The sequence below is a fragment of the Clostridium sp. UBA2485 genome, assembly GCF_002341865.1.
Classification (GTDB): Bacteria; Bacillota; Clostridia; order Clostridiales; family Clostridiaceae; genus Clostridium_J.
Map to the genome: position 1 here is coordinate 56,311 of NZ_DDOV01000038.1, position 89,689 is coordinate 145,999.

At 28.0% G+C, this 89,689-nt stretch carries 94 protein-coding genes and 2 pseudogenes; 21 read left to right on the forward strand and 75 right to left on the reverse strand.

Features of this window, described 5'->3' with window-relative positions; all coding sequences use genetic code 11:
* Window positions 1-49: 49 nt before the first annotated feature.
* The 3 genes from B3603_RS06915 to B3603_RS06925 all read right to left on the reverse strand — a co-directional run bounded on the left by B3603_RS06915 (window position 50) and on the right by B3603_RS06925 (window position 3,060).
* Complete coding sequence (locus tag B3603_RS06915) at window positions 50-1,456, reverse strand: MBOAT family O-acyltransferase (protein ID WP_291562414.1); 1,407 nt, start codon at window positions 1,454-1,456, stop codon at window positions 50-52.
* A gap of 44 nt (window positions 1,457-1,500) precedes the next feature.
* Window positions 1,501-1,998 (reverse strand): DUF4358 domain-containing protein, encoded by a 498-nt coding sequence (locus B3603_RS06920; protein WP_291562417.1) that lies wholly within the window; start codon window positions 1,996-1,998, stop codon window positions 1,501-1,503.
* A gap of 195 nt (window positions 1,999-2,193) precedes the next feature.
* Window positions 2,194-3,060, reverse strand: a complete 867-nt coding sequence (locus tag B3603_RS06925; protein ID WP_291562420.1) for a GDSL-type esterase/lipase family protein — start codon at window positions 3,058-3,060, stop codon at window positions 2,194-2,196.
* A 780-nt stretch (window positions 3,061-3,840) separates the two neighbouring features.
* Here B3603_RS06925 and brnQ point away from each other — a divergent pair.
* Window positions 3,841-5,166: a branched-chain amino acid transport system II carrier protein gene (brnQ, locus tag B3603_RS06930; RefSeq protein ID WP_291562423.1), complete on the forward strand. Its 1,326-nt coding sequence runs from the start codon at window positions 3,841-3,843 to the stop codon at window positions 5,164-5,166.
* Between the two features lie 247 nt (window positions 5,167-5,413).
* On the opposite strand, the gene B3603_RS06935 is transcribed toward brnQ, so the two are convergent.
* The 6 genes from B3603_RS06935 to B3603_RS06960 all read right to left on the reverse strand — a co-directional run bounded on the left by B3603_RS06935 (window position 5,414) and on the right by B3603_RS06960 (window position 11,163).
* Window positions 5,414-7,312, reverse strand: a complete 1,899-nt coding sequence (locus tag B3603_RS06935; RefSeq protein WP_291562427.1) for an FtsX-like permease family protein — start codon at window positions 7,310-7,312, stop codon at window positions 5,414-5,416.
* Complete coding sequence (locus tag B3603_RS06940; protein ID WP_291562429.1) at window positions 7,302-8,051, reverse strand: ABC transporter ATP-binding protein; 750 nt, start codon at window positions 8,049-8,051, stop codon at window positions 7,302-7,304. The genes B3603_RS06935 and B3603_RS06940 overlap by 11 nt, the downstream gene beginning before the upstream one ends.
* A gap of 10 nt (window positions 8,052-8,061) precedes the next feature.
* Window positions 8,062-9,048 carry a sensor histidine kinase gene (locus B3603_RS06945; protein ID WP_291562432.1) on the reverse strand — a complete coding sequence of 329 codons (987 nt, stop codon included), beginning with the start codon at window positions 9,046-9,048 and terminating at the stop codon, window positions 8,062-8,064.
* A 3-nt stretch (window positions 9,049-9,051) separates the two neighbouring features.
* The gene (locus tag B3603_RS06950; protein ID WP_291562435.1) at window positions 9,052-9,750 is read right to left on the reverse strand and encodes a response regulator transcription factor; all 699 of its coding nucleotides are present in this window, start codon (window positions 9,748-9,750) and stop codon (window positions 9,052-9,054) included.
* Between the two features lie 226 nt (window positions 9,751-9,976).
* Window positions 9,977-10,477 (reverse strand): transglycosylase SLT domain-containing protein, encoded by a 501-nt coding sequence (locus B3603_RS06955; RefSeq protein WP_291562438.1) that lies wholly within the window; start codon window positions 10,475-10,477, stop codon window positions 9,977-9,979.
* Window positions 10,478-10,686: 209 nt separating this feature from the next.
* Window positions 10,687-11,163, reverse strand: coding sequence for a DNA polymerase (locus B3603_RS06960; RefSeq protein ID WP_291562441.1), 477 nt, complete (start codon window positions 11,161-11,163; stop codon window positions 10,687-10,689).
* Window positions 11,164-11,529: 366 nt separating this feature from the next.
* Here B3603_RS06960 and B3603_RS06965 point away from each other — a divergent pair, with 366 nt between their 5' ends.
* The gene (locus B3603_RS06965) at window positions 11,530-12,222 is read left to right on the forward strand and encodes a geobacillin-26 family protein (RefSeq protein WP_291562444.1); all 693 of its coding nucleotides are present in this window, start codon (window positions 11,530-11,532) and stop codon (window positions 12,220-12,222) included.
* 15 nt (window positions 12,223-12,237) lie between these two features.
* Window positions 12,238-12,399 carry a hypothetical protein gene (locus tag B3603_RS06970; RefSeq protein WP_291562446.1) on the forward strand — a complete coding sequence of 54 codons (162 nt, stop codon included), beginning with the start codon at window positions 12,238-12,240 and terminating at the stop codon, window positions 12,397-12,399.
* 82 nt (window positions 12,400-12,481) lie between these two features.
* Here B3603_RS06970 and B3603_RS06975 read toward each other — a convergent pair whose 3' ends face one another.
* The 11 genes from B3603_RS06975 to B3603_RS07025 form a co-directional block, all read right to left on the reverse strand.
* On the reverse strand, window positions 12,482-12,667 hold the full coding sequence (locus tag B3603_RS06975; protein ID WP_291562449.1) for a hypothetical protein: 186 nt from the start codon (window positions 12,665-12,667) through the stop codon (window positions 12,482-12,484).
* 313 nt (window positions 12,668-12,980) lie between these two features.
* Window positions 12,981-13,154 carry a hypothetical protein gene (locus B3603_RS06980; protein ID WP_291562452.1) on the reverse strand — a complete coding sequence of 58 codons (174 nt, stop codon included), beginning with the start codon at window positions 13,152-13,154 and terminating at the stop codon, window positions 12,981-12,983.
* Window positions 13,155-13,609: 455 nt separating this feature from the next.
* On the reverse strand, window positions 13,610-14,467 hold the full coding sequence (locus B3603_RS06985) for a DegV family protein (protein WP_291562455.1): 858 nt from the start codon (window positions 14,465-14,467) through the stop codon (window positions 13,610-13,612).
* Between the two features lie 510 nt (window positions 14,468-14,977).
* On the reverse strand, window positions 14,978-15,772 hold the full coding sequence (locus tag B3603_RS06990; protein WP_291562457.1) for an ABC transporter ATP-binding protein: 795 nt from the start codon (window positions 15,770-15,772) through the stop codon (window positions 14,978-14,980).
* Entirely contained in the window at window positions 15,756-16,640 is an 885-nt protein-coding gene (locus tag B3603_RS06995; RefSeq protein ID WP_291562460.1) for an ABC transporter permease, read from the reverse strand. Before B3603_RS06995 ends, B3603_RS06990 begins: the two co-directional genes overlap by 17 nt.
* Window positions 16,641-17,642 carry an ABC transporter substrate-binding protein gene (locus tag B3603_RS07000; RefSeq protein WP_291562463.1) on the reverse strand — a complete coding sequence of 334 codons (1,002 nt, stop codon included), beginning with the start codon at window positions 17,640-17,642 and terminating at the stop codon, window positions 16,641-16,643.
* A 270-nt stretch (window positions 17,643-17,912) separates the two neighbouring features.
* On the reverse strand, window positions 17,913-18,329 hold the full coding sequence (locus B3603_RS07005; protein WP_291562465.1) for a HutP family protein: 417 nt from the start codon (window positions 18,327-18,329) through the stop codon (window positions 17,913-17,915).
* A 177-nt stretch (window positions 18,330-18,506) separates the two neighbouring features.
* The gene (locus B3603_RS07010) at window positions 18,507-18,812 is read right to left on the reverse strand and encodes a hypothetical protein (RefSeq protein WP_291562468.1); all 306 of its coding nucleotides are present in this window, start codon (window positions 18,810-18,812) and stop codon (window positions 18,507-18,509) included.
* A gap of 224 nt (window positions 18,813-19,036) precedes the next feature.
* A complete protein-coding gene (locus B3603_RS07015) occupies window positions 19,037-20,221 on the reverse strand; it encodes an isoform II (RefSeq protein WP_291562471.1) in 1,185 nt (394 codons plus the stop codon).
* A gap of 72 nt (window positions 20,222-20,293) precedes the next feature.
* Window positions 20,294-20,449: a hypothetical protein gene (locus B3603_RS07020; RefSeq protein ID WP_291562474.1), complete on the reverse strand. Its 156-nt coding sequence runs from the start codon at window positions 20,447-20,449 to the stop codon at window positions 20,294-20,296.
* A gap of 178 nt (window positions 20,450-20,627) precedes the next feature.
* Complete coding sequence (locus B3603_RS07025; protein ID WP_291562477.1) at window positions 20,628-23,003, reverse strand: cation-translocating P-type ATPase; 2,376 nt, start codon at window positions 23,001-23,003, stop codon at window positions 20,628-20,630.
* Between the two features lie 575 nt (window positions 23,004-23,578).
* Here B3603_RS07025 and B3603_RS07030 point away from each other — a divergent pair.
* The 3 genes from B3603_RS07030 (at window position 23,579) to B3603_RS07040 (ending at window position 25,916) form a co-directional block, all read left to right on the forward strand.
* On the forward strand, window positions 23,579-24,166 hold the full coding sequence (locus tag B3603_RS07030; RefSeq protein WP_291562480.1) for a lipoprotein BA_5634 family protein: 588 nt from the start codon (window positions 23,579-23,581) through the stop codon (window positions 24,164-24,166).
* Window positions 24,167-24,347: 181 nt separating this feature from the next.
* Entirely contained in the window at window positions 24,348-25,199 is an 852-nt protein-coding gene (locus tag B3603_RS07035) for a GNAT family N-acetyltransferase (protein WP_291562483.1), read from the forward strand.
* Between the two features lie 147 nt (window positions 25,200-25,346).
* Window positions 25,347-25,916: a flavin reductase family protein gene (locus tag B3603_RS07040; RefSeq protein ID WP_291562485.1), complete on the forward strand. Its 570-nt coding sequence runs from the start codon at window positions 25,347-25,349 to the stop codon at window positions 25,914-25,916.
* Between the two features lie 125 nt (window positions 25,917-26,041).
* Here B3603_RS07040 and B3603_RS07045 read toward each other — a convergent pair whose 3' ends face one another.
* Both B3603_RS07045 and B3603_RS07050 read right to left on the reverse strand, forming a co-directional pair.
* The gene (locus tag B3603_RS07045; RefSeq protein WP_291562487.1) at window positions 26,042-26,605 is read right to left on the reverse strand and encodes a DJ-1/PfpI family protein; all 564 of its coding nucleotides are present in this window, start codon (window positions 26,603-26,605) and stop codon (window positions 26,042-26,044) included.
* Window positions 26,606-26,712: 107 nt separating this feature from the next.
* Window positions 26,713-27,636, reverse strand: a complete 924-nt coding sequence (locus tag B3603_RS07050) for a helix-turn-helix transcriptional regulator (RefSeq protein WP_291562490.1) — start codon at window positions 27,634-27,636, stop codon at window positions 26,713-26,715.
* 325 nt (window positions 27,637-27,961) lie between these two features.
* Here B3603_RS07050 and B3603_RS07055 point away from each other — a divergent pair, with 325 nt between their 5' ends.
* Window positions 27,962-28,669 (forward strand): hypothetical protein, encoded by a 708-nt coding sequence (locus B3603_RS07055; protein WP_291562493.1) that lies wholly within the window; start codon window positions 27,962-27,964, stop codon window positions 28,667-28,669.
* 167 nt (window positions 28,670-28,836) lie between these two features.
* Window positions 28,837-29,544 (forward strand): hypothetical protein, encoded by a 708-nt coding sequence (locus B3603_RS07060; RefSeq protein ID WP_291562496.1) that lies wholly within the window; start codon window positions 28,837-28,839, stop codon window positions 29,542-29,544.
* A 116-nt stretch (window positions 29,545-29,660) separates the two neighbouring features.
* Here B3603_RS07060 and B3603_RS07065 read toward each other — a convergent pair whose 3' ends face one another.
* From B3603_RS07065 to B3603_RS07075, 3 genes are all read right to left on the reverse strand, one after another.
* The gene (locus B3603_RS07065) at window positions 29,661-31,553 is read right to left on the reverse strand and encodes an ABC transporter ATP-binding protein (RefSeq protein WP_291562499.1); all 1,893 of its coding nucleotides are present in this window, start codon (window positions 31,551-31,553) and stop codon (window positions 29,661-29,663) included.
* Entirely contained in the window at window positions 31,550-33,277 is a 1,728-nt protein-coding gene (locus B3603_RS07070) for an ABC transporter ATP-binding protein (RefSeq protein WP_291562501.1), read from the reverse strand. Before B3603_RS07070 ends, B3603_RS07065 begins: the two co-directional genes overlap by 4 nt.
* 123 nt (window positions 33,278-33,400) lie before the next feature.
* Window positions 33,401-33,808, reverse strand: a complete 408-nt coding sequence (locus B3603_RS07075; RefSeq protein ID WP_291562503.1) for a MarR family winged helix-turn-helix transcriptional regulator — start codon at window positions 33,806-33,808, stop codon at window positions 33,401-33,403.
* A gap of 1,191 nt (window positions 33,809-34,999) precedes the next feature.
* Here B3603_RS07075 and B3603_RS07080 point away from each other — a divergent pair.
* The 4 genes from B3603_RS07080 to B3603_RS07095 all read left to right on the forward strand — a co-directional run bounded on the left by B3603_RS07080 (window position 35,000) and on the right by B3603_RS07095 (window position 38,340).
* On the forward strand, window positions 35,000-35,716 hold the full coding sequence (locus B3603_RS07080; RefSeq protein ID WP_291562506.1) for an EcsC family protein: 717 nt from the start codon (window positions 35,000-35,002) through the stop codon (window positions 35,714-35,716).
* A gap of 174 nt (window positions 35,717-35,890) precedes the next feature.
* Window positions 35,891-36,502 (forward strand): hypothetical protein, encoded by a 612-nt coding sequence (locus tag B3603_RS07085; RefSeq protein ID WP_291562509.1) that lies wholly within the window; start codon window positions 35,891-35,893, stop codon window positions 36,500-36,502.
* A gap of 301 nt (window positions 36,503-36,803) precedes the next feature.
* Complete coding sequence (locus tag B3603_RS07090; protein WP_291562512.1) at window positions 36,804-37,814, forward strand: 3-oxoacyl-ACP synthase III family protein; 1,011 nt, start codon at window positions 36,804-36,806, stop codon at window positions 37,812-37,814.
* Window positions 37,815-37,989: 175 nt separating this feature from the next.
* On the forward strand, window positions 37,990-38,340 hold the full coding sequence (locus B3603_RS07095) for a hypothetical protein (RefSeq protein ID WP_291562513.1): 351 nt from the start codon (window positions 37,990-37,992) through the stop codon (window positions 38,338-38,340).
* Window positions 38,341-38,491: 151 nt separating this feature from the next.
* Here the strand turns inward: B3603_RS07095 and B3603_RS07100 are convergent, their stop codons facing one another.
* The 4 genes from B3603_RS07100 to B3603_RS07115 form a co-directional block, all read right to left on the reverse strand.
* Window positions 38,492-39,952 (reverse strand): PLP-dependent aminotransferase family protein, encoded by a 1,461-nt coding sequence (locus tag B3603_RS07100; protein WP_291562515.1) that lies wholly within the window; start codon window positions 39,950-39,952, stop codon window positions 38,492-38,494.
* A 13-nt stretch (window positions 39,953-39,965) separates the two neighbouring features.
* Window positions 39,966-40,859, reverse strand: a complete 894-nt coding sequence (locus tag B3603_RS07105; protein WP_291562517.1) for a D-alanine--D-alanine ligase — start codon at window positions 40,857-40,859, stop codon at window positions 39,966-39,968.
* Window positions 40,860-41,484: 625 nt separating this feature from the next.
* Entirely contained in the window at window positions 41,485-41,895 is a 411-nt protein-coding gene (gene speD / locus B3603_RS07110; protein ID WP_291562519.1) for an adenosylmethionine decarboxylase, read from the reverse strand.
* 117 nt (window positions 41,896-42,012) lie between these two features.
* Window positions 42,013-43,179, reverse strand: a complete 1,167-nt coding sequence (locus B3603_RS07115; protein ID WP_291562521.1) for a bis-aminopropyl spermidine synthase family protein — start codon at window positions 43,177-43,179, stop codon at window positions 42,013-42,015.
* A 924-nt stretch (window positions 43,180-44,103) separates the two neighbouring features.
* Between B3603_RS07115 and B3603_RS07120 the strand changes: the two genes are divergently transcribed.
* Window positions 44,104-44,595, forward strand: a complete 492-nt coding sequence (locus B3603_RS07120) for a CarD family transcriptional regulator (protein WP_349676797.1) — start codon at window positions 44,104-44,106, stop codon at window positions 44,593-44,595.
* Window positions 44,596-44,967: 372 nt separating this feature from the next.
* Here the strand turns inward: B3603_RS07120 and mntA are convergent, their stop codons facing one another.
* Genes mntA through B3603_RS07135 form a run of 3 tightly spaced genes read right to left on the reverse strand, consistent with a single transcriptional unit; the run spans window position 44,968 to window position 45,683 of the window.
* A complete protein-coding gene (gene mntA / locus B3603_RS07125; RefSeq protein WP_291562525.1) occupies window positions 44,968-45,267 on the reverse strand; it encodes a type VII toxin-antitoxin system MntA family adenylyltransferase antitoxin in 300 nt (99 codons plus the stop codon).
* A gap of 4 nt (window positions 45,268-45,271) precedes the next feature.
* Window positions 45,272-45,538, reverse strand: a complete 267-nt coding sequence (locus B3603_RS07130) for an HI0074 family nucleotidyltransferase substrate-binding subunit (RefSeq protein ID WP_291562528.1) — start codon at window positions 45,536-45,538, stop codon at window positions 45,272-45,274.
* A gap of 4 nt (window positions 45,539-45,542) precedes the next feature.
* A complete protein-coding gene (locus tag B3603_RS07135; RefSeq protein WP_291562531.1) occupies window positions 45,543-45,683 on the reverse strand; it encodes a hypothetical protein in 141 nt (46 codons plus the stop codon).
* Between the two features lie 645 nt (window positions 45,684-46,328).
* On the opposite strand from B3603_RS07135, the gene B3603_RS07140 reads away from it, so the two are divergent.
* On the forward strand, window positions 46,329-46,925 hold the full coding sequence (locus tag B3603_RS07140) for a superoxide dismutase (RefSeq protein ID WP_291562533.1): 597 nt from the start codon (window positions 46,329-46,331) through the stop codon (window positions 46,923-46,925).
* A gap of 192 nt (window positions 46,926-47,117) precedes the next feature.
* Here the strand turns inward: B3603_RS07140 and tet are convergent, their stop codons facing one another.
* The 6 genes from tet to B3603_RS07170 all read right to left on the reverse strand — a co-directional run bounded on the left by tet (window position 47,118) and on the right by B3603_RS07170 (window position 55,820).
* A complete protein-coding gene (gene tet, locus B3603_RS07145; protein ID WP_291562536.1) occupies window positions 47,118-49,073 on the reverse strand; it encodes a tetracycline resistance ribosomal protection protein in 1,956 nt (651 codons plus the stop codon).
* Between the two features lie 463 nt (window positions 49,074-49,536).
* Window positions 49,537-50,505, reverse strand: coding sequence for a helix-turn-helix transcriptional regulator (locus B3603_RS07150; protein ID WP_291562539.1), 969 nt, complete (start codon window positions 50,503-50,505; stop codon window positions 49,537-49,539).
* 6 nt (window positions 50,506-50,511) lie between these two features.
* Complete coding sequence (locus tag B3603_RS07155) at window positions 50,512-51,024, reverse strand: nitroreductase family protein (protein ID WP_312573333.1); 513 nt, start codon at window positions 51,022-51,024, stop codon at window positions 50,512-50,514.
* Window positions 51,025-51,441: 417 nt separating this feature from the next.
* Entirely contained in the window at window positions 51,442-53,223 is a 1,782-nt protein-coding gene (locus tag B3603_RS07160) for an ABC transporter ATP-binding protein (RefSeq protein WP_291562542.1), read from the reverse strand.
* Window positions 53,223-54,950, reverse strand: coding sequence for an ABC transporter ATP-binding protein (locus tag B3603_RS07165; protein WP_291562544.1), 1,728 nt, complete (start codon window positions 54,948-54,950; stop codon window positions 53,223-53,225). Before B3603_RS07165 ends, B3603_RS07160 begins: the two co-directional genes overlap by 1 nt.
* A 522-nt stretch (window positions 54,951-55,472) precedes the next feature.
* Window positions 55,473-55,820, reverse strand: a complete 348-nt coding sequence (locus B3603_RS07170; protein ID WP_291562546.1) for a winged helix-turn-helix transcriptional regulator — start codon at window positions 55,818-55,820, stop codon at window positions 55,473-55,475.
* Between the two features lie 125 nt (window positions 55,821-55,945).
* On the opposite strand from B3603_RS07170, the gene B3603_RS07175 reads away from it, so the two are divergent.
* Entirely contained in the window at window positions 55,946-56,455 is a 510-nt protein-coding gene (locus B3603_RS07175; RefSeq protein ID WP_291562548.1) for a flavin reductase, read from the forward strand.
* Between the two features lie 193 nt (window positions 56,456-56,648).
* Here B3603_RS07175 and B3603_RS07180 read toward each other — a convergent pair whose 3' ends face one another.
* The 3 genes from B3603_RS07180 to B3603_RS07190 all read right to left on the reverse strand — a co-directional run bounded on the left by B3603_RS07180 (window position 56,649) and on the right by B3603_RS07190 (window position 58,372).
* Window positions 56,649-57,272 (reverse strand): hypothetical protein, encoded by a 624-nt coding sequence (locus B3603_RS07180; protein WP_291562551.1) that lies wholly within the window; start codon window positions 57,270-57,272, stop codon window positions 56,649-56,651.
* 53 nt (window positions 57,273-57,325) lie between these two features.
* Window positions 57,326-57,970, reverse strand: a complete 645-nt coding sequence (locus B3603_RS07185; RefSeq protein WP_291562554.1) for a TetR/AcrR family transcriptional regulator — start codon at window positions 57,968-57,970, stop codon at window positions 57,326-57,328.
* A 102-nt stretch (window positions 57,971-58,072) separates the two neighbouring features.
* Complete coding sequence (locus B3603_RS07190; protein WP_291562556.1) at window positions 58,073-58,372, reverse strand: GNAT family N-acetyltransferase; 300 nt, start codon at window positions 58,370-58,372, stop codon at window positions 58,073-58,075.
* A gap of 148 nt (window positions 58,373-58,520) precedes the next feature.
* Between B3603_RS07190 and B3603_RS07195 the strand changes: the two genes are divergently transcribed.
* The 3 genes from B3603_RS07195 to B3603_RS07205 all read left to right on the forward strand — a co-directional run bounded on the left by B3603_RS07195 (window position 58,521) and on the right by B3603_RS07205 (window position 61,686).
* Complete coding sequence (locus B3603_RS07195; RefSeq protein ID WP_291562559.1) at window positions 58,521-59,057, forward strand: sigma-70 family RNA polymerase sigma factor; 537 nt, start codon at window positions 58,521-58,523, stop codon at window positions 59,055-59,057.
* Window positions 59,035-60,093 (forward strand): DUF4179 domain-containing protein, encoded by a 1,059-nt coding sequence (locus B3603_RS07200; protein WP_291562562.1) that lies wholly within the window; start codon window positions 59,035-59,037, stop codon window positions 60,091-60,093. Before B3603_RS07195 ends, B3603_RS07200 begins: the two co-directional genes overlap by 23 nt.
* A 408-nt stretch (window positions 60,094-60,501) precedes the next feature.
* Entirely contained in the window at window positions 60,502-61,686 is a 1,185-nt protein-coding gene (locus B3603_RS07205) for a pyridoxal phosphate-dependent aminotransferase (protein WP_291562566.1), read from the forward strand.
* Between the two features lie 149 nt (window positions 61,687-61,835).
* Here B3603_RS07205 and B3603_RS07210 read toward each other — a convergent pair whose 3' ends face one another.
* The 4 genes from B3603_RS07210 to B3603_RS07225 all read right to left on the reverse strand — a co-directional run bounded on the left by B3603_RS07210 (window position 61,836) and on the right by B3603_RS07225 (window position 66,109).
* Window positions 61,836-62,789 carry a hypothetical protein gene (locus B3603_RS07210; protein ID WP_291562568.1) on the reverse strand — a complete coding sequence of 318 codons (954 nt, stop codon included), beginning with the start codon at window positions 62,787-62,789 and terminating at the stop codon, window positions 61,836-61,838.
* A 69-nt stretch (window positions 62,790-62,858) separates the two neighbouring features.
* Window positions 62,859-63,629: an ABC transporter permease gene (locus B3603_RS07215; protein WP_291562569.1), complete on the reverse strand. Its 771-nt coding sequence runs from the start codon at window positions 63,627-63,629 to the stop codon at window positions 62,859-62,861.
* Window positions 63,617-64,261, reverse strand: coding sequence for an ABC transporter ATP-binding protein (locus tag B3603_RS07220; protein ID WP_291562572.1), 645 nt, complete (start codon window positions 64,259-64,261; stop codon window positions 63,617-63,619). Before B3603_RS07220 ends, B3603_RS07215 begins: the two co-directional genes overlap by 13 nt.
* A 426-nt stretch (window positions 64,262-64,687) precedes the next feature.
* Window positions 64,688-66,109, reverse strand: a complete 1,422-nt coding sequence (locus B3603_RS07225) for a PLP-dependent aminotransferase family protein (RefSeq protein ID WP_291562574.1) — start codon at window positions 66,107-66,109, stop codon at window positions 64,688-64,690.
* Between the two features lie 184 nt (window positions 66,110-66,293).
* On the opposite strand from B3603_RS07225, the gene B3603_RS07230 reads away from it, so the two are divergent.
* Window positions 66,294-66,707, forward strand: a complete 414-nt coding sequence (locus B3603_RS07230; RefSeq protein ID WP_291562576.1) for a CGGC domain-containing protein — start codon at window positions 66,294-66,296, stop codon at window positions 66,705-66,707.
* A gap of 43 nt (window positions 66,708-66,750) precedes the next feature.
* A complete protein-coding gene (locus B3603_RS07235) occupies window positions 66,751-67,122 on the forward strand; it encodes a pyridoxamine 5'-phosphate oxidase family protein (protein ID WP_291562578.1) in 372 nt (123 codons plus the stop codon).
* Between the two features lie 147 nt (window positions 67,123-67,269).
* On the opposite strand, the gene B3603_RS07240 is transcribed toward B3603_RS07235, so the two are convergent.
* The 19 genes and pseudogenes from B3603_RS07240 to B3603_RS07325 all read right to left on the reverse strand — a co-directional run bounded on the left by B3603_RS07240 (window position 67,270) and on the right by B3603_RS07325 (window position 79,241).
* Window positions 67,270-68,133 (reverse strand): pentapeptide repeat-containing protein, encoded by an 864-nt coding sequence (locus B3603_RS07240; protein WP_291562580.1) that lies wholly within the window; start codon window positions 68,131-68,133, stop codon window positions 67,270-67,272.
* Window positions 68,134-68,196: 63 nt separating this feature from the next.
* Window positions 68,197-68,904 carry an endonuclease V gene (locus tag B3603_RS07245; protein ID WP_291562583.1) on the reverse strand — a complete coding sequence of 236 codons (708 nt, stop codon included), beginning with the start codon at window positions 68,902-68,904 and terminating at the stop codon, window positions 68,197-68,199.
* Window positions 68,905-68,962: 58 nt separating this feature from the next.
* Complete coding sequence (locus B3603_RS07250; RefSeq protein WP_291562586.1) at window positions 68,963-69,376, reverse strand: hypothetical protein; 414 nt, start codon at window positions 69,374-69,376, stop codon at window positions 68,963-68,965.
* A gap of 32 nt (window positions 69,377-69,408) precedes the next feature.
* The gene (locus B3603_RS07255) at window positions 69,409-69,924 is read right to left on the reverse strand and encodes an SUKH-3 domain-containing protein (protein WP_291562589.1); all 516 of its coding nucleotides are present in this window, start codon (window positions 69,922-69,924) and stop codon (window positions 69,409-69,411) included.
* Between the two features lie 65 nt (window positions 69,925-69,989).
* Complete coding sequence (locus tag B3603_RS07260) at window positions 69,990-70,541, reverse strand: hypothetical protein (protein ID WP_291562593.1); 552 nt, start codon at window positions 70,539-70,541, stop codon at window positions 69,990-69,992.
* 885 nt (window positions 70,542-71,426) lie between these two features.
* Window positions 71,427-72,125, reverse strand: coding sequence for an SMI1/KNR4 family protein (locus B3603_RS07265; protein WP_291562596.1), 699 nt, complete (start codon window positions 72,123-72,125; stop codon window positions 71,427-71,429).
* Between the two features lie 557 nt (window positions 72,126-72,682).
* Window positions 72,683-73,003: a hypothetical protein gene (locus B3603_RS07270; RefSeq protein ID WP_291562598.1), complete on the reverse strand. Its 321-nt coding sequence runs from the start codon at window positions 73,001-73,003 to the stop codon at window positions 72,683-72,685.
* A 25-nt stretch (window positions 73,004-73,028) separates the two neighbouring features.
* On the reverse strand, window positions 73,029-73,409 hold the full coding sequence (locus tag B3603_RS07275; RefSeq protein WP_291562599.1) for an immunity 22 family protein: 381 nt from the start codon (window positions 73,407-73,409) through the stop codon (window positions 73,029-73,031).
* A gap of 454 nt (window positions 73,410-73,863) precedes the next feature.
* Window positions 73,864-74,034 carry a hypothetical protein gene (locus tag B3603_RS07280; protein WP_291562601.1) on the reverse strand — a complete coding sequence of 57 codons (171 nt, stop codon included), beginning with the start codon at window positions 74,032-74,034 and terminating at the stop codon, window positions 73,864-73,866.
* Between the two features lie 39 nt (window positions 74,035-74,073).
* Window positions 74,074-74,442 carry a DUF7674 family protein gene (locus tag B3603_RS07285; RefSeq protein ID WP_291562604.1) on the reverse strand — a complete coding sequence of 123 codons (369 nt, stop codon included), beginning with the start codon at window positions 74,440-74,442 and terminating at the stop codon, window positions 74,074-74,076.
* A 277-nt stretch (window positions 74,443-74,719) separates the two neighbouring features.
* Window positions 74,720-75,334, reverse strand: a complete 615-nt coding sequence (locus tag B3603_RS07290; RefSeq protein WP_291562607.1) for a hypothetical protein — start codon at window positions 75,332-75,334, stop codon at window positions 74,720-74,722.
* A 243-nt stretch (window positions 75,335-75,577) separates the two neighbouring features.
* On the reverse strand, window positions 75,578-75,901 hold the full coding sequence (locus B3603_RS07295; protein ID WP_291562609.1) for a hypothetical protein: 324 nt from the start codon (window positions 75,899-75,901) through the stop codon (window positions 75,578-75,580).
* Between the two features lie 411 nt (window positions 75,902-76,312).
* The gene (locus B3603_RS07300) at window positions 76,313-76,660 is read right to left on the reverse strand and encodes a hypothetical protein (RefSeq protein ID WP_291562611.1); all 348 of its coding nucleotides are present in this window, start codon (window positions 76,658-76,660) and stop codon (window positions 76,313-76,315) included.
* 38 nt (window positions 76,661-76,698) lie between these two features.
* A complete protein-coding gene (locus B3603_RS07305; protein ID WP_291562613.1) occupies window positions 76,699-76,842 on the reverse strand; it encodes a hypothetical protein in 144 nt (47 codons plus the stop codon).
* Window positions 76,843-76,944: 102 nt separating this feature from the next.
* Entirely contained in the window at window positions 76,945-77,190 is a 246-nt protein-coding gene (locus B3603_RS07310) for a hypothetical protein (protein ID WP_291562615.1), read from the reverse strand.
* Window positions 77,191-77,375: 185 nt separating this feature from the next.
* Window positions 77,376-77,783, reverse strand: coding sequence for a hypothetical protein (locus tag B3603_RS07315; RefSeq protein WP_291562618.1), 408 nt, complete (start codon window positions 77,781-77,783; stop codon window positions 77,376-77,378).
* 50 nt (window positions 77,784-77,833) lie between these two features.
* A pseudogene (locus B3603_RS23205) lies at window positions 77,834-78,103 on the reverse strand (deaminase domain-containing protein); the annotation flags it as partial.
* Window positions 78,104-78,531: 428 nt separating this feature from the next.
* Window positions 78,532-78,927: a hypothetical protein gene (locus B3603_RS07320; RefSeq protein WP_291562621.1), complete on the reverse strand. Its 396-nt coding sequence runs from the start codon at window positions 78,925-78,927 to the stop codon at window positions 78,532-78,534.
* A gap of 14 nt (window positions 78,928-78,941) precedes the next feature.
* Window positions 78,942-79,241 carry a deaminase domain-containing protein gene (locus tag B3603_RS07325; protein ID WP_291562654.1) on the reverse strand — a complete coding sequence of 100 codons (300 nt, stop codon included), beginning with the start codon at window positions 79,239-79,241 and terminating at the stop codon, window positions 78,942-78,944.
* A 35-nt stretch (window positions 79,242-79,276) separates the two neighbouring features.
* Here B3603_RS07325 and B3603_RS07330 point away from each other — a divergent pair, with 35 nt between their 5' ends.
* Window positions 79,277-79,504, forward strand: coding sequence for a hypothetical protein (locus B3603_RS07330; RefSeq protein WP_291562623.1), 228 nt, complete (start codon window positions 79,277-79,279; stop codon window positions 79,502-79,504).
* 142 nt (window positions 79,505-79,646) lie between these two features.
* Here the strand turns inward: B3603_RS07330 and B3603_RS07335 are convergent, their stop codons facing one another.
* The 11 genes and pseudogenes from B3603_RS07335 to B3603_RS07385 all read right to left on the reverse strand — a co-directional run.
* On the reverse strand, window positions 79,647-80,291 hold the full coding sequence (locus B3603_RS07335; protein ID WP_291562625.1) for a hypothetical protein: 645 nt from the start codon (window positions 80,289-80,291) through the stop codon (window positions 79,647-79,649).
* A gap of 19 nt (window positions 80,292-80,310) precedes the next feature.
* Window positions 80,311-81,393 carry a TNT domain-containing protein gene (locus B3603_RS07340; RefSeq protein WP_291562628.1) on the reverse strand — a complete coding sequence of 361 codons (1,083 nt, stop codon included), beginning with the start codon at window positions 81,391-81,393 and terminating at the stop codon, window positions 80,311-80,313.
* A gap of 381 nt (window positions 81,394-81,774) precedes the next feature.
* Complete coding sequence (locus B3603_RS07345; protein ID WP_291562631.1) at window positions 81,775-82,257, reverse strand: immunity protein YezG family protein; 483 nt, start codon at window positions 82,255-82,257, stop codon at window positions 81,775-81,777.
* Window positions 82,258-82,271: 14 nt separating this feature from the next.
* Window positions 82,272-82,694, reverse strand: coding sequence for a DNA/RNA non-specific endonuclease (locus B3603_RS07350; protein ID WP_291562633.1), 423 nt, complete (start codon window positions 82,692-82,694; stop codon window positions 82,272-82,274).
* 289 nt (window positions 82,695-82,983) lie between these two features.
* Window positions 82,984-83,589, reverse strand: a complete 606-nt coding sequence (locus B3603_RS07355) for an Imm64 family immunity protein (protein WP_291562636.1) — start codon at window positions 83,587-83,589, stop codon at window positions 82,984-82,986.
* Window positions 83,590-83,603: 14 nt separating this feature from the next.
* A complete protein-coding gene (locus tag B3603_RS07360) occupies window positions 83,604-84,005 on the reverse strand; it encodes a colicin D domain-containing protein (protein ID WP_243153242.1) in 402 nt (133 codons plus the stop codon).
* A 327-nt stretch (window positions 84,006-84,332) separates the two neighbouring features.
* Window positions 84,333-85,043: a hypothetical protein gene (locus B3603_RS07365; RefSeq protein WP_291562643.1), complete on the reverse strand. Its 711-nt coding sequence runs from the start codon at window positions 85,041-85,043 to the stop codon at window positions 84,333-84,335.
* A gap of 606 nt (window positions 85,044-85,649) precedes the next feature.
* On the reverse strand, window positions 85,650-86,009 hold the full coding sequence (locus B3603_RS07370) for a hypothetical protein (protein ID WP_291562646.1): 360 nt from the start codon (window positions 86,007-86,009) through the stop codon (window positions 85,650-85,652).
* A 368-nt stretch (window positions 86,010-86,377) separates the two neighbouring features.
* Window positions 86,378-86,767, reverse strand: a complete 390-nt coding sequence (locus B3603_RS07375) for a hypothetical protein (protein WP_291562649.1) — start codon at window positions 86,765-86,767, stop codon at window positions 86,378-86,380.
* Window positions 86,768-87,340: 573 nt separating this feature from the next.
* Window positions 87,341-88,009: a hypothetical protein gene (locus B3603_RS07380; RefSeq protein ID WP_291562651.1), complete on the reverse strand. Its 669-nt coding sequence runs from the start codon at window positions 88,007-88,009 to the stop codon at window positions 87,341-87,343.
* A gap of 16 nt (window positions 88,010-88,025) precedes the next feature.
* Window positions 88,026-89,689 (reverse strand): annotated as a pseudogene (locus tag B3603_RS07385) (hypothetical protein); the annotation flags it as partial.

Genomic DNA, 89,689 nt, shown 5'->3' on the forward strand with positions numbered 1-89,689 from the left:
TAGATTAAATTTAGAAGTGGTACATCTATATATATGTATATTAATACTATTAAAATCTAAAGTATAAGAAAGGATTATAGGTTTCATTTACTAAATAAGCAGTTGAAAGAAATATTAATATTAAATATAGAGGTGGAACAACTATGGCACCCACCATCTTCAATCTTTCTCTTATACTTACAATAACCTTTCTTGGAAGTGGAGTTGAGCAAATTGCTAATACCATAAACAATACTATATTAGTTGATATGTAATATAATGTCTTACTGTCCATTAATAGATGCTTGCCAAAACCAAACATAGTTCCTATGAATCCCATTGCTAAAGATAGGCTTTCAAATTCAAAAAATACCCATCCAACAATAACTATAATAAGAGTATAGATATGTCCTATAAATTTAGGTCTATTCTTAAGCCACTTTAAAAGGAATAACTTCTCTATAGTTACAAAAAATCCAAAATACAATCCCCATAAAATAAAGTTCCAGTTTGCTCCATGCCATAATCCTGTTAAAAACCATACTACAAACAGATTCCTAAGCTGCTTTAGTTGTCCTGTTCTGTTTCCGCCAAGAGGAATATACACATATTCTCTAAACCATGAACCTAATGAAATATGCCACCTACGCCAGAACTCAGTTACACTTTTTGATATGTATGGGTAATTGAAGTTTTCCATAAGATCAAAGCCAAACATTTTCCCAAGGCCCAATGCCATATCAGAATATCCACTAAAATCAAAATAAATTTGGAAGGTAAAGGCAACTATCCCTAGCCATGCAGAAATTACTGTAAGCTCTGCCATAGGAGTTGCTTTCACAGTAGTCCAAAGAAGCCCTATATTATTTGCAAGAAGTACTTTTTTAGAAAGTCCTCTTATAAATAATTCTGCTCCTTCGCCAAACTTATCTAAAGTTTCTTTTCTTTCATCTAATTGCTTAGCAACATCCCCATATTTTACTATAGGGCCTGCAACAAGTTGTGGGAACATAGTAACATAAGCACCAAAAGATATAATGTTTTTTTGCACAGGTACTTTGTCTAAATATACATCAATAGCATAGGACATAGTTTGAAATGTATAGAAAGATATTCCCACAGGAAGTGGAAGAGTTGACGCATTTATACTTAAGTTAAAAATATTATTGATATTATCCACTACAAATCCATAGTATTTAAAGAAACAAAGTATCCCTAAATTTATTACAATGGAGTTTATAAATACCGCTCTAGCAATCCCCTTACGTTCTCTATACTTATCTATAAGTAAACCATTAACGTAGTCAAATACTGTTGAAAATATCATTATTAATATGTACAGAGGCTCTCCCCATGCATAAAACACAAGACTTACTAAAAGTAATACTAAATTCCTAAGAGACTTAGGAGATATATAGTAAATAAAAATAGTTAGTGGTAGAAATAAGAAAATAAAAATTAGACTACTAAATACCAAAGTTTGTCCACCTCCTAAGCAACAGCCTAACTCTCAAATTATTGCTACTTAAGAGCTTCGTCAAATGCACTTTCTATTTTATCAGCATCTTTAGATATTGCTAAAAGAACATAGTTATCTTTAGTTTTTAATACATGTTTTTCTATTAAGAAATATTCATCTGGAAGATAATCTTTAAAACTTTTACCTTGTTCTTCTACTCTTTTTGATAATTTTCCTTTAACACTTTCTACATCATTAGCATCCTTAACTTTAATTACTGCCACTTCATCAGCTTTAAGATTTGTAGGAGCTACATAAAGAACAAAATTCTCAATTTCATCAGCACTTATGTCATATAGCTTTTGAAGTTTGTCATTATCTCCTTCTTTCATTTCATCTAGGTTAACAGCTTGTTTGATTTTTTCTCCTATTTCTACTGCTGAAAGGTTCTTAGCTTCTTCTTTTTTATCGGAACATCCAGTTAAAGCTCCTAGCGCAACGGTACCTACAACCATAGTAATAAGAAATTTTTTGTTGATTTTTTTAAATAGTTTTAACATCTGCTTTAAATCTCCTTTTTCTATATTAAATTTTTAAGCATCTAAAATAATTAGTCAAGGATTCCCAAGATATCTTACGTCTTATTGCATCACTAATTTCTCTAGATAGAATTATATCTAGAGATCCTATTGATGCAGTATGACATAAAATATAGAAAAATAGTGACTACCTATTTTTTTGAAAATACCTAATAATTATTTTACATTATTTTTTATATAATCAAGCCATAACTCATAAAATTGATACTTAGTATGTTTTCCGTCAGGCTCATATAAATCTTTATGTTCTTTTAATAGGGGTGCTATATTAAAATAATTTACTTCTTCTTTTTGTGCCATATTTATTAATGCTTTATTAAATTCATCAACACGAGTGTTTGCAAGTAATGGATCCTCTTTTTGTACTTCTTCATTAATAGGAAGAATAGAATGAATATAAATATTTGCCTTAGGTAATTTTTCCTTAAGCATATGTATAAGATCCGCATAATTCTTTGCAAATTGCTGACCATCTATTCCTGTTTCTAAATCATTCATTCCAAAAAGTATAAATATATTTTCTGGTGATAAACTAGCCACCTTGTCCACATCTTTCTGTGCCTTAATAACAGTATGCCCTTTAGCAGCTATAACACGAGACTCATCTAGAAACTCATAAAAACCTAAACTTTCTGCTATAGAATCTCCCATAAACACAGCATTTTTAAAAAATTCTTTATTATCGATTTCGACTTTTTTAGCTTGATTACTATTGTTTAAAGAAGAATTAGTATTATTATTTTTTTCTTGATTAACTTTATCTATATTTAAGGTATCTTTATCTTTCTTTTTAGAAGTTCCACTTTCTTTAAAATCTTCAATTTTATTATCATTATTTTTATCTATATTAACGTTACTTTTTGCCGATGCGGTATTCTTACCAAAAACACTTTTAAATACATAATTTTTTATAGGTATTGATACAGCAAGTACAACTAAAGTAGTAACGGTTATTGACGTAAAAAATCTCTTTGGATTAACAATTCTTAATTTTCTTCTTTTTCTTCTTCTATATCCTTTCATAATACACCTCTAGTAATCTTTTCTTAGTTAATATATACATTTAAATGTTAAATCATAACATCTATCGACAAATAGTATATAAGAAAATTATATCCCTATTTTTTCTTAAAAGGTTAAGAAAAGGTTAAGAAAAGTTAACAATTTAACTTTATTTATATTTAGTTTAAATTAATATAAAACTCTATGCAACAAAAATACTACATAAGATTTTATGTAGTATTTTCCAATATAATTTGAAATTTAAAATTTCTTAATTAGTTATATTACAATTTTATATTGTAATCTTTTATTCACATTTAATTAATAATAAATTTATGGTATTTAAGGTAAATTTTAAGATATACTTAAACAATATCCTTTTATAAAAAATTTTTAAATACTTATGATAATCCAAAATATTTACATTAGCTTGGTTATATACATTCTTATTATTGATGATAATTTATATACTGTAGTAAATTTTGTCTAAATTGCATATTAATCATAACAATACTAAAATATTATTATTGATTTTACATCTATTTTAAATTAAAATGAAAGGAATTATAAATAACTAATTTTACTACTTAAAACAACAAACTTTAATTTCTACTACAAGCCTCAATATAAATATTCGAATATTCATATTTTGATATCTAATACCCAAATTAAGAGAAATTTAAAATCTTCCACAAATTTAAATTTATAATATTTCTCTAAAAATATGTTAAAAAATAATCTATTAATGTAAAAAATAAAGAAATTATACTTTTATCTTCAAAATAATGAAGGAGGCCATCTATGAAAAATTCTTTAAAGTTCAGTGAAATATTATCTATAGGACTATTATTATTTGCTATTTTTTTCGGTGCAGGAAATATGATTTTTCCACCCGCATTAGGTCAAGCTGCTGGTACTAATACATGGATTGCAATCTTAGGGTTTATTGCAGCAGATGTAGGTCTTTCACTGCTAGCTATAATAGCTGTGGCCCTGGCTGACGGTAACTCTAATAAACTAGCTAGCCGTGTTCATCCTAAATTTGCTAAGTTTTTTATCATTGTTATTTATATGGCAATGGGCCCATTGTGTATTGTTCCAAGGACAGGTGCAGTATCTTATGAGATGAGTGTAATACCTTTACTACCACAGGGTTTTCAAGGTGGGTGGATTGCACGAATTTTATTTACCTTTACATTTTTTATAATTACTTATTTCTTAGCATTAAATCCATCTAAATTAGTAGATCGTATAGGTAAAATATTAACACCTGCTTTACTATTTATGATAGGTATTGTAACTATAACTTCTATAATTTCACCAATAGGCAGTTTTTCAGCTCCAATTGGAGAGTATGCCCATACACCTTTTTTAAAAGGATTTTTAGATGGATATCTAACCTTAGATGCTGTTGGTGCATTAATTGTTGCTATAATCGTTATAAACTCTATTAAAGAACGTGGTGTAAAAGAACCAAAACTAATTGCAAAAAATACAATTTATAGTGGTATAATTGCTTCATTAAGTTTATTAATTGTTTATTTTTCATTGGCATATTTAGGTGCTTCAAGTAGTTCTCTAGGTCAAACAAAAGATGGTGTAACTATACTTACAAATGTTATGAGCCATCTTTTTGGTACAAGCGGTATATTATTATTAGGATTAATTATAACCTTTGCATGCCTAACAACTTCAGTAGGTCTTGTTTCAGCTTTTGGAAATTACTTTGCTGAATTGTCTTCAAAGCTTTCTTATAAGAAAATTATAGGATTAGTTTGTTTATTTAGTTTTATAGTATCTAATTTAGGTTTAAGTGTTATTCTTAAGGTGACTGAACCTCTTCTCCTTATGATATATCCATTAACTATTATTTTAATATTAGTATCATTTATAGATAAATATATTAATTCAAACCCTAAGGTTTATATTGGAGCTATGATATGTGCATTTGTTATAAGTTTTATTCAAGTAATTGAAGGCTTAGGATTTACTTTTTCTCCTCTATATGAAATTGCTCATATGATTCCACTTTATGATGTAGGCATTGGTTGGCTGATACCTAGTATTATTGGTGGTCTTATTGGATTGTTTGTACCTTATAAAAGTGCTAAAGAATTAAATGCTTAATTTATAGTTAAAGCCTTATAAAAGTAAAACTTTTATAAGGCTTTATTTACGTAAAAAATATTACTATAGATGTACAATCTCTAAAATTGTAAAAGTGATACAATCACTTTGGGGCAATATAATTTAGATATATTATCTATTTTCATTATTTTAATTAAATAAATAGGTATTGTTCCTAAGTATACTGCACCTCAGGGAAACCCTAAAGGGCTTCACTACTGTTCCCCTGAGGTAGCAAAAATTAAAATTAATTATCTATTTTTGAAGTAGTGTTCATATTGATATTAAACATTAATTCATCTAAGCTTTTATATTTCCAAATTAAAAAATATACTAAATTTATAACAAAAATTATTATTAAAATCATATTTAAATAAACGTTTATATCAGTAGTAAAACTCTCTTTAAATAGTTCGATTACAATTTTAGTATTGATAAAACTGATAGTATAAGGTAAGAAAAATATGAAATACATCTCTTTTGTTATTAATTTCTTTAACTCTTTCTTTGTTAACCCTATGCTCATTAATCCTTCATATCGATCTCTATCTAAAAGAGTATCATTATAAAACTTAAAATGTATTAAGCTTAACGTCATAAAATAAAGTAATACTGATATAAATCCACCAAAATATATCGTCATATTAGAAGAATTTCGTTGTGCTATATATCTTGATAATCTAGATGTAATATCTATATTATCATCTAATGAGTATTTTTTAATATTATTATATATATCTTCATTAATTTTGCTTAATTGTTCCCAATTTTCTACTTCATATCCAATATAATAAGAAGTCGTGTATTTCTCTTCTAATTCTTTATATAATTCATCAGATATAATATATATGTCTCCAATTGGTAAGCTGTAATCAATATTGCTTCTTATAATATCAGTAGTTTTTAATTCTATATCATCTATATAAATATGAGATTCATTTGTATTATTTTTATCAATAAATTGTATCCCCCTATTTATAAGAACTATTTCATTTTTCTTTAAAGAAACTTCAGTTTTATCTTTCGATATTAAAAGAGAGTTATAATCGCTATTTTTTATAAAGATTATATTGTTCTCTCCATTTGTCATCAAAAGCTTAAATTCATCTTTAACATATTTAAATTTTTTATTATTAAGTATATTTTCTATAGATTTTTGGACATTCTCATAATTAGTATTATCTTTTAAAACTATACTATATGTGTAAGGTACTGCTATCTTCAATTCTTTTTTTAATATATTTATTTCTATATAAGCTAAGCTTAATAATACGAATGAAAAAGTTAACAAAAATGTGCTTAAGATTATTAGAGAGATCATATTATTTATTTTTCTTGTTATACCAGATAAAAATAACATATTACTCTTATTTAAGTATATTATCTTTATATCTTTTATAAAATTTAAACATATTAATAAAATATTTTTTAAGAATATATAGTTTATCAATATTAACAAGATAAATTTTATAAAAAATATATTCGTATCTTCCTGAATAAAATTATTAATATATATAATTATTGATAATATTAAAAAAAACATTAAAATACTAAATATTTTATAGAATTTTGTTTTTTCTTTATTGCTATAATGAAGAAATAATAACGAATAAGGTGTAGATTTTATTATCTTTCTTGACGCAATAAAAGGAATTATAGTAAAGAGTATCCCATATCTAATTACTACTTCCTTAATTACCTTTATAGAAAAATAAAAATTCATCTCAGGTCCTTCTAGCATTGATGAAAATATTATAAGAAAAAACTTAGAAAAAATTATACCAAAAATTATTCCTAGTAATATAGATAATCCACCAATAATAATATTTTCAATAATAATTATTTTATAAAAGGCTCTTTTATCCATTCCAATGGTCTTAAATATTCCGAATTCTTTTTTTCTTAAAAGCATAAAATTCTTTAATGAATATAGCACAAAAAATATAGAAATAATAAACAATGCTTCTCTAAAGCTCAGTATTTCATCTTTTACTATTCGATACTGTTTTTCATACATTTTAGGATGATTTAATATGATAGAAAATATAAAATAGGCAAAAACTGAAGAGGTACTAGTTATTAAATAATATATATACTTTTTTAAATTTCTAAAAGTATTTTTAAGTAATATCTCTTCAAATTTCATAGATTTTTCCTCCAAGGAAAGATATAACATCTAAAATGCTTTTATAGAAGTCTTTTTTACTATCTCCACTGTATATTTCATTATAGATTTCTCCATCTCTAAGAAATACTACCCTTTCACTAAAACTCGCCACATAAGGATCATGAGTAACCATAAATATAGTTGTTTTAAGCTCCTTATTTATTTTTTCAAATAACTTCATTATATTTTGTGAAGTATTAAAATCTAATTTTCCTGTACCTTCATCTACAAATATCATCATAGGATCATTTATAAGTGCTCTTGCTATAGCAACTTTTTGTTTCTCCCCGCCGGATAGATTTATAATACTTTTTTTTAGAATTTTTTCAATGCCTAAAATCTCCGAATTCCTTAATAGCTTTTCTTTAATAAACTTTTGTTTTTTCCCTTCTAGTACTAGTGGCAATATTATATTATCTTCAACATTTAATTCTTCTAATAATTTAAAATCTTGAAAAACAAATCCTAAATTTCTTCTTCTAGCAAGAATTAGCTCTTCATCTTTTTTAAATTTAATATAACTACCATTAATCTTCACTTTTCCAGCTGAAGGTTCTAAAACTGTTGATGCAATTTTTAACAAAGTGCTTTTCCCACTTCCAGATGGCCCCATAACAGTTAAAAAATCACCCTTTTCAATAGATAAATTTATATTTTTTAAAGCTATTATTCCTTCACCATATACTTTATATATTTCTTTTAATTCAAGCAAATTCATATTATAACCTCTAAACATTTTTAATTACAACCTTAATTTTTGTACCTATACCTTCTTCAGATTCAACATATATTTGATGACCAAGCTTATCACAAACTTCTTTTACTAAATATAATCCCATACCTGTTGATTCTCCATATTTTCTTCCAGTCTCACCGGTGTAAAAAGCTTCAAAAACTCGTCTAATATCTTTTTTAGATATACCTATACCGTTATCTTCTACTTCAATTATAGTATTATTCTCATCTCTAAACCCTCTAATATCCACATATTTACCCTTATTTTTAGAGTATTTTATGGAATTAGTTATAAGTTGTTCCATTATAAATAATATCCACTTTCTATCACTATTAATAATAAGATTATCTTCTACATTAACTCTTGGAAACACACCATTTTTTATAAATAATCTCTTAAGAAATATAACTTCTTCATTAATAGCTTCTTTTAGAGAAAAATTGCTAATATTAAAATCATGCTCAAAGTTATCTAATCTAGCATTGTAAAGGGCTAGCTTTAATCCTCTTTCAAGTTTATCAACTTCACCTTTTATATTCTCAACTACTTCTTCTTCATCATGTTCTTGTATATAAAGTTTTATTACAGATAATGGCGTTTTCATATGATGTACCCATTGATTTATGAAAGAAAGGTGTTCTTCTTGTTTTTTTAGTTGAATATGAACCTCTTGTTGATAAAAACCATAAAGCTCTTCACAAAGTTTATTCATACTTCTACCCAAAGAAGAATCTCCAAACTCCCCTAATACTTCCTCAAAGCTGTCATATTTATTATCTAAATTTTTATAAATCAGCTTATTTTTATAATATCTATGAATTAAATAACATATTAAAAGAAAGGAACTTAAAAGGATAAAATATATTAAATTTGGTATACTATTTAATCCCCCAAAAATAAAATATATAGTTAAAAGAGCAATAAAGTTCATTAAATAAAGTATTATTAGACCCATATGCTCTCTCAAAAATAGTCTCATTAATTATTTCCTCCAAGTAACATTTATTTTATATCCTGAACCTCTTAATGTTTCTATCCCATCTTCTATTCCTAGCTCTAAAAGTCTTTTTCTAGCTCTAGTTATATTTACATTGAGGGTATTATCATCAACAAAGCTCTCATCATCCCATAATTTTTCTAAAAGTGTTTCTCTAGTTGCAACTTTGGGATATTTTCTTATTAATGTATCTAAAAGTTCCGTTTCTTTTTTGCTCAAAACTATACTCTTATCATTAAAATGAAGTTCAGACCTTTCAGGATATAATATTAATCCTTCAAGTTCTACAATCCTTTCATTAGCTGGCGATGAATATTCTCCATAAACTCTTCTTAAATTACCCTTTATCTTGGCAAGAACTACTTCATAATAAAAAGGCTTAGTTATATAATCATCAGCACCACTTTCTATTGCCATAACTTGATTCATTTCACTATCTCTTGCAGATATAAATATTATGGGACATAATGATATTTGTCTTATTTTAGTGCACCAATAATATCCGTCAAACTTAGGTAAATTTACATCTAAAAGTACTAAACTAGGACTTTCTTCTTTAAACATCTCCAATATATCATCAAAATCTTCTGCTATGATTACTTCATAACCATATCTTTCTATATATTCAGCAAGTAACCTTGCAATATTGTTATCATCCTCAACAATCATTATTTTATAATTCATTAAAATTGCTCCTTTCTTTATGATTTATTTTAATTATAGTATAAAACTTTTCTACTTTTAAGATTAGCTATTAATAACTATTTTATAATAATATCTAAAAACTAATATACATAGAATACCTTAAAAATTAATGTATAGCTTAATATAGCCACTCCCTTAAACATTTCAATTCACAACTTAAGATAATGCACAACTTTAAGAAGGAAATTAATTTATTGCTTACATATTACTTTCTTAACTCTGGATATAAAAATTTATACATCTTTACTCTTTGATCTATTCTTTCACCATAATATTTTCTTGCATAATCAATCATCTCTTTGTCTTCTTTACCATTTCTTATAATCCAATTAGCCATCATTTCATCATAATTTTTATCTGCATAACTTTGAGATATATACCATGTTCCAAGCTTAATATTTGTATCATTCTTAGCAACTTGTTCCTTTTTATATAAATTTTCTCCCATTTCCTTTGCAATTTTTATACCAGCTTCATCTGTAATCTTCATTAATCCTGAAGGTTTTCCCTCTACATATTCAACTGCCTCGAAATTAGTTTCAAAATGAATCACTGCTGCAATTAATATTGGATCTACGTTGTATTTCTCTCCATATTTTTCGATTATGTCTTTATTATTTAATGGATAAATCATAGTTCTAGCAAATACTATCATTCCTATTATTAACGTTACTAACCCTACTATGAGTACTCCAAACTTTTTCATATTCATCTACCTCCCTGCTCCACTTAACCCCTTAACTTTTAAAGCATATTAACTATATATAGATAAGTTACCTTAAAAATTAATTTATAGCTGAATATAACTATACCCTTAAGTACCTCAATTCACAATTATAGTGGAAATTAGTTTTAATCAAACTAATTTCTTTAATAAATTTTTTGATAAAAGTGACTGTGTCACGTGAAAAGAAATCAATTGAAAGAAGCTATTTCTGAATACAAGCCCCTGTCAGTCTTATATGTCTCCATGAAATCTTTATACTGATTTATATGATTCAAGAACCTTGGTTCTATCTGTGAAAAGTCTAATTCTACTATTAGCTTCCCTTCAGGGGCAACTATTATTTTTCTTGCATCATATGGAAAGTTTTGCAGGTTGGGCTTATTGGATGCAAATCTGGCCGTAACGGTATCACATTGATTAAAACTTCCATGAAGCCTTTTATCTTTATATATTTTTTGTGGAAGCAGTTCTATATAAGTAGATATCAATGTATATATCTTTCTATATTCCTGCAAATCCTTAATATATGAAACCTGTGGAACTGTTTTTTCATATTTATGAACAATAGCGGCTAATGTGTCAACACTTACGCTGCCATTGGAAGTATCTTTAATCTCCCAATAGTTATAAATTAAGCCACCTAGCTGATGATTAGAATTAACCAAATCCTACCTTAATCCTGCCCTCTAATTCCTGTATTTGCTCAGTAAGTTCCCTTTTATATTGTTCAGCAAATTCTAAATCTATTAAAAAACCTTCCTTTTCCATAGCAATGCACCTTCTGTTATAGGTAATTCTATGTCAAAATAATTTTTTTTAATTGAGGAATCCTTTCAAATTGCTACATGATCCAACAGTAAATTTAATTCTTGTTTGTGATATTCTATTTATAAAAGTTTTATTTGCAATATTTTAATTACATAAATTCAAAAATTTTTGAATTTAAAGAAGGAATATAACTCCAAATAGCGAATTACTTGTAAATATAGAAGTTTTTTGTAAAAAAATAAATTATAAAGGGGGAAAAATTTATGAAAAACTTTAAAAAAATTATATCTTTTATGCTAGTAGCATTTTTTACAATGTTTACTATCGCACCTAAGGCTTTTGCATCTGAAGGAAATGATTGTACTAGTACAGTTATAGAAGATAATGAATTTCAACGTATTGTAAAAGCATCAGATTCAACTGGGGAATATACAGCTACTTATAACAAACTAACAGGCAATATAATTGTTGTAGATGATAATAATGAAAAAATTGTAGATACTATAGCTACTGTAAGCGTAGAAAATGGTAGGTTGCGCCCTCTATTAGGTAGTGATATTGGTGGAGGCGGCGGAGGTGCTGAACTTGCCCATTCTAGGAGTGATATAAATCATAGATATTTTTATGCTAAATACACCAGTGGAATGTGGAGTTTAAAAGTACCTAATGGTTCCAAAACTGTAATGCAAAATTCAAGTAATTCTTCTGCTCTTATGGGATTTAGAAATGCAGTTATCGATATGGAAGCAGCTCAACTTGCAATAATGGCAGCAGGAACTGCTACTATGTTAGCAACTGTAACTGCTAACTTATTCAAAGCTCCATACGAAAAGGGAAAAGCAGCAGTAATTGCATTCTTTGGAGGTTTAGGTGTTCTTGCATCAGCAGGAGTAAACGCAATTCCATACTATAAGGCTACTATAAATGCTAACGACTATTATGATGAAGCTAAATAGCATATAGATTTGTTTATGTTTACTAAAGTTTTAGTAATAGAAGCTGTAGTAGTGTTTATATCTTCTGTTGCATGTTGTATAAAAAACAGAAAAACAAAATATTTTTTTCTTCTTATATGGTTAGCTATACTTTTAAATTTAGGCATGTTATTTTTAGTGGGGTTGTCCCTTATGTAGAAATTTTTTAAAAAAGCAAGGAATTGTTTAAGAATTAGTTTTAAACTAATAAAAACAATTCCTTACTTTTTCAACTAATCCCTCACTTCATAACCATTGCACAAAACAATAAAATAAATTTTCTACTCATTGAAATTTCCTTTAATCCAATCTCAACAAATACAAAATTTAGAGCTGTTGTAAGTAGCCATATCATCACTAATGTAATTGCTCCTGCAAAAACAACTGTAATTAGTATGGTACACATATTAATTAGAAATTCCCCCATATTTTTTACTCCCTTATTTACGTAATGCTTTATATAAACACAGCTCAGCACCTTTTTCTGAGTCAAACGTATCTTCAGGATGGCATTTTGATATGCTCTCAACCTTTAAAACTGTTCCTTTTCTGTTTTTAATTGTAAAAATACAAATTACACAATTATTATTTACTATTAACTTATGTAAACCTCATTCTATAGGGATTTTTCTGAGTATCTTACCCACAAAATTTGGAATAGCTTCTTTAAATTCTAAGTAATTATTTAGGATCCTAACTTCTGCCTTTTCCTCTATAATTTTTTCAATTACTCTTTTATCTCACGAGAATCCATAAACATCTTCTTTCAGTGTTACACATTTTTCAAAAACACCATCAATTGTAACAATCTTTCCTAAATGTTCTTCCATTGACCCAATAAATTCTAACAATGTTCTGTTGCTAGGAACTTCATCCACAATTTTCACCAGTTGTCCAGCTTTTAGTTCTGTCATAATATAATTGCTTCCATATGTGTATAATTTATTTACATATATTTAGGTACTGCCTATTCTTTAAAATGTGACACACAGGATAAAAAAGTCATGACCACCTGTAAAACGGGTGACTTGCTTTAGCCCTATAAGAGCGTGTTACTGGCTGTGCTACCCGCACATTCAACTATATAACTTATACAAAACTCCCCTAGTGCCATTAAAATAGCTATTTTTTCTACGATTATATTAGCTTCTATTCTAAATCAAATACTTTATTCATTGCTCAAAATAGTGCTTTTTAACTTATTAGTTTATCTATTTTAATACTTTAGCTTCTTATAATAAATTTTATTTATTTACAAAATCAGCATTTTCTGCTCACCGTTAAAAGCTCTCTGGAACTACAGGTATAACCTGTGGCATTCATAATACGAAATAAATATAGCCGTAGAGTAAGTTCTACGGCTGCTTAATTATCTAATATCCTGCTTTGTATAATAAACTATTCCAATTGCTCCTGGGCCAACATGAACTCCTATTACTGGTCCTATGTCGCATATTTCAACCTTTAAACCAAAGATGTCTTTTATCTTATTACTTAATTCAATTGCCTCATTAAAGCAATTGATATGATGAATAACTACTTCCCCTAATCCATATTTATTAGTATCTTCTAACATTTTCTCCAACATTGTTGTTACAGCTTTCTTTTTGGTTCTAACTTTTGTATATATTGTTGTTTTTCCTTCTTCAACCGTCAAAATAGGGATTATTTTAAGTAAATTCCCGATTAGGGCACTTGCTCCTCCAATTCTCCCACCTTTTTTTAAATATTCAAGATTATCTGGTATAAATAAAAACCTACTTCTCTTTAGGTTTTCTTCAGCAATTCTCTTAACTTCTTTTAATTCCTTCCCTTCCTTTGATGCTCTTGCAGCTAAAATAGCCGCAAATCCAAGTTGCATACAATTAGAACGAGAATCTAATATTTCTATTTTTGCACTTTCGTATTCTTCTAAAATCATATTTTTTACTATATGAGCCGTTGAGTATGTCCCACTCATCTCTGAAGATAAAAATATACACAGAATGTTATCACCATTCTCTACAATATATTTCATAGCATCATATAACTCTTCAATAGAAGGCTGAGAAGAAGTAGGTATTCCTTCCTTCTCCATCTTTTTATAAAAGTTTTCATTACTTATATCAGATTCTTTAAAGTTATCATTTTCAAATATAACATTTAAAGATATAGTTTTTATATCTAATTCTTCTTTAATATTTTTATCAATATAGCTTGTGCTATCAGTTAAAATTTTTACCGCCATAATTTTCTCCTCAATCATTAAATTACTATTTGCCGCCAATTTATATAGCTAATATTTAAATTGTTTCAAGGCATCTAAAAAATTAACTAATCAAAGATTATAAAGATGCCTTATTGTAAATTTATATTTATTATTAAATTTTAGTTACTTTGTAAATAAGTATATATACTTATTTGAGTTATTGAAACCCTATAGACAAATTTTAAAACTTTTTATTTATAAAGTCTTTATATATTTCTATATTTAATAAGTTTTTCACTTTACATATTAATTTATTCAAATTAAAAAGTCTTAACTCTATATTAACAACTATAACAGCTTTAATGCTTATTTGCTTCAATTTTTCTTAACTTTCTATATATTTTTTATTTAGTCACCTTAAATATTTTAATTATTGGTAATTATCCTTACTTGTTCCAAAATATTTTTTTATAATAATTTTCTTATTAGAAAAAATCTTATATATCAAAATAAGGAGTAGAAGCTATAGCTTCTACTCCTTATTTTATCTTAACCAAATAAAACTCTGTCACTTAATGATTCTTCACTTTGAAGATCATCAAAATGAGAAAGTAATTTATTTACTGTTAATTCTTTTTTCTCATCTTTACATACATCTAAAACTATATTGCCCTGATGCATCATTATTAATCTATTTCCCATACTTATGGCATGATTTAAATTATGAGTTACCATTAAAGTTGTAATTTTATGTTCTTTTATAATTTCATCAGTAATCTCATTAATTCTTTCTGATGTCTTAGGATCTAATGCCGCTGTATGCTCATCTAAAAGCAATATTTGAGGTTTGCTCATTACAGCCATAAGTAGTGAAAGTGCTTGTCGTTGTCCACCAGATAATAATCCAACCTTAATATTTATTTTATTTTCAAGACCTAAATCTAATTTACATAACATTTCCTGAAAAAAGTCTATATTTTTTTTAGATATACCATTAGTTAAATTAAATGTATTTCCTTTATTTTGTGCCATAGACATATTTTCTAAAATTGTCATATTAGGTGCTACCCCTGATGATGGATTTTGAAATACCCTTCCTATAACTTTGGAACGTTTATATTCAGGCATAGTAGATATATCTTTATCATCTAGGACAATAGTACCATCATCCAGTGCTATTGCTCCTGATATTATATTCATAAGAGTAGATTTTCCTGCTCCATTACTTCCTATTATAGTTATAAAATCTTCTTTTTCCACATTAAGATTGAATTTATTAAATATAACTTTTTCATTTACTGTATTACTATTAAAAACTTTATATAAATTATTTATCTGTAACAAGAACCTCACCTCCTGTTGCTGCTTTTTTTCTAATTTTAAAACTAAAATTTTTATTATTTAATGATAATGCTATAACTACTATAATTACTGTTACAAGTTTTAAATCCGTAGGCTGAAAGCCTAGCTCTAAGGCAATAGCTATTATAGCCTTATATATTACTGAGCCTAATATAGCCATAGTAGTTCCTTTTACTATATTAACTTTTTTAAGTATCGATTCTCCAATTATAACAGCAGCAAGTCCCATTACTACAATACCAGTTCCCATACCCACATCTGCAAATCCCTGATATTGAGCCATTATAGCCCCAGACAATGCAACTAGTCCATTAGAAATCAAAAGTCCTACTATCTTAATCATGTCCTTATTAACTCCTAGAGAAGTTACCAATTGCTCATTATCTCCTGTAGCTTTAAGAATAAAGCCTAGCTTAGTTTTCAAAAATAAATCTAATATAATCTTTGAAGCTAATGCAAAGATAGCGATTATGATTATAGGATTAGAAATTGATGTGAAAATAGTGTCTTTCCCAAATAGAGGAATATTAGATTTTCCCATTATCCTTAAATTTATTGAATATAATGCTATCATCACAAGAATTCCTGACAAAAGGTTAGTTATCTTCAGTTTTACATGAAGTAATCCTGTTATGACTCCTCCTATACCTCCTGATATGAAAGCTAATAAGCATGCTATAAATGGATTTATACCATTCATAAGACAAACTGCTGCAATGGATGCACCTAATGGAAAGGTTCCTTCTACTGAAAGGTCAGGAAAATCTAGTATTCTATAAGTTATATAGACACCGATAGCCATTATAGAAAATATTAATCCTTGCTCTAATATATTTATCAATAGTCCCATCTAATTAACACCTCCTGTAACCTTCTCAGCTTTATCATCTAAATCATTAGGAATAGTGATATTTAGCTTTTTGGCTGCATCAGTATTAATTATTAACTGCATTTCATCTAAGGTCACTATAGGAATGTCTTTAGGATCTTTTCCATTGATTATATCAACAGCCATAAGTCCTGTTTGAAACCCAAGTTTATAGTAGTCAATACCATTAGTTGCTAATGCACCAGACTCAACATGTGCTTTTTCTGCACCTATTATTGGAATATTATTTTTAAAACATTGAGCAGAAATTAATGGCATTGATGATGCTACTATATTATCTGTAGGAGTGTATAACACATCAACTTTCCCAAATAGAGAATTTAGTGCTTGTGGCACATCATTAACATTAGTTATTCCTGCTGTTACAATTTCTAACCCAAATTGAGGTGCTGCATTTTTAGCATTATTTACTTGAATTTCTGAATTTTTTTCACTGGTATTATATAAAATACCTACTTTTTTAGCTTCCGGTAAAATTTTCTTTAGAAGTTCAAACTGTTTATCAATTGAAACATAATCTGAGGTACCTGTAACATTTGTTTCAGGTTCTTTTATAGACTTAACGAGGCCAGCCTCTACTGGATCTGTAACTGCTGTTACCAAAATTGGTATATCTTTTGTTGTATTGTAGGCTGCTTGAGCTGCAGGTGTTGCTATAGCCATTATCATATCCATTTTTTGAGATACAAATTTTTGTGCTATAGTTTGAGTTGTAGGAATATCTCCTTGGGCATTTTGAAAATCAAATGTTATATTTTTATCTTCTTCAAAGCCCTTTGATTTTAAACCATCAATAAATCCCTTTCTTGTAGCATCTAGTCCTGGATGCTCAATTAATTGTGAAATACCGATTTTAATTTCTTTATTATCATTGGAATGTGTTTTATTAGAATTTGCACATCCTCCTAAAATAGCCGCAGTTAATAACACTGCAAAAACGCTTTTTAATCTTTTTGCTACCATACTACCATCCTCCAAAATATTTATAGTTATAAAACAAAAAACTCCCCTATAGGAGAGTTATATAACAAAAAAACATAGACTCATTTTAATATCTCCTACAAAACTACCATTTTACCTAATTAAAATCTACTACACATAATGATATTTAATTTTAGTTAACCTTCTAAATACTACTTTAAAACTACAAAACTACTATTCTACTACATAAGCCAAAAAATTGACTTGTTAATATTTTATGTCTATTTCTTTAAGTTGTCAATATTATTTTTTTTACATATTAGGAATTGAACGGTGTCCTATTCCTATTACAACTTCATTTAAATGAAGCAACCCTATGCTCATAAATATACATACACTTAAATGTTCTCCATATCTTGCTATTCCAATTTTTCCACCAACATTAAGCCCATTGGCCTTTGCTGCAACTTGCATAATTGCTTCTCTTGTTGCACCTACCACTGCACCATCATGGACATGACAATCTTCTATTATTCCATTTCTTTTTGAAGCAACTAATGCTCTTTCTATTATTTTAGGAATAGAACTATTAATATTTCCACCAACATCTACTGCTACTGTCAAAATTCCTTTTTGCCTTAGCTCAGCTTCTAATGCTTTTTCTTCTTCTCTAGAAGATATAGCAAGTTTCAAAGCAATTTTTGCTACATCTATACTATCTATAGCCATAATATTTCACCTCAAATTTATTATTATACAAAACATTATAAACTAATTCATCAGGTAGTTAAATAAAATTCTTATTACGAATTAATACTTTACCTTTATTACAATTCAAATAAAAACAAAAGTAACTTTATGCAAAGCTAATTAATGACCTTCATATAAAGTTACTTTTATAAAGAATTATATTTTTATTTTTTTTACTATACCTTCATATAGATAATCTAAATACTCTGTGTCTACATCTTCATCTTTTAATGTATTTATCCTATTTTTAGCTTTGTCTAACACTTCTTTTGCTTCAGCAAAATCCTTTTGTTTTATACATCTACTTGCATATTCTAATAAATAATCAACTTTTAAAACCAACTCTGCTAAATCTTCTCTTTTATCATTAACTAATTTAACTAATAAATAATATATCTTTGGAGAAGAATTTGCCTTAGAATTACTTAAAAGTTCATTATTCTTACTATTTTTTTTAGACATTTTCTTACACCTCTTCATATTTTCTTAGTTATATATTTCCCATTTATAAATAATTAATTGATGTTATAAAAAATATTATAATTAATAAAAATTCTAATATTTTATTTAAAGAGTTTTATAGAAAAGCTAATATATATTCTAGCAGATGTAATAATTGGAACCTTTTATCTATTTCTTAGTTTTAAAATACTTATATACATTCATAAAAATATTTATTTTTTAAATTAGTGTTTTACAAACTTTATTTCTGGATAGCGGTTTGCTATCTTCTCTAGCATAGTAGATCCATCACCTTTAACATATTTATCAAAAAATGAAAGGCTTACATCATTAACCACATGATGAATATATTTTAAATCTTCACCTTTCGTTTTAAATACTGATGTAAATTGATTAAGATCAGTGTAGCTCATGTGATCTGTATTAGGAATAGTAAGAGAGTATACGCCTCCAGTCATAGCAACTTGTCTTCGTCTGGCTAATTCACCCCATATGTTGTTATATATATCACTGTTTAAACTAGGCTGCTCTTTTGCAGCATTCATATAATCTTCACTTTCCTGCGCATCCATTATCATGAATGGTTTGCCAATGCCTTTTTTGGGTACTGACTTTCCAAACAGACCACCATCCATATTAATGCCAGCCTTAACTCTATTATCTTCAAGTAACATATGCATGGTATTCGCCCCTCCATAGGAATGACCAAGCATACCTATACGGCTCATGTCAATAAGCCCACCAAAACCATTATCTGAATTATCTTTGTTTAATTCTTCTAATTTATCTAAGCCAAATTTTGCATCTTCAGTCCATAATTGCATATGCTCATCTAATAAGTATACCCCATCTTCTAATTGAGTTTTAACAGGAGCAACACGTCCATCAGGAAACACAGTAGCCGCTGCATCATAGGTATGATCAATAGCAGCAACAATATAGCCATGACTTGCTAACTCCTCCACCTGAAAAGTGTTTTGGTTACAATATAGATTCATACCATGAGAAAATATTAATAATGGCCATGCTTTCTCTTCTTTTGATATCAATGCACCCTGATGAGAATTGGTCTTAAGTTGTCCTAAATGATCCAAAGCAAATACAGGATAAGATAAACCAATAGCTAATTCCCTAGGATTTTTAATATACGGTGCTAAAGGCTCATTGCTTCCAGCCTTTGCAGGATACCAAATCTGTACCATCAACTCTCGATGATCATTTGGATCTTCTGTATAGTTTTCAGGTCGTTTATAATCAATAAAATGAAATGTCTTTGTTCCTAACTCATACGGTCCTGTAGGTTTAGCAAATGAAAACATTGGCATAATAAGTGGTAGCCCAACTGCAACTATAAAGTATATTCCTATAAGGAATCCCTTAAATATGCGAGCACCCTTTGAAGCTGACACTGTATATTTACGGGGAAATATAAAAATTTGTAGTAACAATATGACTAGCACTAAGTATGCAGGAATCATTTGCTATCTATATCCTTCTATCATTAATTGTAGAGTTGTAACCACAGCAGAAATTCCTAGCAAAATTACATTATTACGAGTAGCACCTCTTTCGAACATCAAAACCCGACCTAAGATTAAAAAATTTAATAAAATAATAATTAATTCCATAACCCTCATAACATTTCTCTCCATTCTTTTATTACATTTTCAAAGTTTTCAAACTTTGAATTAAACCCTTATTTTTACCATCTAAAAATTCTTTAAATTTACTATGTGTGTACTTACTAATATAAGCTAAATTAAAATAGCACAAGAATGCACTCTTAATGCAATTTCTAGTGCTATTTTAATTGTTCTATTTAAATATTTTTTTAGTAATATTAGTGATTATATAGGTGAATGGTAATGATAGTATTATTAATAAAATAGATATAAAAATATATATTTTATCTGAATTATAAAACATAAATAAATCTCTTGCTTGAGGTATTACAAATGCTGCTGAGAACAGTATAGCCATTACCATTACAAGTAAAGCCTTAAAAGCATTTAATGGTTTTGCCACTTTTAATAGAACAATTAAACTAATTCCACCTAATACCAGTATGGACAATGTTCTGCATTGTTCTATCGTTAGATTATTAAAATAGCCTAACAAAAATATTGTAAGCGTACTTAAGCCTATTACTATACCATTAGGTATTGATACTTGAAGAACCCTTTTTAGAAACCCTCTACTAACACGTTCCTTATTAGGTGCTAGAGCAAGGAAAAAAGATGGAATACCTATGGCAATAGATCCTATTAAACTTAACTGGATTGGCATAAATGGAAAAGGTAGTAATATCAATCCAAATACAAGAGAAAGTATCATAGAGTATACTGTCTTCGATAAAAATAATTCTGATACTCTCTCTAAGTTATTTATAAGCTTTCTGCCTTCTACTACAACTTTAGGAAGAGCACTAAAATCTGAATTTAATAAGACAAGTTGCGCTACTGCCTTTGTAGCATCAGAACCATTAGCCATTGCAATACCACAATCTGCTTCCTTTAACGCTAAAACATCATTTACTCCATCACCAGTCATAGCAACAATATGCCCCTTTGATTGAAGAGATTTTACTATTGTTTTCTTTTGATGAGGAGTTACTCTACCAAAAATAGTATTATTCTCAATAATTTCTGCTAATTGTTCACTATCTTCTGGTAAAGTTCTAGCATCTACATATTTATCAGCACTTTTAATACCTGCTCTCTTTGCAACAGCAGATACTGTTACAGGGTTATCTCCTGATATTATTTTTAGTTCAACACCTTCTTTTTCAAAATATTGAAAACTCTTAGTTGCCTCTTCTCTTATAATATCTTCAATAAGAATTAAAGCTGTTTTCTCTACATTATTTAATGCCTGATTTTTAAATTCATCCTCTGAGGCCTTTGCTAAAAGAAGTACTCTTCTTCCTTTTATAGCTTCACCTTCAACTATTGATTTTATTTCTTCATATTCATCCTTCAAAATCATTTCTGGAGCCCCAAGAACCCATGCTCCTTTTTCTTCAAATTCAACCCCACTCCATTTTTTTTCAGAAGAAAATGGTATTTTATTTTTTATTTTTAATTCTGGTTTATCCTTATATTTTTCTAATATAGCCTGTTGTGTTGGATTTATACTAGGTGATCCATGAACTATTCCTGCAAGAATTTCTTCAATATCATTAATATCATTATTTTCTAAAGCTACTACATCTACTACCTTTAACTTCCCTTCTGTTATAGTTCCTGTTTTATCGAGACATAACACATCCACCCTAGCTAAAACCTCTGTAGCTGGAAGCTCTTGTACAAGAGTATCCCATTTAGAAAGCCTTACAACTGCTACTATAAAAGTCGCACTTGTTAAAAGTACAAATCCTTCAGGCACCATACCTATAATACCTGAAGCCGCTCCTATAATTGCATCTTGCCAACTTCTATCAGCAAACAGAAGTTGTGTAGCAACAAGTAATATTCCTATAGGAATTACAAGCCAAATTATCACTTTAAATATTTTATTTACTGCTATTTGAAGTTCCGAATTAATAAGCTTATATCTTTTTGCCTCTTCCGCAAGTTTAGCTGAATATGTATCAGCGCCAACACTTGTTACCTTAGCATAACCATTTCCTGCTACTACAAAACTTCCTGATAAAATTTTTGAAGAAGACTTCTTTAATACAGGATCTGATTCTCCAGTAAGTAAAGATTCATCTACTTCAATTTCGCTTCCATGTAATATTTCTGCATCAGCTACTATTTTTGCTCCTGGATTTAAAACCATAACATCATCAATAACTAAATCTTCCATGGAGATTTCTTTTTCTACCCCATTTCTCATAACCTTAACATTAGTCATGTTTAAAAGAGAAAGTTTTTCTATTATAGCCTTAGCACGAACTTCTTGAACAACGCCAATCATCGTATTAGTTATTATAACGCCTGCAAAAAGAGCATTTTTAGGTGATCCTGCTATAATAACAATTATGGCTAAAACTGCATTTAAAGCATTAAAACTAGTAAATAAATTTGCTCTAATTATCTGCCCAATTGTACGGGATGGTGTTTTAGGAATAATATTTACTTTACCTTTTTTAACTCTATCCTTTACCTCTTTATCTGTAAGTCCATAATTTACATCGTTACTTTTTGAAATTTTATAAGATTTGTTCTCATATATAAACTCTGATCTCATATAGCCACCTCTTTTTAGTTCCATTTGAATTACTTATACCAACTACGGTATCTTCAAAGAGTAATTATTTCGTATAAGCTTATTTAATGGGGTTTCTCAATGGGAATTCAACTTATACAATATTTTAATTTCTATAACAAAAATTCTTTTCTAAATAACTATTTAACATATCTATATTAAAAATATACATAAGATAAAATTTCAAAGTATTAAATAAATAATACTCGTTATTTCTCTTATATAATTTAATGCTTAGTTATAATCTTGCTTCTTTATATATTCTAATTATCTTTTATTAGAATACACTTAGAAAATACCAATTAATTTATTAGATTTCCATTTGAAATATTATACTTTTAATTAATAATAAAGTTTATCCTTATTTCTTAACAATAATTCGTTTTTACATATATCTTTTATTACATAGATGTAATCTTATTGTAAGGAAAATAAATAGCACATATGTGCCTATTGCCTTAAAATCAAACCATAAACAAAGTTTGTCATGTTAAGTATATCTTTTGGTAAACTTTGTGCTTAAATAATATTCTAATTTATAGTAAGGAGAAATGAAAATGAAAAGAATTATTAAATTATTATTTATATCATTACTTTCAATATCTTTATTAACAGGCTGTTCACTAACTGATAAAATTTTAAGTAAGGCAAATGGTGTAGCATTATACGGAAGCCAACAGCAAGTTGAAAATACCATTGAAAAGTATAAAAAAGAATTAAAATCAGAAACATCCCATGAAATTAAAGTAACAGAGATAGACAATAAAAAATTAATGATAATAAATAAAACTACTGCTGAGGCATTTATTAACCGAGGTATATTTAAGAAAGTTGATACAGATGATAATACAGAAATATTAAAATCTTTACCAACAGTTACAAGTGATACTGGTGTATTATTTGCAAAAAATAATGTTGAAAATTTAATGATTAATGATAAAAAATTAAATGTTAAATATGAAGGAAATGCTATTATTGGCGATGGCCGCGTATATGTTGATATGTTTGCAATTGTTGACGATTCAATTTGGAAAACAATTGATGGTGAAGAAAAGACTATAGGATTATTAGAGTTCAATAAAGATCCTAAACATGAACTGATTAACTTCGATGTGGAACTCGCACAATTAATAAAATTTGAATAAAGCTTAAAAACATAAAAACATTATAATTTGATTATAGATGTTTTTATGTTTTTTTATTATAATGATGATAAAATATGTAAAATATAGCTTTATTTTTCATATTCATTGTAAATCTTATTTTAAATCTATAATTTAAAATACAGATTCAAATTTTTAAAAAATATGGAGGGGGTTATGGTAAATGGTAACTTATAAAAGATGTTCAGAGGTAGATATAAATTCAGTCTACGAAGCTTTCCAAATTGGTTTTTCTGACTATATTATAAAAATTAATATGTCTAAAGATGACTTTATAACTAGATTTTTAGGACCAGAAGGAAACTGTTTAGAGCATTCATTTGTAGCACTTGATGAAAACAAGGCTGTTGGTGTTATACTTGGGGGAATCAAAGTATATGAAGGAATAAAAACAATAAGATGCGGCACCTTAGGCATTCATCCAGAGTATAGAGGTAAAGGAATTAGTAATAGACTTTTTGAACTCCATAAAGAAGAAGGAATAAAAAATGAATGTAAACAACTATTTCTTGAAGTTATAGTTGGTAATGATAGAGCTGTTAATTTTTATAAAAAACTTGGTTATGAAAAAATTTATGATCTTTCCTACTATTCATTTGATGATACATCAAAGTTAAAAAAATATGATATTACAAATGTTCATATTAGAAAAATTGATTTATCTGAATTTGAGAAAGTCATAGATAAAGCAAAAGACATTCATATTAACTGGCAAAATGATATGGACTATGTAAAAAAATGTGACAATACATTCTATTATGGCTCATACTATGGTGATGAATTAGTCGGGTCTCTTTGTATTAGCTCCAATGGAAAACTTAGTTTTTTATGGATTAAAAGTGAGTTTAGAGGAAAGGGAATTGCCACATCTCTTTTAAACAAAGCTTGTGAAGAATTAGCTATATCAAAAATTGCTGTTGCATTTCCTAATAACAATCTTTTACAGGGATTTTTAAAACATATGAACTTTAAAAAAGATAATATTAACCAATATGAAATGTATTTAACTTTATAATTAAATTTATAAGCAATATACTTATTCTATTTTAACTGTGATAATTATCACAGAATATTAAATGAATTACTATATAATTAACTATAAACTAACTTACCTAATGATCTCAAAATATTATATTAATTTATTTAATAGGAGAATAATGATATGGAAAAGCAAAGAGTAAACTATAAAAAACTCTATTATGGATTTCCTGTTTTTTTCGTAAGCTTTTATGATGAAAATGGCGTTCCTAATGTAACCACACTTTCATCATCCTATACTTTAAGAGATATGATTTGTCTAGGTTTTGGCAGTAGGGGCTATGCTATAAACCAAATAAAAAAAGTCAAAGATTTTGTTATAAACATACCAGATAGAAACTTAATGAAAGAAATAGATTTCTGTGGATATTCCTCAGGACATAATTGCAAAAAATTTGGTTTTGTAAACTTAACCCCAGTAAAATCAGATATTATAAATGCACCTATGATTGAAGAATGTCCAATATCTATTGAGTGTACATTAACAGATGTAATAGAAAAGGATTATTATTATGGTATTACCAATATATTAGCTCAGATTAAAGGTAGATGTGTTTCATCAGAGCTTTTAAATGAAGAAGGATATTTAGATTATAAAGAGCTAGATCCAGTTCTTTATGTTGGTGATGATAGTGAGCGTGTCTACAAATATATTGATAAAAAACATATAGATAGTTCAAAATCTTTTATTTAGTTTAAAAATATATTCACATTTATAAAACATGTCTTTGATAAAGATATTAAGAGAGCTAATGAATAGCTCTCTTAATATAATGTCCTTAAAAGAATATTATAACAAATTATTATTGTTAATTTTATTTATTTGATATTTTTCAACCATCTGTATGCAGTTAACATGTCATCCTCATTATCATAAATGTTCATCTTTTTAGCTATCGCAAAAGCAAATTCCATAAATGCTTGTCCAGTTGAGGTTATGATGTTTTCATCAATTACAACATCTTCATTTACTACATGTGACTTATTAAACAAATATGAAAATTCAGAGTCAAGTTGTATTCCCTCTCCATCTCCAGTACATTTTTTATTATCAAGGATGCCGTAATTAGCCATTAGAAAAACTCCACCACAAATACCAGCAATAACTTTTTTACTATTATTTAATTTTGTCATGAAATCTCTAAGTATTGAATTATTATAAAGATTATCATTACCAGCTCCACCAGGAATTATAAAAACATCTATATCATCTGGATTAAGCTCTGATATTGTTTTATCTGGTAAAAATCTTTGTTTCTCTCCACTTATATATGGCCTATTTTCTAAAGCAGCTGAAAAAATGTTTTTCTCATCAAACAATGATGCCGCAAACATAATTTCATAACCAAGGAACCCGTCATAATAAAAAATACATACGTTCATATAATCATCTCCTATTTAATTATTTACTTTACAATATTTGAGATATTTAAGTTATTATTTTCTTTTACGTGCTTTAATTATAAAATATAATGACTGACACCTATATGTCAGTCATTATATTTCTCTAATAATTCTTTTAGATATTCTTTAGTTTCCTCTTTTAGATATTTAGGCTCTATCACTTCACATTCTTTACCAAAGCCCAAAATAAACTTTATTAATCCCTCTTCATATGGGAAAAAATCCTCAACAATAAACTCTCCATCTTCTAAAATTTTAATTTTATCTTTAGAAAAATATTCTTTTAATTGTTCTCCAATTTTATAAGTAAATTTTAACTTAACTTTAATACTTTTATTACTATATCCTTCATCAAATATTTTTTCTATTTCTTCTTTAGAAATATCTTTTTTTATGAAATTTCTACCTAGTTTAAGATTTCTTATTCTAACTAATTTAAACATTCTATAAGAATTTTTTATTCTGCAAAAAGCTATTAAATACCATGAACCTTGATCGAACTTTATTTGAATAGGTTCAGCTATTCTTTCATAATATTCCATCCTTCTATTTATATAATAAAATTCTAATAATCTGCTCTCTGCAATTGCTTTATTAATTAAAAATAAATATTCTTTAAGTTCATCCTCCATGCTAAAATGAGACATATTTATACTTAATTTATCATACTCAAATATTTCTTTTTTATATACATTTTCAAATTTTAAAATAATATTATTAAATTGTTCGTTATTACCAAACAAAAGCTTTAAATTATTCATTATTGACATTAATGGTTGAACTTCTTTTTTATTTAAAAAGAGATTATCTAAATTATAATTTTCCATTATATAAAAGCCGCCATTTTTTCCTCCAATAGAAGCTATAGGAACACCTGCTTCACTTATTTTTTCTATATCTCTATATATAGTTCTTATAGATACTTCAAAGTGCTCTGCAAGTTCCTTTCCTGTAACCATACCCTTATTAGAAATTATTAATAAAATTGATAATAATCTATCTACCCTCATGTTTACACTCTACGTTTTTAACGCTTTTACCCTTTCTTAATTTTCACTTTCTTGTAATTTAATCTCCAAAGATGCATATAGGTGAAAAATTTAATGACTATTACTAAGTTAATTTAAGCAAGGTTTATCTGCCTATTTTTCTTCTTATCACCAAAAAAATGTGTTCATCAACATTATTTTACATATTTTTAAATTACAATAAAAAACATGCTTAAATGTAAAATATTTTATTTATTTTCCAATAATTATACTATATATCCATTGAGAACGGTATTCATGCAATGTTATAGTATAGCTATAATATATACTACGGGGGGATATAAAAATGAAAATGAAAAAAATTCTATTGTCATTTTCTCTAATTATGATTCTTTGTTTATCTTTAGGAGCTAATGTTGAAGCAACAGTTGTAAAATCAGCAGCAAATAAACCAAAGGATATAAAGTCTATAAAAGTGGATAAGATTACTAATACTAAAAATAGTAGGGGTTTAAAAGATATAACATTAGAGGAGTTTTTTAAAAAGATTAATAATAAAAAAGAAGAAGAATTGATAAAAAAAATAGTGGTAGGTTCTGAACCAGAAAGTATACTAATTTTAAAAGAAAAAGACAAGGAATTATATACTTTAATGGTACATAAAAATGTGGATCCATCAGATATATTTGACAATGCAAGTATTATTTTTGATTATGACTTCACAAAAGGTAATTCCAATAAATCACTAACATTAGGAAATTATTTTGAATTATTAGATTTACTAGATAAAATTAATTCAAAAGTCTTATTTAAAAATGTAGTTGATTATATTGATAATAAGGAACTAAGTTCTCAAATAGTCCCTTATGCTGTAAATTGTGCTGATGTAATATATAATAATGCAAATGAGTTTGCAATGGATAGCCGTTTAAAAAATAGTAAAGAATACTATTCCAAATCTCAAATAACAACAGATAACAAGGGTTGTATTGGAGTAAATCTTAATACAATAAAAGGTAAAGTAAACTATTTTATAATGATAGTTAAATTTTAATTGTTACTAATAACAAAGTATATAGATTTAAAATTTTATAAAAAAAGCTGTGAACATTTTGTCCTTGTTCACAGCTTATATATTGCCAAATTTCACATATCATATGAGAACGGTATTAATACAATGCTATAGTATAGCTATAACATATGCTACGGGGGGATATAAAAATGAAAATGAAAAAAGTTCTATTGTCATTTTCTCTAATTATGATTCTTTGTTTATTCTTAAGGGTTAATACTCAAGCAGTAGAAGCAAAATCCATAACAAACAAGCCAAAAGATATAAAGTCTATAAAAGTAGATAAGATTACTAATTCTAAAAACAGTAGAGGTTTAAAAGATGTAACATTAGAGGAGTTTTTTAAGAAAATTAATAATAAAAAAGAAGAGGAATTGCTAAAAAAAATAGTAGTAGGTTCAGAACCAGATAGTATACTAATTTTTAAAGAAAAAGACAAAGAATTATACACTTTAATGGTATATAAAAGCGTAGATCCATCAAATATATTTTACAATATAAGTATTATTTTTGATTATGACTTTACACAAGGTAAATTAAATAGATCACTAACATTAGGAAATTATTTTGAATTATTAAATTCTCTGGACGAAACTAATTCAGAAGCTTTATTTAAAAATATGCTTGATTATATTAATAATAAAGAACTAATTTCTCAAATGTCTACTTATGCTAGAAATTGTATTGATGTAATGTTTAATAATGCCAATGAACTTGAAATAGATAGCGTTTTAAAAAATAGTAACGATTACTATTTAGAATCTCAAATGGCAGCAAATAATAAGAGTTGTACTGGAGTAAGTCTTGGTACAGTACAAGGAAAAATAGAATATCTTATAATGATAGCTAAATTTTAATTGTTACTAATAACAAAGTATATAGATTTAAAATTTTATAAAAAAAGCTGTGAACATTTTATCTTTGTTCATAGCTTTTTTTATTAAGTTTCATATATATTAAATTTATATTTTATTTACATAGCTTGTTCTTCTAAATTTCCACTGGTAAATTGGCTATTATAAAGATCTGCATAGAAGCCACCTTCTAATAAAAGCTCATTATGATTACCTTTTTCAATTACACTACCATTATTCATAACAAGTATTAAGTCTGCATCACGGATTGTTGATAATCTATGTGCTATAACAAAACTTGTTCTTCCCTTCATAAGTTCTATCATTGCTTTTTGTATATAAGACTCTGTTCTTGTATCTACACTACTTGTTGCCTCATCTAAAATTAGTATTGCAGGGTCAGCAAGTATGGCACGAGCAATTGTAAGTAATTGTTTTTGTCCTTGAGAAATATTAGAAGCCTCTTCATTTAGTATTGTATCATATCCATCTGGAAGAGTTCGAATAAAGTGGTCAGCATGAGCTGCCTTTGCTGCCTTAATAATCTCTTCATCAGTAGATCCACTACGTCCATAACCTATGTTCTCTCTTATAGTACCATTAAATAACCATGTATCTTGAAGTACCATTCCAAACATGCTGCGTAAATCTCCACGATTTAAATCTTGAATATTAACACCGTCTACGGTAATCTTACCATCATTTATCTCATAAAAACGCATTAATAAGTTAACAAGTGTGGTTTTTCCTGCACCAGTTGGACCTACAATAGCAATAGTTTGACCTTGTTTAACATCAATATTCATATCTTCAATAAGAGTAACATCCTCTTTATATCCAAATTTAACGTGTTCAAATTTAACTTCACCTTTAGGAGATTTTATAACATTATTGTATTCACTATCTTTAATCTCTTCAACTTCATCAAGAAGTTCAAAAACACGTTCAGCAGATGCAACAGTCGATTGAAGAATATTTGCTATATTTGCTGTTTGAACTATTGGTTGAGTAAATTGTTTTGAATATTGAATAAAAGCTTGTATATCACCAATTTTAATTCTTTCCTTAGTAACAAAAATACCCCCTACAACACATATAAGTACATATCCTATATTACTAATAAAAGTCATTAAGGGCATGATAATACCAGAAATAAATTGAGCTTTCCAACCTGCATCATATAATTTTTCATTAATTTCATCAAATTCATTTATTGACTTTTCTTCATGTCCAAATGCCTTAATAATTTTATGACCAGTATACATCTCCTCAACATGACCATTTAACTCACCAAGTGACTTTTGCTGCTGAGCAAAATGCTTTTGTGATTTTGATGCCACAACTTTTGTTACAAATATATATAATGGCAAAGTTACAATACAAATAAGTGTCAATACTGGACTTATAGTAAGCATCATAACAATAATACCTATAAGTGTAAGCATGGATGTTATAAGCTGTGTAATACTCTGTTGTAATGTACTACTAATATTATCAACGTCATTGGTCACACGGCTCAATATTTCCCCATGGGTATGAGAATCAAAAAATTTAAGTGGTAGACGTGAAAGTTTATTATTAATATCATTACGCATATTATAAACTGTCTTCTGTGCAACACCAGCCATAATTAATTGCTGAACATAGTTAAAAGCTGCACTAATTATATAAAATGCTATTAAAATAAGAATTATATGTCCTATATAATCAAAGTCAACACTAGGCACAGGTTGATTCATCTTTATAGCCATAAACTTAGCCATAAGACCTTCAAATAGAGTTGTTGTAGCTTTTCCCATTATTTTAGGTGTTACAATACTAAAAACCGTACTTAGAATAGCCATTAAAAATACTGCACAAATTTGCAGTTTATGAGGTGCTAAATATCCTATTAATCTTTTTAGTGTTCCTTTAAAATCCTTTGCTTTTTCTACAGCCATACCCATACGAGGTCCACCATGACCTACTTTTGCTCCATTGTTTGGTTTACGCTCTACACCTTTTTCGCTCATGCTAATTCCTCCTCTGACAGCTGTGAAGATACAATTTCACGATATACATCACAATTATTTAAAAGTTCTTTATGATTTCCTATTCCTGCAATTTGTCCATCATCTAAAACTATAATTCTATCTGCATCCATAACTGTACTTACTCTTTGTGCAACTATAATCACTGTTGATTTCCCTGTTTCCTTTTTAAGTGCTGCACGTAATTTTGCATCTGTCTTAAAATCCAAAGCAGAAAAACTATCATCAAAAACATATATCTCTGGTCTTCTCACCAATGCACGAGCTATTGAAAGACGTTGTTTTTGCCCTCCTGAAACATTAGTTCCACCTTGAGATATAACTGATTCAAATCCATCTTTCATATTAGAAATAAAATCTGAAGCTTGAGCAGTTTCTGCTGCCTGTTTAACTTCTTCATCAGAAGCATTTTCCTTACCATATCTTATATTGTCAGCTATTGTACCACTAAATAAGACTGCCTTTTGAGGCACAAAACCTACCTTCAATCTAAGATCTTCTTGAGTCATTTCTCTAATATCTATACCATTAACTAAGATACTACCACCACTAATATCATAAAAACGTGGTATAAGACTTATAAGTGTGGATTTACCGGAACCGGTTCCCCCTATAATTGCAGTAGTTTCACCAGGCTTTGCACTAAAAGAAATATTACTTAACGCTGGTTTCTCTGCACCAGGATAATTAAAAGTAACATCTTTAAACTCAATATAACCTTTTTTACTATTAGAGCTTTTAGTATTATCGCCATCATTTATTTCCGAAACAGTATCAAGCACTTCATTAATTCTCACCGCTGAAGCTGATGCACGAGGAATTAATATAAACATCATAGAAACCATAATTAATGAGAACATTATTTGCATTACATATTGAATAAATGCCATTAGATCTCCAACTTGCATACTTCCATTATCAATACGAATACCTCCAAACCAAACAACTGCAATTGTCGTAAAGTTAAGTACTACCATCATTATTGGCATTAATGCAGCCATTATTTTATTAACCTTTATAGCTGTATTAGTAAGATCTAAATTGGCTTTATCAAAACGCTTTTTTTCATGATCAATCCTATTAAATGCACGTATTACTCTAATTCCCGTAAGATTTTCACGTAATACAAGGTTTAATTTATCAATCTTTAATTGCATCATCTTAAATAATGGCATACCTTTTTTTCCAATAATACCTATGGCGATAGCCAGTATAGGCATTACAACAATAATGACTAGTGATAACTTTGCATCTTTCGATACTGCCATTATAATACCACCAATACACATCATTGGAGCACTAATCATCATACGAAGCATCATTACTAATACTTGTTGAATTTGTGTAATGTCATTTGTAGTTCTTGTAATAAGAGAAGATGCTCCTATTTTATCGAATTCTTGTAATGAATAGCTTTCAACTCTTGAAAAAACATTTTTACGAAGATCTTTACTAAATCCTGTTGCAACTTTTGAGGATAAAAAGCTAGCTAAAATTGTACAAATAGTACCTCCTGCCGCTACAAGAAGCATAAATCCACCAATTTTCAAAATATAGTTTGTATCTCCATTCACTATCCCAGTATCAACTATATTTGACATTAAAGTTGGTAAATATAGTTCAGAAAGGGATTGAAAAAATACAAGTATTAAAATAACAGCTATAGAAGCTGCATATGGTTTTAAAAACTTAAACAACTTAATCATTAATAATCATCTCCAGTCAGTTAAAGCTATTAAACTTTTCATGTAAAATTAAGTTAATAAATATCTTTAATAAAAAACTTATTGACTTTAGGCATCTGAAATAAAATTCTATTTAGTTTAATATTACATATCTACCTTTTTGTCACATACCTTTAAAAGATTATCACGCATTTGCATCAATAACCTACGAAGTAAAACTTGCTCTTCCATTGTAAAATTACTAAAACATTCCGATTCTATATTTTTTACAATTTCATTCATCTCTTTACAAATTTCTCTACCATATTCAGTTAGGTATACTCTTGATATCCGTTGGTCTTCAGTATCTTGGCGCCTCTCTACAAGTTTTGACTTTTCCATTCTATTTAACATTACCGTAATAGTAGCAGGCTTTATTTCAAGCTTACTAGCTAGTTCTTTTTGGCTTTGCCCATCTTTCATATATAAAACATGCAACATAGGTGGTTGCCCAGGATAAAGACCTATTTTATCAAGTTGCGTATGAGTGCGGTAGTAATGCAATCTTATCACTTGGTAAAAAACATGATATAGTGAATCAGATTCATGAAAATTCATTTATTTCCTCCTAACTATTTAGCTGGCTAAGTATTTTTTAATATTATCATTAAGTTATTTTCTAGTCAATAATTTTGTACAAATTTATATAAAAAATTTTAACTTTCTTATTTAATACTTTTGTTTCAGATGACTTACTGCCAAGTATTTACTATAGGGCTCCTTAATGAAAATTTAACTTATTCATGATTTTAATTTCCATAACAAAATTTTTTTTCTACGAATGAAAAATTAAGAATGAAANNTGAATTAAAAATTAAGAATGAATAATGAAGAATTGCGGTTAAAACTCCACCGTCAAAGCCTTTGGAGTTTTTTAAATAAACTTCATTTTAGAAATTCACTAGTAGTGAATTTCATCCTAAATCTTTCATTTTTAATTATTAATCCTTAATTTCTAAGGATTTAAGCTATTTTTATAGGAAACTTATTTTCCAGAGTATACTTTAAATTTTCACATTGTATCCCTATAAGTAGCTCCACTTTTCATATAGAATTTATATAAAAATATGTGAACTTAAATATAAGTTTTTAGCAAAAACTGACTGAAGAATTTTCATTAGTCTACTAATAATATTTATAATTGTTTTTATATTATTAATCATTGAGAATTATACCCTAAATTGTGATAAAATTCACATTTTTTTATGCTTTGTGAATATTAAACTTGCACAGAATTGATTTTGAAGTATACTCCTATAATGAAATAGCTATAAATACATATGAGAGAGTTGGGTTTAAAAGAGAAGCAATTCAAAGAGAGGTTTTATTTTATAATCATAAATACCACGATGCTATTTTAATGAGTATTTTGGAAGATGAATATAGATTAAAATATAATAAATAACTGCATTATGTTAAAAAACATCGTAACATATTCCTTTCTAGACATTATAAAATATATGTTTAGAAAGGAGTTTTTTATCCACATTTTAAAAATATAAATCAAATAATATCCACATTATTAACATTTATTTATGTAAGTTAAAATTTATCTATGATTAAAAAGCTATTTACTTTGTACTTTAATTGATTTATATATGATATTAAGACTCAATAAGATTTAAAATAAAGAATTATAATGAATATTTAAACTTATATGCTTAACAATAATACTAAAAATATGATATTAAAAAAGGTGATGTTATGAATGATTATTACTTAAATGCAGCCAAAGAATTAGAGAATTGGAAATCAAAAATGCGAAAAAAGCCTTCTATAATTAGCAAAGCATCAAAAGGTTTACAAAATAAATTCAATAATGTAATTCCAGAAAAATATCATAAAATGCTAACATCTGCAATAAAAAATATGATTAAATTTGTGCTTTTAGGTTCAGAGATTGCTACCAAACCTCCCTACGATATTTTAGATCTTGAAGAAAAAGAAAGATTAGTCAAGGAAAAAATTTCAACATATAAACGAACTGCTATGATAGAAGGCGCTAGTACAGGTGCTGGTGGATTTGTGATGAGTCTTGCTGACTTTCCATTACTTCTTAGTATAAAAATAAAATTTTTATATGATGTTGCTTCAATTTATGGATTTGATGTTCGTGATTATAAAGAAAGAGTATATATACTTCATATATTTGAGCTTGCATTTTCTAGTCAAGAAAATATAAATGAAATATTTTTCAAAATGGAAAGATGGGAAGAGTACTCTAGTTCATTACCTAACGATATGGATTACTTTGATTGGCGAAAATTTCAACAGGAATATAGAGACTATATTGATATTGCTAAACTTATGCAAATGTTACCAGCTATTGGAGCTTTAGTTGGCGCTTATGTTAATTCAAAATTATTAGATAAACTTGGTGAAACAGCAATTAATTCATATAGAATGAGATTATTTAAATAACTATAATTTGTATTCCATCTTTTAGATGTTTTCTATAAAGAGGCTAAAGAGAAAATAACTAGTTATTAATACTAACTAGTTATTTTTTAATCACTAATTAATTGCTTACTAAAATATGTCATTATATGTTTTAAATCATATTATATAACATTATCAAGTTTATGGAGGCTCTATATGCGCAAATTCTGTAGATGCTATAACTGTAATGCTTTTGAAGGTGAAATACCTCCTTGCGCTCAATTCTTAAATAACTCTAATCCTTTAATAAAAGATGGTAAATTATTATATCGTAATTTTAATAGAATATACTGTTTTTTAAGTGTAAACCCTTCAAATAATAATAATAATAATAATAATAACAATAATATGATAACAATTTCTTCTAATCTCCAGATAAGTATTTCAAATTTTATAATAGGTCTTTATATAAGCCAAATTCAGAATGACATTATTGAATACGATAATAATTCTATAATTCATAATAATAAAGTAGCTAATGATTTTATTCATAAAGTTCTAAGTAATAACATATCCGTTGATGACGAAATCAATGCTTCTATAGCGTTTTTTATAACAAACACCAATGCTATTCTACCCTTATATACAGCTACAATAAATGTAACTCCATTAAATTTATATATCCTTATAACTCTACATCTTCTTGAAAATAATCCTGCTCTCTTCTTTGGCAATAATGATTATGTCTTAGAAAATGAAATAAACTTTTATTTATCTTCTTTATCACTAAAATTTCCTTTCTTTAAATTCAAAGATTGGGGTAACTAATATATTAAACCTTGTAGAGCATCCTATAAGGTTTTCTTTATAAATATTAAATTTAATCTTTAAATAATTAAAAATAATATGAATATTTTTGAAAATTTAATTATACAATATTTGTCCAATAGATAATATTGATAAATATAGTCGATATTTGTTGTAAAATTATATAATTTAAGGTAATTTTTAAAAGGAATGTAAAATAACTTGTAGAATAAATATATAAAATATAATAATGCGTAATATTTATATTTTATACATTATTACTACATTTTTAAGTTTTTTACAACAGTTGGGAGGTAATTAAATGTTAAAAGAAATCGTGCCTTCTGGAATTTTAGGAATAGGCGCATATATTCCAGAAGAAATTAGAAAAAATGACTTTTGGGAAAATATCGAAATAGTAAATTTACCTGAAGGTAGAAAAAGTCCCTTTGAAAGAATAGATGAAAGAAGAGTGTTTCCAGCTAATATGCTGCCTTCAGACGCAGAAGTTAAAGCAGCAGAAGTAGCTATTAAAGATGCTGGTATTTCAAAGGACGATATTGATCTTGTCATGGTTCATTCTATGCTTCAAGATGAAATAATTCCTAGTAATGCAAGTTTAGTTCAATATAAATTAGGTTTAAAAAATGCAGGTGCTTGGCATATTGATACTTGTTGTTCAAGTTTTGTTACAATGGTTACCACTGCATCTAATTTAATAGCAATGGGCGAATTTAAAAATATCTTAATCGTAACTTCTGTATTTCATTCAAGAATTCTCGATTACTCAGATTATTTAAGCCTATATGCAGGAGATGGAGCTGGTGCTATAGTTATGGGACAAGTTCCTGAAGGAAGAGGATATGTTGCATCTTGCTGCAATTCTGATGGTTATTATCATGATGCATTTACACTTGCTGAAAGAATGCCTTTAAATCAGAAAAGAAGAAGATTCTTTGAACCATCTCCACTAAGACCATTCTTTACAACTAATCCTATTAAAACAAATGGGGTGGGAAAGAACTCTGTTGATATAATGCAAGAAATTCTTGAAAAAACACTTAAAAAAGCTAATATGACTTCAGAAGATATTGATATGTTTTTCTCTCATCAACCAGCTGATTGGGCTCATGATGCATGGAGAGATTCAATAAATATACCTAAAGAACGTTCGTATCAAACCTTCCGTAAATATGGAAATCTTGCTTCGTCTTCAGTACCAGTAACTCTTTATGAGGCTAAAGAAAAAAGATTACTTAAAGAAGGTCAAACCCTTTTAATTACATCTTCAGGTGCAGGCGAAAATCACATTGCTGCAATAATAAAATTATAATAATTTTAGAAGATGAAAAAAATTATATAAAGTTGCTGTTATTTTAAATAGTGAGGTTTTTAATATTAATTTATCAAAACCATTTAATTAATCAGGTAATATTTTTAAAAATGTTAAAGAGGCTGAAAATTATCTGAATAGTTAATAATTTTTATTCATACGAGGGGGATTTTAGATGTACAAAATAAGATATGATAAATTAAAAAACTGTATTTATGTTGTGGTTGAGGGAAACATGAAAATGGAGGAAGCTAATAATTATGTAGTGGACTTCAAAAAAGCTGTAGATAGCACAGGTCCAAATTTTAAAATTTGTACTGATTTATCAAAGACTACAGCGGTTCTTCCTGAAATCAATGATAAACTTAACGAAAGCAAAGCCTATGCAAAAGCGAAAGGATATAAAAAAGCTGCATTTATAATGAGTTCTGCTGTATTGAAAATGCAAGTAAAGAGAGCATTTGAAGAAGATCAAGAAAGCCTTTTTGATAATATAAATGATGCTGAAAAATTTTTAAATAGTTAATCTTACATATACTAAGGTTAATAATTCTTTTATATTTAAATATCTTTTAAAAATAACTAGCCAATTATGATAACATACTTGACTAGTTATTTCATTTCAAAGTATTTATTATAATTAGCTCTAAACTTTGATTAAACATTACTAAGTTACCTCAATTTTTAGTTTCCTCAATTAACTCTTTAACTACGTCACCAATAATTTTTATTCCTTTCTTTATATCCTCTTCATTAACTCTTGAAAAGCCCAGTCTCATAGTATCTGTACCGCTATCATCAGTATAAAATATATCTCCTGGTGTAAATACCACTCCTTTTTTATAACACTCCCCAAGTACAACTCTTGAACTAAGTCCGTTAAGAAGTTTTATAAATATATGGAGTCCTCCCTGTCCCATTATATATTCATTAGGAATGTATCTTTTTACTTGTTCTAAGGTAAATTCATACTTATATCCATAGTATTTTCTAATTTTCTTTACATATCTATTAAAAGCCCCACTTTTCATATAATGATAAAATGCCCCTTGATCAAGAAATGAAGAATGAATAGTTCTAGCTCTTTTAACACTCTCTAATGTATCTATCAATTTAGCATCCCCAAAAATCCAGCCTAGCCTTAATCCGGGAAAAAGTATTTTAGAAAAACTTCCAATATAAATAACTCCACTACCTTTTGTACAAAGTGATGTTATTGATGGAAGATGAGAACCAGAATATAATAATTCTTCGTTAAAACCATCCTCTATTATAGGTACCCCGTACTTTTGAAAAACCCTAAATACTTCCTGTCTTCTCTCACCACTCATAACAACACCAGTAGGATTATGATATGAAGGAACAATATATGATAATTTTACAGAATTACTTTGCAAAGTATCTTCTAATATTCTAGTATCAATTCCATCAAAAGTCACAGGTATTCCAATTACATTTAGTCCGTGAGCCTTCATAATCTTTAAAGCGGTATTATGAGTGGGATTTTCACAAATAATCATATCTCCTGGCACTGTTAAAGAACTCAGTGCTATATCGAAACCCTCAGTAAATCCATTAGTTATTAATATTTCTTTTCCTTTTGTATTAACTCCTTTCTCCTCCATATAATCCATAAGATACTCTATTAATGGTCTATATCCCTTAGCATAGCCATAATTTAATAGCTTATCTCCTTCCAAAGAAAATCCATTTAAAAAAGCCCTTTTAAACTCCTCTAAATCAAATAAATTCTCTTCTGGAGCAATACTTTTAAAAGAAATCATTCCTTTTTTCCAAGGTAGTTCAGTTTTAATTATGTCTAAAGCTCTACAAGTGCTCCCATAATTATTAATCTTAGAATTCCAATCAATGTTGAACTCTCCACTTACTAACTTTGTTTCTATAGCTATAAAAGTTCCTTTGCCTTTTAAAGTTTCAACAATACCATTACTTTCTAAATTTTCATAAGCTGTAACTACTGAATTTCTACTTATATTTAGCATCTCACTGACTTCTCTTGTAGAAGGTAGTTTACTTCCCTTTTGAAGAAGTGCTTTTGCTATACTGTCTTTTATATGCTCTTCAATTTGTATATATATTGGTAGTTCATTATTGATTTTAAATGATGAAAAAATCAAAAATTTTCTCCTTTCACGCTAGCGAATATTCAATGATTTTATCTAATAACTCACTATATTTCATATTAGCGCCCTCTGCACTCTTTGGGAAAAGGGAATTCTTTGTCATTCCAGGTAAAGTATTTAATTCTAACACATATGGAACTCCCTCACTTACTATGATATCAATTCTCACATATGCTTTACAATTAAATATATGCCAACATTGCTTTGCTATTTCTTTCATCTTTTTCTCTAGTTCATAAGGTAATGATGCAATAGTTTCTTCAGCACCATCATCCTCATATTTTGAATTATAATCAAAAAGTTCATTTCTAGCTTTAATAGCTATTATTGGCAATATCTCTCCATTTAACATTGGTATTGTATATTCATGTCCTCTTAAATATTTTTCAATTAATATCTCATTATCATATTGTAATACTTTTAAAATGCCATCTTTAAGTTCTTTTTTATTATTTACTAGAAATGTTCCTATACTTGAGCCTCCGTTATTAGGCTTAACCACCATGGGATAACCAAAATCTTCTATAATTTTCATTGGTAATTGATTTGTATCATTAACTATAATACCTGGTGGAACTATTATGTCTTCACTTTTTAATATCCTTTTAGTTTGGTTTTTATTCATACAAAGAGCACTAGTAAGAACATTACAACCTGAATATGGCATGGATATACTCTCTAATACTCCTTGTACTATTCCATCTTCTCCGAAGGCTCCATGCAAGGCAATAAATACAAAATCTACTCCTTTAACCTTTTCTATTATTTCCTCTTTTGAATTTATTACTATAGGTAAAACCTCATATTTACTCTTATCAAGATTATTTAATATCTCTTTACCTGAAAGTATAGAAATCTTTCTTTCTGAAGAGACTCCTCCCATCAATACTCCAATCTTCATATCAATCACTCCATATAATTTTTCTTACTTTAATTATATGAAATCACTATAAATCAGATAAGCACCACCTTATAAGGAATTTACTTATAAGGTGGATTAAAAAATCACTTTATTGAAATATTTAAATTCATATCAGTATAAAATTGATAATCGACGGTTAACAATTATCGAATTCACAATGCACAGCTCACAATTCACAATTATGGATATTTCTCAGCAAAAGCTAAGAGATTTAAAATTGATTAACTGTAGCGGAGAACAGTGTTCTCCATAAAACTCAAATCAGTTTCTATTATCCTCATATCAAAGTTAATAAATATATTATTATACCAAATCATATTCATATAACCATGGTGGCAGAATTAAGTGATACTAGATGAACAAAATAACTGGCGAACAATATTCACCCCTACAAAAAAACTATCAATTATATTGCTAGTAAAAAAGTGAGTTAAAGAAATTAGTTTGATTNNATTAAAACTAATTTCCACCATAGTTGTGAATTGAAATACTCAAGAGTGTAGCTATATTCAGCTATACATTAATTTTTAAGATAATTTATCTATATATAATAACTAGTCAGTATGATAGCATACTGACTAGTTATTTTTAAAATTTTCCTAATTTAAGGCTTAAATTTAATTTCTCCTAAATCTTCTTTAGCATTTTTGCGAATACGATCTACTATTCCTCTAGATATTTCTGTATAATCTACCTTTTCCGCCTTTAAATTTTTTTCTAAGTATTCAAATGCATTCCAAGGATTAACTGTATCTCCACAAGTAAATAAATCCACAGCTGCATATCCATATTCAGGCCATGTATGAATAGTTAAATGTGATTCTTGAATAATAACAGCTCCACTAACGCCCCAAGGATTAAACATATGAAATGTACTTGCCACCACTGTAGCATTAGCTTCTTTTGCCGCCTGTAACATATATTCTTCAACTTTATCATAACTATTTAGTATTTCTTTATCGCAATTATAATATTCTACTAAAATATGTCTTCCAAGTTGCTCTAATTTAATCATAATCTCTCCTTCTAAATATCAGCTTAAATATTTAAATAACTTTAATCATTAATAATACTGAAGATATATCATAAATGAATTTGTAAAACTCATTCTAATCTCCATTATTTATTAGTATTACGCTTTTCTTTTCTCAATAAGCTGAAATACTTTATTATTACATTTATAACAGCCTTTTTCTTTTAGCTCTTCTATAGTATTAAACCTCTCCGAAAATCCAACTTTCATTATTTCTCCACATTCCTTGCACTTATAGAAGCGAACTGTTACTTTTAATTCCCCAGTGTAAATTGGCTCTTGATAACAGTTTTCTATTAAAGATTTACTACTACTAGTAGTTTTAAGAATAATCATCTGTCCTATATTTCCAATTATTTCTGCACCATCATAATCATTAAATGCAGTTAATATTTCTGAAACCATAAGTCCCATATCAACAAAGTATTTTTGCATATTAAGCTCAAATTCTGGCGACTTATGTGCATAAGAAAGAAATATGTTAAGACCACTTTCATTTTTTAAAGCTTCAAGTCCTCTTGAAAGGAATAAGTTCATTCCTTGAAGAGTATATGGTGGATCAGTGAAAAAGCAATCGAACTGTCCCTTGAAACTTTCTGACAATGGGGATCTTAAATCTACATACTCACAATTAATAGGTAGTTCTTCCTTTTTAGCTATACTACTTATATAATCAAGAATTCTATTATCAATATCCATAACAAAAATTTTTGTTTTACTGTATCTTATATCATTAAATAGCTTCTTTAATAAAAATCCTAAAGCTATACTTACTAAATCATCATCACCTATACATAAAATCCTTTTCCCTATCAATGCAGAGTTTCTAAGACATAATACTGCTCTTTTTATAGCAGTATCAACTGTACATTTTGATTGATCTATAGTAACGTCAGCCTGGGGACGATTTATAAATATTTCATTTAAAGCTTTTTTTACTTCATTAATTTCTTTAATATCCTTCCATGATTCAGAAAATAATTTCGTATATAACTCTATATTCAATCCATAAAAGCCTAGATTTTGTTCTACAAAGCCTCTACCTTTCCTAGTAAGTCTTACCCCTCTATCTTGAACTACTAAATCACATTTAATCAGTTCTTTTTTTATAGCTGTAATTACAGGGATAGGTAAAAAATTTTTTCTAGCTAATTCTTTTGTAGAAATACCTTCTTTAAAATATATATTAATTAATGTATTTGTTATAGCTTGTATTCCTTCATCTATATTTACATTCTTATTTACAGTTTCTAAATAATTTTCCATTAATATCTACCTCTCTCTCAAATATCAATAATTTAAAATATACAGGCATATGAAAGAAAATAATAAACTAAAGATGTTAGTATATTTTATATCTAACAACGCAGTATGATAGAAAATAGGCTAACACACTGGTTTATTATTTTTTTAAAGATGCCTAACCCTATAGCCAAGTTAGAAACATTAGATAGAGAAATAAGAAAAGGCTATAGCAACATCAAGTCACTACAGCCTTTTAAGTCGTATATGTTAAATAGTATCACTTAAAACCATAGAATATATACTAAAACAATACCCTATATACTTAAAAATTCTTTTATGAATTTAAGCAAATAGTGCTATATATTAATATAATAATTACAAAATCTATAGTAAAAAATATACAATTTCCCTTTTGGGTATAAAAATACCGTGCAAAAGCACGGTTTAATAACATATATAATAAGGTTGAATGCTATCCGTGTTCTAACTTATTCTTAAAAAATTCATCAACAAATAGACCTGTAATATATCAGGTTTTTTTAAATTTTTTAAGAAATAACTATTCAATTAGTTAGTTAAAAACACCTACACTCATAAAGCACTCTCCTTAATTTCATTTTTAAATTTTAATGCTTAATTATATGCTTTTCATTATAGCATATAAAAATATAACACACAATGTGTGGATTTATTTCCAAAACATTTTATGTAAATTTATTGGTTAATATCGTTCATAATTTATAAACTACTACTATGTTATTTCAAAGAAATAATATAGTTATATATCACCATATTATTCCATTAATTGTAATTTAAACTTTGAATTTTTTTTCATTTTATCATATTGACATGATTATATAGCCTGTGATATTATTATAAGTTTGATAAAAAATCTTATATGTGTTATACTTAATATAAAGAATACAATATATGGAGGCGAGTTATTTGTTTGAGATTGGTGATAAGATTGTTTACCCAATGCAAGGTGCAGGAGTAATTCAAGGTATAGAGGAGAAAGATTTCCAAGGAAAGAAGCAACAATACTATATAATAAAAATGTTAACAAACAATATGGAAATAATGATTCCATCATGGAGAATGTCTAATTCAAATATACGTTTAATTAGTGATGATTCTACTCTAAAAAACGTATTGCTTAATCTTAATGATAAGGAATCAGAGCCAACTGAGCCAACTGAACCACTTAATTCTAAGCAAAGATATCAAATTAACATGGATAAGATTAAAACAGGCTCCTTAAAAGATGGTGCTGAGGTAGTCTACAACTTAACGCAGATAAATAAAGAAAAAGCTCTTAACACAAGCGAAAGTCAAATGCTAACGAATGCACGAAAGTTTCTAATTGATGAGATAATTTTAATTAAAAAAATTACTGAAGATGAAGCTAATGATTTATTAGATTCCATTATTGATTAATAACACTATAATAAATTTTTATATAAATATAAAAATTTATATCAGTTTATATTTATATAAATAACTATCTTATAACCTTCTTTGATATAGTTTTAAACTTTATGTTGTCCACTTTTTAGATAGTTTAGGTATATCAGATGTAATCTATTCGACTTACGACCTTCATTCTTAGTTCTTTTATGTATTTCCTATATAGTCACATACTCATTATAATAGAACAAAGATGTAAAAACATTATCTAAAATATAATATAATTTTCTCATGTGAAAATTATATGAAAATTTGATACTAATATATTAAAAAGACCTCATTTATTTATGGTACGGTTTTCCGTAACAGTTATAAATGAGGTTTTTTAATATTAATTGTTTTTTAAAGACTACTTGTAGATTCATAGATAGTAATTCCATCTCTAAAAATTTGCTTTTTTATTTCTTCATTTAGTGAATCAAGAAAAACAATATCACAGGAATATATACCTATTATATCATTTATTTCTTCTACAATAGTTCCTCTTTTTTCTTTAGTACATTCTATACAAATATCTATATCAGAATTTATAGTTTCTGTGCCTTTGGCTCTTGAACCAAATAAAATCACTTTTTGTATTTTACTATTATCTCTAAAATACTTAATTAAACTTTCATATACCTTCCCATTAATTCCATACATTTTATCACATCATTTCATTTGAAATATTGTTTAATAATTTTTCTATTGCATCGATATATTGATTTATTATATTATTCTTGATTTCCTCATAATCTTTTTCATCATAAATATGTGCTGTAGAATTTCTTGATAATAAAATATCATTCCAAACATCAATATCATCAATTAATCCTTCTTTAAATGCCTGCTTATAGCATCCTCTAGGATTATTTATTTCTAATCCAGATGCCTTAAATATTTTAGATAATAACTTCCATGTTAAATCTTCCAATGTTTCATACTTCTTTAGTTATTTCATCAGGGTTATTTATATTATTAAAATTGTCTCTAATATTCTTTAAATGAATTAACATTCTAAAAGTATAGTTATATGTTAAAGTGATTGATTCATTATACTTATCCAATATACCACTCAATTTAATTCTCCTTCCAAGATTTAAAATTTTTATTATATTACTATGAAATAAAATCTATAATAACTCTAATATTATTATTACTCTTATAAGCTATACAGTATTATAGCTATATATTAAATTATTGACTATTTTACTGATATTATATCATATTATTTTTTATAAAATAGATTATTATTTCTTAAATATAAATATCAAATTATCTAACCTAGTGTAAATAAACTATATTGGTGTATTTAATAGTGTATTACGTCTTTTTATAGGTATTTTTTTGTATTTCCTGGTAAATGGACCTTATTTCCTAATTCTTTTTTCACCTTTTCTTTTATTCAATAAGATCAATATAAAACCCATACTTAATGAATTTCTTAAAATAAAGTATAGTTTATCTGTTCCTATACTTTATCATTTGTGACAAACTTGATTATGCATAAAAAATAAGCTAAGAGTAATAATAGATACATAGGGCATCTTCAAAAATAACTACTTAGTATGCTAATGTGTTTTGCCATATTATTATTGTAATAATTTAGCAATAAACACAACTATAAATGGAAACTATACCTTGTTTGATATAAGCTATTCATTGCATCCTTTGCTAGTTATTTTATTTCAGACGCCTAAAATTATAATTTAAGAGGTGATAAAATGGCTCATACTTTACCAGATTTACCATATGCATATAATGCTCTAGAACCTCATTATGATGAAGCTACTTTAAAAATACATCACGATCTTCATCATAAAACTTATGTAGATGGTTTAAATAATGCAGAGATGAAAATTGAAGAATGTAGAAAAACAGGTGACTACGCACTAATTAAACACTATGAAAGAGAGTTAGCTTTTCACGGAGCAGGTCATATATTACATACATTATTCTGGGAAAACATGGCTCCTAATGGTGGAGAACCTAAAGACGAAATATTAAACCAAATAAATACAGATTTCGGAAACTTTGAAACCTTTAAAAAAGAATTTTCTGCAGCAGCTGTTGCAGTGGAAGGCTCTGGTTGGGCTATACTATGCTGGAATTGTATGTTTCAAAAATTAGTAATATTAACTGCAGAAAAACATCAGGATTTAACCCAATGGGCAGTTAAACCTTTATTAATTCTAGATGTATGGGAACATGCATATTATTTAAAATATCAGAACAAAAGAGCAGCCTTCGTAGAAGCTTGGTGGAACATAGTAAACTGGGATACTGTAAATGAAAGATTTAAACTTGCTAGTAAAAAATAAACACTATAAATTTTAATAAAAACCTGAAGTTTTTACACCTTCAGGTTTTTATTTCTATTAGCTATAAAATTGTGCTGACTCTTCTAGGTTCTTTATTTCTATTACTAATACCTTTAATTTGATTTTTTTCTTATCATCTACGAATATATATTCTTCGAATTATTTTATCAGTTTTTATTCTTACAATATAAATTAATCTCTAATTGCATTTAATTTATGAAGTAAATATTCTTTTTTATTTAAAGGATCATAAGTTGTTTTCTTACGTACTTTATATTCCTTAAACTCTGTATTTTGATAACCATAAAATTTTGTTATAAACATCCCTTTACCCCCAGTATATGATGCTATTTTTAATTTATATTCTTTTGAACTTTCTACTGGAATAAGCCCTTTTATATAAACTTCTTCATCAATAACAATAGGATTTTCAAAAGTTGCACTCATAATTTCTAAATCCCAAATAGCTTTACTCAAAACATTTTTAGGAATTCTAAGTTCAAATTCATGTAAAGGCTCTAATAAATCTGTTTTAGCTTCATATAATGCCTCCATAAATACCATCGGCGTTACATTTCTAAAGTCTGCTGGAGTACTCATAACACTATTAAACTCTCCATAAATTAGTGTAACTTTTATATCAGTAACTTCCCAGCCAAATAATCCTTGTTTACTTGTTTTAATTACTGCCTCTTCAATGGCATTTTGAAAAGATTTTGGTATTGATCCTGTTGAAACATCTGAAACATACCTAAGCCCTTCTCCTCTTTGTAAAGGCTCTATCTTTAAACCAACAGTTGCCCAAAAAGGATTTAATTCTTCCTGCATACGAATTATAGATGTGCCAATACCTTTCGGAGTTTCTTTATAAATAGTTTGAATATCTGAAAACTTTACCTTTATTCCATGAGAATCCTCTAAGATAGCACTTAATATCTCCATTTGAACTTCACCAAATAAATTAATATATATTTCTTTCTGATTGTCATCTGTTCCTATCTCTAATAGAGGATCTTCTTCTGCAAGTAGTGCTAGTATCTTAAATAAATTTCTATTTTCTTCTTTATTAATAGCAGAAATTGTAGTTTTCAATGTTGGTTTAGCTATAGATGTATTTTTTATTTTCTGATTTTTAATTCCTATAACATCACCTATTTGAAAACTCTTAAGGCCATATAATATTCCTATATCTCCAGCTTTTATAGTTGATACTTCAACAAACTTGCCATTTTCTAGCGCACTAATTTTTTTAACCTTTTCTACCATATCCTTACTAGGTACACTAATTGTATCTCTTACAGATATTTGCCCTTGAAATAACCTTACATATACTTTTTTTTCTTTTATATTTGTTCTTTCAATTTTAAATACTACTCCAGATAACTCATTATTATTATCTCCACTAGAAAATGGCAAATAGCTGCAAATTCCATCTAATAAATTTTTAATGCCAAGTCCTGTTGATGCAGCACCACAAAGCACTGGATATAAGCTACCTTGCTTTGAATAGAATGAAAGTTTTTCCTGTATATCTTTTTTATCATATTCTATTTCTTCAATATATGCTTCTAAAAAAGCTTCATCTAAATCTGATAAAACATTAATTATATCATCATCAATTATATCTTCCTCAAATAAATCATTTAAAAAAACATCCTTGAATCCTTCATTTTTAACCTTTTGCAAACTAACTATTTTACTAGTCATGGTGGTTTTTATCTCACCTATTATTTTATTATAATCAGCTCCAACTCTATCTAACTTATTTATAAATATTATTGTTGGAATTTTAAGTGCTTTTAGTGTATTAAATAATATTCTTGTTTGAGATTGTATACCTTCTGCTGCAGATACAACTAGTATTGCTCCATCCAATACGCTTAATGATCGTTCTACTTCTGAAATAAAATCTACATGTCCTGGGGTATCAATAATATTTATTTTAATATCATTCCACATAAATGATATAGCCGATGACTTAATAGTAATTCCTCTTTTACGTTCAAGCTCCATTGAATCAGTTTGTGTGTTACCTAAATCAACTCTACCAATTTCTTTTATAGCTCCGCTGTAATATAAAAGATTTTCTGTTGTAGTTGTTTTTCCAGCATCAACGTGAGCTACAATTCCTATATTAATTATTTTCATATATATTATCTCCTTAAATAAAAAAGCTGCAAATGAACACACGCCCATTTACAGCCTCATAATTATATAACCTAAATATAAACATAGCAAAAATAGGTATAAAAATACCGTGTTTAGAACACGGTTTTCCTACTATGCAGATAAGGTGTAACATGCTCATTATTATATTGGTCATTTTTAGAAATACATGAATAAACATCTACTATTAATTTAAAAATTAATTGCAGAGGAAATAAACCTTGATATATCCAAGATTTTTTAATCTATATTCTAAAAATCACCGTTATTCAGTTAGTTTAATTTAAAACTACCTCTTTTTGCATAATTTACATCACCTTTACGTTTATATTTTTTATATTTATGTTTATATTTAAGTTTAATCTTATTATACGAAATCCTCTTAACTCTTCAAGAGGTCTATTTAATTATAATTGATTTTTCAATAGAACTCATATTATTAAAATTAAATTTGATAGGTTTTATTTAATGCCTTCAATTCATCTTTTAATTTATCCCTAACCCATAATGGTTCAAGAATTTCTACCCCTTTAAAAAATCTAAAAGCTAATGATACATAGTAATCAACTTTAGTTGTTTTCACATCAACTATATAGCTATCTTTTTCTTCTTTAACTTCTCCATATTTAAAAGATACATGATCCTTTATGCTAGGATATAAATCCTTTTTTACTCTTAGTTTTATGATTATACTATTTTTATTTTCATAGGCATTTTTAAAACAACAAGTACTATAGTAATCCTCCATATTGAAATCCTTAGGGGAATCAAATACTTCATCTAATAAAGAAATACTTTTTATTTCTTCAATGTTTACATGAATTTTTGAATTAGTTAACTCTGAAAATGCAACAATGTACCATATACCATCTTCAAATACAATTCCATAAGGCCTTATTATCTGATCTACTAAATCTGATTCCATGTTTTTATTATGACTTATCTTTATTTTGAAATTATACTTAAGTGCTCGTTTTACAATATCGAAAACATAAGAATTTTCAATAGTAATATCATTACATTTTATATCAAAAACTATTTTCTTCTGAATATCCTCAAAATCTTCTTTAAAACATTTGTTTACAAGATTTTCAATCTTTAAGAATGCAGAATTAGCAAAAGCAGCATAACCTGGAATATTAATTATATCAACTATTTTTTTAGCAAGAAGTAAAGCAAAGACCTCATCTTTATTAAACATTATTGGTGGTATGAAATAGTCATCTAATATTTCATATCCGCCCTCACTGCCTGGATAAGATATCACAGGCACGTTGATTTCACTTAGTGCCTGCATATCTCTATAAATAGTTCTAATATCAACCTCAAACATTTCTGCTAACTCTTTTGCAGTCATTTTCTTCTTATTATTTAAGGCTAAAATAATAGCCATTAATCGTTCTATTTTTTGCATATTAAATTACCATGTATAAAAATGTACCTTTGATTCATTATATCTATTTGCTGGTTCTTTCTTTTCAGCAGGATAACCAATGGATATAATTGAAACAGGAATTATCTCTTCAGGTAATGCTAGTACACTTTGAACATCTTTGGTTCTTTGCTCCATAGGGTATATACCAATCCAAACTGCACCTAGCCCTTTATTATGTGCTGCTAATAGTATATTTTGAGTTGCTGCAGCACAATCTTGAGCCCAAATATCAGGTTTTCCACTATAAATATTTGTATCTGCACAAACTGCAATAGCAACCGAAGCACCTTTAAGTGGAGTAGCCTCAGGATCTACATCAATTATTTTATTCATTTGATCTTTATTTTTTATCACTAGAAACTCCCAAGGTTGCTTGTTATTTGCTGATGGTGCAGCCATTGCAGCTTTTAAAAGCTCCTTTATGATTTCATCAGAAACTTCCCTTTCTTCATATTTTCTTATACTTCTTCTTTGGAAAATTGTATCCATAGTTTCCATAATGAAGCCTCCTTATATTTTTTATTATCAAATGTTTTATATCTATTTTATTCTCTCTTTTATATAACTTTATATTAATAATAACATAGCAATACTGACATAAACCTGTCAGTATTACTATGTTATTATTAGCTTTTTTAGAAATTCTATTTTGAAAACTAAGAAATTTAAAATTGATTTATTTTAAAGTGATATAGTTACTTTTTATAAAAAATTAATCGTTGTGGAAAACTAACAACTATATTTCTACTAAAGAATCCATTAAAGAAATTAGTTTGATTAGATTTAAACTACTTATTAATTGTGCATTGTGAATTACAAATTATTTAAAATACTTTATCTATAGTAATTATATTTCTGCACATTATAAAAAATAAATAGTAGCATACAAAATGCTACTACTTATTTTTTAATAAATTAATCTTCTTCTTTATTTGCAAATTGGCTATTATAAAGTTTTTCATAGAAGCCGCCTTTTTTCATTAGCTCCTCATGATTTCCTTGTTCTATTATATTTCCCTCATTTATAACCAATATTAAATCTGCATTACGGATAGTTGAAAGCCTATGAGCAATAACGAAGCTAGTCCTTCCCTTCATTATGTTTCTCATAGCATTTTGAAGCAATAATTCTAGTCTGGTATCAACTGAGCTAGTGGCTTCATCTAATATTAATATGGCTGGATCTGATATTATAGCTCTAGCTATAGTTAATAGCTGCTTTTCTCCTTGAGATATATTAGAAGCTTCTTCATTAAGAATCATATTATATCCATCTGGAAGAGTTTTAATAAAGTGATGGACATTAGCTATTTTAGCTGCTTCTATGATTTCCTCTCTAGTTGCTCCAAATCTTCCATATTCAATGTTGTCATAAATAGTTCCTTTGTATAACCATGTATCTTGAAGAACCATTCCAAACATTGATCGTAAGTCTTCACGTTTCATATCTCTAATATCTACGCCATCTATCTTTATAGCTCCACCTTTAACATCATAGAATCTCATCAATAAATTTATCAAAGTTGTTTTACCTGCTCCTGTAGGCCCAACTATAGCTACCATTTGCCCGCTTTTTATTTCTGCACTTAAATCCTTTATTAGTGGTTTATCATCACTATATCCAAATTTAACATGTTCAAAAGTAACATCCCCACGAGGATTTTCAAGCTTTACTGAGTTCTCAGGATCTGGAATCTCTTCCTCTTCATTTAATATTTCAGATACACGTTCAATTGCTGCAAAAGCAGATTGTATTGTAGATGAAAGCTGAGTTACTTGAGAAAGTGGTTGATTTATTTGCCATATATAACGTATAAAAGCTTGAAGGTTACCTACTGTTATTACTCCACTAATAGCATAAATTCCTCCAATAACCCCTATAGCTGCAATACCTAGATAACTTATTAAAGAAATCATTGGAGACATTATACTTGATATAAATTGAGCCTTAAATCCTGTGTTACAAAGCTGTTGATTTATATTTTCAAACTCTTCTATAGCTTCATTTTGTTTTCCATATAGCTTTATTTCATTAAATCCAGTATACATTTCTTGAACTGTACCATTTAATTTTCCTAAAGATCTTTGTTGTCTAGAGAATAATTTTTGTGACTTACCAACTATGAATTTTGATACTAAATAGCTTAGAGGTATTATAAGTATAGCTATAAGAGCCATTTTAGTATTAATTCTAAACATCATTATAACTGCTAAGAATACAGATAATATTGAATTAACTATCTGTATAAAACTCTGTTGCATTGCATTAGATATTGTATCTACGTCATTTGTAATACGACTTAATACATCTCCATAGCTGTTACTATCAAAATAACTTATTGGTAATTTTCTAATCTTATCTTGAATAGCATTTCTTAAATCTCTCATTGTATTTTGAATAGCATTAGTTAATAAAAAACTTGCTATATAGGTAGATATTGTACTAGATACATATATACCCGCCAAAAGTCCAAGTACCTTTGTAATATAATTAAAGTTTACAGCTGCTCCCTCTATACCTTTTCCTATATTAGCTGCATCCTTTATAAGTTGTGTTGTTATTAGCCCTTCTGTCATTGGTGCAACAGCATTAAAAAAAGCTGCTGATATTATAAATATTATGGCACCAATAAAAGAAAATTTATAGGTTTTTACAAAAGGAGCAATTTTACTTATACTAGCCTTAAATTTTTTCATTATGCTAACTCCTCCTTTGTAAGTTGAGATGATGCAATCTCACTATATATTTCACAGTTCTTTAATAGTTCCCTATGGGTGCCTATTCCCACTATTTCTCCTTCATTTAATACTATAATCTTATCACTATCCATTATAGATCCTATTCTCTGTGCAACTATTAAAACCACAGCGTCCCCTGTTTCTTCTTTTAATCTTGCTCTAAGAGTTGCATCAGTTTTAAAATCTAAGGCAGAAAAGCTATCATCAAATATATAAATTTCTGGTTTTCTAACCACTGCTCTCGCAATAGACAATCTTTGTTTCTGTCCACCTGATACATTAGATCCACCTTCACTTATGGATTCATCAAATTTTTTAGGTTTATGTGTGATAAAATCATAGGCTTGAGATACTTTTGCAGAATGTTCAACTTCTTCTTTATCTGCATCTTTTTTACCAAATTTAATATTGCTTCCTATAGTACCTGTAAACAATAAAGTTTTCTGTGGTATAAATCCAATTTTTTGTCTTAGAGAATTTAAATCATAGTCTCTTACGTCTACTCCATCTATCTTTATGTTACCTTCTGTAACATCATAAAATCTTGGGATTAAATTAATTAAAGTACTTTTTCCACTACCAGTACTTCCTATAAAGGAAATTGTCTCTCCCTTTTTCGCTGTAAAAGATATATTTTTAAGTACAGGTTCTTCTCCACCTGGATAAGCAAATGTAACATTATTAAATTCTACTAATCCTCTGATTTCTGTATCTTTAACTCCGTTTTTGGGGCTTTTTATAAGTGGATCTGCTTCTAATAGTTCTTGAATTCTATCTGCTGAAACCTGCGCTTTAGGATACATAACGAATACCATTGAAAATAGCATCATAGAAAACATAGCATGGAATAAATATTCTATAAAGGCAACCAATTGCCCAACTTGAAGGGTTCCTACATTTATCATCTTACTTGAAATCCAAAGTATTGCTAAAATAGCTATATTTAATAAAAGAAAGAAGGTAGGTTGTGAGACTGCCATAAGTTTATGCAGCTTTTTGGAGATATCTGTATAGTCTTCATTGGTTTTACCAAATCTTTTTCTTTCATAATCATCATTACCAAAAGCTCTAATTACTCTTATCCCTGTTAAATTCTCTCTAGATATACGATTTAATTTGTCTAATCTCTTTTGCTGAGTTTGTGACATTGGATGAGATTTTTTAGCTATAATAACTACTCCTATTATTATAAAAGGTATTGTTACTGCTAAAACTACAGACAATGGCAAACTTGTTTTAAGAATCATTACTAAACTTACAGTAAACATAACTGGCGTAATTAATGCTATTCTAAGTAAAGTATTAGTAAATAGTAATAATTGGAATGCATCATTAGTAGTTCTAGTAATCATTGAAGATACTCCAAATCTATCATATTCACTATGAGAAAATTCCTGTGATTTTCTAAAAATATCATTTCTCATATCTCTAGTTATGCTAGTGGATATTTTTGAAGAGCAATATCCAACTAATATAGTACCCATAACTCCAATTATAGATATGCCTACAAGTATAAGACCCTTTTCTTTTATATAAGCTATATCACTATTAGCTATACCCACATCAATGATTTTAGCCATTATTGTTGGAATACCTAATTCAACTAATGCAAAACCAAAAACCGATATTACATTTAACATAATAAACAGTTTATAATTCTTTAAATATTTTAATATTAATTTCATTATATTCTCTAACTCCTTTCATCATATGTTTAAAATTACTCTTAATATGAGCCTGCTGATTTATGGTATAAAGTATATTATATACTATGACTTTTTAATGTGCACACATATTTTTAAGAATTTTATACTTTTCATATATAATTTTTCTATTTAACTTTAAATATATGCACTCATATCATTGGTAAAAATTAATGATATAGAGATATAGTATATCTCTAACTATAGAATTGATTAATATATACTTCTCTATCTTAATACTCATATTTTAGAAAATGACTTAACCCCTTAAAAATTAAAGATTAATAATTAATAATGAAGAATTTAGCAAGAAATTCTCTCTTAGTGGATTTCTTAAAATAAAATTTATTCTAAAAAAACTCCAAAGGCTTTGACGGTAGAGCTTTAACCATAATTCTTCATCTTTAATTCATCATAAAAATTTTATTATGAAAATTAAAATTATATATAAGTTAAAATTCCATTATGGAACCCTATAAATATCTTAGTTATAATTTTATTTCCTTATTTCTTTAATTCTGTACAACTAGTATCCTCAAAATTCAAACTTCCCCATTTACACATTTCTTCTAGAATAGGCATAAGAGATAATCCTTTTTCTGATAAAAAATATTCTACTTTTGGTGGAACTTGATGATATTCTTTACGGACTATGATATCGTTAGACTCAAGCTCCTTTAGTTGACTACTCAACATCTTATGAGTAATACCTTTAACAGATTTCTTTAGTTCTCCATAACGCATAATTTTACATTTAGATAGCCAAAACATTATAACCATCTTCCACTTACCACCAATTATAGATAGCGTATATTCAAATGGTGCTGAGTATACTTCTATTTTTTCATCCACTTCACTCTCTCCTTTTGGTTAGTATCTTACATTAAAGTGCATACTATCTTTTTATTATTATTTATATAATAATATATTCAAAAGTATTTTGTAAAATAATTTATATTATGAAAGGAGATTATATTATGAACAAATTTGTAGAAATAAAACCTGAAGAGTTAAATAAAAGTCCATTTCAACTTATAGGCACAGATTGGATGCTCATTACAGCTGAAAAAGATAATAAAGTAAATACAATGACTGCCTCCTGGGGTGGCTTTGGTGTTATGTGGGGTAAAAATGTAGCCTATATTGTTATAAGACCTCAGCGTTTTACTAAAGAATTTGTAGATAACTCTGATACTTTTTCTCTAACATTCTTTGATAAAAGCTTTAGAAAACAATTAAGTTATCTTGGAACTGTATCCGGTAAAGATGAAGATAAGATTTCTAAATGTAATTTAACAGTTCAACATTTAGATAACACTCCATATTTTGAAGAGGCAAACCTTGCAATTATATGTAAAAAACTATATGCTCAAGATTTTAAACCTGAATGCTTTATCGCAAGCGAACTAGATGAAAAATGGTATCCTGAAAGAGATCATCATACAATATATATAGCCGAAGTAGAAAAAGTTCTTATAAAAGAATAGTTAAAAAGTGTTACACAAGCTTTACTTGTGTAACATCTTTTTTTAACCAATTGATTCTATCATTAAAGTTTCTTTACTTTTATTTACATCTATCTTTGATATATGCTTTAATTTAATTATTTCATTTATATTTTCATATTACTTATATAAAACCAACCATCGGTATGTATTGTTGAAAATAAAAAGCATATAATTAAGTAGTTTCTTTCTTCTTAATAAATGTAAGGATCATAGCTAAGATCGCTGATATAATGCTTACATTTAGTTGTATATTTAAACTTAGTCCATTTATTAAAGTTTCTAGTAAAATAACTATGATCATTGATATTGTCATATTGCTAGCTAAAGATTTCTTTTCTATTGATAACCAAATTCCAATAATACCTACTGAAGCTACAATTATAGAAGTTATTATAATTTCCTTTATACCGAATATTATCATTGAAAATGATATTGAGTCATTTAATATAGGTCTTATGCTCTCTGTAATCGAAAATACTTCTGTAACTATTATATATCCTAATATCATAAAAATTGCTGTAAGTATTCCTATAGAAAAGAATCTTAAGGATAGTTCCTTTCTACTTATATTTTCTTTTGATACTTTAAAATGCATCATTGAAGATAAAGCTGTAAATAATAATACTTCAACTCCACGTATAAATTTAAAAATATTTTTATATATTTGCATATCTGCGTTATTCTCAACTCTTGAAACTACAGCCATAAAATATATTAATATAAATAGTCCTATAATAGATATCTTAAATAATTTAAAATAGTATTTTTGCTGCTCTTTTGTTATTAAATTTAACATCTTATAAACCCCCTTCACTTATTAATAAGTAAGATATAAAACAATTTTTTATCTTACTCGCATAATTCTTTATATCTTCTAATAAAATCTGACATCATTTCTTCCGTAATAATAGGTACCCCCATATTTTCAAGCATATGCTTTAAAAACTTTATTTTCTTTACTATGTCCTCGGGGGTTCTCTGAAATATAATTGGTGAGAGCCATATATTAGTTAACATCATTATAACTTCTGCAACTTCCTGTGGATATTCTGACTTTAATGATCCATCTATTTGTCCCATTTCAATTATATCTCTGATTATTGGAACTACACGATTCATCATTTCTTCAATATTTCCAAATATAAAGTATGGATCTTTACATTTTGATTTTATAGAAATATCCATTAGTCTACTTTCATCATCATTGATACTGTACATAACCATCATTCTCAGCTTCTCTAATGCAGTTAAATCTTTTCTACTTAAAATAATTCTATTTATTTCAGAATTAACCCTTAAAAATTTTCTATCCAAAACTCCCTGTAAAATTTCTTCCTTTGATTTAAAATGATGATAAACTGCCCCTTTACTCATTTGCAATTCATTTATTATGTCTTGTATGCTAGTCTTTTCATATCCCTTTTCTATAAATAACCTTGCAGATATATCTAATATTTGTTCTCTAGTTTCTTCTGGGCATTTATTTCTTGCCATTACTTATCACTCCTCTTACATACCACCGGTCGGTATGTATATTTTATTTCACATTTTTCTAAATGTCAATCAGCATAAATAGAGTCATTCTAAATTCCTCTACTAATGTAAATTATATCTATAAATAAGTCCATCATCTCCATGTGGACGTTTAGATTTTAAAAAATCTAATTTTTCAAATACATTTTTGGATTTAATATTGTCCTTATATACTTCTTCAATTACTGCATGAGCATTTAATTTATGTCTTGAATAATTTACAAATCCACGAGTAATTTCTTTAGCTTGCCCCTTATACCAATGTACCTGACCTAATCTAAATCCAATCTCAAACTCACTCTCTTTCTTTGTCTTAACAATGAAAGCCATTCCCACCTTTAATTTTTCAATTATAGTTATCATATTTAAAGTATAGATTATAAAATATCGATATTTTATACTTGTTATAAATTAAAAATATTTTTTATAAGTGAAACTATTTTTATAGAAATCATCGTCTAATGATTGTAAAAGGCGTAAATAGAATACCTTGATGTGGAGGTGAACAACATTGGACTTATTAATACATAAGACGAGAAAGGGAGATCAGGAAGCCTTTATTAAACTGATGGAAATAAATAAACAAGCTATGTATAAAACGGCAAAGGCTATTCTTAGAAATGATGAAGATGTCGCTGATGCTATGCAAGAAACAATACTCGCTTGTTACACCAATATTAATAAATTAGAAAAAAGCAAGTATTTTAAAACTTGGCTTATAAAAATTCTTATTAATAAATGTAATGACATAATGAGGAAAAACAAAAATATCTTATGTGTAGCTGAAGTTGAGGAAGGTAGCTACTGTGATGATTTTACTGAAAATATTAACTTAAGAGAAAGCTTTAATCACTTAGGTAAAAACTATGGCCTATTGATGACCCTTTATTATATCCATGAATTTAATATAAGAGAAATTAGCAATATGTTAGATTTAAATGAAAATACAGTGAAAACTAGATTATCTCGTGGACGAGAATATTTTAAAAATGCTTATTTAAAGCATGATGAAGGAGGTCTTACCTATGAACAAAGGTCAGGTAAATAAGGAAATAAGAAAAGAGCTAGAAAAAGACGTAATTATTCCTGACATAGTCAATGAAAAAATTAATACTGCTTACGATATTATACGAAATATTGATGTGAAAGGTAAGGGTAATGACATGAAGAAAAAAACTATTATAAAATATGTGGCCTCCACCGCTGCATGTGCTTTGCTAATAATTGGACTTGGATTTGGATTAAGTAATACAGCCTTAGCTGATAAGATACCTTTTATTGAAAATGTATTCAACTTGTTTCGTTCTGATTCTAACTTAAATTATAAAGAGAATTTTGCCAAGGGTAATCAAGGGGATTATGCTGAAACTGTAAATGTTACTTCAAATAATAAAGATATTGATATAACTATTCAGGACATCTATTGCGATGGAAACAGTATTTTTGTTACCTATATTGCAGAAGTTAAAAATAATAAATTTATTGACTCTGAGATCCTTCAAGTAAAACCAACCATAAAAATTAATGGTAAAAAAATGGATATGGTGGACACTCTTCTTTTAAAAAGATTAGAAAATAACACCTTTGTGGGAATGCATCATTTGACCTTAATGTATTATGATGGTGATGTTACTGACAAACTTAATGTGGATATTAATATTTCAAAAATTATTGGTTCATACGATGCCTATTTAAAAGGTACAGTAACCAATGCAAAGATAAAAGGAAATTGGCACTTTAATTTGGATGTTAAAAATGATACAAGCAGAAATAGCATGCTTGAACCAAATATAGAGAGCAATGGAGCAATCTTAAAAAAGGTTACTATAACTCCTGGAACTACTGAAATTGAAGTAGACATCCCTCATAGCATGGGACCAAGTGCCTATATGTTAGCTTGTGATAATGAAGATAATAAATTAACCCCAGTTCGTGGGCAGGGTTTCCCTAGTGAAATTGGTATTTTAAAACATATGATATTTGAAAGCTCTACTGAAAACATAGAGTATATTACAATTAAAATTGTTGATAAGAGTACTCAAGATTTAACTCAATTAGCAGAATTCAAAGTTGATTTAAAATAACTAAAATTAAAATCTATTATAAGTTAAAGTAGGAAGCTTTGCTTTTACGCAAGCTCTCCTACTTTAGTGAAACTTTCCTATTTGGTAATTACTGTTGCAATATTGTAATGCAATTACTAAAATCACTCAATTGTGAAAAATCTGAAAAACTCCCTTAGCGAAATTCTATCCTCTATGTTATACTATTAGTGAGCAAAGATAGATTTTTAATTTAATATCAGAAAATTCAAAAATTCTATCTTTACAAATTAACACATTAAACTAAAGAATAAATTATGCTATACAGAAAAAACAAAAATCCATTTTATGCATAGCCGAAGAGACAATAAAATTGATTAATTAATCTCTTGTAAAACAAACATTAAGGGTAATAATTTTAATTTATATTTTATTTGGGGGTAATTTAAAATGATTTCAAATGATATGGTCAAATTTGGAAAAAGACGCTCTATTATACGTGATATTTTCGAATATGGAAAAATTAGATCAAAAGAAATAGGAGCAGAAAATGTATATGATTTTAGTTTAGGAAATCCTAGCATTCCAGCACCAAATTGTGTAAAAGAAACTATTATAGACTTACTAGAAAAAGAGGACTCTATACTTTTACACGGTTACACATCAGCTCAAGGGGACGTTAATGTTAGAAAAACAATTGCAGATTTTATCAATAACAAATATGATACAAAATTATGTGCTGATAATATATATATGACTGTTGGAGCAGCTGCATCTCTTACTATATCTTTAAAAGCATTGGCTGTTCCAGGAGATGAATTTATTGTTTTCACTCCATTTTTTCCTGAATATCGTACTTTTATTGAAAGTGCTGGCGGAAAGCTTGTTGCGGTTCCATCTAATGAAGATGATTTTCAAATTGATATAACAAAATTTACTGAGGCAATAACACCGAAGACTAAAGCGGTTGTTTTTAACTCTCCTAATAACCCTTCTGGTGTAGTTATATCTAAAGAAAATGTCATTTCACTTTGTAAAGTACTTAAGGAAAAATCAGCGGAATATGGTCATCCTATATATTTAATTTCAGATGAACCTTATCGTGAATTAGTATATGATGACATTGAGATTCCATACCTAACAAAATACTATGACAATACCTTAGTTTGTTATTCCTTTAGTAAATCTCTTTCATTACCAGGAGAAAGAATAGGATATATTGTTGTATCTAATGAGATGGAAGATGCAGAAGATGTATATGCTGCAGTATGTGGTGCAGGAAGAGCACTTGGATATGTATGTGCTCCAAGTTTATTCCAACGAGTTATTGCAAAATGTATTGGTGAAACTTCTGATATTGCTATTTACAAAAAAAATAGAGATTTACTTTATAATGGCTTAACAGAATTAGGTTTCCAATGTATAAAACCAGATGGCGCATTTTATTTGTTTGCTAAATCAATGGAACCAGATGCTAATGCTTTCTGTGAAAAGGCAAAAAAACATGAATTATTATTAGTTCCTTCTGATGATTTTGGATGTCCAGGCTACGTAAGAATTTCTTATTGTGTTAAGACTGAACAGATAATTAACTCTATGCCAGCTTTTGAAAAACTTGCTAAAGAGTATAAATAGTAAGTAGTTACTATATCAAAGGAAAGAATTAGATAATTTATAGTAATTTTATTTAACAATTTTTATAATAAAAAAGCTTTTTATATAAGATAACCGCCCAATAACTAACAAAAGTAATTGGGCGGTTTTTAGCATTATATAAACGAATTTTATATACATTTCTTTAAAAAAACTAATTGCTTATTTCTCATGTTTAAAGATAAATTTATAAGTATATCTCCTGATATCATTATCCATGAAGTTATCTTAAATTTAGTTATTAGAAGTATTAATGTGCTTAAATTTACTATTCTAAAAAATGTCTTAGATTTAGTTTTCATATACACATACTTGCCTATAAAAGAATTGGCATCCTTTAAGACAACATACAATAATGTATATTTAATTGATACCGCAATAACTCTAATATATGCTATTTTTATATCATAATTTAATAAATTTAAAACTTCTAAAGAGGCCAAATATGCAATTGCCATGATGATAATGTTTTTAGAACAACACATATAATAACCAACTTTTCTATAGTTCTTAATCAATTTAAATTTTTCATTTCCATATTCATTTAAAAGCTTTAATTTATTTCCTAGGACTAACGTTCCTAAGTATGTAACAACTACAGTACCAGCAGGGACACATGCTACTAAAACATATAAAATAACCTGTGGTTTTATATATTTAAAGCTCCATGAAGTAGCATATCCTTCAAATTCTTTTATAAAGCTATACCCTATAAGCTTAGAGAAATATATATCTATAAATATCATTAATATACAAGCAAATATGGAACAATAAACCATATCATCGATAATTTGGCCATCCTTTTCTATGAATATGCTGCACATGAGCCCTAGTATCATGCTTTGACTCATCCAAATACCTGCTCCGATATCCCCTATTACTAATATTATAATTGTCAATGATGTTATTGCTGATAATGCTGTATATTTAAATCCACATTTTAAATATATAAGGCTAATAATTAAAGGAACCATTATATCTAGATACAGTGAATATCCAATACCAGTCCCTATAGCTATCACGCTTAGTACTACAAACAACGCAGATAACATAGCCGCTTCTACCATGTCTTTTGTTTTAAACATTTACTCACCTTTTTCTATAAACTATAGTTTTTCTTAAGAAAATTTAATGATTTAATTTTTTCGTACATTTTATAAGAATTGTTTTCTGTTATTATACAAAGATTTATAGCCTAAATTTAAAGATAAAAACACAGTTATACAAACAGAAGTGCAGATTGCAATCATAATAGCTATTTGATACATAATAGCTGTGGTAGGCACTGTACCAGATAATATTTGTCCTGTCATCATTCCAGGTAAAAAAATTATTCCCATTCCTACCATGGAATTTAGTGTAGGAATTAAGGCGGTTTCTAAAGCATTATTAGCAAAAGGCTTCAAAATATCTTTAGGGTCTACTCCTAAATTGAGTAAAGTATTAATTTTATTTTTTTCTTTGTTTATGGAATCCATAAAGGCTTTTATTCCAATATTTATTCCAGTCATAGCATTACCAATTATCATACCTGCTAAAGGTATAGTATATTGAGGATTAAATATAGATTTATTAATCACTATAGCCACAAAGAAGAATAAAACAAAAATCCCTGAAAACGTTAAAGAAGCCCCTATTGCAATTTTAAAATTATGATTTAAGTCCTTTCTGCTTTTAATTACCCTATTAATAGAAAATATTATCATAAGTACTAAGAAAATTACAGTAAATATAGGCTTGGGATTGCTAAACATATATTGAAGTATATAGCCTACAATCACAAGTTGAACTGACATTCTTAAACTTGCAACTAAAAGAAGTTTTGTTTGGTTAACTTTTGATTTTTTCATTATTAATAGCACAATAATCAGTAATAAATAAATAAGTGAAAACTGGAAAATACTCAGTGCAACTATGGATTCCATCTGCTACTCTCCTTTACAATTTCAACTTTATTTTCACAAAACTCTTCAACAATATCTTTATCGTGGCTTACGATTACCATATCAATATTTTTTTCTTTACAGAAGTTTATAACATTTTTCATCACTTTAAGACTGCTTTTTTCGTCTAAGGCTGAAGTTGGCTCATCTAATAATATGACCTTAGGACATAATGATAAAAAAATAGATATGTAAACCCTTTGGCGTTCTCCACCAGAAAGGGTAGATGCATTTTGATCTAAAGGAACATTTACATAGCAAAGCTCAGTAATGTAACTAATATATTCTTTCTTAGGCATAGGTACTTGCCTTAGAGAATAAAAAGCTTTAAAATTATCTAAAATACTTTCATCAAAAAGAAAAGGTTCTTGAGAAACTAAGCTTACCTCACGTCTTAAAGCAATAGGGTCATATTCTTCTATTGCTTTACCGTTATATAACAACTGTCCAGACACTGGACTTATAGAATTATTCAATAACTTTAAAAAAGTGCTTTTACCACTTCCACTCTCCCCAACAATAAAATTAATTTTATCTTTTTCAATTGCTACATTATCATAAGTTAAATTATACTTATAAATAAGATTGTTTGCTTGAAATAATTGTTCAGCCAATATTTCACCTTCCTTGATTTATATTAAAGTTAACACTAAACCTAATATATCCGATAGTCTCAATGCACAAAAAAACATTAACCTCATATTTGATTATTAAAATAAACCTATTATAATTAATTATACAATTTAAAATTTATAATAGTATCATACTTTCACCCATCCAAATACCTGCTCCTATAGCTCCTATTCCTAATATTATAATGATTAATGATGTTATTGCATTTATGCATATCTATCTACTCCTACCCCTATTTTTTACAATTTATTATTTTTTATTATATAAGCAAATAATTATTCGGAATATTATAGGTTATTACAAAACATATTTCAAGTTTAATAATTATTGAAACATAATATTAAGGTTTTATCTACGTTAACAAAAACATTAATATTACCTAAAAAATAGCTTAAGATAAATTATCATTAATTATTAAACCACGCATTATTAAGCATCTTTATACCTTCAACAATCTCACTTTCACTCATGCCTGCAAAGCCAAGTAAAATCATATTATTAGAGTATTTTTCTAATCTCATCCAGTACTTTGATACTGGATACACTTTAATACCATAATCTTTAGCTTTTTTTATTATTTCTTCTTCACATAGTCCATTATTCAACTCCAATAAGATATGCAAGCCTGCATTCTTACCATGAATAATAACATTATCCCCCATTAATTCATGGATTGTATGAATTAATATATCATGTTTTCTTTTGTTTGAAAGACACATCTTTCTTAAATGACTATCCCAATGACCTAAATTCATAAATTGTTGAACTATTTTTTGTTCAATTAATGGAACAGACGTTTGATATCTACTAAAAAGCTTATCATATCTTACTAACCATGATTGTGGTAATACCATGTAATTTAAGCGCAAGCTAGGTGATAAAGATTTTGAAAATGTACCTATATATATAACATGTTCTTTAGAATCAATACCTTGTATTGATGGAATTGGTCTTGAATTGTACCGTAACTCGCTATCATAATCATCTTCAATTATAACTCCATTTTTTCTTATAGCCCAATCTAAAAGCTTCAATCTTTTTTGAATTGGCATCACTGATCCAGTTGGAAATTGATGCGAAGGTGTTACATATACTACTTTTGCAAAACTATTTTCCAATTGCTCAATATTAATTCCATCAGTTTCTAGCTCAATGGGAACAACATCGTATCCGTTATTAATAAATATATCTCTTGAACCGGTGTACCCTGGATCTTCAAAAGCTATTTGGTTAAAATGCTGCCTAAATAGCTGGCATATTAAGCTTAAGCAATGTTCAATACCTGAAGAAACAATAATCTGTTCAGGATTACAATAAACACCTCTTGATTTATTTAAATATTTCATAATTTCTATCTGTAATTCCAGTTCACCTTTACTGTCATTATATGATGTCATATCCTCAGAACTCAAAGATGCTAAACATTTATTTGAGATTCTCTTCCATAAACGCAGCGGAAAATCAGAAGCGCTTAGGGTTCCATATTGAAAATTATATTTATAACTTTCATCAGAAGCCACTTTAGATAATGTATTTTTATATGTTTCAATATTCTTAGAATCTTCTTTCTTTAGTTTTAAGATTATACTACTATCTAATTTTTCAACAATAAATCCGCTCCCTGCTTTACTTGTAACATATCCTTCCGAGTATAGCTGTAGATAAGCACTTTCAACTGTGTTTCTACTGATATTTAATGTTGTTGCAAGAGCTCTAGTAGAAGGCAGCTTACTACCTTCAGAAATTTGTCCAGAAAGTATATCTTCTTTTATTTGTTCATAAATTTGCAAATATAATGGAACTTTTGAATCATTGTGTAAAACGATCATATAAAAAGCACTCTCCTTATAACTGTATCCTATAAAATAAACAAAATTGGCACTTTTGATAATTCCACATTGATTGTATAATTGCTTTATTCAAAAGTCAATGAACACACAGTTAAGATTTTTTATTGACATTTTGTAATATGTAAAAAATAGTTTACTGATTTATAAGAAAGGTGAGAGATGAATGAGTATAAAATATGTAGTTATTATTCAGTGCCATATTGCACATAGAAGATGTAGTGGCTTTGCTTGCACAAATGCTTTTTACAATAAGGACGAAATTTTTAGAAACTATGATGACGATACTAGATATATTTCTTTCACATGTGGTGGTTGCTGTGGAAAGGGAATTGCTGCTAAATTAGAGCATCTTTCTAAAAAATTAAGAATTAAAAATAATATAAGTAAAGATGAAGTTGCCATACACTTATCTTCTTGTATGACAACGGACAATAATCACTATGATAGATGTCCTCATCTTGACTATATTAAAAATATTGTTTTAAAAAAAGGTTATGAAAATGTTATAGAAGGATCTTTCGTATCTAAAAACGCAAAAAGAAAAAGGGATGAGGGTACTTATAAGTGCTATGACTAATGTAACTAATATATAATTTATAGAATTTTAAGGAGGAATAGAAATGTTAAATGAAAAATTGCTTGAGGTCATTTCTCATGAAGGAGTAGTAGCTATTGCATCTTGGAGCAATAACGAAGCTCATGTAGTTAATACTTGGAATTCATATATTAATGCAACTGAAGATGGTAGATTATTAATACCAGCTGCTGGCATGCGTAAAACACAAAAAAATGTGGAATTAAATAATAAAGTTAAAGTCACTATAGGAAGTGAAAAAGTTATGGGATATAAACGCTTAGGAACAGGATTCTTAATTGAAGGAACTGCAAAATTCCTTGAATCAGGTTTAGATTTTGATATGATGAAAGAAAAGTTTCCTTTTCTAAGTAGAGTGCTAGAAATAACAGTTTCATCTGCCCAACAAACACTTTAGATATTACACTACTAAAATTTAAATAAGAATCCACTAGCTTAGTTGGTGGATTCTTATTGCTAGAATTTTGTGCACCTTAGTTTGTCAGTAGAAATTCACTAATATTATTATATTAGATTCAAAACTTATTTTTTATTTCTAAGTTAATTATTTATCCCAATATGTAGGACGAAGTAATGATATTGGTAGCTTTGTATTAGAGTCTCCCTTAGCAGAATTAATCTGAGCTTGCGTAATAAATATACTATTTGTGAGATTAGCTCCTCTTATATCAGCATCTCTCAAATCGGCACCAATAAGGTCTGCACCACTTAAATCCACCCCTCTAAGGTCTGCTGCAATAAGAAATGCCCCCCTCAAATCTTCTCCTTTTAGATTAACTTTCTTAAGGTGTGAACCAATAAGATTTAGCCTTCCGACAATTGTATTCTTACGTTTTAAAGTAGTTTTTTGTCCTTTACGAGCTCTATTTCTCACAAGTTCACTAGTCTTTGAAAGTAGTGCATTAACTTTATTTCTGTGTGATACTACATCTAGTTCTATGAGAGAATCAGCATCTAAATTAGTAATCCTCATAGTTTCACTTATCATGCAGCTAATTTCCTCTTTTATATAGCTATCATACTGCACCCTTAGTGCTTCTGTTAGATACCATAGCATTTCATGAAGCTGCCTCATAACCAAAAACACATCAAACATTTGCTTTGCAGTTTTAGGATTATTTCTCCAATCACGTCCCTTATATGTAATTTGAGCAACTTTTTGTCCTGCTCCAAAGCATTCATAAGCAGTACATCCTTTAAGCCCTTTTTCTCTAAGCTCTTTATGAACAGCACATTTAAAATCAGATTGCAAATTTATACAAGGTTTACCTGCATCTTTATCTGTTGGAAACCCCTCAGAAGCCGAAAAATACAATGCAACACAGCAAAACCCAAAACATTTTTCACAGTCAACTCTCAAATTTTCATATAATTCCTTATCATATTTAGCCTCATCTTTATATGACATATCTATTGTCACCCCATATTCCTAAAATATAAATAATTTTGACCTTTAAATTATATCATAGCCTTATATATTACCCTTATATACGTCTCTCATTTTATGCGTTTCTATATCCGCTAATCTTGTTGGAATGGGAATATGACTTTCTTTAGTTACTAAACTCTTTATAATTTGTGTTGAATCTTCTAAATCTATATGATTACCAACAGATAAAAAAATAGGCTTTACATCTTTATGCGTTCTTAATACACGTCCATAAATCTCACCATGAATCACTATATCTGTATATGCACCTTCTATATTTTCAGGCATTATAAAATCTGTATTATCTACTTTATAATAACTTTTTGCCACACCAATTGTAGGTTTATTTAGATATATTCCTGCATGAGTAGCTATTCCCATATGCCTTGGATGTAAATATCCATTACCATCAAAAATATATAAATCAGGCTTGCTCTGTAATTTCTCAACTGTTTCTAATACAAGTGGAAGTTCTCTAAATGCCAAACAGCCTGGAATGTATGGAAATTCTATTTCCCCAACTGAATGTACGTTTTCAATTACCTCTTTTGTAACTGAATCTATTACAACAATACAACACACTGCATATTCATAATCTCCTTTTTTCCAATATGCAAGGTCTATTCCTGCAACTTTTGATATGGATTCAATTTCAATTTTAGAATTTATTATTATCTTTTCACTTAACTTTTCTTGAATATCAATGTACTGTTCTTCATTATAAATTTTATTTTTAATTATCTCATTCATAATTTCTACCCCTAATATCTATTATTATCATCATTAAATCTTTTGTAGATCTCTTTTATTATAGACAGAATTTATCAAGAAAGTCTTGTAAAATTTTTTGGGTAGCGGCACCTGCATAAGGTATTCTTTCTTTAACAAGTTTTATAAAAGAAGGATTTGATAAAACAAACGCCTTACCTATTTCATTATTAAAGCTTCTTAAAGAATCTATACATATATCAAATAACTCTTGATCATTTATGGTTAGCATTTTAGCAATAATATTTAATTCATTTTCATTAATGTCATTATCTAAGCAATAAATTAGTTTTTTTTGCCATTCTAATGGCTTGCTCAATATATTTTTTGATAACTCTTCCCAATCTTCAGAAGAAAATTGAGTTAACATGTCTTGAGCAATTAAAAATCCATCATTATACCATGAATTAATTGTGGTTTCTTCATAAAGAAAATTATCTAAATCTTTATACATATAAAATCACCTTTCTTAAAATTTAAAGATATTTAAAAGCCTGATGGTTTTGGGGCATCAATTGTTCCAGCCGGATAACCAGAGATAATATCATCCTCATAATAAATTGGCTCTCTACACTCACCAACTACACAATCAAGCATTTCTTCAATATTTTCTCCATCTTTACATAGAAAACCATCTGTATATCTGTAAAATGTTTCATTTTCTGTCATAAGCATAAGTAAATTTCCCCTATTAGCAATTCCTATTGGATATACAATATCATTAATATCATATTCCTCAAATATATCATTAAAATATTCACCATCCAGATTATTACCAATAGCCTTAATTGAATTAAATTCAATTACTTCTTCAATATTAATAGTTCGCATTTCTTTCTTGAAATTTATTTGCAACATACCATAACTTTCAAAAAACTTTCGAATTTTTTGAGGCATATCAATTCTTTTTTCTTTAAAAATTGTTTCTATTGAATCAATATCAATTCTTCGTTCCTTTGACCAACCAGCTTGCATTAATCTATTCAAAGTAACAGCCTTCATATAGTTTCACTCCTTTATATTATTTCTTGGAGATCATATAATCTTTAAAAACTACCTCATTGAAATTAATAGTTTATTGTAATATTTTCAAATACTTTCTGTTTTCTCTCTGAATTATTATTTTTTATATTTATTTCATAGCTATGAGATTTATAATAATTGTGTTCTTTATAATGTTTATCATAAGGAACTTCTTCCTCAATTATCTCAACTTCTATTGCACCAATAAAGCACATAATAACTTCTACAAATAGAGTTAACATCTCAATATGGGTTAGATTGCGTAATGCTCCCTCATATACAACATTTCCAAATGTATCACTTGTTGTATATATATTTTTTACACTTTCATCAATAAACATTATTTCTTCATTTTTTATGAAAATTGAAGTTTGATTTCCATAGAAACTAATAAATAAATTTTGTTTATCTCCATCAAAACATATAAATTGAATTGGTATATCTGACATTATTTCAATTTCATTATCATCCTCAGATAAGGTTTCTATGATTACATTTGAATCATTATCAAATTTAGTTATAAGATATTTATAAAGTTCTTCATTAGAAAATTCCATGCACCACTCTGAACCATAATCTATTTTTTCTTCTTGCATTAATCAAACACCATCCCTTTTATAAATTGATTTACAGAATACTTTAACTGACATCTAGTACATCCTCGTGTTCTTGGTCTAATCGCTAGAGCCATTATAATGTTTGCATTAGTATTACATCCTAGTTATCCAAATACTAAATTCTGTACATATTAGAAATATCATATCATTTATCATACTACCTTTACCTCTGCTAAGCTTAGCTTTTTATATTCCTAAAATAGTTGATACTACTCCAAAACTATTTAGCCAATGTTCTTTCGAGAGAGGATCTTCTGATTAAATGCTCCTTTTATCATATTGTAGCACCAAGGCTAATCCAATTAATGCAATCATATGCTGAAATGAATATCATTTTCTTTCTTTATTACGATCATCTTATCACTTATAGATATTTCTAAAATCATTAGTATCTGTTTAAACTGTATATGGTATTTCTATCTTTTTGAGTATAATCTTACAGTTCGAAACTATATAAAAAATTTCATGAAGCAAAAATGACTTTCAATTGCTTTAGAAATCTTTTAACCTTTAATTATTTAACACATTGACCATTATCCCCTTCTATTTCTTTGAATAAAAAATAGAGCCAATGCTTCCTTCATTAGAGTATTGGCTCCATTATCAATTACAATATGTTTTATTTTTTATCACAATTACATTTAATAAGAGGAAGAATATATTATATGGCAGTTTAAAACTATTTTTAGTTTCATTAACTTAAAATTATTTTTTATCTTATCTGCCACTCTACACCCTTTCCCCATTGCTCACTACATGCAGTAAGTTGTTCATTTTACTTATCGAGTTTATTACACCTCTTTAAATGCTTATTTTTCAAATTAAATTATTGTTAACTTTACAGAAAATAAACTACAACTCTCCTTATTCAAATCCAATAACCATCCATTCATCTACCACATCCCAAAAGTCAATATTATATCTAGGTTGGTTGTTTGAGAACCATAACGTAGCATTATTATTGTCACAGTTAGTATAGTCAATAGCAACATAACCGCCCATGCCACTCTCGAAAAATCCAAATGTTGTTCTTAAATCGATTTTAATTGGTTCTTCTAGAGCATCTATAATTCCCCATTCATCATCATTGAAATATGTTACAGATTGTCTAGGTACTAATCCCATTGACTGACTTGCATAATAATAAAATCCATCATGAACATTTTCATAGAATCTTCGAACTGACTCAGGTATTTTACTCCAACTCATTTCTAATTTAGGATTATTAAATTTCTCTTCAGGGTTTCCTCCTTCATAATACTCAATCTCCCCATCTGATACTTTTATGCTATACAAAATAGAATATTTACCATCATATTCTATCAAATCAATCTCCACAATATTTTCATATAAATAAGACATAGTATTTCTTAACTCAATACCCGAATATTTCTCCCATATACTTAAGATATTTTTTATTCTACACTTAATATCTTTTTCTATAAAAGCCCTATACCAGTCGCTTGGTATTAACTTAGAGTCAATTTCTTTAATATTTACTAACTGAATACTTTTATGATATTTTCTTAAGAACTCTAACTTATTTTCGATAATACTAAACAACTCCCTAACTCATAAATTTACTACAGCCACCTCTTACTTAACTGCATCATAAACTAAATTTTGAAAATTTGAAAATATCGTTTGATTGTTTATAGGTATTCTATGAGACATTTTATCTCTTATTGTATATTCAGCCATACACTTTATATCATTTAAATGTACCTATACCTTTTTTCCTCCAATTATAATTTCAAATGATTTAAATATTTTAGTATTATTAAACATGTATTGAATAACCTTCATATTATTTCATACTATATTATCGGATTTAGTTTATAGTTAAGTACCTTTTAAGAAATAATTATATTTTCTTAAATTAATGATATTGCACTATGAAGGAACTCCTACTGTTATCATGCTAACTCCAAAATCAAATAATAAATCTTCAAATGTTATTTCTTCATCTTCTAGATTTTTTCCATTAATAAAAGTTTCAGTATAGACAAGAATATACTGAAACTTTTATATTATTTTATATTATAAATTATAAATACTATATTTTCTTTCTGTCTAAACATAGTTCTGATATCAAATTTTTTATGAAATCTATAGTAAGTTTAGTCCTCATAGTCATCAAATTGTATAAAAATTTTGTCTTCAGAAATATTTAGTTCTTCTATATATATTTTTTTTATTTTATTTCTTAATTGCATATATATCTTTTTATCTTTCTTTCTATTATGCACTTCTAAATTAACAAATATCGCTTCTTCTATTTCTTTTCCTTCAAAATATAAAGGATAATTATCTTCAAAATTAATTTCAACACCAGTTTGATTTAAACAATTCTTTACACAACTCTCTATTTTTTTTATTATATTATTTTTCTTTTCTTCTGTAATTATCACAGTACTCTTATTTATTACCTCTGATAACACTGTATATCCCTCCTATAATAATCCTCTATTTTAAATATGAGACACATCCTATATATTCAATATTATTACTTTGTACAATATCCTCTTCATGCTCATAGTCATATAAAAGAATTATCGAGTTCACTGATCTATCAAGTACATTTTTGCCTAATAAATTCCCAAATCTACAGGTAATTGTATCACTATAAGAAAATGGCCTTAATAATGTCTCAATTAATGTCATTTTCTGATCATAAAATTCATACTCTATAAAATCTTCATCTGTATGTCCAAAGTCAAATTCATTTGCAAATTTTGAATATATTTGATCTCCGTCTGCTGTATATCCTACACATAAATATTTTTTTAATTCTACTACAGAATTAAAATTTCCAATCCATAAAGATACTTTGCCTCGCTTTTCCATTTCTTCCTCCCCTAATTAAAATGTAATAATCCTTTTGGCAACATGTTTCTTCCACCTTTTAATTTTTTATCCAACCATGTTGCAAAATTTTTCTTAACTTGGAATCTTTCCATATCTCATCTAATTCTTTAGAAATTAATGAATTTAAAAACTTATTAATTTTGCTATTTGCTATAAATAGTATACCTTTATATGTTACTCTACAAGGATTACTTGCTCTCTTGACTCAAAGTCCATCTTATTAGATTTTACTTCCACAATGTAGCATTTCCAATATATCTTATATAAAAAATAATGAACTAGCCTACTTATTTTTCAGCTAGTTCATTTTGTTTTTTCTCACTGCTTAATTAATATTATGCAGTATTAAATTTTCTTACTCTTATTGATTTAACTATATTCTGTTATTACTATTTTTTATGTAGTTAACTGAATTATAGTTTTGCATCCTAGGTTATTCAATCTCTAATTCAAGTGAACCATTTACTTCTATTATAATATTAACTTCTATTTCTACATAATTATCAAATTCAATTAAAATATCACTATCATCTATTTCTTTTACTGTTGCTATTGCGGTAATATTCGAAGATTTATTAATGAATTGAATAACTACATCTACCACATTTTAAAATTTTGTTATATAAAATCAATACTAAAGATTTCAATCTCTACCTAAACTTCTATCCGCCTCAATTTGAAGATGTGTGGTTTTCGGTCCCATATACTTTTGTGCAATCTTAAGAATCTGTTTATCGTTACCTAATATTTCCAGAACAGTAATTGAAAAAATATCCATTAAGTGCTCATCTTCACAATTAGATACTTCTTCAAAATAATTAAAAATACCTTCTAATAGCTTAATGTTTTTATTTTCACTTATTAGCTTAATAATATCAGGCATAAAAATATCTTCTATTACAACAGTCTCTAATAACAATCCATTCTCTTCTATAGATTTTCTATACTTATTCTTTGTTAATGGCAGAAACTCTAACATTACACTGAAAAATTCTTCTGATTGTTTACTCATATCTTACATCTCCCTTATTTAAAAAGATTTATTGCAATATCTAAATCATTTAATCCTAACTCATCACTATTTAATATTTTTTTAATCCAATAACTCTTTCTTTTTCCTTTACTAAATGCTTAGAAGAACCTTCACTGAACTCTTTCACCAAAGCAGACGCTGTTCCGCCATCACCCATCGTTGCAAAAAGTAATTTTTTTTGTTTAACCTAGATATATAAAACACCAAATATTTCGAATAAAATATTTGGTGTTTTATATTAGTAAAATGAAAAATACTACATTATGTTTAAGTAGTATCTAAATAATTCTTCATAGTGCTTTTTAGCTGTTGGATACTGCTTTATTAATTGTTCATATATTTTATTAAATTCCTTTAATAAAAGTGAAAAATTATATACAACTACAACCGCTCTATTGAAATTTACATCTGAAACAATATTAATTTTATTATAATCTTCACTTAAATAAAAAACATTATATAATTCCTTTATATTTTTCATACATATCGAATTCTTTTGGGGTTTATCTAAAGAGAAATACTTTAATTCACATTCACTTTCTATAACTTTAGTCGCCTCTACTTTAGCATTTTCTCCTTCGCACTTTCTTAATTTTCTTTGCACATTACTATCTACTTTTATTTCTTCAAAATTTTTTACGCATATTATATAAAGTACACATATAGCATACTCTTCTTCACTAAAAGTTCCAATCTCAAAATTATTTCCTCTAATACTCTTCACTATTGTCCATCCAAGGTCACTTTTTCTACATTTTATATATACTTCTTGCTCGATAATTCCACAATTCATATAAAATATATCTATACTATTAGTATTCTCAATGACTCCATAATTACTTTGAAATAATTCTTTAAATTCATTATTCAATTTTAATCATACCTTTCTTAACTAAGTCTGTTATATCTTCTAATAATCCTTCTTTTAACAACTCTTTAACTGTATATAACTGTCCATTTGATTTTCTTTTTGATTACAATTTCTTTTTAGCCCATCAATACCTTATCTTTATTATCTATTACAATTAAATCTCTATTATTGTATACATTTATTTTACGGCTTTAATGAGCTTTTTTTCTTTATCTCACTACATTATTACAATTATGCAGTTAATTATTTTAATAATTTCCATATCTCATCTCCAACTCTACTTAGTGGTTCATTAACTTTTATTCTTTCCTTAACATCATTTTTCCATATAAAGAACTCTGATAATCCACCTCTTGCTGGATATAAGTTCTTACGAATAGTTTTTATTTCATTAATAATATCCTCAGAATTGGAATATTCATTATTAATATTTTCTCTTAATAGATTAACAACATACCTTACTTCTGATATTTGATAATCTATTTCACCTTTTCCATATTGTTCCATTACATTAAGCAATTCACTAAATAGTTCTTCTAATTTATCTACCATTTCTTTATTATCCATTTATAATCTACCCCCTTTATTGTATTTTGAATTCTTTTAATACCTCTAACTCTGTAATCTTCCATGATTCTGAAATAAAAATTTGATTACAACTTTCTCCACCTCGATATCCAACTTGGCCTTCATATATTGTTGTTCCTTTAGGAATCCTTATTGCATAAGTTGATTCTGATGGCGAAGTACCTGTTAATACTCCTGTTTTAGGGTCTATCCATTGGGTTTTAACAGCTGAATCTATTCGGACTTTAACTGCTGATTCTGCTACTTCTCCCCTTGTAACAGAGCCTATATTACTTTTTCTTAGTAGTAGACTTTAGTGTTTTCAATGTATACCACTATTTTATCACTATAAAAAACAATGAACTAACCTACTTATTTTTCAGTTAGTTCATTTTGCCTATTTTATAGACTTTATATTACATACTCATATCCTTCAACTAATTTTTCAACGATATCTTTATTAAAATCATCAAGATCATTATAACAATTTAATTCCTCTTTCTTAAATCCTAATTTTAAGAGGGTTGCAATAGCTAAATGTCCAATTGTATATACGCCCATTAAAACATATGAACTTTTTCTGTACTCACTTACCTCAATTAATCTACTTATTATTTTTTCTGTTTTATATTGAAGTTTAACTATTTCTTTCGTAGTATTACTAAGTATAAAAATATTATTTATTTCTAGAAATTCCTGTAGTTCTTCATTTACATAATTTCCTTGCTGAATTTTCTTTATTACTTGATTAATACTCATTAGCTTCCTCCCTCCTTGAATATATTAAGTATATATTCTCATTCTTTCCTATAGTTCTCCCATAATTGTGCTGATACATCTTTTAATCCTAGTTCATCTGCAATTTTAATTTCTTTCATATATGCACGTAATTCCCTTATAACTCTAGGATTTTGTTCATACAATTGCCTAATCTCTGGCAATCCACTAGCTACATCATCTAAATTATTAGTTTCAGAACAAATCTCAAAAAGTAATCAGAACACAGCCATTTCAAAACTGTTTTATGGCTGTGTTTTTAATATTTATGAAGCATAAATTATTTTATTTGGATATAAGTCATGCGGATTATTCTTGTTATGTCTTAGTATCTTGGATACAGCTGTTAGATAGTAAAATTCTAGAACAGATATTTCTGTATCTATTTTTTTATATTCACCTGTTAATTTATTAAATTCAACTTTTCCTAAATTTTCTTCATCAGGTCCAAATCCATAAATTGCCGTGTTCTTATCTTCACTAATTTTTATGATCAAAACATAAGTTGCCATATTTTCACTCCAATTGTTTAAAAATATTTTCAGCTTATTAAACATTGATTTTCATTTTAAATTTATATACTACTATTCATCATTTGCTATCTACTATTTTTACAGTTAACTAAAATCACGTATGAGTTACTTTATATTGTTTCTATATGCCTATTTCTCTTATATATTTGAAACTCATAACAGTTCTAAAAATCCGATTTTAAACTCAAAATATAATCTATTCTACTCTTTGTAGAATAACTTGTTTCAACAACATTATAATTTTTTTCTTTTAAAAGTTTTTTACAAATTATAATATCCTCTTTCAATTGTTCAACATCATTTTGATTAATGTCTTCATTAAACTCGTTTATCTCAAGATATTCATTTAGCTTTTCAAATATAAAATCAGCAATTTCTTCTGTTTTAAAGCTTTCTATAGCTATCCAAGTATAGTAACAAGTTTTACTAAATAAGCTATAATTCAAACTTCTCCAATCTTCTTCTAATATTCTCGCAGCGGCTTGCGAAGAGTTATAGCCGTCTTCTTCCATATATTCTTCAAATCCAAATATTACTGAATCTTTAATATCCTCATAGCTTACATTCTTCATTTTATACTTCCTTTCATAAATTATTTATTTCATGCTTTTAACATAAATATTTATATGTTAGGATGATTTCTTCTAAATTCAAGTATTAAATTAGAACAACTTTGACAACAAGGTAACTCTGGATATAAATCTATTATTCCAGAAATATTATGGTCTTTTATCTGTGAAACAATATCCTCAAGTATTTTTGGTTCAGTATCATGATACCTTAATTTTTCATCAACATAAAAGGTAAATAAACGTTCATTTTCTGGTTTTAGATATGAAAGATCACTGGTATTACTACCTTTACTTTTAACTAAATTTATTTTGCTATGTACAGTAAATTCTTTTTTACACCATTAATAAACGTGCTAGCATGTTACTTGATATACTCAATAAAACAAATACTGAAAAACCAGCAAAGGAGAATGAATCAATTTTACAGGCTAAGATTTTCATTGAAAATTTACTGCACAAAGAGAAAGAGCTGATTGAAAATTGCATTGACTCCTTCACAAGCCTACTTGCTTTAGAAGAATTTTTTCGTATCAGCATGGATTCGTGGATGGAGTGAAGCTTTTGAAATTTATTTACAGCCTCTGAATTATCATTAAACTAGACAAACAATAAAAAAATCTCCAAACTCAGTTATTAAGCATCTGTTTGGAAGTTCTTTTAATTATTAATATTATTCCTGTTTATTACAATTTTAAAAGAATAAATTATTGAAAAATTTAATGCAATATTATATACTTATAATTTAATCTTATGAAATATTGTTTGATAAGATCATATTAACTCTTGCCTTGTAAATCTCATCTTTGATAATTTCAAATTTTTTTCCCTCAAGAATTATTTTTATCTCATTTACCATATTGTTATATTCCTCAGCAAAATTAGGTTCAAGATCTTCAGGAAAGTTATCCAAAATTACTAAGACTCTTTCATAAAGATAGTCTGGTAAAATCAAGTATTTCATGCCTATCCTAGATAAAGCTATTATAACTACATTATACATAACTTTATTCTTTTTCATCATAAGTATACAATCTTCCAGTGCTGCTGCCAATGATTGCCCAATACTATATCCCTCATCATCTTTATATTCATAAAATGAATCTTCTGCTAAATGCATTGCCTCTTTATAATCTATATTCTTCATTCTTTGTTCCTCCATTATTTCCCCGTGAAAATGCTTAATTTTATATTAGGAAACTTTCTCCTAAATTCAAATATCATATTCGTGCAACTTTGACATGCTGGTAATTCTGCATATAAATTTATTTTACCAGATATGTTAGAATCTTTTATTTGAGAAACAATATCCTCAAGAATTTTTGTCTTGGTATCATTGAATCTTGGAAATTTATCTTCCACATAAAAGGTAAATAAACGTTCATTTTCTTGTTTTAAATATGAAAAATCACTAATATTACTACCTTTACTTTCAACTAAATTTATTTTGCTATATGCAATAAATTCTTTTTTACACTGTTAATGAACGTATTATCATGTTACTTGATACACTGAATAAAGCAAATGCTGGGAAATCATCAAGAGAGAATGAACGAATTTTGCAGGCTGATATTTTCATTGAAAATTTGCCGCGCAAAGAGAAAGAGCTGATTGAAAATTACATTGCCTCCTTAACAAGCCTACTTGCTTTAGAAGAATTTTTTCTATATCAGCATGGATTCATGGACGGAGTGAAGCTTTTGAAATTTATTTGCAAATTGTAAGATACCGCCAAATAAAGCATCAATTAATACGCCTCCAAACTGATTAATTTAGTTTAATATCAATCTGGAGGCTGTGTTCCTACAAATTTGTAAAATTTATTTAATCTCTAAATTATCTGCATTCTCATTCATTTTACATATATCAAATATTGTATCCTAAGTAATTCGCTATTTGATAATCACTATATGATAATATAATGTTTGAAACCTCCAATAATTCTTTGATGTATATATCAAGCAAATACAAACTGTAAATAGAATTTAATCGAGTATTACTAAAAAAAAGAGCTTCATCAGGAAAACCTTTTTTACTCGTTGCTATTATCTCATTCTTTGCTCCAATAAAAGATTCAAACCAACCATTGGTCGTTTTATAAAAACAAATGGAGTGTTCTTTCAATTGCTCCTTCTCACATACGTAATCTTCAGAAATAAATAATTCTGACATTTTTATTTTTAATGATTCTAAATTATTTATCTGACATCCTGAATTTCTGCTTTGAATAATATATTTATCAAAAAAGTATCTTCTTATAACATGTAAAAATAGATGATCTATGGCATCACTTTTATTTTCAAACTTCTTTAATATTTCTATATCTGGTACATTTCTTCGTTCCAACCGGATAAAGCAAAAAGCCCATTCATTATTTATTATATTAATGCTATAATGATTTTCTAATGGCACAGATAAATCTTCTCTGTCGTCATAATAAATTTTATCGTCATAATCAACTAAAGTTAAGTGTTTTTCTGATAACAATTTCTTTGCTAATTCTAAATCCATAGTTTAATTTACATCCTTTCTAGTGAGATATTATTCGTATATACCCTTCATCAATCAATGTCTGAACTGTTGCTTTAACAGAGTTTCCTAAAGAATCAATTATTTCGATATCAGAATAATACTGTATTCCTTTTCCAACTTTCCCAAACCAAGGAGCTATTTCACCTGATTTAACTTCAAAAGGCTTTAATACTTCATATTGTGTATATGGCTGTGTTTCCATAAAAGGAGGTAATGCTCTACTTTCAAAGCTTGATCCACCCGGTGAAAAATATTGCCCTGTTCCATTACTGCCATAACGATCAATAACTTGCCCTAGTGTTAACGTTTTTGTTTTGTAAATACCATTAGTGAAACCACCTATATTGGGATCACCATACATACCTGGATATATAGCATCACCTGTTATCTGATCAAAGTATTTAGGATTATCATAAACATCTTTATATTTCAAATATAAATCATCTGAAGGCGGATATTTCCAGCCATTAATCTTAGCCTTATTCGCTTCACTAATAACCTTCCCCGGACCCTCAGCACCACTCTTAACATTATTCTTATATGCATCTTTGATGAGTGGAGGAATTCCTAAAATTGCTGTTACTGCAATGTACATAAATGCTGATGATACTACTCCATTCCAAAACTCTCCTAATCCTTGTTTTATGCTAGGTGTACGTCCATCCATACGCTCTCTTAAATCATAGTACGTATACCTATATACTCCACCTGTGCACGATATTTTAAGCAAAGTTCCTACTTGCTGTGAAGCTGTAGGTATTTCACCTAAAAGCCCTGTTGCTGCAGCTGGCATCATAGCTGGTGAAAGCAAGGCTCCACATAAAGCACCTGCAAAAGCATCTTTGGCTGCCTTGCCTGTATATTCATCCATATCACTAACTTCATCATTTGTTATATCTGATACTGCTTTGCCTGCGACTCCCATTGCTCCCACTGTCATTCCACCAACAAAGGTTGCTTTTGCTACTGCTGCTGCAGTAATACCTACAGATGCCAGTGCTCCTGCCACCGCCGGTATTGCAGTACCAGCGGTAAGTACTACTGCTGCAGTAACTGTTGCAACCACTACAACTACTGCCAAACCTGCAAGAACATTTTTAGCTAGTTTTCCCCAACTAAACTTTTTCTTTTCTTCTTTCTTTTCTTCCTGTTTCTTCTCCTCTTTTTTCTGTGGTTCTTCTTCTGGCTTTTGAGCTGCCTTTGGTTCATCTTTAAATTGAGGATATGTTTATTTATGTATAAGCTGTAAAAAACAGCCAATAGCTCACTACGTTCTCCTAACGCCGCTATTGGCTGCTTTTATTGGACATGTTGCTTTGTCTGTGCCCAAGAAACTCGCAGAATAGGTAACTTTTTATTTCTTTTCGGACTTAAATAGTTTAGCCGTTACTTATTGAGTGTACTCAACTCATTTTTAAGGATAGTTACCCTTTTAATCTAGCAAAACAGATACGTAATAATATTATTCATTTTCTTGCAAATATTTTTCTAAAATTTTTCTTGTATAACTCCCATTTTTGGGTAATAAACCAAATGTTTTGTATGCCCAAATAACTTCTCTTTGAACTTGACCTCCGTCATTTTCATTCATAATATCATAATAGAACTCTACATTAAATTTTCCATCAGCGTTAATAGAGAAACTCATTTGCTCCCATAAAGGCTGACTATTTTTTTCAAAACAAGAATACAAATCTAATAATAGTATATTTAATTCTGAAGACAACTCATTATATATAGTTTGAGATACTCCATAATTTTCTGAAATATTATGTGATTTAACTATGTTTCCATCTTTTAATTCCTTAAAATAGAAAACAGATGACATACTCATTTTCCCTTTTTCTATTTCTCCTAAATAATATATTTGGCTCCATTGTACTGGAATCATAGATATAATATGTTTTCCAATCTTCATATATAATTCATCTAATTCTATTTCCATTGCTATCATCCTTTCTATGGATTCATTATAATTTGAATAAATTTTTCACCATCAATCCAATAGTCTACATTAAAACTATGAGGTCTAGCTACATTTCCAGAGTAATTAGGGGTAATGTCCACCTTAACTTTACTACCTTCATTCAGTGCATTTGCCCAGTTTTGCTCCATTTTATACCATTCCCCACCAGACCTATTAATTCCGCTGTTTTGAGGAACTAAATTTTCTATTTGACCTGAACCATTAAATTGTTTTCCAATTAAATGGCCTCCATCGTCTGTAGGTAGTCTGTCAGCACCTCCAACAGTTCTTTGAGCATATGGATTTCTTATACCTTCTCCCAATTGTAAATCACCTTGGGCATTTGCAATTCTACCACTGCTATCAGTGGCATACTTGTATCCATTACTATCAATGTATTCTACATAAGGTTTCAATACCTTTTTCCTACCTACCTTATCATAATGTTCACCATATTCTACTATGTTTCTATCAGTAGTTCCACTAACTTCCTTAGCATCACTAGCATCAATATTTTCATTAGAAGAACTATTACTATCTCCACTACTTCCACTATTAGAAGCTTCCTTATAAAATACAAGACCAGATGCCGCTATAGACGTTACTCCATCTAGACATAATTAATACCAGTTTACAGTTTTACAGTCAGAAAAGAGAAAGACGGTCATCAAAACGATAACCGCCTATCCTATTGTAGCATGATTATTAAATACGAGAAGTAAGACCGTCAATATTCCAATTGCTTCTAACAATATTAAGACTGTTACTGTTACCATCTAAAGTAGGTATAACACTTATAGAATATATGCTACTTTCAATTTTTTTGAAATGTCTTGGTGAGTATTGATTTTCTGCCTCATTATCACAAAATGCATAGTCATACGCTGAATAACTATAAAATCCTGTAATAAAATCTACAATTTTTTCTGTCACGCTATTTATTTCACTTGCCAAGTTTGTCTTTATTAGCTCTTCTTCATCTATATCTAACAAAAATCCAAAGTAGCCTTCATCTTCTTCTTTCTCAATACGAATAGTAGTTGTAAGGTTTTTATGCCCAAACAAACTACTGTTGACTTCCACTTGTCCATAGTAGTTTTCTGCTAATGTAGTATAAATACTATCTACTTTTAAGTTAATTAATGAGTCATATTCAAGCCATTCTTCACCATCAATATCTTTACTTACTTTCATTTTTTTTAAGCTTCCATCAGTAGTAACAAAATATTTAACTAACCTTTTTATCTCATTTTCTATTGCTTGTATAGAAAACTCTCCATAAACAAATCCTATTGATATAGAACTTCCCATTATTGTCATCACCTCTACTTAATTTTTATTCCGTTTCCTAGATGGAAATCTATCTGGTTACTATTAAACTTCCATCCACCAATATAGTTACCTGACAGATCAGTATATGCCCCTACACTAGTATTCTTATTTATATAAACATATACATCATCACCCCTATAGGTTGATTTATACACGTCAGTAGCTGTTTCTATATGATTTTGAATAGCTTTTTGATACACTTCACCTGTAGCCTTATTCCAGTTGCCTGTTACGTCAAAATCACCAGCATGTTTAAACTCATGTTGTAGTTTCTTCGTAGTAAATGTAGCATCCGGTAGTTCTGCAGTTTCACCCACTCCCTTAGCATCACTAGCATCAATATTTTCATTAGAAGAACTATTACTATCTCCACCACTTCCACTATTAGAAGTCATATTATAAAATGCAAGGCCAGATACTGCTATAGAGGATATTTCACCTACGCTGACTATAGAGGTTGCTCCCTCTAAACATAATACATTAAAGCTAATGCCAGTTTCATTAATAGATACTAACCTGTTAAAATAATATTTGCAACATCTACCACTATTTTATCACTAAAAAAGTAATGAACTAGCTTGCTTATTTTTCAGCTAGTTCATTCAATAATTCTCACACTTTAGCATTAATGTTATTCCATTGCTTATTGCTATTATTAATTACAGGACTTTAATATTTTACATCATCATTATGTAGTTAGTTAATTAATTTTTAAGTTTTCCTTACCACGAACGATCTAAAATTTCAATTGGTATAGCCATTGATGGGATACCAATACTTGAAATCTCTTCTGAAAAATTATAAATAAAACTATTTGAGTAACTTGATATTTCATCGAAGAAGCTAATTAAATATCCACTTCTAGTCTTTCTAAAATCTGCTATTCCCAATTCTTTTAAAACTATTGCTGTTTTTCTACCATTTTGGCCAAATACAAACAACTCATTTATATAATTATTATACTCCATATTATTAGGTTTTAAAGTTAAATATAACTGGTTAAGTTTATATTGAAAATTATCTAATTGAGTTATTAAACTAAATTTACTTTTTTCAATAATCATACTATCTATATTAATTTTACCATTAAAATTATACAGTTTATTTTTTATATCATCATATGTTTTTAGCTTATTTTCTACTATCTTAGCACATTTACTTATTTCGAGTATGATAGGATCCATAATATAATCCTCAATCTCTATATTTTTACAAATATTCTCAAATAATACTTCAATATTTATTTCATTATCATTCTCTTGTATGAACATCCTTATCTCAAATTTATGTTCAGAATATATGGCTTTAAAAATTAATAACTTAAAATTTAGTGAGCTCGTAGAATTACTTTCCTTTATACATTTTAAATATTGATTATCACACTTATTAACCTCATTGACTAATGTTATTTTCTCAAAATTTATTTGTTTCATTTTATCCTCCGATTACTGTAGAATATTTTTATTACTTTAAAATACTAGTATGAACTAGATATGTAGCAATAATATCTAAAATAGTGTATTTTCAGCATTCCTGTATAAATACATTTCATTCTAAACCATTTAATGATTATCTTTTAGGATTGCTTACACCCTTGGGACATAGTCTATCTTATTATTTTTATAGGCAGACTTTAGTATTTTCAATGCCTACTATTATTTTAGCACTATAAAAAAATGAACTAGCTTACTTATTTTTCAGCTAGTTCATTTTTTCTTTCTTATTGCATTATTACAATTATGCAGTATATTTGTTCTTTTAAAATGTTATGGTTTATATATAATATCTATTAGAAAGATTACTGTATTTGGTTTCAGTGTTATTTTGCAGTAAATAAAAACAACTTAGTTCATATATCCCAAAATAAAATTATCTAAAAATCACAATAACTATTATTGAAAACTTGAATTTATATACCTAGTATAACTCCAGTTGTTTTTTCTGCCTTTCTGCAATTTGCCTAAACGGTTCGAATAAATTACGAATTTGTTTGACAAATAAACTATTTGCTATTAAGTTCCCATTTGAATCTATTTCCTTCAGAATACTATAAAATCCTCATTCTCATTTATTGATGATGTTGTTGATATATCATCTTCGTCACTTAATTTAGAAAATAAATCGCGTAGACTTAGTCTATTCTCTTTATATTGCATATAATAATAACCAACTATTGCATCACTGGATGAGGATTTATTTTCTTCATAATAGCATTCTTCTAGCTTTTTATCACTTACTGCCATACTTAACCCTTCTATATCTTTAGCTAACGAAACTTTATACACCCAATCTTCAACCTCATTTTTATTTAATATTTGTCTATCAGCCCAGCCTTGCCAATCTGATTTAGAATAGTATCCGCTTACAGAAGCTATATATATATAGTGCCCTATAGTCATTTAATCACCTCCTTGGAGTCTCTGACTGCAATCCTGGGGTAGGTTTTCTATGTTGAGCAGAATTTGTAACTGGGCTTGCATGATAATGAGGATTTGTATGTGTTGGAATATCTGGCCTACCATGGTCTGTAAAATCATTATTACCTATTCTCCGCCCATACTGCTACAATCTAGCATTTCCAATATTTATAACAGAACAAACAAAAAACTAGCCTACTTTATTTTTCAGCTAGTTCCTCTGTCTTAATCTCACTGCATTATTAATATTATGCAGTTAAACTTATTAATAAACTTGTTATTATACATACAATCTTCAACTAGCTATTTTTATGCTGCATAATCTGTACTAATTATGCATTTAGTTTCTATTATAAATTTGTATTGTATATTTTAATTAATGTACAGTGTAGCTCTACCCATTCATTTAATATATCTTGCTCAATTCCTTCTATATCAATTAGTACAACACTATCATAAATCTTTAGTGTTGCTAAGTTATCCTCACTATTATAATCTAACTTAGCGACTATTTTAATTTCCTCATCATTCTGAATTATTACACTAGACTTTTCACATGAAAGTACTATATTTGTATCCCATATAAAATCATCCTCTATATCCATTTCTACATCATAGTTCTCATTTTCTTCTGGCTCATCACCATTCCACTCAGCAATAAATTCGTTATTTTCTACTTGAACCAGTACCTTATATCCACCTAATAATTTTTCTAATACATTTGATACTTTAACATTCATTGTTTATCACTCCTAATTTTTATATGGCACTCTAACAACTGTATTGTCAACATTCATAACATTATTTATTGGGTCATAAGTCCATATTTCTTCATGATAGTGGAACTTACTTGGTTTTGAGTTCATTTCATGTGAACCGAATCTTACACTTCTTTTCCCATCAGTTGAGAATATTCTATCAGAGTCTTTTAGTCCTGTTCTAGGATGAATATCAGTATACTCCCATAATCCTAAAAATTCATCCCATTTATCAACTGCATCAATAACCTTTACTGGTTTATTTGCATATACTTCTTTATGATATCCTCTTCCATGAATATTATCAGCTTTTCCTACTCCCTTGGGGCAGAGTCTGTCTTATTATCTTTTAGTGGTAGAGTTGAGAATTTTCAACATCTACCAATATTTTATCACTATAAAAATTAATGAACTAGCTTACTTATTTTCAGCTAGTTCATTCATCCCTTTTTTAAAAATATCATTAATATTATACAGTCTCGTTGATTTACCTCTTTTAATAATTTTCAATAATTTATTTCTATTTTTTATAGTTAGTACTATCCTTTTTTGAATCTAGTTTAATATAGATATATAAATCTTATTAGATAAATTTAAATAAATCTTAGTTTTATCAGCAATTTTAATTGCATCCCATTCAACATTGTCATCTAAATATATCTTCACATTAGTCATACTATTACTTTCTTTGCACGTAAACATTAGATTCCTTTTATGCAGTACCTCACTCCAATTAAAAAGTTGATATATTTGTTTATTTATATCTTCATCTTCTATATCTGTACATATAAACTTACTTCTTATTGTATTTACATAATCATATATACTATCTACATTATCTCTGATATTACTTGTAATATACCAAGTTAACATTAATTCTTCATTTGTTACTTTCTTTATTTTTTCAATATCATTCTCAAAACTATAGCTCATAGCCTCCCATAATTTTTTAAATTCATCTAGTGAAAATATAATTGGTATATACTTATACTTATCTTTAAAGCAATACTTTATATTAGGGACACACAATATATTCTCCCCTAAACGTCTAGCTATTACATTGCTTTGATTTGATTTATCATCATAATTCAACCTTAATTCTATATCTGAATCTAAATCTTCAGATGTTACTAAATTGTCTACATATCCATTATAAATCATAATATCATCATATTTTATATTGATTTTTTCATCATATATATCACCACTTAAAACTATCTCCATTTAAATAATCCTCCAATTAATCGATTAAATCATAACCTGGTAATCCCCAACGTTTTGAAAATCTTGCCCAGTCATTCTGTGGAGTAAATAACTTGTGCTTAACAACATTATCTTGTATTGTCATATGATATACTCCTTCTTTTCCATTAACAATTCCTTTCTTTAAAAATTCTACCCTTCCATCAGCTCTTATAACATATGGTTCATTTAAAATTATGCTTTTATCAAGGCTATTTGGAATATTATGATATGGTCCTACATCCTCTGACATTCTCCTTAATGTTCGTTCATCATATACTAGACTCTTTTTGCCACTTCTTATATCGTCAATATTAGAATATATCTTATTAAGTTCGCTAAATTCAGCTTTACTAGATCCCTTAGCAACCTTACTACTAGGAGGGATATCATCTATTTTATTAGCACCCTTGGCAACCTTACTACTACGAGGAATGTCATCTAGCATACTAGTTTTCCCTTTACTAAGCGTAGCTTTTCGTACTCCTAAAATAGTGGATGCTACTCCAAAACTATTTAGCCAATGTTCTTTCGAGAAAGGATCTTCTGGATTAACTGCTCCTTTTACCATATCTGCAGCACCAAAGCTAAGCCAATTAGTGAAATCATATACTGAATTAAATGCTTTCTCTGATCTTTCTGCATTTGATTGTAATGTTGCTTTTATAGCGCCAGGAATTCCAATCATTGCCCAATTTACAAAATCGTATGGTGAATCTAAGGCTTTCTCCCCTCTATTTTCAAATCCTCTCCAAATATCACAACCTATTTCTTTTAGTGAATTCAACGATTTGATAATTGGTGAGGGATTAGCCCCACTTAATGCACCTTTAAATGCATTCATTATACGAGCACCAATATCATTTTCTCCTCCACCTGCTGAACTTGAGCTTGTAGGCGATGTACTAGCGGCTGCACATATCATTCCTACACATGCTACAGCAACTGCGCATGCAATTCCTGCTCCTACTCCAAATGTTGCTACTGATGCTACCACTGCTACTGCGGCTACTGCTGCAAGGGCTAGTTTTCCCCAACTAAATCCTTTTTTTTCTTGTTTTTTCTCTTCTTTCTTCTCTTGTTTTTCTTCTGGCTTTTGGGCTGCCTTTGGTTCATCATTAAATGGAGGATATGTTTCTCTATCTGTTGCATCTTCTATTGTGGTATCTGCTGCAAAATGAATTTCATTTTCTATTGAAAAACCACTTTGTATGCCTGCTTTTGCTACAATTATTTGGCTTTCTGCTTTTATGTTTATATTTTGTGGTGTTTTTATAATTATTTCACCATCTGCATTTAAACTTAGTTTTTTAGGGCTTTTAAGCGTTACTCCAGTATTGTCATCAAAACTTATATTAAGCGGCTCTTTTGAGCCACCGTTTATATTTAATGCACCTGAAGTCATTTCTATTTCGCTGCCATGTTCTGTTCCAAAATATCTTTTAGTTGTGTCTGATGTTTTAGCACAGCTGCCTCCATTTTTTCTTACACAACCTGTTACAATTGGAGCTTCACTGCTTTCATTTGGAAAATAAAGTGCTGCACTTGTTCCAACGACAGGCATTGAATACATTGTATTACCTGTAGGCGGCGCATATGAAAACCAGGCGGCTTCTTTACTTTGACCTTTGTCTATATCGAGATTAAGTTTTACTTTTTCAC

Bases quoted from the DNA above. Each gene is read 5' to 3' on its own strand.
- B3603_RS06920 (WP_291562417.1), bottom strand. From the start codon at position 1,998: ATGTTAAAACTATTTAAAAAAATCAACAAAAAATTTCTTATTACTATG.
- B3603_RS06925 (WP_291562420.1), bottom strand. From the start codon at position 3,060: ATGAAAGGATATAGAAGAAGAAAAAGAAGAAAATTAAGAATTGTTAAT.
- brnQ (WP_291562423.1), top strand. From the start codon at position 3,841: ATGAAAAATTCTTTAAAGTTCAGTGAAATATTATCTATAGGACTATTA.
- B3603_RS06935 (WP_291562427.1), bottom strand. From the start codon at position 7,312: ATGAAATTTGAAGAGATATTACTTAAAAATACTTTTAGAAATTTAAAA.
- B3603_RS06940 (WP_291562429.1), bottom strand. From the start codon at position 8,051: ATGAATTTGCTTGAATTAAAAGAAATATATAAAGTATATGGTGAAGGA.
- B3603_RS06945 (WP_291562432.1), bottom strand. From the start codon at position 9,048: ATGAGACTATTTTTGAGAGAGCATATGGGTCTAATAATACTTTATTTA.
- B3603_RS06950 (WP_291562435.1), bottom strand. From the start codon at position 9,750: ATGAATTATAAAATAATGATTGTTGAGGATGATAACAATATTGCAAGG.
- B3603_RS06955 (WP_291562438.1), bottom strand. From the start codon at position 10,477: ATGAAAAAGTTTGGAGTACTCATAGTAGGGTTAGTAACGTTAATAATA.
- B3603_RS06965 (WP_291562444.1), top strand. From the start codon at position 11,530: ATGAAAAACTTTAAAAAAATTATATCTTTTATGCTAGTAGCATTTTTT.
- B3603_RS06970 (WP_291562446.1), top strand. From the start codon at position 12,238: ATGTTTACTAAAGTTTTAGTAATAGAAGCTGTAGTAGTGTTTATATCT.
- B3603_RS06975 (WP_291562449.1), bottom strand. From the start codon at position 12,667: ATGGGGGAATTTCTAATTAATATGTGTACCATACTAATTACAGTTGTT.
- B3603_RS06980 (WP_291562452.1), bottom strand. From the start codon at position 13,154: ATGACAGAACTAAAAGCTGGACAACTGGTGAAAATTGTGGATGAAGTT.
- B3603_RS06985 (WP_291562455.1), bottom strand. From the start codon at position 14,467: ATGGCGGTAAAAATTTTAACTGATAGCACAAGCTATATTGATAAAAAT.
- B3603_RS06995 (WP_291562460.1), bottom strand. From the start codon at position 16,640: ATGGGACTATTGATAAATATATTAGAGCAAGGATTAATATTTTCTATA.
- B3603_RS07000 (WP_291562463.1), bottom strand. From the start codon at position 17,642: ATGGTAGCAAAAAGATTAAAAAGCGTTTTTGCAGTGTTATTAACTGCG.
- B3603_RS07005 (WP_291562465.1), bottom strand. From the start codon at position 18,329: ATGGCTATAGATAGTATAGATGTAGCAAAAATTGCTTTGAAACTTGCT.
- B3603_RS07010 (WP_291562468.1), bottom strand. From the start codon at position 18,812: ATGTCTAAAAAAAATAGTAAGAATAATGAACTTTTAAGTAATTCTAAG.
- B3603_RS07020 (WP_291562474.1), bottom strand. From the start codon at position 20,449: ATGAGGGTTATGGAATTAATTATTATTTTATTAAATTTTTTAATCTTA.
- B3603_RS07025 (WP_291562477.1), bottom strand. From the start codon at position 23,003: ATGAGATCAGAGTTTATATATGAGAACAAATCTTATAAAATTTCAAAA.
- B3603_RS07030 (WP_291562480.1), top strand. From the start codon at position 23,579: ATGAAAAGAATTATTAAATTATTATTTATATCATTACTTTCAATATCT.
- B3603_RS07035 (WP_291562483.1), top strand. From the start codon at position 24,348: ATGGTAACTTATAAAAGATGTTCAGAGGTAGATATAAATTCAGTCTAC.
- B3603_RS07040 (WP_291562485.1), top strand. From the start codon at position 25,347: ATGGAAAAGCAAAGAGTAAACTATAAAAAACTCTATTATGGATTTCCT.
- B3603_RS07045 (WP_291562487.1), bottom strand. From the start codon at position 26,605: ATGAACGTATGTATTTTTTATTATGACGGGTTCCTTGGTTATGAAATT.
- B3603_RS07050 (WP_291562490.1), bottom strand. From the start codon at position 27,636: ATGAGGGTAGATAGATTATTATCAATTTTATTAATAATTTCTAATAAG.
- B3603_RS07055 (WP_291562493.1), top strand. From the start codon at position 27,962: ATGAAAATGAAAAAAATTCTATTGTCATTTTCTCTAATTATGATTCTT.
- B3603_RS07060 (WP_291562496.1), top strand. From the start codon at position 28,837: ATGAAAATGAAAAAAGTTCTATTGTCATTTTCTCTAATTATGATTCTT.
- B3603_RS07065 (WP_291562499.1), bottom strand. From the start codon at position 31,553: ATGAGCGAAAAAGGTGTAGAGCGTAAACCAAACAATGGAGCAAAAGTA.
- B3603_RS07070 (WP_291562501.1), bottom strand. From the start codon at position 33,277: ATGATTAAGTTGTTTAAGTTTTTAAAACCATATGCAGCTTCTATAGCT.
- B3603_RS07080 (WP_291562506.1), top strand. From the start codon at position 35,000: ATGAATGATTATTACTTAAATGCAGCCAAAGAATTAGAGAATTGGAAA.
- B3603_RS07085 (WP_291562509.1), top strand. From the start codon at position 35,891: ATGCGCAAATTCTGTAGATGCTATAACTGTAATGCTTTTGAAGGTGAA.
- B3603_RS07090 (WP_291562512.1), top strand. From the start codon at position 36,804: ATGTTAAAAGAAATCGTGCCTTCTGGAATTTTAGGAATAGGCGCATAT.
- B3603_RS07095 (WP_291562513.1), top strand. From the start codon at position 37,990: ATGTACAAAATAAGATATGATAAATTAAAAAACTGTATTTATGTTGTG.
- B3603_RS07105 (WP_291562517.1), bottom strand. From the start codon at position 40,859: ATGAAGATTGGAGTATTGATGGGAGGAGTCTCTTCAGAAAGAAAGATT.
- speD (WP_291562519.1), bottom strand. From the start codon at position 41,895: ATGATTAAATTAGAGCAACTTGGAAGACATATTTTAGTAGAATATTAT.
- B3603_RS07115 (WP_291562521.1), bottom strand. From the start codon at position 43,179: ATGGAAAATTATTTAGAAACTGTAAATAAGAATGTAAATATAGATGAA.
- mntA (WP_291562525.1), bottom strand. From the start codon at position 45,267: ATGTATGGAATTAATGGGAAGGTATATGAAAGTTTAATTAAGTATTTT.
- B3603_RS07140 (WP_291562533.1), top strand. From the start codon at position 46,329: ATGGCTCATACTTTACCAGATTTACCATATGCATATAATGCTCTAGAA.
- tet (WP_291562536.1), bottom strand. From the start codon at position 49,073: ATGAAAATAATTAATATAGGAATTGTAGCTCACGTTGATGCTGGAAAA.
- B3603_RS07150 (WP_291562539.1), bottom strand. From the start codon at position 50,505: ATGCAAAAAATAGAACGATTAATGGCTATTATTTTAGCCTTAAATAAT.
- B3603_RS07155 (WP_312573333.1), bottom strand. From the start codon at position 51,024: ATGGAAACTATGGATACAATTTTCCAAAGAAGAAGTATAAGAAAATAT.
- B3603_RS07160 (WP_291562542.1), bottom strand. From the start codon at position 53,223: ATGAAAAAATTTAAGGCTAGTATAAGTAAAATTGCTCCTTTTGTAAAA.
- B3603_RS07165 (WP_291562544.1), bottom strand. From the start codon at position 54,950: ATGAAATTAATATTAAAATATTTAAAGAATTATAAACTGTTTATTATG.
- B3603_RS07175 (WP_291562548.1), top strand. From the start codon at position 55,946: ATGAACAAATTTGTAGAAATAAAACCTGAAGAGTTAAATAAAAGTCCA.
- B3603_RS07180 (WP_291562551.1), bottom strand. From the start codon at position 57,272: ATGTTAAATTTAATAACAAAAGAGCAGCAAAAATACTATTTTAAATTA.
- B3603_RS07185 (WP_291562554.1), bottom strand. From the start codon at position 57,970: ATGGCAAGAAATAAATGCCCAGAAGAAACTAGAGAACAAATATTAGAT.
- B3603_RS07190 (WP_291562556.1), bottom strand. From the start codon at position 58,372: ATGATAACTATAATTGAAAAATTAAAGGTGGGAATGGCTTTCATTGTT.
- B3603_RS07200 (WP_291562562.1), top strand. From the start codon at position 59,035: ATGAACAAAGGTCAGGTAAATAAGGAAATAAGAAAAGAGCTAGAAAAA.
- B3603_RS07205 (WP_291562566.1), top strand. From the start codon at position 60,502: ATGATTTCAAATGATATGGTCAAATTTGGAAAAAGACGCTCTATTATA.
- B3603_RS07210 (WP_291562568.1), bottom strand. From the start codon at position 62,789: ATGTTTAAAACAAAAGACATGGTAGAAGCGGCTATGTTATCTGCGTTG.
- B3603_RS07215 (WP_291562569.1), bottom strand. From the start codon at position 63,629: ATGGAATCCATAGTTGCACTGAGTATTTTCCAGTTTTCACTTATTTAT.
- B3603_RS07225 (WP_291562574.1), bottom strand. From the start codon at position 66,109: ATGATCGTTTTACACAATGATTCAAAAGTTCCATTATATTTGCAAATT.
- B3603_RS07230 (WP_291562576.1), top strand. From the start codon at position 66,294: ATGAGTATAAAATATGTAGTTATTATTCAGTGCCATATTGCACATAGA.
- B3603_RS07235 (WP_291562578.1), top strand. From the start codon at position 66,751: ATGTTAAATGAAAAATTGCTTGAGGTCATTTCTCATGAAGGAGTAGTA.
- B3603_RS07240 (WP_291562580.1), bottom strand. From the start codon at position 68,133: ATGTCATATAAAGATGAGGCTAAATATGATAAGGAATTATATGAAAAT.
- B3603_RS07245 (WP_291562583.1), bottom strand. From the start codon at position 68,904: ATGAATGAGATAATTAAAAATAAAATTTATAATGAAGAACAGTACATT.
- B3603_RS07250 (WP_291562586.1), bottom strand. From the start codon at position 69,376: ATGTATAAAGATTTAGATAATTTTCTTTATGAAGAAACCACAATTAAT.
- B3603_RS07255 (WP_291562589.1), bottom strand. From the start codon at position 69,924: ATGAAGGCTGTTACTTTGAATAGATTAATGCAAGCTGGTTGGTCAAAG.
- B3603_RS07260 (WP_291562593.1), bottom strand. From the start codon at position 70,541: ATGCAAGAAGAAAAAATAGATTATGGTTCAGAGTGGTGCATGGAATTT.
- B3603_RS07275 (WP_291562599.1), bottom strand. From the start codon at position 73,409: ATGGAAAAGCGAGGCAAAGTATCTTTATGGATTGGAAATTTTAATTCT.
- B3603_RS07285 (WP_291562604.1), bottom strand. From the start codon at position 74,442: ATGAGTAAACAATCAGAAGAATTTTTCAGTGTAATGTTAGAGTTTCTG.
- B3603_RS07295 (WP_291562609.1), bottom strand. From the start codon at position 75,901: ATGGATAATAAAGAAATGGTAGATAAATTAGAAGAACTATTTAGTGAA.
- B3603_RS07300 (WP_291562611.1), bottom strand. From the start codon at position 76,660: ATGAGTATTAATCAAGTAATAAAGAAAATTCAGCAAGGAAATTATGTA.
- B3603_RS07310 (WP_291562615.1), bottom strand. From the start codon at position 77,190: ATGGCAACTTATGTTTTGATCATAAAAATTAGTGAAGATAAGAACACG.
- B3603_RS07315 (WP_291562618.1), bottom strand. From the start codon at position 77,783: ATGAAGAATGTAAGCTATGAGGATATTAAAGATTCAGTAATATTTGGA.
- B3603_RS07320 (WP_291562621.1), bottom strand. From the start codon at position 78,927: ATGAAGAATATAGATTATAAAGAGGCAATGCATTTAGCAGAAGATTCA.
- B3603_RS07330 (WP_291562623.1), top strand. From the start codon at position 79,277: ATGTTACTTGATACACTGAATAAAGCAAATGCTGGGAAATCATCAAGA.
- B3603_RS07335 (WP_291562625.1), bottom strand. From the start codon at position 80,291: ATGGATTTAGAATTAGCAAAGAAATTGTTATCAGAAAAACACTTAACT.
- B3603_RS07345 (WP_291562631.1), bottom strand. From the start codon at position 82,257: ATGGAAATAGAATTAGATGAATTATATATGAAGATTGGAAAACATATT.
- B3603_RS07355 (WP_291562636.1), bottom strand. From the start codon at position 83,589: ATGGGAAGTTCTATATCAATAGGATTTGTTTATGGAGAGTTTTCTATA.
- B3603_RS07360 (WP_243153242.1), bottom strand. From the start codon at position 84,005: ATGACTTCTAATAGTGGAAGTGGTGGAGATAGTAATAGTTCTTCTAAT.
- B3603_RS07365 (WP_291562643.1), bottom strand. From the start codon at position 85,043: ATGAAACAAATAAATTTTGAGAAAATAACATTAGTCAATGAGGTTAAT.
- B3603_RS07370 (WP_291562646.1), bottom strand. From the start codon at position 86,009: ATGACTATAGGGCACTATATATATATAGCTTCTGTAAGCGGATACTAT.
- B3603_RS07375 (WP_291562649.1), bottom strand. From the start codon at position 86,767: ATGAATGTTAAAGTATCAAATGTATTAGAAAAATTATTAGGTGGATAT.
- B3603_RS07380 (WP_291562651.1), bottom strand. From the start codon at position 88,009: ATGGAGATAGTTTTAAGTGGTGATATATATGATGAAAAAATCAATATA.